This is a genomic window from Rikenella sp. (assembly GCF_056799795.1).
This window is the reverse complement of record NZ_JBQIQO010000002.1, coordinates 1-112137: the sequence shown is the minus strand read 5'-3', so window position 1 is coordinate 112137 and position 112137 is coordinate 1. Positions and strand designations below refer to the sequence as shown.

Genomic DNA, 112137 nt, shown 5'->3' with positions numbered 1-112137 from the left:
CCCAGTCCGGGCCCGGAAAGTCGCCACGGAGCATCTCTATACTACCCCAACGGGTGCCGTTGTCGTTGATTTGGTCGCCGGCGGCGTACAATAGGCGGTATTCCTTGATTTCGTTACGCTTCATATACATATTTGATGGTTATAGTGTAAGTCATTGCGCTCATGTCGTTACGATCTGTTGCGTACGTCAAAGAGTTCCCAAGAGAAGATACATGGAAGTGGTTTCCGACCGGATAACTATAGAGCCTAGAGTCTTCGCCAATATACCCGCTTATACTACCAGACGCTTCCACAATATTGACTGCATTACGAAAGCAATTTACAGCAATGTAATTACCTCCGATTGCTGCATGAACCGATCCTCGGAACGATCTGACATAGACCTGCCTTCCGTCCCAAAACTCGCCCGGAACGGCCTGTTCTTCGAGCGAGAAAGGGATAACCTGCGCGAGGTCATCCGGATGCTGGGTGTAAGGGGTGATCTTGCTGCCGCTTTCTAATTTGATGTGCGATGCCGAGGTCGATCCTTCTTCGGATTGTTGATAGACAAGGAGCGCGCCGCTGGGATATTTGGCCACGAATGTGCCGTTATTGTCAACCCGTTGCTGGTCGTTGTAGCTGCCTTCTTTTTCGCACAACACGAGGTATAGCAATCCTCCGTCAGATTCTTCGACGGTCGCACTGATGGAGTAGGTCTCGCCTGGTGTCAATTTTTCGGACAGCGGCAGCCATACTAGAGCCCCCTGTTGACTTCGGCTGTATGTAAAGGCCGATCTTCTGCAGAGGTTCTCGCCGACGAACGGGATCTCTTTTTGGGCGTAGTCTTTGAGTTGTTGCACCGTGGCCGTGACCGGATTCCCGTCCGTGTCGAATCCCAACAACCTGTCGGTGGGGGTTAGCTGCTCCACCGCCGCCGCTTCGTCCGGCAGGGTAATCCCCAGTTCCGTGGGTTCTTCGGGTTCCGGCGTCGGGGTCTGTTCCGGGTCGGCAGGGGATACCGGCACCTGTTCTTCTTGGGTGTCCTGTGCCATGATATTCTCTTTTTCGGTTATCTTTGCCATTATTTAAACTTTTTGAGTGATGAAGAAATTACTGTTGATTGCCGCCGCCTGCGTGGCATTGGTTGCCTGCAAGAAAGAATCCGGGAACGACGGTCGACTCGATCCCAACGCCACCGTTGCCCTGAACCCCGCCCCCGGCGTCAAGGCCTACGACCCCGAAAACCCTGCGCATCTCACCGCCCGCCAGATCGTCGAGCAGGCCAAGGCCATGTTCTTTGACGGACATAAGGTTATGAGTATCGACGATTGGAACCGCGACTTGGAGCGGAGCCGCATTGTGATGAGTAGCACGTGGGTGATTGCTCAAGACGGCACTTTGTATGATATTGCCATGAAAGCCAGAGATCATATTCTTGTAACAGTGAATGAAGATCTTCATCCAATAGATACAATCGCTTATATTCCGAACAGCGTGATGCAGGATCTGGAACAACGCATTACAACGGCGTATGAGGCGGGCGATTACACTACCTGCTATCGGCTGTTCGAGGAAGGTTTCGTATTCACGCCGATCACCGGGGCGGAGTGGCTCGAACTGAAAGCCGAAGGGAAAAACTAACTCTGTCATATCGTTATCTTGAGTTTTGGGGTGGCCGTCGGTCACCCTTTTCTATTTGTCACCCACAATCAGAAACTCGAAATCTTTATCGATTCCAGTATTATTACTTGCCGAATCGTAAATGGCTACTACCGCATACGTAGTCGTCTTCTCCAAGATGACCGGATGCACTCTTGCCCATGTGTTATCTACCTCACATGGTGTCGCCTGAATGAAATAGTTCGTATGTCCGATATTGTGGGTAATCTTGTACTTCCCAGTCTGTCCATTGTATTTCCCACCAAAACATTTTTTTGCCCCCCACATATCCTCTATACTTCCACCTTTCGATATTCTCCCCGCGGCGAGCACGCCGGGCATGTCGACAACGGCTCCCTGCGGAAGGATAATTTTGTCTTTTTCGAACCTTGAATATCGATTTAATCCATCAGTTTGTTCGAAATTCAGTCCAAGAGAATTTAGTGTTGCTCCATATTTGTTGTCAGAAACAAACTGAATATTGTACCCAAAAGAATACCAATGACGCCCAGGAAGTCCGAAACTCATTGTTGGAATACGTTCGGAGCCGACAAAATCTTGACCGGCATCTACTCTAAATGTTTCAACATTAGCGTTATTAAAACAAGATATCGCCGACTCTCCTCTGCTGATTTCCACCCGATCAAAATTATCCCCCTGTTGGGTACTGACAGCCTGGGCCACCAGCCTGTCGATAAACGCTTCGCTGGCCGTGAGCTTTTTAATGAACGCATCCGAGGCCACCAGCCGTTCCACCAGCGCGTCGTCTACGGCGATCAGCTCCGAGCGGATGTATCCGCCGCTGATGATCGTGTTGCCTAATAGTGCCTTTTCCACCTTGTCCTTGAAAGCCAGCCCGCCGAGGGAGTTCTGCAACTCCTCTACGGTATCTTGTACGAACTCTTCGACCCGCTTCCCGCCTTGCATCAGGAACACCCCGCGCTTGTAGGCGTTGTCCGAGTACTCGCCGTAGCCGTGCAGCGCGCCGATGCCGTCCACGGTCAGCCCTTCGAGATTGCCATACTGGCAGCGGATGTTCTTGAATTTGATCTCCGTCGAGTTTACCCCCGACAGCACCCGGATATAACCCTCCTTGCCGCTGATATAGATGGAGTTTTGCCGTGTTGGGTTGGTGAAGTTCCCCTGTCGGGCCACATTCATAGCCACCTGCGGTGCATAGTCGTTCAGGGCAGAAACGAAGACTTCGCGACCGGAGAGGACGTATTTCACGCGGAAGTAGGCAGTCTGAAATCCGCCCTCCTGTTCGAACTTGCTGACGAGGATATCGTCTTTCTTGAACGTGTGGGAATCCCCCTCCTCCAGCTTGAACCGCACGACGTATCCGGGGCCGGTTTTGATTCTCCACGGCTTCCCGTCCTTGCCGAACACCTTCCGCCCCTTGACGTAGACGGGCAGGCTGTTCGCCTTCCTGACGCTTTCGATCAGCCCGGCGGCAGAGACCCAAAACTCGTCGCCGATGACGCTGATCTTGTTCTTCCGAAATTCGGGCGCCTCGAGGAACCGCCGCAGAACGAGCGACTCCATCTCCCCGTTTCCCTCCCGCTCGATCCTCCAGCCCGCCCCCAGCGGCCCGCTGGCGAAATCAGAAGAGTGCGCCGCTCCACCGACCATAATATCTTTCTCAAAAGTTACGTCTTTCAGCACTCTACCACCTTTCAGCTTGCTCAAAAACTTGGTCTCCGTAGCAAGTGCCGAATAGGCGTTATAGTCTGTCGGCGTTGTATCGTCGAATTTCGATCGAATCAAGTAAATACCTACTCCGGACGTAACACCGATTCGTTCGGCATAAGCAGACTCTACGATATTTTTTTCTATCTCCCCCAGACGGGAATAGGCTGTGTTGTCTCCAACCGTGTACGTGGCGATATATTCATTCCACAATTTCTTCTCAAATCCCTGAATCCTTGAAGCACGACCTCCGATTCCAAACCGTTCGTCTTCCAATAGGACTTTTTGTCCGAGGTCATAGTTCTTTTCATTCCGCGTACAATACACCGGGTTGGTCGGACATTCGTAAACGTCCGTATCAGAGCTATTCTTGACAGCCCAAGCCTTGCCGACTTTTAAGAGTTCATTTTCCGCTTCTGTAATACGTTCCGAAGGCAATGTAACACCAGTCAATACGAATGTATCTCCCGGTTCTGGGTGTAAGCTGGCATTCGGGATTGTTAGTACTTCATTGTCCCCGACCTGCTCAGTTTTTGCAATGATTTCAAACTTCTTCAGGAATCCGTGTTCTGGCTTCCATGCGTCTGGATCGTATTTATTGTCATCTTCATCCCGGACATCAAGCGAGAACTCCCAACCATTCAACGATCCACTCGTAAATTTACATCCCAATTCCATGCCAGCTATCATATTGCTCGGGACAAATGGCGTGTCCTTACAATACATAACATAAGCATCAAAAGTCGCATCTTTGTCTTCGGAATTTTCGATCTTTCGTTTAACGGTGGAAATACTCGTTACTTTTTCTGTATTCTTTGGAAAGATATCTTCGAAAAAGACTACTTGTTCGACAATATCATCCTGTGACAGATTATCCCAAGCATCGATATAATCTACTCCATCGGGTAATTGCAGCCGTACTTCTGAAACGTGGTTCGCGTTTTCGCCCTGTTTCGTCTGATTATAATCATCCGGTAGATTCCGAGTTGAACCAAAAACAAAGAAACGAGTACCATAATTGGCATTATCACCTTTCTTGACCGGAATTGAAGAGACGACATCGCCTCGCCTGAATACTTCCGGTGTGCCGAATTCAAGTTTCCCGAAGTATATCCAAATCTCCGAGCCATTATCCACTGTCCACCATTCACATTCGAAAGTTTCAGCTATAGTGTTGATTGCATTCCAGCAGGAATCTCCGTTGAAAGATACCAGTTTGGCTTGCTGGACAAGGTCGGGCGGGACTGCTGCTACTTTCCACCGATTCTTATCCATAAATTCATTCATATTGTCTGCGATGAGATTACCGAATGAAAACAGATCAGTCGTATCGTGAAAAGTGGCCTCCCGTTTTCTGCTTTTCAGCCAGAACACCTTGCGCCGCTTCATGTGCGCTTGCTGAGCTTCAAACCGCAGTGTATATTTGTATCCTCCTGTTTTACTATCGAATTCAGGCTGCGCATTCGACATGATTTCAAAGCGTCGATCATTGTGCAGGATGCAACATCCCCGCCGAAAGTGGATCGGATGAGCCAATAAGAATGGCAGTTCAATATAATAGTCGCCCATCAGGACGTATTTGATCACCGCTTCTTTCGTGACGAGTACTTCCGTCAGAACATCTCCTGTAGGGCTATATATGATCATTGTTCAATCGTTTATTCAGCACGGTTGTTCGGGTTCGGTTCCCGAAATTTGACCGCGATTTTACAGGCGTTCAATCGGTAATTGTCAAAGCGGGTGCTGTTACTGTACAGCAGCCGGTAGGTAGCGTTCAAATCGGGAACGCGCAACACGACCCATCCTTTATACAATTGCGCAATGAACGCAGCATAATTTGCCAGAAAGGCTTCCGATCCAGCCCCCTCGATTAAAAAAGTCAACGTAACATCGCGCTCCTCCACCCTTGGAACAGACAGGTCGTAGTTTCCGCTGTCTCCCGGAACAACAACATCCGTCCCGTCTTTCAATGGATCGTTATTCTCGACAAAGTCTTTCATGGTCGTCGGCGTGAGCAGAGCCGCATAGGCTCCGGCCAGCAAAGTGACACCCAGATCGCTCAGAGGCGTGCCGTTGATCGTTATTTCGTTCTCATTCATCGCAGTTATAAATCTGCCAATTTTCGATTCATTGCATTCAACGTCTCGCTCATTTCGGGAAGCACTCGAGTGTACGTGCGTATGTCGGCCACATTTCCATGTAGCTGGATCATGATATCTCGAATGTTGATTGTCTCGTTTAATTGCTGTGTCCCATTGACAAGAGCTTGTAGAACCGAAGATTTTATGTCGTGCATTGTTTCCTGGATATCAGTAAGTCTTCCGTTCATTTCCCTACCTTCTTCTTGTGATAATGCCTGGTACCCTCTTGCTGCCGCGGACTGTTTGTCTGTATCCACATTCGGATTGATCCCTGCGATATCGTATGCTTCTTCGCGTTTCCGTAAAGCATCGGCATAAATACTCTCATACTCTTTTTTTAAACTATCTACTTCTGCATCAGAAAGTTTATCGTCCGACATGGCTTCACTAAAATTATCATACCAAGATTTCAGTCTGTCATTTAAACCAGAAGCTACTACTCGATTGATAGATTGCATCATGGATGACTGGAAGTTCTCGGCCACGTCGTCAAATGTCATGTCCATTTCGTTGAGAAAATCCAGCAGCTCATCCTTCGCATCATCGAATGAGAAGCCGGTCAACGACTTGCTGGTCGCCTCGCCTAATTCGTTCATCTTCTCGTCGCATTCAATAATGGTCTCCAGATATTTTCGAGCGTCTTCGTCAATTTTTGACCAGACCAATGGCAGTTCTTTTTGGAATCGTTCGAGTTCCGAAGCCGAGAGGTCGAACAGGCCCTCCATCCGGCCCGATCCTTTCAGTGCATCCCAGTCGAACCCGGCATTTTCAATATCAGTACGATAGCCTTTCATCCATTTCTCCATCTTCACGCCATATGAATGATTATTCTTCTTGCGTGAAGCCAAATAGGCCTTTCCCAGCTCGCGTGTTGCCTCGATTTGTTTTTCAATCGTCTCGATCCCCTCTTTGGATGCCATGACAGCCTGAATACCTGTCACAATTTCCAACAAGTCTTTCTGCTTGTCGATCAACTTGTCGGTAACATCCATGTAGGCTTCGTAGGTTTTTATCGTCTCCTCCGACAGTTCATGGTCTTTCGTGAACAACTGTGCAATTTTAGTAGCGAGCTGCAAGGCCGCACTGATGACAGCAAGAATGACCGATGCACTTTCCACTCCCTTGATAGCGGTCGAAGTGGCTTGCGAGGTGCTCTGTACAGCTGTCGCTCCGCTGTTCGCTACTTGCAGAATGTTGCCGATCAGCTGAGTCATGGCTGTAGCGATTTCTCCTCCCAATTTAATCGCCTCTCCAGCCGTACCTCCGATTGCCTCTCCTATTTCTCCGAAAGTGTCGTACACATCCTTTAGAACGCCCTGTAACTTAGCCCATTCTTTGAGTTCTTTTTTTGTTGGAGCATTGGTTTGTTCACCTTTTTTATCACGTCGTGCAAGTTCTTTTTTTGCAGCGTTTAATCTATTTTGTTGCTCCGCTCGCTTTGCCGGATCGCCATCTTTTCCGAGTTTGGCTAATTCTGTTTGTGCCTCCACAATAAGTGCGATCAGGCTCTCTGTACCTCGATAAATCAGGGAGTCTACAAATGAGACAAATCCCTCCTCAGTAACTCCCAGTTCTTCAGCGAGTGTTTGTAGTTCGGAATCCTTCATCGCTTTTCGTTGTTCGATCTCTTCTTCAGCCTTACCACCTTTGCGCGCTTTCCGTAAACGCCCTACGTCTTCGTTGAACTCCTCTTCGATGCGCATACGATCTTCTACATATTTTCGATAACGTTCAACTTCCAAGTCAAATTTCTCTTTATCCTCAGCTGCATTGATTCTAAAAGTCAGATCTATATACTGTTGCTGATTAATATTTCCACTGAGAAAATCCTTATCAGCTTTATTGCGCATCTCTTGATAGGTTTTTTCCAACGCCTTCTGTTTGCGATCTTCCTCATAAAGAAACACATCTCCTAATTTGGTATACGTTTTCATCCATTCATTGTAATATTCCGCATACACTTTTCCTTTATCATTTATTCGTTTTCTATCAGTCAGAAATACTTGCTCATCAAAAATTTCGAGCTGATCACCTGTAGCCCCATTTTTAACTGAATCCCTTATGTTTTTATTAATCCTCGCCATCGTTTGTTGATATTCTAAATCAATCTCGGCGAGGCGTTTATTCCTCCCATCTTTTATAATTGAAATGCGGGACTTTTGAAGTTCAAGTTCGGATTCCACCAGCAAATCAGACAATTTTTGTTGTGTTTTTGTGGCAGCTTTGACTGTTTTATCATCTACTCCAGATATTTTTTTTGCTTTATCAAGGGCTTTCTTTTTAGTGTCAACGTCATCCTTTTTCTGCTTGACTACTGTAATATCTTCTCCTTGTTTAATTGCTTTTTTCCATGCTTTCACAGCGTTGTCATACTCATCTTGTGCATCTTTCAGATTTTTAGCTGCGGACACAATCGTTTTGGCTCCGTTCGCTTCGACTATATTAGACTGCCGAGTTATTTCATTATTCAGTTCCTGTATAGCTTTATCCACCTTGGCAATTTCCAATTCTGCGTCTTGAACCTTCTGTTTGGCTCTATCTACTTCATTGAAAGATGCGCGAGTCGAGATAACACCAGCCTCCCCGTATCCCATTTGCGAAACATTCTGAGGAATCCTGCTCTCTGCTAACTTTAGTTCATTTTGAGCCTTGCTTCGTTCTTTCTCTTGTAACCTCTTTTGCCTATATGCCTCCTCTAATTCTTCTTGCGCAGCCTTGAGACGGATGTTTTTTTCGAACTCCTTGAGGTACTTCTGGAGGGCTTCGGTATTGTTATTGATTAATTGTCCTTCCGAGGTTAATTCTGCATGATAAGAAGGAACGATTTCTTTCAACCGATTTAACGCTTTCCGTCTTTCTTCATACGAATTGTTTGCATTATTAACAACATCCTGCAATGCTTGCAGTTTCGAGGTCTCAGTATCTATTTCCTCGGAAGCTTTTTTATTTGCCCGCGCCAATCCAAGCGTGTTTTCGGCAGCGTCTTTTGCACCGCTTGCGTATCGCCAGACTGCTGTTCCAATAAGCGTCAAAAGACTCAATGCCAATCCGAGTGGATTGGCTTTCAGAGAAACATTGAATGCTTGTTGCGCCGCAGTTGCCAATCCTAACTCCTTCCGGTACATCATCATAAGGCGAACTGCTTCAACTGTTGCCTTTGCTTTTTGGATCGCTGCAGTTGCAATGAGCGCCGCTTTATATGCGCCATAGGCAGCCACAAGCGGGAGTAAGACATCAAGGACTTTTTCGTAATTCTCGACAAGTAAAATCGCCCCTTTTAAAACGCTGGAAATCACCACTTCTTGCGACTTGCCGATTTCATTAAACATGAAATCTATCGCATCTTCAAGGTTAGATATAAGACCATTGATTGTCTTCGACTGATTCTCCATCAGGTTGTGGAATTGACCTCCGGCATTGGTCATATTCTCAATAACCTTTCTCACATCCTCAAACCCGATCTTCCCAGCTGATACCATCGCGTTGATCTCTTCGGTAGTCTTGCCATACATCTTGGCCATCTCTTGAAGCACAGGAATCCCGGAACTGGTAAATTGGAGCATATCTCGCGCATAGACTCGCCCTTGCACAGCAGTCGTACCATACAGATAGGTAAGCCGTTCCAACGGAAGCCCAAGACCAGCCGCCACGTTTCCTAATCGGGTAAGTGTATCTGTAATATCGTCGGCGGCGAATCCGTAAGCAAGAAGTTGACGGGCACCATCGGCGACGCCTTGAAGATCGAACGGGGTTGTGGCGGCCAGATCCACCATCTGTTTCATCAAAGAGTCGGCTTTCTCCTTGCTTTGAAGCAATGTTGTAAAAGCAACTTCCAATTGTTGAAACTCGCCTCTGGTTTGTGCAATTTGACGAACTAATGCCCCCAAAGAGAATCCGACTCCTATTTTCGTAAGGGTATTACCGAACTTCCGAAGGGCAATATCCATCCGCTCAGAATCGGTTACAATACTGGATGTAGTTTGTTTTGCGGCCTGCTGTAATTCTTTAAATCTGCGTATGGCCTCGGAATTGTCAATTTCAGCAGAAAGGTCTAACATGTTTTTCCGTTCTGTAAGATTTTTTAGGCTGCACCCTAACAGCCTATTTTCGTATGGTAACTACATTTGCTCCCTTGCCATTCGAAGTAAAATATTCATTGATTCAGGATTTCGACAATCTATCACCGACGGCAAGCCTTTTTTCGATCCGTCTCCCGATGAATCACTCTTGTAATCTACTCGCAACGCATCGGACATCATCAATTGCAGATTAGCCCACGAAATGCCCCACATTACGTAATCCAACGTCCAATGGTATCGGTTGATAATTGAGTCTATGCGTCCCCAGATGGTTTGCCCTCCGTAATAGCTATCCGATTTGCTTGCATCGTCTGGGAAACTTCGACCTGAAGCATTTTTACCGATCGGATAGCGTTCGTAAAATCAGCATAGTAAGACTGAAATACGATGTTTGAGAATAAAACAGACAAAGCTGTCGGAGTCATCGTCGGCGAATGGAGAATCAATTGGGTACGTTCTTCGAGCTGTTTGACGATCTCGTCATGCGTCTTCAACGTGGCAATCGCGATGATCTCGGCCACTTCCTCCGACTTTTTCGCACACATCTCCCACATTTTCTTGACTTCGTTTTCCGCCTCATCCGACAAAGCTATATCCAAAGAAAGAAGTCGTCGGCTAATCATTGCCAGCCGACCGAGCTGAAACGGATACAGATGCAGTGTAATGTCTTCTTCTCCTGAAGGGCTCTTGATGCAGAAAGATTCTGGTTGTTCAATAAGAGCCCCAAGTGCCCTTTGTTCAGTTAGTTTCTCGAGCTCAGTTTCCATGTATAGAAGAATTTGTTCCCGCCCCGGTCTCGCTCCGTGTTACAAGTCGTTAACTTTCTGGCGGGAGTGAAAATTATAGCGATGTTGTTGATGCTTTTGATCGGGCTGACAACGCCTGAACTTCTGGCTCGCCGCCCGATTCCTCGAATTTCGGCATTTCGATAGGCCACCACGACTTCCCGCCCTGCTTGGGTGCGAGGACATCTGCCGTGACGGCTATCTGGAGTGGATCGCTGGAATTCAATGCACCACTAAGACTTGCGGTAAACTTCAGGCGAGCGAAAGCTATACAGATACCTGTTTTGGAAACGAAAATAAATGCTTTCTCACCCTCATATAACATACCTCTATCAGGTTCCGTTGTGCCAAAATAGAATTGCAGTGTCTCATCGTCGAAGTCGATGATATTCCATGTGACCTCTTTCGATCCGGATGTCGAGTCTCGTAGAGATATACAGGGGTCTACTTCACCCTCCCGATGCCATTTGTTACTGGTAGGATTCGAAAAGTTGAAAGTAACACCACCACTGAGCGGTTGGGCCGTCTTCTTGAATTTTGCGAAGAGCGCCGCAGCACCCTCTTCGGTCACGCCTTTTGGTAGAGGGTCGCCGACATACACTGCATCCAATCCGACAAGTTGGTCGTCTTTCATAATTTAATATTTTTTTAGTTTGACTTTGATGTTTGAAAAGGTGTAGGAGATTTCCTCCTCACTGATGAGAGTCTCTTCGCTTACGTCGAAGAACCACCGGCTTTCAGCGGGATAGCATCGCAACGCGTCAAAGGCGATCCGGGTGAGTTCGTTCAGCCGTTCGCGATTCGGGTAACGCTGCTCCTCCCGGTTGATCGTGGGGGTCTGATCCGGCACATAGATATTTACATTAACCGTTGCTACTTGAACATCCCCCAATACATTGGTCAGTGAAGTCATTACTACGAACTCACCAGAAGGGTTTATCGGGTGATGATCTGCGTACATGACTGGTAAAGTTTCGTTCAAGGGTGATTCCCGCAGGCATTTCCAGACAAGGTTGAATATTTCGGTGCTCGTAAAATTCATTGTGCAGACGATTTCAGGTATCGTTTGAATTCAGCCTTGAGTGATTCGGCTTTCGATTCGACCCAATCTCCAGACCCTTGTAATACATCGTAGCCTTTGGCCTCTACGTATTGTGCATATTCCATCCCTGCCACCCATACGAGATAAGTTTTATTAACAGGAAGATTCCGAGCAACTTCCAGCGCGTGGGAATGGGCTTTTTGTTGCGGCTCTCCCCCTCCTGTGAAGTTCTCGGCCTTGATTCGGCCATATTGCACAACCACGTATCCGATTGAAGTACGCAGGTTTCCCGTTCTGTCGGTGTAATTACCATTCTCTCGAGCGTATTTCACCACCCGTTCGCCGAGCGATGCAAGCCAAGTAACAGCTTTTCGGTCGTATTCGTCCTGCATGTGGCGGAATCCTTGACTAACACGTTGCCAGTTGGTACGATCCTTTATAGCCATAGCTTTGTGTCTTCGTAACGTTGCCCGCTTCTGTAGAATCCCTGCACCGGATACGATGCGGTATCTTCATTTTTCGGTTTTTCGTCCGTCCGAGTCGTTCTATCAAAGATGTTGAATCCCCGGTTGTCGAAAATTCGCACTTTCGTGCCGATCGGGATTGGCTGCGTGTTGGCAGGCATCGTAACCTCGAACGAGTAAAGAAAGGCTTGGCCGTTTTGTCCTCGGACTTCCCGGGCTTGCCCGTTTTGCCTGGCATTGCATCGACCGACCAACCGCCATTCATTGATTCCCTCCGTCCAAGATCCGTCCGGATTCAACATGGCTTCCCCCTCGTACCACATTTCGAGCGTGTAGGGAAATCTTACCATATGTTAGAACGATCCATGATCAGCGTTCGACTGTCGAACTCGTCCGCAATGTCAGTCAGGTCGTTGTCCGTGGCGAGAGAGAAGATACGCTCTTTGAGCTTCTCAGTGTCATAGGACAAAGCATAGCCCCCGTTGCTCTCACTGGAGAGCACGACAAGGTCTCGCAAAATGGCGATTGTAGTCCGTGCCACGCTTGCTTTGTCCTCGACAGAATATTCTCCCTCTACGTTGATTCCCGTGTCAATACATGCCTTTTCGATCAGTGAATCATCCACGCTAAACGGATAAAGGCTGGCCGCTACTGCTTCGTGGTTCGTCATCAGAGGGTCTCTTTTTCAGGTTGTTTCTTGCGTTCGCGAATCTCTTCAACGAGTCCGAGGCCTTCGAGTATCTGCAACCGGTCGCGTTTCAGTTCGATAACTTCGTCCGGCTTGTACAGCCGCGCAAAGTCATCCTTGTCGCGGAACGCTTTGATCACTTTCGCTTTCATTAGGCCTGTACGGTTTTGATGTCCAACGTGTAAATCCGATCCACGTTTGTAATCACTGGTACCACACGCGCCTGCGAGGTGGTGTATTCACGCAGCGCGGGCCTATTTTCCCGGTACTTCGATACAAGGATGTAGTTTTCGGCAGTCTGATACGATACTCCTGCAACCGGATGGTTCATTTCGGCCAGATTTGTCCAAGCCAACGAACCTACTTGTTCGTCGCAAACGAACACGATTGTCCCCTCTTTCCATGGCCGTGTAACGGTCTGTTTGCCGTCCTTTTCGGTTCGGATAGCGCGGTCAATCTTCTCGACCGGAAATCCGAATTTATTCCGTATTGCAGCCGATGCCTGATCTTCGGAGAGGTTCGGAATCTTGTCGCCGACAAAACCCTGGATGAATGCGAATTGTTCACGAGCTTGCTGACTTTTACAGAACGCATCGAACCAGTACTTATCGGCATAGGCTCGCACGATGCTATTTCCATCGCTCGTAGCTTTCTTAATGACTTTTTCGATGTCGTCGATTGTCGTTGCCGTAGTCGGATTCCCGGCCCAAACCGTCGGAACGCCGAATTGATTGGCGGTCAAGTAGCCGTAATCGACCCGAACGCCCGTGCCGGGGTTGTTTTCCTCTTCAATGACCGCAACGCCGCTTGAAAGCCCGGCCAGAAACATCCACTCCAACCGTTCGTAAATCCCGGATATCACTCGCGGAGTGTCCTCAAAGATCGCTTGAACAATGGTGTTTATGTCCATTTCCCGTGCAATCATGGCATCGATGTCCGACATTTGCTTTTCGTTGAGAAACAGCTCCATCCCGAGCTTCGGGATTTCGCCTCCGGCCCGCGAAAGCGAGTCGCGCTTCTTTAGCGGAAGCGGCGAGTCCATCGCCACAACATCGGCCGCCACGCGCGTATAATTGCCTGTCAATCCCTCCCAACGACCGTCGACCGAAAACTTTGGAGCCAGCAGCCGCTTGAACAAGTATGACAATTCGGCGTTGCTCTTCCCGTTCAGCCGCTCGGTGATCGAGAGTACGAGCTGCGGGAAGTACTTTTTCACAAACTCAATATACAGTGTCTGTTCCATACTTTAGTCCTCCTGATAATCGATCAGTGGCAATGCCGTTTTGACATCGTCCATAATTTCCGTCATGCCGAACGGAGCGGCTTTGGGGTTGACGGTTCCCCGAACCATGATCGCCGCAAACGGTTTCTTGGTCTCGATGCTTGCCACCAGATACCCCGCATAGGAGGCTCCGACCGGTAAACTGGCGTATGCCGTGCTGTCTTCGTTGACGGGCATCGGCGCATAGTCGCCCCCTTGGGTCTTGATGATGAGGTGGCCGGCATGAATGACTTCGGGCTTGAAGCCCTCCACATTCAGCGTTCGGCCCCCTCTGATTCCGTCGAAATGATTGACAATAACTACGTTGTCATTGCCTGTAATGATCTCTCGGCGGTCGCTGTTCAGGTTTGCTGTTGCCATTAGTAAACGTTTTTTTAACACATTTTCGCGGCGATACTGTCTGCCTCTTCTTTGGACACTTCGCCGTTTCCGGAGAGCGGGAAATGACCGCTACCGGGGAGTCCTCGGGCTACTTCATGTTCACGAACCATAGAGAGGTAAGTTTTGATCCCCGCTTCGTCCATGTCATCCGGGATGCTGAATCCCTCCTTGGCTCGTTCGTCTGAAATTCCGAGTTCTTTGACCATTCGTTCGATCATCGCCGACCGTGCATCTTTCGCCTCTTTGGCTTCGTAAGCCGATAACTTCTCTTGCAAAGGGGCTACTTTAGCTGCAATCGCGTCTTCGATCATCTTTTGAATGTCGGGTTCGTCTTTTTTACCCTGCCCGCCCCCGGCGGCAGAGGATGTCTCAGCATCGGCCTTCAACTGCTCAAGTTGACCTTTTAGCGTGTTGTACTCGGTACGTGCGCGGTCGGAGTCTGATTGAAAAACTTTGAGAAGGTCTTCGACCCCGCTAACAACGGTTTCGATTTGCGATTCATCAGTGACGGATTTTGCCAGAGCGGCGGCCACTCCGTCCAGAGCTTCTTTGCTGAACCCCAGGTTAGAATACCGGGTTTTCAGCGCGGACAAGATTCTTTCTTTCATGTATTTCCGTGTCTATTGTGTGGGTTGAATGTTTCATTACATCCATCAAAAAAGGCCCGCCGGCAGGAGCTGGCAGACCCTATCACGCACCTGCGCGAGTGCGTTCCGGTAATTCCGTCTGAGTGTCTGTGTGGCTTGCTCCTGTACAAGCTCCAATGCAAATATTGACTGCCCCTTTACATTTTGCAATACCTGAACAGAAAAATTATTCGAAAAATAATTTTTTGTTTTCTTTGATCCAGTACGGAACAGAGCCGCGGTTCCTGGCCCGATCGATCCGGTCGGCATTTTTCTCCATCCATCTCCTCAATCCGTCTGGTACGGTCTCGACGCGATTGATAGGCTCCTCCCACCAGTCCCGATTCGTTCCCTCGTTGGCCAGAATCGGCACCGCATAACACTTGCAGTTCGGATGCCACCCGATGAATTTGAAATCTTTTGGGTAACGCCCTTCCAGAGCGTCGCATATCTCGAGTGGCGCTTTCCCCTTTTTGAACCGAGGGTACCACGCCTGAGCCAGCCAGGCAACATGCGACTTGGATGTTTTGATCTCGATCCCTACGATGAAGTCCAATTGCTGCCAACGTTCATAATCGGCTTGCCGATAGGCCCCATTTATCTCGGTACGGACCATCCGCAAGGCATTCTGATAGGACGAACGGTAGGCCCCTTGCCCGGGGTGGTGTGCCCGGGAGGCTTTTGACAAGACCAACTCCCCAAACCGATCGCGAACCCGACAAAAAAGACGATTCGGCTCTCTCAGGTATTGCCGGACGTCCTTGCTGATCTGCGCCGCGCTTCGCCCCTCGCTGAGTCCGACCGATAGAGCCAGTTCTATTTGAGCCCCGAACTGCTTTGTGTAGTGCCATACATGTTGCGAAAGCGTATGGCCATAAATCTTTCGGTGTAAAAATGCCTCGAGGGCCTCCAGATTATGCAGCATGTACCCTCGCTTCGGGTCGGAGAACAGTTCCCGTACCCATGAGTCGGACTTCTGGTTCGCAAAAGCCCACTCCGTAGCAACCCCGGCCTGAACGATCCCAAGCAACTTACCGTGCATCTCCCGGAGCCGCCCTGAGGCTTGTCCGTTCCGTATCTTGTCGGAAGCATAAGAAAACAATCGCCCTTCCTCCGGCAGGTAGGGATACGTAGTCCCGAGCCGGACAAGTTCTTCGATGTAGGCTTGATAGAGGGTATCAATCTCGGAAAGAAATGTCTTGATGTGTTTTCGGTGCTCCTGCTCCCACTTCTCAATGGCCAATTTGGGCATGTGCGCGCTTAAAAATTAGGTTCGGTAAAATCGTTCATCCCCCGTTCGGTCTTTTCGGCCTTGATGCGTTGGATTTCGATCTCCGGATTGTCCGTTACGCCGATCATTTTAACAGCCTGCTCCAACGAGATAATACCGTCGTTATAGGCTTTCCCGATGGCCGACCATTTCACTGTCACATCCTCATTGAACGGCTCCGAAAATTCATGCTCAATTTCGAGCTTCGCCAACTGGTCGGCCAATCCGATATGGGTGACTCGCGACATAATGGCAAGAATAATATTCTTGGCCCGGTCTACCACTACGTCATAGATTTCCCGGAGGTTGTCCCGCTTCATATATCCGAGGGCCAAAGCACGCCTCATGGCTTCCCCGGATAAAGTACCCATTCCTTTCATTGCCTCGAAAGACATATCCGGGGTGAAAGTGTCGAACAGAATTGAGGCGTTCAGGTCTCGTTTCTCGTTAGCTTGCAGGTCGGAGGCGGTGGGAGGGTTGATGTACTTGAAATCTCCGTCCTTGTTGTTGATTCGGATTACACCGCCGGGAACATCGGGGTCCGGTAGGCTGCTCAATGCGTCGGCCGTGGCAAGTGCAATTGGGTCGCCGAAATAGTTATTAGTGTCGGCGATCCCGGAGTCCATTTTCTCTTCGCGGTTTATTCGCTGTTGCACACCATCCCAAGCCTTGTTTTGCCGAATGTAGACGACGTTTATTTTTCCGGTCGGGTTCGGCATCTCGGACACCTCCCATCCGATATTCACTTTGCGAGTCCGGTAAATGACTGACGGGGTCTCTATGTCGAAATGCTCGATCGTGTTACTCCCTTCTTTCAATGAGTACCCATAACCAAAAGCAATCATGGTGCTGTATTGATCGAAAAGTGGTCGCAAGGTATAGCCGCCGGAATGGGACAGAACGACGGGCTTGACTGCGGACGCGCCTTGGCTGTTGCGGTACAGGTGAAACAAGATGGCTGCTTCGGTTTCCGCTCCTGCTGTTCTCTTGGCTTGACGCATGACGGTGTCGAATCGCATGGAACGAAGAAAGGAGGCGAATGCTGGGAATGCTTCGTTCTCCTCGGCCTTGGCAAGCTTCCATTTGATGGGGTTCCCGAGCAGGAAAAACAACTCCACTTCGTTGATATACCGCTGGCGGGCGCGGGGTAACTTTTCGGATACATAGGGCCTCTTCCCCTCGCGGTCTTTGTCGCGTCGGTACATGACGGCATGGAGTTCAGGGACGTATTCTTGGATCGCCCGTTCAACCTCTGTGTCGCGATTCTGCAACAGAGATTTTACGCGCCCAACGTCTTTGTCTTGAAGAAGCTGTAACAGAGTACGTTCTATTCCCAGTGCATTAAAGATGTTGTTCCTCAGAACATCATAGAGATTTCTGTAAATTGGTTTCATGTCTTCCGTATTGAAAAGTCGCTTGTCTCTTCACAAGCGTTGGTCTTTTGCCTAAAAAATGCCCAAACTGGCCTTGTCGTAGGTTGTTCGGGTCAATATCTTCCCGAGGATCATACCCAATACGTAGTAACGCACGGCGTCGCACAGGTGGTCTTCCTGTCCGTCGGCGGGGCGGTTGATCGGGTTGCCGTTCTTGTCTTTGTCCCACACGTAGTTTCGGAACTCGCGTAGCATGTTGTACGATCGCTCCGTCACATGGATGTTCATCTCCAGCATCTTTCCGATCCCGGCAATGATGGATGGGCCACTCTTGTCCACCGGGTAGATCAGGATACCGGCGTTGGAAATCTCGTCGATCAGGCGCGGGTCGGCCGATTCAGATATGACCTTGAGGTTCCGATAAGGCTTAAGGGTCTCGATAATATCTTTCGTCAGCATGCGGGTGCGATAACAGATCTCGTCGACATAGAGGTCGTTCCCAACAATTCCGCATCGGGCAATGGCCGTCGGGTCGTTGGAGTATCCGAAGTCCTGACATAATGCCACTTTGTCGCACCACTCCGGAAACTCTTTTACGACAGTTATGTGCTTGAAGATCGCTCCTTCCGCTACATCCACCCACCGCCCCATAACGACATGTGCATATTTATCCGGATTCTCAACTTTCATTCGCTCGACCTCTTGCAAAAACTCGGCACTCAGGTAGTCGATATTGTCCAGATAGGTTGTGTGGATATGCAAAACATTCGGGTGGGTGCTGATCTGCACCTCTACGCCGTCGATGTTAACTATCCGGTGGGTGTTCTGAATGTATTTTTTGTAAATGAAATGGTTGGAGTCGGTCGGGTTCATAATGATTATCACCCGATTTTGGATACCCTTTTGGCGAATCGACAGGACGAGTTTTTCAAAGTCTGCTTCGCTGGTCCACTCCTCGGCCTCGTCGCACACAAAAGTCGTGATCCCTTGAATGGATTTGAGCTTGGCGGTCTGATTCCCGGATGAGGTCTTAATCCCCCGAAACAAAACCTTGGAACCGGAAACCAGATTTTCGACATCCGTCTTGGTGATGTTAAAGAACTCTTCTGTGCCGTCGGCCTCGATCTTTTCGGCAAACTCTGGGATGACCGATATAGCCGCCGAGGCCATGGTGTATCGGCAATACAAAATAACATGGCCCTCTTCAAAAGACAACCGCTCGATGAATGCCCCGGCATTGAAACTTTTGCCCGATCCGCGCCCTCCGGTAATAAGGATGATAGAGTGTTCGGTGTCGGTGTACAGAGGGATGTATATGTCCTGCGGTTCGATCATTTCTTTTGCAAGCGCTCTTTCACCCAATCGCGGATGCTGATGGAGCCTTTCATGCTAACGTCGGCTTCTACCTCTTGACGTTCTACATACCCACGTTTTTTACCCCGTGTCTTAAGGGTGAAAATTATCGCGGTCTCGGATGGTCGCTCGCGCCACCCCGCAAATACTTTGTTCCCCATTTCATCTTGTTGTATGTCGGGAACGCCTGCAACCAGCTTACGCAAGTTGCTTTCGGCCAAATCGACAAATCGCTCGCGAGAGTCATCAAGTGTCTGTTTGAACTGGGGATCGTTTTCACACCAAGCATATACGGTGTTTCGAGACACTTTGAAATGTGCGGCAATATCTGATAGTATTCCTCCGCAGGCATTGGCTACCTGCTCGAATTTCTCTATTGGCGGTTTGGTGCTCGGGTATGCCATTTTTATTGTGTTAAACTTGTTAAACTTTCATATTTTATTCCACCCGCTCCACCATGTCGGAAAACATTTCGCCGGGAATGAGTTTGTCATTCGGTAAAAAGTCGAACCGGAGCATAAAAGCGGACTTGGCTCGGTAGGATTTGAAATTGAGCATTACGTACGATTCAAGGTCTTCGGCACGTTGTTCTGCCTTTTGCCGTATCTGCTCTTTCATCTCCTTAACGGCTGCTTTTCGCTCTTCATAGGGGCGTTCAAGCTCTTCAAAATCATCTAGCGTATCTGCAAGGCCAGCACTAAGCTCATCGTGCATGACGGATATTCCGTAGATGTTCATGTCGGCTTCGGACAACCCGGCTGCCTGGTAGTCAACCTCCGGAACCAGCACCTTCATCTTCTCCATGTCGAACTCACCCATCGCAGATGGAGAGTTCATGAAAATGTTTTGTTCTCGTTCGGCCTTGTCGTCCAACTCTACGGCTTCAACCTTGATGTTGTAGTCCGTTTCGGATGTCCCGTCGTAACCATTGATGATGTCGAGTGTCTGAACTCGCTTATGGCCGGATACCAGATAAGAAGAGAGACGGTTCCAGACGATCCCGCCAAGATAACCAACGGTCTTGAAGTTCTTTTTGAGTTTCTTGACCACTTCGGCATCTTCCTTGCGGGGATTATAAGGTGCAAAGTTGATTTCGGAACGCTTGATTACGACCGTCTCACTTTGCTTGTATTTTGGATGCTGCTCTTTTTTCTTCGTCATATCGCAATAATATATTTCGAGACAAGGGGAACACTCTGTAAATCTTTTCAAGATCTTGTGGATAGTGTCGGCGGAGATAATCGAACACCTCGGGCAGGAAGGTCAATCCCTGTGACTTGTTTTTGTTGTAGGAGATCGGCTCGGGGAGTTTGCGAGCCTTGATGTAGGCCATCACGTCCGACTTCTTCCATCGGGAGAGCGGATAGACCTTGTTCGTGCTGCTTATCGCCTCGTTCTCGTAGCCTCGCAGCATGATACAACGATTCATTCCGTCCGACTGCTTCATCCCGTAGAACGAGTACCCGATGCCGGTTTTCATCCGGATTCGTTCGTCTACGTCCTTGAGGGAAAGCAATTTGATGTTTGGATTCGGAATGCAGTACAAACCGCAACGCAGCACGCGGGTCAATGTCCAATGAGGGATTTGCAGAACTGTGACGTTGGTATAACGACTCTTTATCGACCGTAAATAATTATCAATATGGTCGAGGCCCTTGACAAAATACATGAACACGCAAACCACCTCTTTGAAGTGCGGGGCCATCAGGTCGAGAAGTACTTCGCTATCTTTCCCGCATGAATAAAAAAGGATTGCCCTATCCGTTTTTTTTCGGACAGAGGCAATCACTTCATTTGCATGGTCTATCGGCGTCATGATTAACCAGCCGACATGCCAAAGGCGGCACGGACGTCACGATAACGACCAGCACGGTCGGTAGATCGACCGCCTACCGTTCGGTAGCGAATCCGGCTAACACCGGTAGCACGATTGATTCGATTTCTTACAGAATTTCGAGTGTGGCACTAAATTTAAAGGTTTAACAATTCGTTTTCTTAAGCACCTTGCCCAAGAGGTAATCAATCTCGGTCATGGTGCATTCGTTGCCGTTGTGCTCATACACAATCGGCTCTTTCGTCTCTTCATCGCAGACGTCGATCAACTCGGCACCTTTTACCTCCACAAGTACGCCAGGGCGGCCGGTTTCGTACCCCATCCAAAATTGGATAGCATCGTAGTGGTTGACGATCGTATCAACGCCTTTTTCGCCCTCCCAAGATGATTCGGGCACCTCGCTGTCTTTCTTGTAGATCTTGCCAGTACTGTTGTCGCGATACGAAATATATTTTGTATTGGTGGGGCGAACTTCGCGGGTTTCAACCATCTTTTCGCCCGACAAAATAGCGTCGAACCACTTTTTCTTGATTACAAGCGTTAAAATCTTCATGTGTTCTTTGATTTCGTAGCTTCTTGGTAGCGGGGGCAAGAGTCGAACTTGCGTCTTCTGGACACTACCCAGACGTGGTACCGCTGCACTACCCCGCATGTCATCTTGCTACAAATTTTGCGTCGCAATTTACATTTTACAACATAAAATATTCAGTCATTCAAATTTTCTGTTTGTGATCCGGTATTTTCGAAGGTTGTAAGCAGCGAAAAAAGGGCGATCAACTCTTTTCTAAACGTCTCGTCTTGAATGAACCGGGCAATTACATCAAAGGGGGTGAAATCGTAATTCTGAGACATCGCTAAGCCAATTTTGTGAGGTTAGCGATTTTGAAACAGCGATATTCTCCGCGTTCGGTGTCGAAATAGACTTGGATCGTCGGGTTCGGCTTGCGTTCGGTGCCCCGCGTTTCGGGCAGCAGATCGGGGCACAGCGTGCCGAATGCTTCGCGAATCTCGCCCGAAACTTTTTGATAGTAGAACTTGACGATACCGGCCCGCATTTTCGCTCTGAGCTTGAAGTTAAGCCAAGAGGCTCTGAGAGCCTCGGCCATGGAGTAGCCGTTGCGCTTGACCATTTGCCATGCGAGACGCATGATCTCGCGTAAATCGGTCGTTTTCATGATGTGAGTAGACATTTTGGAGCAATAAAAACAGCGGCATCGCTCTAACCCGCTGTCTACTCACTTTTAAGGGTGATTACTATTGCCATTACAACAATAGTACGGGGATGATACCGCTGAAAGTATAAGGCACAAAAAAAGCACCATCTGGTGCACCTCGCACCCTTAATTGTAAGTAGACATTGCAAATGTAATCATATTTTTTGAATGTGCAAATTTTGAATATCAAAAAAGCCTCGAAATTTTCGAGACTATATAAAGTGTCTATTTATTGGATTTAATAAATTCAGATGCAACCCAAACCTCAAATTTATCATTCCCCGTATTAACTTCTATTTTGCATTTACCGAATTTTTTCTCTTTCATGGTATAGGAATTGACATACGGATTCAACACATAAACCCTCTGAGAAGCAATCATCAAAACAAGTGCATCTTCATCTTTCCGATTACACACTTTATTTAGTTGATCATAATCAAATTCGGAAACTGCGGACAGACACTGTTTGGTCAATTCGCACTTCTCTCCTATCGCTGGCAATCTATCCGTACTTGAACAATTGATGAAAATAAGCACAAATGCTATCAATAGCAACATCCTTTTCATGCCTACATTGTTGAATGTTATAGTAAGTGTCATTTAGAAACTGTTTCGGTTGAGCATGTTTGTTGAATTATGCTGAGAATAGTTGAGAGGAAAATTCAACAGTGGCCTGTTGATCCGTTCCCTCTGTTTCCATTTTTATCCTCAAAGCCTCTGACTTTCTGAACTCTTGCGCTTCAGCGAGTCGGGTAAATTCTATGTCTCCGTGATTTTCTTTCACAACCCGTTCAATCTCAGATAAAGGTACATTGAAAAATTCTCTGCGGCGATTGATGAGATTTAGCCGATTGGAATCAAATTGCTTATGTAATTTTGCCTCCAATCCGGGTGCATCTTCTGAGAAAATAATTGCATGTACGTCAAAACAGAAAGGTACGCTGGCATCTCCCAGCTCTCGCACACGATCCATCGGATCAAGACGACGAGTCATGCCGATTTTATACACATTTTCGCCAAAAGAACCCACATTGGAGATTACATACACATGACCTCGCCTTGTTTGTTGTGCCATGGAAATAGCACGTTGTTTATTGTTTTCGGCCTCTGCAACACGAGCCTCTAATTCTCCAATTTTAGACAGTAACTTCGCTTGTTGTGCCCCTTGCAAAGTTTCTACCTCTTTGCGTGCTTTATCCAGTGCTTTTTGGTAAGCCTCTTCTTCTTTTTGGGCTTTCAACATCGCGGCTTCAATCTCTTTGCGTGCTTTTTCTTCCTCCCGCATTTGTTCACGAATCTGCCTCTGCTCTTCTTTTTCTTCATGTTTTTTGAGCTTGTACTCGTAAGCTAATCTCAACTCTGTTACTTTGAGACTGGCATAAGCTCGGGAAATATAAATCCCCTGTTTATCATAAATTTTATTGATCGCCTCCAATGACTTCTGGATACGTTCCTCCATCCTTGAAACATTGTTCCAGTCAACATCGGCAATAAAACTATCACACTCTCCATTAAATGCCCGCAGCATGAGTTTTTTCTCCCTCTTAACCATTGCAGCCCCTTGGGCAATACTGCCATTCCAGGATATATTTTCACCGCCGAGTACCGCAGATTCATTCCGGATCTCCCGTTTTTGGTGTTCCCGAATCTTGGAGATTTCCTCCTTGTATTTTTCGGAAGTATCGAAATCAAAATGTGGTTGATAAACCCCGTATTCAGCCAGTTCAATAACCTCCTGGTATATTCCAGCTTCTCGTTGCAGCCGTTTGTAGGTGTCAAGCCCATTTTTGTATTTATTCTCTAGCTCAGACAGTTGCTTTTCGAGGGCACTTATATTAGACTCCAGTGATATTTTGCGATTCTCTGCATCGCGCACAATGACACCGGCCTTATTAGTGGCCAGTGTAATAATATCATCCGCTTGATTTTGGGCTTGTTCAATGATACGTTTTGCCTCTGCTTCCGCATCGACAACTTGCTCGTATTGTTTTAATTCTTCAATATGCTTACGAAGTTGCGCTATTTCGGCTAACTCTTTCTTTTTCAAAAAATCAAAAAATCCCATAATCAAGAATTTATATAATCTGTTTATTGATTATCAATCCGCCATTTCTTTTTGAGTCAATTTAATCTTCACGGTTTTCACGATTAGGCAAAGTACAACCTCTTCGGGATGTTTTTGAGTTGGAATCATTAAGAGCGGGCTGAAGCCTCGTGGGAGCGGATGCCCTCTTCTGTGTCTTGTTTTCCCAGTTCCTTCAGAAGTTTGTTGTTTTGTTCGATTAGTGCGTCGATTCTTTCCGACTGCGACTTGATTTGTTCCGATTGGGTCTGCAATTGCTTGGCCTGCATCTCCATAATGTTCATCATTCGATCAAAACGGTCACCGGACAACTCGCTCTGAAGGGATTGCGACTGCCCGACTTCTTGAGCTGGATTCTTCAGCATCTCACCCTCCCCGGTGAGCAGCCAAATGTGATTCACTTCTGGAAATTTATCTTCAATAATGTTTATGTCAAATGTATTTCGTTTAAGCCATTGGGAAAGATTTTGAGGAGAAACACCTAAGTATCGTGCAAATTCGGCCTTTGATGTAAAGTTTTTATATCGCATCAAAGTGCTTAATATTAATGCTTTGTTGACAATCATAAGACATTCACATGAAAAATATTGCCGGTTTTATTTGTAAAGTTGCCATTGTTGTTTATCTTTGCATTGTGATACAAACGATACCGCAAATGTATCGTACCTGTATCGCATTGCAAATACCAAAAATAGGGTAAAAATATCGGAAAACCAAAATGAGGCAAGTACGATCCCGAGTGATTTTCCGTGCTTAAAATCTGATATTCCGATGATTACGAATTTTGGAAAATATTTTTTGCAAAAAACATTTGGTGGATTCAAAAAATCTTCTGATGTTTGCAGTGCCAAAACTTCGCTATTAAAAGCGTGTACATACTATTCTCGTCATAAGGCGAGCTTCTTTCCGGGTGTCATCTTTTTTGATGGCGGAGTTTTGGCGAACTTTTGGAAGGGGCTTGCCTCTTTTGTCATATCCATAACCGAACTTTCAGACCAATGCCAAAACTCCCTGAAAGCGCGGAAGCGGGGAAGTATAGTACCCGCTCTGCCTCGACATCCTCTTTTCTCGACCTCTCGGATCGGGAAATCGCAATCCGTATCAAATCGCTACCGCTGGACGAGCTCGAAAGGCTCGCCCCGCTGCTCCGCATCCTTTTTTGCGGCGTAATGGAGTGTGCTGAAAACAGCAATATACAACGACAAACAGATGATCAATAAGTATTCTTTCCAGCCGGGATGGGACAAGGTTCGCCCTTGCGACCAGGAACACATGAAAAAAGCATTGATGGAAGCTCGCGGGATCACCTCGGATATTGCGTGGCGTAACTGTAAGAGCGGGAGGGTTGAGCCGAAAGCCAGCAAAAAGGAGGCAATAGAAAATGTTTTCCGCAGCTACGGAATCAGAACGGGGATTTGGGGCTATGAAACCGAAGAGTACAAGTCAGCTAACGCCGCAGGAGCTTAGGGTGGCTTCCCTGACGGCTGGCGGGTTCTCCATCAAGGAGATTGCCGAGCGGCTGCACAAGAGTATACACACGATTACCACTCAACGTCGGGCGATCAATCGGAAATTGGAGATCAATAAAGACATGGAGCTATCTCGATGGTGGTTCTGCACCATGTTCTCCATTTCGGAGGAACAAATAGCCGACAAAATGAGACAGGCAGGGGCCTTGGTGTTGCTCGCGCTGTTTTCGCTGCACTTGTCGCAGGCGTCCGATCAGCTGTTAGTGCGGCGAGTGCGTGGCCGACGAAACGAAACAGAACTGATAATTTAAACAAGATACAATGAAGACATTCTTCAAAGCATTAGGAATTACGCTGCTGATTGCGTTGTGCGTAATTGCATTTTATGCCACGCTTTTTTTGATAGATACGCATTTCGGCAGCATAGCTACGGCTTGCGTAGGGCTGTTTTTTGCTATCGCAATTGGAACATTCATGCTGTATAAAGCATTCAAAGATTAGAACATGAAAGCGAGCATCATTGTCACGACGAATAACGGGAAGCCGGATATCCATATCTGCGAAATTGGAGGGTACGACGTGGCCAGCCCGAGTTCTGAAAAGGAGCTGTGCATTTTGAAAAAAATATTTGCTCGACACTCAGAGCAAATCAAAAAGGAGTTGACCGAAGAGTTTGCTAGTGCGATTGATTGGCAACCAAAAGAGTTTCCGACCGGTATCATCAATCCGGCGACCGGTAAGGAGTGGATATTGTCGGACTACTACGTCGACGAGAAAGGCAACAAGTATTTCACCCACGACGAGGCACTGAAGATTTGGGACAGCCTGCCCGGTTGGGGGCCATGCACCGACGAGTTTCACCAAGCGTTGGTCGAGTTGGTGTGGGACAAAGAGGCCTGCGTGTGGCGAAAGGACGTGAATGGCACGGGGCTGAATGGCTTCGAGTACATGACTCAGAAGCTCGGATATGAGTTGGGTGGATTTCGCGACAAATATTATACGGGCGCTCTGACGAACGTCGGCGGCTACGGGTACAGTTGGTCTTCCTCCTTTAGCGGGACTAGCGGCGTGTTCTTGTACTTCAACACGCAGCGCCTCAACCCCAGCAGCGCGAACAGCCGCGCCTGCGGTTTTCAGTTGCGTTGCCTCTCAGAATAGAGAGCGGCTTGTCCGCGTATTGAAACTTACCCCGACCTTTCCGCCTGAGGGCGGGAGGACGGGGATACAAAAAACAAAAAATCATGAAAAATCAAATCAAAATCGTGTTGACGGCCATCATTGTTGTATGCGGAGTCATTTTAGCTCTCCTTTGGGGGATTCCGCGATATAAAGTATGGCAGCAGGAGATGTCCGGGAAAGCCGAGTTTGCCAAAGCCGAGCAGAACCGGAGGATTAAAATCGAAGAGGCTAAAGCTAACCTTGAAGCGGAGAAGCTCAATGCTCAGGCCGAAATTGAGCGGGCAAAAGGGGCTGCTGAAGCCATTAAGATCGAAAATGGCAGTTTGACAACACAGTACATCCAATATCTATGGGTTCGCCAACAGAACAGCGTTTCAAATAAAGTGATTTACATCCCAACAGAAGCAAATCTTCCCATTTTAGAAGCTCAATCAAAATAAGCACTCAGCATGCGATAGGCGGTTAAGCGGATAGGCCGCAGGGGTTTGGGGTTATTAGCGGGTTCGACTCCCGCCGCATGCACAACAAGATCATACACAAGGAGTTATGTTTGACAATGCAAAAAATACGAGCAAAGATTTGGCGAAGTCGAAAACTTTGTCTACGTTTGTATTGCGAACCAGTCGTGAATACACGACTACCAATTATATATTAGTAAGTAGCTCAAAGCAATTTGGGCGTGGTCTCGTAGCACTTCTGCATCCGTGTAGTCGTGGCTGGTTCGCAAAACTGAGAGGCTGCGCCCTTTCTTTATATCCATACTTAAAACTTTTGACCTACAATGCGAACCAGCGTCAAAAGCAGCATTTCGGCACAAGGTGCCGTATCTGCACGTCCATTCGACCGGCTTACCAAAGCTCAGATGGTCGAACTTCTAAATCACAACATTTCAAAACCGCTCACGCCGGAGCAGTTCCAGCGTTGCGCAGCATCGGCACTCTATCGATGGTGTGCTTCGGTCATCGCCGGTCAATTCGCCTCCATGATCGAATTGACGGATCGGATCGGCGTTCTCGAAAAAATCTACCGGAACCGATAAGCCTTTGCCGATCGTGGAAGCAAAGCGCAAAGGCGGCATGCCGGGGAACAATAGTACCCGCGCTGCATCGGATTGGTTCCTTTTTCTCACGGACGAAGAAATCGCTCTTCATGTCAAACTCCTCTCGATGGACGAGCTTAAACGGCTCGCTCCGGCCCTACGTATCCTTTTCGCTGGCCTGATGGCCTATGATGAACAGAACTCTAAAAATCGCTGAATGCCATGCCTTTCGTCGATGAAATAACAATAGATACTCCGATATCGATGCTGACTGTTGGTCAATTGTGCGAGATTCTCGGAAAGACCTTGCCGACACAGATCGAGGTTCACCAAGCGGCGCAAAAAAATATAGTTCGTGGGTATCTCGGCCTTATGGAAGCAATGAATGTCGGGCGTACCACGGTAGCCGATTGGGTTGCGAGCGGAAAGATAGAGGAGGCGACCACTCGCGAGGGCCGGAAGATTTGGTTCGACGTGGATAAAGTACGTGAATTACTCGGCAGAAAGTCCGGCGGACGCAAGGAATGAAAGCGATGGCCACTCACGATTTCATAACGCAAAACGCTTTAAACTACACAAATATGAGCGACTTGATTTTTTATTCGATAACGATTCTCGGTGGCATCTCATTCTTATACGGGGTTCTTTATGACTTGGCCAAAGGGCCTCGCCGGTTTCGAAATGCCGAGATGGAAGCCAATCGACACAGCCATACGGTCAAAGACCGATAAGACAGAGTTTGCAGGAATGTCTAAAAACACTCAGCAGAAAACAACTAAACAAGATGAGAGCCGTGATGTTGAAACAAATCATGAAAGCCCTTCCAATAAGAAAGTCAAAAACCATAAAAGGAGGAGAGATTAAATCGCTAGAGCTCCTCCTTCGCGGATCGGGATGGGTATTAAGCTCAACGGATGACTTTACTCCTCTTAAAAAGAGAGACGAATCCACATTGAGGGCAAGTAACCAAGACGACACCAAATGATTTCAATTCATTGGGGTCAAGTTGTCCTGATTCTTTTAACGATAGGATTACGCCGTCGTCCGGCAGGACACTTTTGTCGCCATCAAACCCACAATTTGGACACTTGCCAACACGGAGATTGTTTTGGAGTTTTTCGAACTCGGAAGATTGCAATTTAGACATAGCTGAATGAATTAGACCCAGCAAAGATACAACAAACGATCGGGAGCAGAAAATTGCTTTAGCATAGCTACTGGATTAGACAACCACAGCCTGTTCCCGATTATTTTCAAAACAAAAGAGAAAAATGTTTGCGGTTTCAGAAAATATGCGTATGTTTGTAGTGGCAAACTCAGTGAAGGCCGTACAGCCTTACTGTTACATATTATTCCGCAATCATAAGGCGGGGTTCCTGAGACAATATCGCTTCGGCGGTCTTGCTGAGTTTGCCAAAACACAAGGGAGCCTCGCTTCTTTTGTTATATACCTACCTAACTTTTTTCTCAAAATGGCAAACTCAGAAAAAGTTAGCGGTGCGGTGAAGAATAGTACCCGTACTGCATCTACCGAACAACAATCCTACTCACAGCTCAAACGAACCGAAAAGACTTATCGGATCGTCATATTCGGCGGCGTCTTTGTCGGTGAACAAGGCTTCGGACACAGCATCTCTTATGTCTTGGCTGCACAAAACGAGTCGCAAGCGATTCGCATGGCTATGCGCAAGTATAGCCGACGCTCTAATTCTCTTCCGATTTACGAGGCACGCGTTACGCTCGTCGGTGATTCACAAGCATGTCTAACCGCTGAATAATCCGAGATTATGCATTGCATTTGTGGAACACTTTGGCCCGATCGCGAACAGCAGCTCGCCGAGTATCTCGGCCCTTATCAAAAAAAATATAATCCGTACGAGGGACGTGAATTCTGTCCCATCTGCGGGGATGAGATCCGCTTCGGGCAGCACGCCGTCGAGGGGCCGAATGATTATCTGCTCCACTCCCGGTGCTACGAGGGGACACTGCACGAGGCAGCGGAGGCGGACGAAGACATCTCTGATCCGCAGGGAGAATGGATCGCGGATGCCATATCGGAAGCGATCCTCGACCGCGACGAGCAATATAACACAGATAAATTTCCGCAACTGTGGAAATCCAAAATCTAAAACATCATGAAAATCAACAATGGAAGAAATAATAGATGCCGCACGGGCAGCGGGGTTCGAACCGAATGACATGAGCAACCGGGAGGAACGATATCGTCAGGCGATCGAATACCTCAAATGCATCGGGATGATCTGAATATTTTAAATCACAATTATGGCAGGAAGACTCGAAATACTCGAAGGTTCGCTGAAGAAAAAACAACAACTCTTCGAGGATAAGTTACAAAAACACTTCGATACGGTTAGACGAAGCAACGGTCAGCCACTTAACGACAAACGAAACGGCAGGGCAACACTCGACAAATGGGATCGACAAAACGACTCTCTCCGCAATTTACAGGATAGTATTAAGAAAACTGAAGATTCGATCGAGCGAGAAAAGGCAAAGATTGAGGCAGTGGCACGCGCAAAAGAAGTTCTCCCCACATCGATGTTAACTCTAATCGAATCTGGCGAACTCATTCAATGGAGGAAGTATCCGAATATTTGTTTTGTAGCCGGTGTCGAAAAAGCCCGGATCGGTTGGGATGCAAAGAAAAAGGTAGTCTATCACAAGTTTTCAAATTGGATCAAAAATCAGGAACAGTGGGCTCGGTTTCGGGAGGTATTTAATAGGCTGCACGAAGAACTAAACAAAAAGTAATAACGTTAGTAACCAAGCCAAAAACTCAAAGATCATGAATACACAACAAGCGCGCGAGGCCGTAGCGGCCGCCGTAGCTACTCCGAAAAAAGAGAACGAGGGGCTACGGATCATCACTCAGCAAGGTTCGTTCAAAGGGATGAAACAAAGTCAGATCGCCCAGGCTCTCCAGGCGTGGGGAAGCAACTTGCAGATGACCCTCCCGAAGCACCTCACCCCCGACCGCTTCATCCAGATGGCCACCTCGATCATCGCCAAAAACCCGGCCATCGCCGAGTGTTCGGCCCAGAGCGTCATCGGAGCTATTCTTCAGGCGTCGATCCTCGGGTTTCCGCCCGTCGAGGCACTGGGATACTGCTACTTCGTGCCGTTCAACAACAAGAAACCCGGCGGCTGGGTCAAAGAGATACAGTTCCAGATCGGCTACAAAGGACTCATGGACTTGGCGCGCCGCAGCGGTAAGATCGAGACGATCCATGCTTTCGTGGTGGTCGAAGGCGACGAGTTCGACTACGCTCTGGGACTGAACCCGACCATCACACACAAGCCCTGCGGCGCGGTGGCCGAACCCGACGGGAGCAACATCCGGTTCGCCTACGCGGTGGTCAAGTACAGCGACGGCGGGTTCGGATTCGAGGTGCTGCCGAAAGCGCGGATCGAACAGCTGCGGATGCGTTCGCCGATGGCCCGAAACGGGTTGACGGGTGCGTGGAAAACCGATTACGAGAGCATGGCCAAGGCCAAGGCGATCAAGCAGCTGGCCAAGTCGATGCCGCTGACTATCGACGCGATGAGCACGCTGGCCAGCGACGAGCGGGTGATCCACGCCGACAACTTCCGCGAGGGTGCGTTGGACATCGATGCAACGGAGATAGTGGATGCGGCCGACGAACAGCTACCGACTGCCGAAGAGCGGGTGCAACAGGAAATCGAACGCTCCGAACAGTTATCCGACGACAATCATGAGGGCGAAGAAACTGACGTACGCGAATAACGCCGACTGGCTGGCGGGTCGGCAGGGAAAGATCGGCGGTAGCACGATCGCCGCCCTGCTGGGGCTCGACAAGTACCGGACGCCGCTTCAGGTATATTACGACCTGACGGGGCAGTCGGAGCCGCAATCGGAGAACAAGTACACCATCGCCGGGCATCGGCTCGAACGGGTCGTGGCGGATTACTTCACCGAGGCGTCCGGGACGATGCTCATCACCGGAAGCGAAGCGGACATTACCTACATCCACCCGGAGTACGACTACCTGATCGGCTCGCCCGACCGGGAGTACGTCGCCGCCGACGGCCAAGAGGCGATCCTCGAATGCAAAACAACGCAGTTCGAGGTGGAGGCCGAGAGCGAGTTGTTCCAGAAGTGGTACTGCCAACTGCAATGGTACCTGATGCTGACCGGTTACCGGTCGGGAGCGATCGCCTGGCTCGCGCGCGGGGTCGACTTCGGCTACCGGGAGTTCGAGGCCAACGACGACGTACAGCAGCATCTGTTACGGACGGCGGTGGAGTTCTGGACCCGGCACGTCGTGCCGCGCGTGGAACCGGAACCGGCCACGGTCACCGACCTCCTGAAGCGTTACCGTAAGGCCACGGGGCTGGCGGGCGAGTGCGACGAGACGCTCTACCGCGCGATTCTGGAGCTGAAGGAGGCCCGCGCGCGGGCAAAAGCCGAGGGCGAACGGGCGAAGGAGCTGGAGGAGTTTGTCAAATTGTCGTTCGGGGCGAACGAGGAAATGACCTATCAAGAGGTACCGGTGGCGTCGTTTCGGTTTTCCGAGACGCGCCGCGTGGACACCGACCGCCTCAAACGGCTCTATCCGGAGGTCTACAGCGATGTCCTGCGCGCCTCGACCGTCCGAACCCTAAGACTCAAATAATGGAAACACGCGAACAACTCCGCGCCGAGGCGGAACGGATACAGGCCTACTTAGAGATCACCGCCTCGGACGACCCGAACGAAATGGTGGCCCGGCTCTCGGATCTGAATGTCTATCTGGCGCGCACGGGGCGGATGCTGGCGGAGGCGACCTGCATCCGCGACCGGGCGGTGGCGGTAGTCTATGCCGGGGAGGCTAAGGCGATCGTCAAGATGCCGGCAACGGTGGCGCGCCGGTTCGTGGAGTCGCAAACGGCGGACGAAAACGAGCTGGTCACATGGCTCGACCGTCTGAACCGGACCTGCACGCACCAGTCGGAAAACCTCCGCACGCAAATCTCATTCGCCAAACAACAACTCGAACTCACCCGGAAGGGATACTAAGAACCACCCAATGGACGCCAAAGGATACATACCTGTCAGCCGCCGGATATTTGAACACCCGTTTTGGTGCGAAGACCGCGAATACTCCAGGTTCGAAGCGTGGCTCGATCTGCTACAGACGGCCGGATTTGAGAACAGGAAACAGTATGTCGGCTACAAGGCAGTGAGTTTGAAGCGGGGTCAACAGGTAGCAGCTGTTCGAAGCCTCGCTGTGCGCTGGCGTTGGGGAAAGCATAAGGTCGAACTGTTCCTAAAACACCTTCGGGACGAGGGGATGATTACGCAGGGGACAGACAAGGGGACGGGAATAACGATTATAACCATCTCCAAATACGACACTTACAACCCCGATCCATCCAGACGGGGGACACGCGAGGGGACAACGGGGGGACAGCAGGGGGACGCGGAGGGGACATATATAAAGAAAGATAATAATATAACTACCCTATCGGGTAGTATGTGTGAGACTCCCTTGCGTAAAAGACTAAAAAAAGGGGATTGTAAGGGGGAGGAATCCAAGTCGCCCATGCAGCACGATCCGAAGGGCACCGATCCGCGGACTGACTGGCGAGACGATTTCGAGGTTTACCTCTCCGATCTGCGCCGAGCTTTCTCCGCCCTTGTCTCGGACTCCGGCTGGATGGCGCAGCAACAGGAGCTGAACCCCGGCATAGACGTGCGAAAATCACTTGAAAAGGCCTGTCTGAACTTCTGGGCCACCCAAGAGGGATGGCAGTGCAAAAAAGCGGGCAAGAGAACCGAAACGATCAACTGGAAACTGACTCTGGCAAACGCTATTTCGCAACCTTTCAACCGAGTATACCATGACCGAAAAAACGACTCCGATAACGGCTATCGTGCGGCAAGAGAAGCCGAAAAACGAGCTGGCCGCGAAGAACTGGGAAACCTCGCTGCGGCTGTCTTATCTGGCTTTGCCGGTAAGGCGGGTCGATGACATCGTCACCTTGCCGAACCCGGCTCCGCTGGTCAAAATCGGGAAAGAGTGCGGCGAGGGACAGGTCATGGCGGCGCTGGTCGTCATCCTGAACGACCTGATCGATTTCTTCAACGTTCCGAACTCGATGGATCAGACGCAGGTCATCTACACGGCGGGACTGATCCGGGACGAGTATTTCTATTTCACGATCGAGGACTTCAAGGTATTCTCGGACAATGCCAAGAAACGCCGCTACGGCAAGCTCTTCGGGGGAATCGACGGATCGGTCGTCTTCGACTGGCTCGAACAATACGCGGCGGAACGAACCCGGGCTTTTGCCGAGCACAACGACTGCCGGGCGTTCAGCGACAAGGAACGCTACGAACGTCGGGGCGATGTGCACAAGATTGCCGACCTCGAGCTAAGGAGCATTTTGGGCCGAAACTACAAACCGACCCCCTAACCGCCTCGCCTTCGAGGAACAAAATTTCAGACGATGAGAACTATTCAAGACTTGCAAAATGAACTCGATGCGCTTCTTGATGAAGCCAGCCAATACAAGCACGCTAAGCCTCCGCGGGAACTGATGGCCGAAATCAAAATGACCCGACAGTTGATCCGGTATCTGGAAACAAGCCCGACCGAACAGATGGTAAAAGGCCAACTGTCGGAAGTCAGGCGAAAATTAAAATTTATCCCGAGCCGATACGAGGGGTGGTTTGAGAACTTGTCAAAAAGCGAAAAGCAGATGCCGGGAAGAAAACTGAAAGCCAGATTTAACAAGGAGCACGAAGTGTCAAAGCTGAAAACGCAGTTGCGGGCACTTAATCGACTGATTCAAACGGCATGACCATGGGAACACTGACACTGAAAGACGGCAAGTTTTGGCGCGACGGCGTCGAAGTGCCGCCACGCATCGGAGATGCAGAACAAATTGCGCTCTTGCAACAAGCGGAGCGACAGGCACAACAGCGGGAAGCCGACGCAAACGGAGACGGGATAGAACTCGAATTTGAGTTAAAAGAACTCCGATATACCGGAGAGATTACTTGCATCTGCGGGTATTTAATAAGCCAAAATTTCACGTGCGAATACTTTGACTGCGATTCAATAGAGGGCCTTATTGAAGAGGACTGCGATAGTCATTGCATGGAATGCCCGAAATGCGGGCGGATGTATGAAATTGTCTTCGGGCGGGCGGTGCTAATCCCCAAAAACAACCGATAAGAACGTAAAAGAATGACCCACGCCTCGCTCTTCTCCGGGATCGGAGGGTTCGACCTGGCCGCCGAGTGGGCCGGGTGGACAAACCTTTTCAATTGCGAAATAGACCCGTTTTGCCGACGGGTACTCCAATACCACTTTCCGAATGCGGAACAATACACAGACATACGCGAGACAGACTTCAATGTTTGGAGAGATCGGATCGACGTGCTCACCGGAGGTTTCCCATGTCAGCCGTTCAGCCTCGCCGGGAAGCGGAAAGGCACCGATGATCCCCGCCACCTGTGGCCCGAGATGCTGCGAGCAATTCGCGAGATTCGTCCCCGCTGGGTCGTGGGCGAGAACGTTCGCGGAATCCTTAGTTGGAGCGGCGGGATGGTCTTCGAGCAGGTGTGCACTGACTTGGAGGCTGCGGGGTACGAAGTGCAATCGCTTGTACTTCCTGCTTGCGGTGTCGGAGCTCCCCACCGCCGCGACCGGGTGTGGTTTGTTGCCCACCGCACAAACGCAGGGGCTGAAGCGGTGCGAGAATGGGAGGACGGTGTTTTATCCCACGTCAATGCTGCCGACGCCGACGGCCATCGATGCCGGAAGCGGACGAATCAACAAGTCGGCATCTGCAAATGCAGTAGAAAGGCCGACAATTGCCTTGGCTGCCAAAATGGGATTACTTTCGGCCCTGATGGCGGCGGACTGTGGAGCGAAGTCAACAAGAACCGAGAATCAAAATTCGCTTACCAAAATGGCTCGATTGGAAACTGGCAAGACTTCCCGACTCAACCCCCAGTTTATAGCGGAAATGATGGGTTTCCCGCCGGACTGGACGGTATCACCGTTCCTCGCTGGAGAGCCGAAAGCATCAAAGCCTACGGAAACGCGATAGTTCCGCAGGTAGCCTGCCGAATCTTCCAAACCATCAACGAAACCGAGAAATGATAACCAACGCCCGCTTTACGCATTATGGCCGGTTGCAGCTGCTCCGGCACGTCGCCGCTAAGACCAACCCGCTGACCGCGACCATCATCCGCCGAAACATCACGGCCCGAAACCTCCAAATCGAGATACAAGACTAAACCATACGCTATGACCTTTCAGGAATTTCAAAAAACAATCATTGACCGCTGCCACAAGGCCGGGGCATGCAAACCAGAGTTTAAACGGATGATGGAAGCTACCGATCAGGGCGATAGGCCCGGATTCATTCGTGTACTTCTCGACAACCACTGGTGGTGCATTGATAGCAAAATCTACGATGCGGCGTTCTTTCTCGAATTGGATGAACAGGAGGTATTGCTTGAGGCTGGATTGCCGACGCAGCGCAACCGACCGATCGATTTCAAGGCAGAGGAGATCGGGGGCAAACTTTGGAAGCCTTTCAACGAGGGCGCAAGCGCGGAGAATGGTGTCGGGGATTACTTTACGTTCGATGAAGCGAACGATCCTGAGGCAGGCCGACTCGTGCCGAGCGTGGAAGACTTCGAGGCGTTATGCGACTTACCGAGCAAGTGGGCCCTGTATCAGGGGGAATTCGGTCGTCTGTTTGACGGTAGGTTGTTCATCCCTGCCGGTGGGTTTCGCGACAAAGATACGGGCGCGCTGAACGGCGTCGGCGGCAGCGGTTACAGCTGGGCTTCCACGGTCAGCGGTACCAATGGCATGGACTTGGGTTTCAACGTGACGTGGCTTAGTCCCAGCTACTCGGGCCACCGCGCCCACGGTTTTCTGTTGCGTTGCCTCTCAGAATAGAGAGCGGCTTGTCCGCGTATTGAAACTTACCCCGACCTTTCCGCCTGAGGGCGGGAGGACGGGAATACTAAAAAAAATTCAAACCATGAAAACAAAATTCAAAGGAACCCCGGGGCCGTGGGAGTACGAAGATTCAAGTGTCGTATGCAGCACTAAGAGAAAAGCAGTAGTCGCTGTAGCTGTATCAAAAACAGGGAGATTTGACTCAGAAAATGGCAAGTTGATCGCCGCCGCGCCTGAGATGCTGGAAGTGTTGCAGGAATTGGTCGAAGCTTGGGAATCCGGACTCACCAAGTCGATCCCGGCCCTGAACCAGGAACCAGCCTACCGGAAAGCCAAACAAATCATCAAAAAAGCACTCGGAGAATAGCATGACACGAGAAATCAAATTCAGAGGAAAGCACATTGATAGCGGCGAATGGCTGATAGGGGATTTAGTGCACGATTATATCGGGAATGATAGTATCAAAGCATACCACATTTACCCCAAAGACGCGTGGAATGGCCCGGATTGCTACGAGGTCAATCCGGATACCGTCGGCCAATACTCTGGACTGAAAGACAAGAACGGCAATGATATATGGGAGGGGGATATAGTGATGGTGGAAAGCCGAGATGAAGAGTATGATAACTTATTGGTAGGATTGACTTTCTTAATCATGTTCAGCTATGGGGGATTTTGCATTGCCGAAGATGAAGAATCCCCGTGGGGGTCGATAAATAACTTAGATATTTTAGAAGTGATCGGCAACATCCACGACACCCCGGAGTTACTGGAAGGAGACAGGCGATGAATGACAAAACACTACCTCGCGGCCTATGGCGTCAGGAAGACGGGAAGATAGCTCTTGCGCGTTGTCCGAAGTGCGGAGCAGAGAACTACATGCCGAACGTGCTGACCGGCATCTGCTCTTGGTGCGGGTATGATGCAAATGCAGATACTAAATTAAAGTAACAGAAAACAGATTATGAAAACGATTGAAAATAAAAAGGTTGATAACCTCGAAGAAAAATTCCCTATTGGATGTAGAGTTACAACGGCTGTCGGAGATCATCTTGGGATTCCTTTTAAAGGTACTGTGGTGGGGTATGGAAAATGGAGGGATTATGATGCGGTGATCGTTGAAAAGGACTCAGGTAAAAGAGTCTGTGCCTTGGCTAAGAACCTAATACGCATTTGACTATGAAAACGATTGAAGAGCAGGCGCGGGAATACGCCGAGAACGCGTTTTACACCAAACGTACATTAGATGTCCAAGGAATGGGAGGACATATTGGAATGATGGAACGGGCTTTCCTCGCTGGCGCAAAAGCCGCTACCCGGTGGATCCCGGTCGAAGAGGAGCCACCTTGCCATGATCAAGAGATAGTATGCATCTCTAAAACAGGCATTATTGAACATACTTTTGGAGGTAAGATTATTGAAGATAATAGGATTATACAAGAAGAGTGGGAAGATCCTAATTATTTCTACTGGGAATACTGGCTCCCCATCCCGACGAATCCCGAAAAGTAAAACCATCATCCTATCCTGCCCGAAGTCCTGCGTGCCACGCGGGCGGTTAGTAGGGCGGGACGGGATGATTTTTCAAAGATTTTCAATAGTCGATTAAACACAAAAACATATGCCCATCCGCCGACAAACCAAAGCGCAGCGCGCAGCAATAGAGACCCTCTCGCCACCGATCCGACCCGACAACATCATCGCCATTGATCCCGATGTGGATCGAAGCGGCGTGGCGTGGTTACGCCCGAAGACCCGACGACTGGAGTGCGACGCGCTCGCGTTTCCGGAACTACTCGACTACCTGCAATTCGCCCGAAAGTGGGGAGATGAACATAACGAGTCGTTTGTGGTGGTGGTCGAGGCGGGGTGGCTGATCCGAACGCATTACCACGCGAACCGTCGGGACACCTACCGCTCAGCCGCCGCCAAGGGAAACGCCGTGGGACGTAACCACGAGATCGGCAGACAGATTGTACAAATGTGCCGCCACTACGATTTGGAAGTCGTCGAGCAACGACCGCTCCGCAAAATCTGGGCGGGCCCTGATCGCAAGATCACTCATCAGGAACTGATAGCCTTCGCCCCGATCACAAACCGAAACCGAACCTCTCAAGAGATGCGCGACGCCTGTCTACTGGCGTGGAACGCGGCAGGGTTTCCAATTTTATTCACAAGGTAAAATAAACAAGGAGGATCCGCCGCCCAGCTGAAACCTCCTTGATTCATACCGCAAATTGCTTTTGCTTTCTGCTCCACAAATATAGTGATTTAAGCAAAAATGGCAATGGTTGATGAATACGGAAATTTAGTTGCGAGGAGAATTAGTGACGAAATCGCAGAACCTAAATGGCGTGGAGGTGCTCCATTTGTCGAAGATTACGGTTTTTTTCTTTTGCAACATCCAGAATCAGGTTACTTCTGGCGTATAGAACAGAAATATGGCGTGGATTCCGGGCGGAAATTTGTTGATCTCTGCCTTTCGCACCGTTATACCGACGTACAGATCGAAAGGTACTACCGAATCATAATGGAGCAAGGCAAGATAGAAGCCAAAAAGTATATCCAAACTTGCAAAATGCAATGTTCAGAGCAATCTTTGAAACGATAATGCGAATCCATGTCCAAAGAATCAGTCTCCGCTTTACTTCATCAACTAGGTAATATGGTTGAACAGGGATGTTTCGATAACATCTCCGAGGAAGTGATTGACGGAGCAGCTGCCGTGCTGAAAAGCATTCTGAACGTAGATGTAACTTTTGAGCAGGCCAAACGAATTACCGGAAAGAGCGAATCAGCACTCCGTTCCAAGTGTAGCCGTTCTGCAATTACCAAACAACGGAAAGTACTTTTCAAGTATCGTGAAATGGAAGAGATTCGGGACAAGAAAAGATAGTGCATTCGTGCATGTAATCTTCTGAAAAACAATACTCTAACTTTATTATGCAAGGTGCTGGTACGCTGTATCGGCACCTTTTACTTTTGTTCCATAGGCCTACGTGAGTCGCTCCACGTGAGAGAGCGAGCCACAATTAATGAATTTCAATCTATGGACAAAGACATTTTCATGTTCGGAGACAGCGGCAATTCTGTTGCTTCCATGCTCCCCGCTCTGATGCAGAACCATGGGATGGATCCGAACCTCGTTGCTGCGTTGATGAACGGTAACAACAATCGCGGCGCATGGGGTGGTGACGGCTGTTGGTGGATGTGGATTATTCTGCTCTTCTTCTGTTGGGGCGGAAATGGATTCGGTTTCGGTGGAAACGGAATGAATAGCCTTCCGGCACAGTTGAATGGCGATGCAGGGCGCGAAATGCTTATGAATGCGCTTCAGGGGAACGGAAATGACATCAGACAGCTGTCTACTTCGCTCAATTGCTCGATTTCGCAGATTCAGAACGCCCTTTGCGGGTTGCAGGGATCTATCGACAAGGTGGCTGGTCAAGTCGGTATGACCGGGCAACAGGTAATCAACTCGATTCAATCGGTGGGTTGCCAGATTGGGAACCAGCTTGCGCAGTGCTGCTGCGAACTTCGGGAATCGATTACCAAGATGGGGTACGAAAACCAGTTGGCAACGGTCAATCAGACCAACACGCTGACCAACAATGCCAACACGCAGTTCAATATTCTCGGAGCCAAGATCGACGCACAAACACAGATCATCAACGACAAGTTCTGCCAGCTCGAAATGCGCGAAATGCAGCGAGAAAACCAGAACCTCCGCGATCAGGTACAGGCCTATCAGCTTTCGGCCTCGCAACAGGCACAGACGGCAAATATCATTTCGCAGCTCAAGCCGTGCCCGGTTCCGGCTTATTTGACCTGCAATCCCAATGCGCCTTACTATGGCGGGCCGGGATATGGTTATCCGGGAGGATTCGATAATGGATGCGGTTGCTAATCGCCTTTTAAAAGAAAGGAGGTTATAACCATGTTTCCTTTGAATAATCCGTGGTTTTTGGCCAATCGATTCCCGGTGCGTCGTTTGGATCCCCGTGGAATTCCGGCTATCCGGACTATCTCGGTAACGACCGACACGACGGCCAGCGAGGTGATTTACAACATCTGTCCGTATCAGTTTCGACAGTTGCCGAATTCAGGTCTTCTTCTTTTGAAGATCAACCATGTTCCGGCAGCCGGTTCCGAGGCGTTTCCCGTCTCGTTGGCGACGGTACCGGGCAACTCGGCAACCGCCGGTTCGACTACAACCAGGTCGAAGATCGCCTTATTGAACGGCTCGGGAACACAGATGGCATCGTCTGAAATATCACAAGGTAACAGATACCTGATCTACTACAACAAGTGTGACGGTGTCTTTCAGGCAGTGAACCATATTGTTCCTCCGGCCACTCAGACGGTCGCAAACACACGGACGACGGCCAAAAATTCACAGTAAAACCGGAAAAGCGAAAGGGGGATTCCATTCCCCCGATCGCTTCTTTTAAAAATCAATCACCATGTTTCAGAATTTGAGAAAAGGTAGTTCGGTCTATGTGCTTGACTTACGCGAGGTTCCGAAATTCTATACGGCCACAGTCAAAGAAGTGGGTGCGCCTTATTATCCGCAGCCGACACCCGGCCAAATGAACCCGTTTATGCAGCAATATGTCAATATATCGCTTGACAACGGGGAGTCTTGGGGGGTGAGAGCCAATATGGATGTGGAATCTAAAAACGGAATTACGGTATCCATGACCCGAGACGGCCTCATGCCAATTCTTACAGCAGCCAAAAAAGAAAGTCTGGATGTCATAAATTCCGTCGACCGGCATCGTGGCAATTTGACTGCCTACGAACAAATTCTTAAAGAACTCGATCCTGGCTATGCAAAAGCGCAAGAACAGGATGAGGAGATCAAACGACTGAGCAGCGAATTAGCATCTATGAAAGAGATATTGAAAACGTTGCCCGGTGAGATCAAGGGAATGCTCAAATCCGAAACAACAAAAACTGCAAAACAATGAGCTGGAAAGCGATAGGAATTGCTCGTGGGTTTGAAGAAGACCATGAGCAGATCAACGAAATGCTGGAACAGGCATATCGGAAAGGGCGCAAAGATGAGCGCAAGAAAATGAACGAAAACTATGGTGAGCGTTACGGCGAACGAGACGGATATTTCGGCGGGGGACGCGGTGGATACGGAATGCGAAAACCGTGGGAAGATGATGACGATGACGAAGATTACGGCGAACGCCGAGGGGTTCGAGGAACTGGGCCGTATTCTCGCGTAAGACGTTATTAGGCCATGAGCAGGCTGGATACTCACGAGCATATTCCAAAAGGCATGCGGGATTACCTGTCTCATTACGGATGGCATTTCTCGAAGAAATTAGCGGAATATGCTACTGACCCCAAGCGCATGAAGAATGCCGACGGGAGCACTCATCAATGGACGCATGAAGAGGTGGCAGAGGCATTGAAGCGAAATGCAATCGAAATCGACAAAGCAAAAGGCTACGACTGTATGTATGTCGCCAATATGGCTTATGCCGATTTCTATCCCGAACCGCTTAAAACCGAGGCCCAAATCATGCAATTCGTCAAAGCGTATATCGATGATCCGGACGGAGAAGATGGAATTGCCTTAACGAGATACTATGCCGATTGTATCGCTAAAGGAGAACCCATCATTTGGGAAGATTTCATTTAACGGCAGGGGCGTTCTCACCCATAGGACGCCCTGGCTTTTTAGACAAGTGACAATGAAAATGTTGAAATATGCCCTAAAAGTACTTACAGGGCAAGACCCTAAACAGATGATTGACCACATGTTGAAAGAGGATTTCGAACAACTCCGAGATTTTGCTTATGGAATAGGAAACTCCAACCTGCCGCGTCGACAACGAAGAGCTATTCTTCGAAAATGGAACAAGACGTATGGAGCGAAGTAAAATTCGGATTGAAAAATACGACTGGAGTGTAGAAATATTCTATGCTGTTACCTGCTATCAGACCGATTGGATTTTGCATACGCTGGCATCTATTGATTGCCCGCAACAAATCCAAAAACGAGTCAAAAAGAACCTTTCGGAGCGAAACATAGATACCGGATTCACTTACTCGAACAAAAAGATCGGGAAGTCGGTACTTGTTGTAGGGTTATACTCTTCGCCGGATCAATTTCTCAATTCGTTCGAACACGAACTAAGGCATTTGGTTGACGATATCGCGGATACATATCGACTGAATACCGGCGGTGAAGAGGTGGCCTACCTGACTGGAGACTTGAATTCAACGCTCTGGGAAGATATTCATCGATTTATCTGCTGCCAATGCAGAAAAGCACCTTTGCAAACTTAAAAGACAAAACCTTATGTGTAATTCTAAGACCACTTGCGATGCATGTAAGTGCGCCGAAAAAGAAAAAGAGCGTCGCGAACACATTGCCGAACTCCTTAAAATGCTCGAACCCGAATTACCTGACCATGTTTTCGAGCAAGTCAAATTCGAACTCCAATTATTAATCTGAAACCAATCTGCCCTCTGATTTTGGACAAAGAATGGCATAATGGGTGGTTTTGATTATCTTTGTAACTGCAACGCCCGCATCGGCAGGCTCGATGTCTGCGTTGCAATAAAAAATAGGCAGACTAACGTCTGCCTATTTTGCATCAGCCGGGAAGTAAGTCCCCAAATTAGTCCGTGATAATCATATTTAATTGATTATCACTCCGTATAGCGGAGAGGGAGGGATTCGAACCCCCGGAGCCTCGCAGCTCAACGGTTTTCAAGACCGCCGCAATCGACCACTCTGCCACCTCTCCGGGCACAAAAGTAGCGGTTTTTTCTTTTCCTGCAAAACCCGAACGTTTTTCCGACCAAAAACACACCCGGCACGCAAAAAAAACGATTAAATACTTGGCGGTTAAGTTTTATCCGTTATATTTGCAACATCCAACAACCGATATTACTAACTTTCTAAACACTAACGGTTATGAATAAATCTCAACTGATCGATGCCATCGCTACGGGTGCAGGACTGACCAAAGTTCAGGCTAAAAAAGCGCTGGAAGCATTTATCGACGTAACGGGCAAAACGCTGAAGGCGGGCGACAAAATCGCGCTGGTAGGCTTCGGTTCGTTCAGCGTAACGAAAAAACCGGCTCGCACGGGACGCAACCCGCGGACGGGGGCTACGATCAAGATCGCTGCCAAGAAAGTGGTTAAATTCAAGGCTGGCGCTGAACTGAACTCGGTGGTGGGGAAATAACACCGGCTACAACGTCTGCGTATCGAGCGCCCGAACGGGGCCGCACCGTCTGAAACAGGCGCGGTGATTTTCGATATGCGGCAATATGTCATTTATTCATGCCGATCGGTTTTCGGAATTACTTCGGAAATCGGTCGGCATTTTCGTATCTTTGCCGCACACACGACTACCGAGACTGACTCCTATGGATTCGAAATATAAAAAGCCCCTTCTGCTGCTCCTGCTCTTCGTCATCGCCCTGCTGACGATCGACCAGACGGTCAAGATCGCGGTCAAGACGCATATGACGCTGAACGAAGCGATTCCGGTCTTCGGACGCTGGTTCTACATCAACTTCATCGAAAACCGGGGAGCGGCTTACGGGATGGAGATCGGGGGGAGCTACGGAAAACTGGCCCTGAGCTTGTTGCGCATCGCGGCGGTGGGAGCGATCGGCTGGTATCTCGTCCGCCTGGTTCGTCGGGGGGCGCCGCGGGGGGTGATCGTCGGGGTGGCGGTCGTGCTGGCGGGAGCGATGGGAAATATTATCGACGCATCGTTCTATGGGCTGATTTTCTCGGAATCGACGCCTTATGCGGTGGCTCATTTCGTGCCGTGGGGGACGGGATATGCACCGTTTCTGCACGGGAGCGTTGTGGATATGCTCTACTTTCCGATCATCGAAATTGAACGGATGCCGTCGTGGGTGCCGTTCATCGGCGGAGAGCCGTACACCTTTTTCAGCCCGGTTTTCAACATTGCGGATGCTTATGTGACGTGCGGATTCGCTTATCTGTTGATTTTCCAGTACAAATATTTCAGGTAGGCTCACAGGAAAAAAAGAGGGGGGTATGGAAAACGCGCCGACCGCTATTTCGAGGTACTTTCGAATAGCGGTCGGCGCGATGTCGTTCGGAGAGGGGGTTATCGTTCCAAAGCCTGTTCGATATCCGCGATGATATCCCCGGCATCCTCGATCCCCACCGAGAAGCGGATCAAATCGGGCGCCACTCCGGCCGCAATCAACTGCTCGTCCGTCAGCTGACGGTGCGTATGGCTGGCCGGATGCAACACCGATGTCCGGGCATCCGCCACATGGGTCACGATCGCGCCCAGCTCCAAGCTGTCCATAAAGCGAATGGACTCTTCCCGTCCCCCCTTGAGACCGAATGTCACGACGCCGCACGTCCCGTTCGGCATGTACTTCTGCGCCAGTTCGTAATACCTGTTCCCCGGCAGCCCCGGATAGTTGACCCAAGCCACCTTATCGGTTCGCGAAGCGAGATACTCGGCCACCCGCTGCGCATTCTCGCAGTGGCGCGCCACCCGCAGATGGAGCGTCTCCAGACCGAGATTGAGCAGAAAGGCGTTCTGCGGCGACTGGATGGAGCCGAGGTCGCGCATCAGCTGCGCCGTCGCCTTCGTGATATAAGCCCCCTTGCCGAACGCTTCGGTGTAGGTCAGCCCGTGGTACGACTCGTCCGGCGCCGTGAGCCCCGGAAACTTCGCGGCATGCGCCGCCCAGTCGAAATTCCCGCTGTCCACGATCGCTCCGCCCACCGCGGTAGCGTGCCCGTCCATGTATTTCGTGGTCGAATGGATCACGATGTCCGCCCCCCATTCGAAAGGCCGGCAGTTGATCGGCGTCGGAAAGGTGTTGTCCACGATCAGCGGCACCCCGTGCTCATGCGCAACCTTCGCAAACTTCTCGATGTCCAGCACGTTCAGCCCCGGGTTGGCGATCGTCTCGGCGAACAAGGCCTTGGTATTGGGCTGGAAAGCCTGCGCAATCTCCTCGGCCGGCGCATCTCCGTCCACGAAGGTGACCTCGATCCCCATCTTCTTCATGGTCACGGCGAAGAGGTTGAACGTCCCGCCGTAAATCGCCGACGCGCTCACGAAATGATCTCCCGCCGAACAGAGGTTGAAGAGGGCGTAAAACGAAGCCGCCTGTCCCGACGAGGTCAGCATGGCCGCCACCCCGCCTTCGAGAGCGGCAATCTTGGCCGCCACGGCGTCGTTGGTCGGATTTTGCAACCGGGTGTAAAAATAGCCGCTCTCCTCCAGGTCGAACAACCGCGCCATCTGGTCGCTGGTCTCGTATTTGAAGGTCGTGCTCTGGTAAATGGGCAATACCCGCGGCTCGCCCTTCTTGGGCTGCCATCCGCCCTGCACGCACAAGGTCTCGCGTTTGAATCGTTTTTCCATAAAATGGCCGTTTTTTTTAAGCTATTCCACGTAACTGCTGTTGTCCCAGCAATGGGTACACAGTTGCTCCTTCGGCAAGCCGATGGCGTCCACCACATCCTGCAAGTTCTGGAATTTGAGCGAGGTCAGTTGCAGCTGCTGCCCCATCACTTCGACCATTTTCCGGTATTTTTCGCTGGTGTCGTCGGCATATTCGGCCAATGTCTCGTCCGAGAGTTTGTCCGTCCCCTCCAGATCGCGGATCACGCGCCGGGCATAGAGGTCGAAAGTCGAGCGCGAAGTCGAAAAGTTCAGGAACCGGCACGGAAAGATCAAAGGCGGACAGGCGATCCGCATGTGCACCTCCTCGACCCCCACCTCTTTGAGTTTCACGACATTGTCCTTGAGCTGCGTCCCCCGCACGATGGAGTCGTCCATGAAGACGATCTTGGCCCCGCGCGTAAAAGCCTCGTTCGGCAGCAGCTTCATCTTGGCCACCAGATCGCGCATCGCCTGGTTCTGGGGCATAAAACTCCGCGGCCAGGTCGGCGTATACTTGACGAACGGCCGTTTGTAGGGAATCCGCCGGGCATTGCTATACCCGATGGCATGTCCCACTCCGGAGTCCGGAATCCCGGCGGCGAAATCGGCCTCGACCTCCCCGTCCCGCGCCGCCATCGCCGCGCCGCACCGATAGCGGGCATCCTCGACATTGATCCCCTCGTAGTCCGAGGAGGGATAGCCGTAATAAACCCACAGGAACGAGCATATCTGTTTCCGACTCCCCGCCGGCAGGATATCGGTAATACCGTCCCGCGTCAGCTGCACCGCCTCGCCCGGCCCGAGGTCTTTCACATACTCGTATCCGAGATTGAGAAACGACGAACTCTCAGAAGCCGCGACATACCCGAAGTCGTTCTTTCCGATAATGACCGGTGTCCGCCCGAACCGGTCGCGCGCGGCGTAAATGCCGTGTTCGGTGAGAATCAGCATCGAACAGGAGCCCTTGATCGTCCGCTGGACGTTCTCGATCCCCTCTTTGAAAGTCTTGCTCTGGCTGATGAGAATCGCCACCAGCTCTGTGGGATTGATCTCCGATCCGGAGAGTTCGGCGAAATGGACGTTCTCGGCCAACAACCGTTCGGCGATCTCGTCCATGTTCTCGATCCGCGCCACCGTAACCACCGAGAAACGCCCCAAATGGCTGGTGACGGTCACGGGCTGGGATTCGAAGTCGCTGATGACGCCTATCCCGATGCAGGATCCTTCGAATTTCGGCAGGTCGTCTTCGAACTTGTTCCGGAAGTAGCCGTTTTCGAGGCTGTGGATCGACCGGATGAACTTCTCGCCGTTGTAGAAGGCGAGCCCGGCCCGTTTGGTGCCGAGGTGCGAATGATAGTCCGTGCAGTAGAAGACGTCGTTGACGCATTCGCGCCGGGAGGCGCAGCCGAAAAATCCGCTCATAGGATGGTGGTATGTGAAAGGTGAGTTATCTGAGCTTGTGCGAAATGAGGTTCATGAACTCCTCGCGGGTCTGAATTTGGGTAAGAAAGGCTCCCGTAAAAGCGGAAGTCGTTGTCGCCGAGTTCTGTTTCTCGACGCCGCGCATCTGCATGCACATGTGGCTCGCCTCGATAACGACAGCCACCCCGAGCGGGTTCAGCGCCTCCTGTATGCAGTCGCGAATCTGTACCGTGAGCCGCTCCTGCACCTGCAACCGCCGGGCGAAGCAATCCACCACCCTCGGTATCTTCGAGAGGCCGGTGATGAAGCCGTTCGGAATATAGGCCACATGCGCTTTCCCGTAGAACGGCACCAGGTGGTGTTCGCACAGCGAGTAGAGTTCGATGTCCTTGACGACCACCATCTGTTTGTACTCTTCCCGGAACTTGGCGGAGAGGAGAATGTCGATGGGCTCCTGGTCGTAGCCCTGGGTCATGAACGACATGGCTTTGGCCACGCGTTCCGGCGTCTTGAGCAGCCCTTCGCGGGCGGGGTCTTCGCCGAGGAGTTCGAGGATGGCTTTATAGTGTTCGGCCAGCCGGGCGATCTTTTGTTCGTCGTATTCCATAAAACCTGTCGGAGAGAGATTACGCCGCCGCGAAGAGAATCAGCAGCTGGGCGGTCAGAATGCGCAGGAACATGGTCAGCGGATAGACCGTTGCATAGCCCACCGCGGGCAGGTCGTTCCCCGCCACGGCGTTGGAGTAGGCCAGCGCAGGCGGGTCGGTCATACTGCCGGACAGCAGCCCCGCGAGGGTGAAGTAGTTGATTTTGTAGAACAACCGGCCGACGATGCCGACGATCAACAAGGGCACCATGGTGATAATCACGCCGTATCCGACCCATTTGTATCCGCCGCCGTCGACGATGGTCTCCACGAATCCTTCCCCCGCACCGAGGCCGACCCCTGCCAGGAACAACGCAATCCCGATCTCGCGCAGCATGAGGTTGGCGCTCATGGTGGTGTAGGTGACCACTTTATACTGCGGCCCGAAGCGGCTGATGAGGATCGAGACGATGAGGGGCCCACCCGCCAAACCGAGTTTGAGCGGTTGCGGAATGCCGGGCAGCATGATCGGAATACTCCCGAGCAGCACCCCGAGGAAGATCCCGATGAAGATCGGAATGAGGTTCGGTTCGCGCAGCCGACGCATGGAGTTCCCCAAGACCTTGGTCGCCTCGGCCACTCCGATCTCGGTACCGACCATGGTCACCCGGTCGCCCATCTGGAGATGGAGGTTCCGATTGGCTACCAGATCGACCCCGGCCCGATTGACCCGCGTAATATTGATCCCATACGTGCTCCGCAACCGGAGGTCGCCCAACCGTTTTCCGTTGAGCTCCGATTTGGTGATCATCACGCGGCGCGAAACGAACTGGCTGTCCAGCTTCTCCCACTCTTCGAAAGCCATGTCGAGCTTATGCCCGAGGAACGCCACCAGCGCATCTTCATCTTTGTGTGCCGCGATCACGAACAACTTATCACCCAAGTTCAGCTCGGTGTTGTTGCTGGCGATCTCCGTACGTCCGTCTTTCTGGTGGCACACGCGCGAGATGACGAATGTCCGGTCGATCAGGCTCGAAATATCGCCCACCGTCCGCCCGGCAATGGTCGGATTCTCCAGCACGATCGAGATGCGCTGCGCCCCCGCGTCGTCCTGATCGCTGTGGTTGGCCGCCGCAGCCTCCTTGTCCAGCCGAATGCGGAAAATCAGCCGCAAAACCATGATCGAAACGATAATCCCGATCACCCCCAGCGGATAAGCCACGGCATAGCCCAGCGGAATCGACGGATCGCTGACGCCTTTCATATCGGTATAGGCCTGCTGCGCCGCCCCGAGTCCCGGGGTATTGGTCACGGCTCCCGACAGCACCCCCACCATGGTGGTAATCGGAATGCCGGTCACCACGTGGATGATATAAGCGATGGCCACCCCGATCAGCACGATCGCCGAGGCCAGCATATTCAGCGTAAAGCCCCCCTTCTTGAGCGACGAGAAGAACCCGGGCCCCACCTGCAACCCGATGGAGTAGACGAAGAGAATGAGCCCGAACTCCTTGACGAAGTGCAAGGTGGTCGGGTCGATGCGCATGCCGAAATGGCTCAATGCGATGCCGACGAAAAGAATCCAGGTGACGCCCAGCGAAATGCCGGCGATTTTGATCTTCCCGAGCGCGATCCCGGCAGCGATGACCAGCGCGATCAGCAGGATCGAATGGGCCACGCCGCCTCCGAAAAAGAGATTATGTATCCACTCCATAAACTTTCCGAAATTAAAGAGGGGACAAAGGTACGCTTTATTTTGATTCGGTATACCGATTTTCGGCCCGAAAACGCGAGAGGCCGAATCCCGCCGCCCCGCCCCCGGAACCGCAGCATCCGACCTCTGTCGAAAATCGTGTGCGTCCGAACGCCGAACGCCCTATCTCAGGTACTTTTCATACCAATCGACCTTGCGCCCCGTGCTCACCCGGCCGTTTTTCTGCATCTTGCCGACCTTGAGCTTGATCCCTGCCGTGACCGCTCCCGTAAAGCCGTATCCGCCCTCGACGAAGAAGCAGAAATTACCCTTCCCCATCTCGACCCCCACCGGCGACACCTGCCAGCCGAAGATCGCCTTCACGGTCTGGTCCTGGTCGATCGACACCCACCGATTCCCCACGCCGAACCCGATACCCGCCCGGGTGTAGACCGACAGCCAATTGTTCCGCACCCAGTTGATCCGCAAGTTGGGCAACAAGGTGAACCAGTCGTCCTTCTGTCCGCCCGAGATGTCTTCCGATCCACGCACGCAGGGCTGCCACCCCTTGCTGTGCGAATAGACGAACGGCACGTTGAGCTCCAGCCACGGCGTGATCTCGTAGTTGATCCCCAAGCTGACCGTCCCGAAGCAGCCGGTCACCTTCGACGGCGGATCGACCACCGTAGGCGAGTTGTTCTCGACGAACGGAAAACGTTTGTTGGCATAGCTGGAGTTGGCCGTAATCGGCGAATAGCCGTAGCCGAAAGTAACCGCCAACCGGCTCCGCCGGATTTTCTGAGGCTGGACATAGACCTTTTTGCCGGTCGAATCCACGACCCGCGGCGTGAACGGCGTCACGACCCGCTGAGCATACGCCTCGCCGACCGCCGCAGCCCCGACTGCGGCCAGAGCAAGAAGCATTGATTTAAATCTCATGATATTTATAAGTTTGAGTTGCGTTTTGAATATCCCAAAGATAGCATTAAATTTGAACTTTATTGACATCCGTCATAAATAAATATCGCCTGCGGGATGCGCCGCCGCTCGAAAAGCCGGGGACGACAGGGAGATGAGCCGGCCGGTCGCCTGTACGGGAAACGATGTGCCGCCGCCCGCTCCGGCGGGCCGAAAGGCGCGAATGAAATAGCAAGAAAATGGGAAAAATTATTCTGACCGGCGACCGCCCCACGGGACGCCTCCACTTGGGACACTACGTAGGTTCGCTGAAACGGCGTGTCGAACTGCAAAACTCCGGCGAGTTCGACCGCATCTACATCATGATCGCCGACGCGCAGGCGCTCACCGACAACGCGGACAACCCGGAAAAGGTGCGGCGAAACATCATCGAAGTGGCTCTGGACTACCTCTCGTGCGGGATCGATCCGACGCGGAGCACCATCTTCATCCAGTCCCAGATTCCGGAGTTGTGCGAACTGTCGTTCTATTATATGAACCTGGTGACCGTCTCGCGTCTGCAACGGAATCCGACGGTGAAGACCGAGATCAAGATGCGCAACTTCGAGGCGAACATTCCGGTGGGTTTCTTCACCTATCCGATCAGCCAGGCGGCGGACATCACGGCTTTCCGCGCCACGACCGTTCCGGTGGGCGAGGATCAGGAGCCGATGATCGAACAGACGCGCGAGATCGTGCGGCGGTTCAACTCGATCTACGGGCCGGCGCTGGTGGAGCCGGAGATTCTGCTGCCGGAGAACGCGGCCTGCCTGCGGCTGCCGGGGACGGACGGCAAGGCGAAGATGAGCAAGTCGCTCGGCAACTGCATCTACCTATCCGACAGCGCCGAAGAGGTGGCCAAGCGGGTCAAGACCATGTTCACCGACCCGGGGCACCTGCGGGTCGAAGACCCGGGGAAGGTCGAGGGGAATACCGTATTCACCTACCTCGACGCTTTCTGCCGACCGGAGCATTTTGCCGCTTACCTGCCGGAATATGCCGGCCTCGACGAGCTCAAAGCACACTACCGGCGGGGCGGACTGGGCGATGTCAAGGTCAAACGGCTGCTCAATGCGGTGCTGGAGGAGACGCTGGAACCGATCCGCGCCCGGCGCAAGGAGTACGAGCAGGACATTCCGGAGGTCTACCGCATGCTGAAGCGGGGCAGCGAGGCGGCTCGCGAGGCGGCGGCGGCTACGTTGGCCGATGTGCGGCGGGCGATGCGCATCGACTACTTCGACGACGAGGCTCTGATTGCGCAACAGGCGCAGGAGTATCGCTAAATCTATCGGGAAAGATTCAATCCTTCGTACCATGATGACGAAACGCATACTCTCAATCATATGGCTGAGCTGCGCGACGACGGTCGCCGGGGCTCAGGGGACGGCGGTGACGCTGGATGCGTGCCGGCGGGCGGCTGTCGAACGGTCGCCGCTGAGCGCCCGCCAGACGCTCGTCGGCGAGAAACGGAAGGCGCAAGACCGGGCGACTTCGTCGAGCCTGCTGCCGCAGTTGGAGATTCAGGCACAGGGCAGCTACCAGAACGAGGTGCCGAAGTTGCCGACGGACTTTCCGCTGCCGGTGACGATGGATCTGCCGAAGGATCAATACCGGGCCACGGTGGAGCTGAATCAGGTGATCTACGCCGGACACAGCGTGCGGAACACCAAGCGTCTCCATGCGGCGACGGCGGAGGTCGAGACGGCGTCGTTGGCCGTAGAGCTCGACCGGCTGCGCGACCGGATCAATCGCACCTATATCGGCATTCTACTCACGGAAAAGCAGCTGGAGGTCAACCGGTTGATGCGCGAGACGCTGGAGTCGAGCCTCCGGGCGGTGACGGCCCGGATGGAACAGGGAATGGCGACGGGAGCGGAACAGGCATCGCTGGCGGCGCGGATGCTGGAGTTGAACCAGGAGCGAATCGCGCTGAGCGGCGAGCGGGCCAAATACATCACGGCATTGGCGGAACTGACGGGGATGGAGATCACGGAGCGGACGCATTTCGAGATACCGCCGGTTCCGACGGAGGGGATTCCGGACGGAGAGGCGGCACCGTTTAAGAAACGTTCGGAGATGAAGCTCTACGCCGAACAACGCAACCTACTGGAGGCACAAAACCGGATGTCGAACAGCCGGTCGAACCCTCAGTTATCGCTCTTTGCGAGCGGGGGGTACGGACGTCCGGGGTACGACCTCTTCGACCGGAATTTCGCCCCGATGGCGATCGGCGGATTGCGATTCCGGCTGCCGCTGACGAGCTGGGACGCTACGCAAAAAGAGAAGAAAATCAATCGGGTGGCCGGTCGGGACATCGACCAGCAACAACGCGATTTCGAACGTAACGTTTCGATCGAGGCGGCGCAATATCGGGTGCAAATCGAGCGGTTGCAGGAGACGATACAACTAGACCCGACGCTCGTCGAGGCCCGAAAGGTGGTTCGCGAACAGGCCCAGGCGCAGTTCGAGCAGGGGGTGATTACGGCGACGGAGTACCTGACGGAGTTCAACAACGAGGCGGCGGCGCGGATCAGCGCCGAGGTGAACGCCTTGCGGCTGGTCGAGGCGTGGATCGCTTATCAGGCAGTGCGGGGGATTTATAACTGACACGTATTCAAGCAGAAGACTATGCAAAGCATCTTTTCGAACCGAATTTTAGCGACCGCAGCCCTATCGGCGGTCGTGGCGAGCGGGCTGACGGCTTGTCAGCGGGGGCCGGAGCCGGACGCTTACGGCAATCTCGAAACCGTGGAGGTGATCGTTTCGGCGGATTGCAACGGCAAACTGCTGGAGTTCAACCTCGAAGAGGGGAGCCGAGTGCATCGGGGCGAAATCGTCGGATGGGTGGATACGACGCAGTTGGTGTTGCAGCGGAATCAGTTGCAGGGAGAAATCGCGGTACTGCGGGCCCAGCTGCCGGAACGGGAGAAACAGTTGGACGTGGTGCGCGAACGGTTGGCTAAGGTGCAACGCGAGTTGGCGCGCTACACGGCGCTGGCCGAGAAGGACGCTTCGACGCGGCAGCAGGTGGACAATCTGCATTACGACGCGGAAATCCTTCAGAAACAATTGGATGCGGAGCGTTCGACGCTGGACATCCAGACCCGGACGCTGCTGGCGCGGATGGAGCCGCTCCGGCAACAGATTCTCCAGGTGCAGGATCGGATCGACAACGCTTACGTGGTGAATCCGATTGCGGGGCGGGTGCTGGCGAAGTATGCCGAGCGGTACGAGCTGGCGACGATCGGCAAGCCGCTCTACAAGGTGGCGAACCTGGATACGATGATTCTGCGGGCGTATATCGAGGAGCCGCAGTTGGCTGCGATTCGGCTGGGGCAGGAGGTGACGGTGCAGGTGGACAGCGTTTATGTAAAAAACGGCTTCCGGATGCCGGGTCGGATCGGCTGGATTGCGGATCAGGCGGAATTTACGCCCAAAGTGATCCAGACGCGCAGCGAGCGGGCCAATCTGGTCTATGCGTTGAAAATTTACGTCCCGAATCGGGACGGTGTATTGAAAATCGGCATGCCGGCGGAAGTCTATTTCGACCCGCATACTCTGGCAGCGCAGGAATAATATTGTCAAACGACTGTGCGCCCCGGGCTTCCGCTACCACGCCTCGGGCGAGCCAGGCAGCGTCGGCTACAGCGGCTCCAGCAGGGCTTCTACAGTCAGCGATTTCAACGGCATGGGCTTAAGTTTCTACTCGCAGCACCTCTACCACAGCGGCGCGGACTACCGCGCCCGCGGTCATCAGTTGCGTTGCCTCTCGGAATAAACGGTGCCCACGGGCACTCCGAAATGGCAGCCTCTACCCTAATTCCTAATGGGCAACCTCTACCCCAAATTTTCCGAGGCGCGCTCGAATAGGAACAGAGCTCTGTCCCTCACCCAACGCATCACAACAGCCGCACCGTCTTCGCATCTTCCCGCAGCCGCATCGCATCGAAATCGACGCCCGTCAGCAGCACCGCCCCCGGACGCTTCCCCGGTTCGAAACTGCCGATCTCATCGCCGAACCTCAACGCCCGCGCGCCGTTCAGCGTCGCCCACTGCAACACCGCCGCCAAGGGCAACGCCGGATTGTGCGCACACAGCCACTTCATCTCCTCGACCATCGACAGCGACCGATTCGACGACAGACTGTCCGTCCCCAGCGCCACCCGCGCACCCGCTTCGTATAACATCTGCGCAGGCGGAAAATCGGCATCGATGTAGTAGTTCGACCGCGGACAGAGCACGAACGTCACATCTTCGAAATACCCCATAATCAACTCCATATCCTGCCGCCGCATCTGCGTGTTGTGGATCAGAATCAAGTGCGCCTCCCGCGGCAACGACCCGACGAGCCGTTCGGCATGTCCCCCGTAAGCCAGGAAATCCGGTTCCCGGCCCGCCGAAGCGGAAACCAGTTCGAAAATCCCTCCCTTGCGATCGAAAAAATCGACCTCGGCGGGCGTCTCCATAAAGTGGATCGACATCAACGGCGAATCCGCCGCCCGTTTGAACAGTCTGTCCGACATGAAATAGGTGGAGTGCTGCGTCGGCGTCACCGGCAGCCCGGCCCGATCGGCAGCCGCCACCACCGGATCCACCGAACGACGATAGAAAGCCTCCGCCTCGTCGTCCGCCGGCAGGCCGAAAAATTCGGCAAACGTATGGTATCGGGTCCTCCCCTCCGTCTTGGCCTTGACTTTAGCCGGAAAAGAGGTCGTGTCGTTGCTGATATCCCCCACCGCCTGAATCCCTTCGCGCCACATCGACAAATCCTCTTCGATCGCCCGCTCCTCCTGCTCCTCGCGCGAAAAGTCGTTCCGCCGCGAGACCACATTCCGGATAAACTCCACCATCCCCACCTGCGACGGAATGGCCCCCTTGAAACAGGAGAGTTCCAGGTGGCAATGGGCATTGGTCATCCCCGGAATCAGAATGCCGTTGTGGTACTCCGTCTGCGGCAGCGAGTCGATCCGGTCGCACGACTCCACGCCGAGCACCGTCCCGTCCGCCGCGAACCGAACCACTCCGTTGCGCAGCAGCGTTCCGTCAGAGTCGAGGAGGTACGGAGCCGCTACGCTTCGCCAAACTGTCGAGGTACTGTTTTTCATAATATTTCTCCAAATCGGACGGGAATCCGGTCAGCCGTTCGAGCCACGCCGCCCGCGCCTGAACCACCGGCAGCACATAGGTCAGCCGGACTCCGGTCAAATAACATGTGTCGGGCCGCTGGTCTTTCCGCAAGGTCTCCGAAATCGAGACGGTCAGCCGTTCGACTCCCGTCGCCACCCGGATCTCGCCCTCATACGGAACCGTATCTTTCGCCACCGGCAGCCAGAAGGTATTTTCCGCCGCATCCCCGTCCCGCGAAACGCGGCGCGCACGAACGGATTTCGTATAAGACCGGGCATGCGAACCCGTCGAATACCTGAAACTCAGCCGATAGAGCCCCTTCGGCACCACCGAATCGCCCTTCTCGGAACGTTGCGCATAGACGAACCGATAGCCGTCGAGCTTCCCCCGCAACACCGTATCGCTGCGGAAAACCGTGTCGGAGGTCATCTGCTGGGCGATCGAGTCCAGATGCAGCTGATGTTTGTAACGCGCCTCGGCCACCACGCTGATCGCCTTGATATCGGCGGCCACTTCGCCCAGGATATTGGTCAGCGGATTGCTCTTCCGCATGGCCATCTCGCGAACGGTGAAGCGGAAGTCCTCCAGCGTATAGCCGTACTGCCCCAGCACCTCACTGTACATGTCGAGCGAGTCGAGCGGCCGGAAACGCCGTTCGTCGCGATCCTGCTGGATGATCGACTGTCCGATGAGCGTCTCACGGATGATCGCCCGCATCTCCTGCTCGGGAATCGCCCGCGGCCCGCGGTGACAAGCCGCTGCAGCCCACAACGCCACTGCTATGAGAATATATTTTTTCATTTTCGTCCTATAACGCCTGCGGCCGTCGCCGCACCGATGGCCGTCCCCAGCAACAAGACGCCGAACCCGACCGCCGCCAAATCCGCCGCCTCGATCCGCACGGGATAGGCCTCCATGAGGAATGCCTCGCCGACCATCCGGATGAGCCCCCACCGCTGTTGCGCGAGCGCAAACCCGACTCCGAGCGCCAGCCCCAGCCCTACCCCCACCGCCGTAATCCACGCCCCCTCCCACGTAAACACCCGCCGCAACAGCCCCGGCGTGCCTCCCATGGCGAGCAGCATCTCCCGGTCGCGCTCCTTGTCGGCCGCCAGCATGACGACCGTCCCCACCAGGCTCAAAGCCGCGATCAACACGACGAACATCAACAGCAGATAGATGATCCACTTCTCCTGCGTCACCATGCGGTAGACGGTCTCTTTCTGTTGGAAACGGGTTTTCACGTCGAAATCGTCTCCCGCCACTGCCGCCACCGCCCGCTGTCCCCGCTCGGGCGACATCCCCTCCGCGAGCCGAATCTCCAGCGAAGTCCCGCGCCCCTCGCCGATTCCGGTCAGCCGCCGCGCCAAAGCGATCGGCACAAACAGATAACGCGAGTCGGTCTGCTCGTCCAAGGCATAAATCCCCGCGGGTCGAAGCGCGGCAGTGCGATAGAGCGACACCGGCAGGAACGAAGCGGTCGCACCGCCGCGTCCCGGCCGGATGGCATAGACCTGCACGGGCTCGATCAGCCCCCCCGACAGACCCAAGGCATAGGCCACCCCCTGTCCGAAGACCCCCTCGTCGAGATCGCCGTGCTGCAACCGGTATTGCCCCTGCACCAAGCGCCGCTCGATCGGTATCACCTCGTGGTAGAGGCTGTCCACGCCGCGCATCGCCGCAATCCACTGCCGTCCGCCATGGGTCAGCAGGACGTTCTGCTCCGCCACGACACTGACGGCTGCCACCTCAGGCAGAGGCTCGATCCGCGCCCGCAAGGCTTCGGCGTCGAATCCGCTCCCCGTCCGCGGCGTCACGCGCAGTTCGGCGTCGAACTCGCTGTACATCTCCCGGATAAAGTCGCTCAGCCCGTTGTGGAACGAGAGAATCACAACCAGCGCCATCACCGGAACGGCCACAGCCACGACGCTCACCCCGGCGATCAGGTTGATGACGGCGTGGGATTTTCGGCTGAAGAGGTGCCGGCGGGCGATGAATGACGAGAGCATATCCGGTGCAAAGATAATAAAGGTATTTTCAGCGTCTCCGTCTCCGGGTTAGTGGGCGTCGAGCCAGCTGACGCCCGCGTCGGCTTCGACCAGCAGCGGCACCGACAGCTCCGCCGCTCCGGCCATCGCCTCGGTCAGCAGGGCGGTTACCGCCGTCACCTCGCCCTGAGGCACCTCCAGCACCAGTTCGTCGTGCACCTGAAGGACGATCCGCGCTCCGCTCCCCCGCTCCCGCAGCAGCCGATCGACGTCGATCATCGCCATCTTCATAATATCGGCCGCGCTCCCCTGAATCGGGGCGTTGATGGCGTTTCGCTCCGCCAGGGAGCGGGTCACGGCATTCCCCGACCGGATGTCCGGCAGATACCGCCGCCGACCGAAGATCGTCTCGACATATCCCTGCTCGCGCGCCTCAGCCACCACGCGGTCCATATACTCCTTGACCCCCGGATAATGGGTGAAGTAACCGTCGATCAACTCCTTCGCTTCGCCGCGCGGAATCCGCAGCCGCGTCGCCAGCCCGAAGGCCGAGATGCCGTAGATGATCCCGAAGTTGGCCGTCTTGGCGCGCCGACGCTGTTCGCGGGTCACCTCCTCCGGCGCAACGCCGAAGACCCGGGCCGCCGTCGCCGTATGAATGTCCTCGCCGTCGAGAAAGGCCTGCCGCAAGGCCGCATCCCCCGACAGATGCGCCATAATGCGCAGTTCGACCTGCGAATAGTCCGCCGAGACGATCACATGGCCGTGGTCGGGCGCCGTAAAGGCCTTCCGAATCTCGCGCCCGACGGCGTCGCGGATCGGAATGTTCTGCAAGTTGGGATTCGTGGAGCTCAACCGCCCGGTGGCGGTCACCGCCTGGTTGAACGAGGTGTGTATCCGTCCGGTCTGCGGGTCGATCAGCTGCGGCAACGCCTCGATGTAGGTCGAAAGCAGCTTCTTCAGCCCCCTGTATTCCAGAATCTTCTCGATCACGGGATGGTTCGCCGACAGCGACTGGAGGTACTCTTCGTCCGTCCGGTACTGTCCCGTCTTGGTGCGCTTCGGTTTCGGGTCGATCTTCAGCCCCTCGAACAAAGCGTCGCCCAACTGTTTGGCGGAATTGACGTTCAGATCGGGCACGCCGGTCGTCTCGCGAATCCCGGCCTCCAACTGCGCCGCCTCGACGGTCAGCACCGCTCCGGACTCGCCCAGAATATGCCGATCTACGAAAACTCCGGCAAACTCCATCCGCGCCAGCACCGGGATCAGAGGAGCCTCGATCCGACAGTACAGACCGGTCTGGCCCGTCTCCTCCAGCAGGGGCCACAACTTTTCGAAGAGCTGCCACGTGACGTCGGCATCTTCGGCCGCATACTCCGCCACCCGAGCCGGATCGGCGAACAACATGGAGGTCTGCTTCGCCCCCTTGCCGATCAGGGTCTCGATCGGTACGGGATCGTACCCGAGGAATCGCCGCGCGAGAAAATCCATCCCGTGCCGCGCCTCGGGATCGAGCAGGTAGTGGATAATCATGGTGTCGTACAGCGTCCCGCGGACTTCGATCCCGGCGGCGTGCATCAGGACGAGCATATCGAACTTGATGTTCTGGCCGATTTTGCCGATCCGGTCGTTTTCGAACACCGGTTTCAGAGCGGCCAGCACCTGTGCCCGCCGCTCCGCATCGGGCGTGGACACCCAGAAAGCCTCGTGGGCGGCGACCGAAAACGAAAGCCCCACGAGTTCCGACCGCAAAGGCTCGATCCCCGAGGTTTCGGTGTCGAAACAGAACTTTTCCGACCGGCCGAGCAGAGCCACGAGTTCCGCCAACTGTTCCTCGGTCTCGACGATATGATAGGTATGTTCGGTCGTGGCCAATGTCTGCAAACCGTCGGAAGCGACCAACGCCGCCTCGTCGGCCTCTGTAGGGGTCGGCGGCACGACCATCTCGGACAAAGGCGAGACCGCCGCCGCAGTATCGGTTTCCGGCACGGAGTCGAAGAGGGACATCTGGCCGCCGAGTTGCGAATAGGGTTTCGGTTTGCCGGGCTTCTGTTTGCTGAGCGACGGCAGGGTCTGGGCATGCAGTGCGCTGCTGTGAAAGAGCCGGCTGTCGACGTCGCGCAACAGGAGGTTGAAGTTATGCTCGATATAGATGCTCCGCAGCGCGGCATAGTCAGGCTCTTCGAGCTGCAAGGCGGTCGGATCGAACTCGATCGGGACGTCGAGCCGAATGGTGGCGAGCACTCTGGAGAGTCGCAATTGCTCCTGATTTTCCAGCACGGCGGCCCGCAGTTTCGGGGTCAATTCATCGGCATGCGCGATCAGGTTCTCGACGTCGCCCCACTGGGCGACCAGTTTCCGCGCCCCCTTCTCGCCCACCCCAGGCACACCTGGAATATTGTCGGAGGCGTCGCCCCACAAGGCCAGAATGTCGATCACCTGTTGCGGATCGGCGATGCCGTAGTTCTCGCACACTTTGTCCAACCCGACGATGTCGATCCCTTCGCCCCCCTTCGCGGGTTTGTACATGCTGACGTTCTGTTTGATCAGCTGGCCGTAGTCTTTGTCGGGGGTGACCATGAAGACGTCGTACTCGCCGCAGCAGGAGGCTTTATGGGACAAGGTGCCGATCACGTCGTCGGCTTCATAACCGGCCACCTCCAGAATAGGGATCCGCATGGCCTCCAGAATCGCTTTGATGTGCGGCACGGCGGTGATGATATCTTCCGGCGTGGCATCGCGGTTGGCTTTATAGAGGGGGTAGAGGTCGCGCCGGAAGGAGCCTCCCGGCGGGTCGAAAGCGACGCCGAGGTATTTCGGCTGCTCGCGGACGATCAGTTCGTTGAGGAATTTGGCGAAGCCGAAAATGGCGGAGGTGTTCAGCCCCTGGGCGTTGCGCATGGGACGGCTGATAAAGGCGTAGTGGAAACGGAAGATCAGGGCGTAGGCGTCGATCAGGAAGAGTTTCTCCATCGTGCTGGTTTACGGTTTATCGGGAATTATCCTCTGCCCGCCAGGTGGCATGCGATTTTTCGGTTTCGTAGAGTCTCAGCTCGGCGAGCTGCACACCGCGGGGCAGCTCTGCGGCGATCTGACCGGCGAACCGGATGAGCATCTGTTCGCAGGTGGGCTGGTAATCGACCAGATAGACGCGCTCCCACTTCTCCCGCACTTGTTCGAGCAACCGCAGGTTCTCGGGGGTCTGTCGCAGCACGAGGGCGTGGTCGTAAGGCTCGACGACGAGCCGGTTGACGATGCGTTTCAGGTCGCCGAAGTCCATCACCATGCCGTATTTCGGATTCTGAGGGTCGTCGCAGGGTGTCCCGGACACGGTGACGAAGAGTTTATAGGAGTGACCGTGCAGGTGTCGGCACAATCCGTCATAACCTTCGAGGGCGTGGGCCATCTCGAACGAAAATTCCCGTGTCAATCGTATCGTCGTCATATTTTGCTATTGATAACCCGTTCGGTTTACCGTGTCTACCCGCAGGGAACCGTACCTTTTCTGAAGAAAAGGTACCCAAAAGACTTTTAGTTAGCTACGCTACTCCTTAGGCTCCGCAGTCCTCAGTCTCTGCGATTGCTTTTGGGTCGGGGTTGTAAGCGCGCAATAAGGTTTAGCTCGCATTAGCGCGCTACAACTCCCGACCCAAAGTAGAGTCCGAGATCTGGGCCGCCGGCAGCTTGAGGATGCGTAAGCATCCTCTAAAGTTTTTCTGGTTCTCTTTGTGAACAAAGAGAACAGTACCCTCCTGGACAAAGACAGATAAATGAACGGTTAAAATCACTGCGGTCGTTCCGAACGGATAAAAAGCCTGAGAGCCACCCCCACTAATAACACCGCCATTCCCCCCAATATCCCCAGCGGCAAGACCATATCCGCCACCGGTTGTCCCTTGAGCATCAGCCCCTTGACCCCCTCGATAAACCACGTCGCCGGCACACACCGACAGACCCATTGCAACACCAGCGGCATGTTGGCGATCGGAAAGATGAAGCCCGACAGCAACACCGTCGGCAGGAAAAGCCCCAGCAACGAGCCCGTGAGCGCCGACTGCTGCGTCTTCACCAGCGACGAGATCAGCACCCCCAGTCCGATCGCCGCCAGAATGAACAGACCGCACAACAACGCCACCCCCCATCCGCTTCCGTAGCACGGCATGTCGAACACCCAAATCCCCAGACACATAATCATCCCCGTATTGATCGCCGTCAGCAGAAAATAAGGCACCACTTTCCCCAGCACGATCGTCCGGCCTCGCAGCGGCGACACCGTCAGCATCCGGAGCGTTCCCGTCTCCTTCTCGCGCGCCAGCGTCACCGACGTCATCATCGCCGCCACGATCATCACGATCAGCGCAATGACCCCCGGCACGAACATATAGGCCGACTTCAGCTCCGGATTGTACATCATCCGCACGTTCGTCCGAACAGCAAACCCCGCCTCAGCACCACCCGCAGCCACCGCCGCCGCGTTGAGCTCCGCATTCAAATCCGCGACGATCGCCGTCGCATAGCCGATCACCGTCGTCGCCATGTTCACATCCGACGCATCCGTCACCAGCTGCACCGTCGTCCCTCCGTACCGCCGCGCATCCGAGCCGAAACCCGGCGGAATCACCACCACCATTTTCACTACTCCCCGCCGGAACACCTCGTCGATCTCCCCGTCGCTCCGCACCTTGGCCACCACCCGAAACCGACCCGCTGCCTGCAATTTATCGACCAGCCTCCGGGCCAGCGGATCGCCCTGCGACCCATCCAGCACCGCCACCGGCGTATGGTCGATGTCGGTCGAGATGACATACCCGAAAAGCAGCACCAACGCCAGCGGAATGACGAACAACATGACCAGCGTCCTGCGCTCGCGCAGGATGTGACGCCACTCTTTGGCCACGAAACTCCAGAAAACGCCGTTCGTCATCGCCGTCGGGTCAATTTTTCAAACAAATCATCCATATCCGTCGCCCCGTGCTCCCGCATCAACACCGCAGGACGATCCAGCGCCTTCATCTCGCCGTCCGCCATAATGAGCGTCCGGTCACAATAGAGCGCCTCGTCCAGATAGTGCGTCGTCACCAGCACCGTCGTCCCCTCGCCCGCCGCATCGAGGATCAGTTCCCAGAACCGTCGCCGTTCCAACGGATCCACGCCGCCCGTCGGTTCGTCCAGAAAGAGCACCTCGGGCCGGTGGAGCATCGCTGCCGCCAGCGCCGTCTTCTGCTTCCACCCCGGCGGCAAACCGCGCACCGGCAGGCTCCGCAGCTCCTCCATTCCGAGCCCCGCACACAGTTCGTCCATTCTGGCCCGCAGCACCCGCCGCCCGAGGCCGTAGATCGCGCCGAACAGTTGCAGGTTCTCGCCCACCGTCAGATCGTCATAGAGCGAGAAGCGTTGGCTCATGTATCCGATCCGCCGTTTCACCCGCTCCGGTTCCCGCACGGCGTCATATCCTGCCACAACGGCTCGTCCCGACGTGGGCTGCAACAGCCCGCACAGCATCCGAATGGCCGTCGTCTTCCCCGCTCCATTAGCTCCCAGAAAACCGAACACTTCGCCCCGCGCGACGGCGAACGAGAGGTCTTCCACCGCCGTGAAGTCGCCGAAACGGCGCGTCAGATTTTCCGCTATGATGGTTCTTTGCTCCATGTGTTTACCATGCCTCCTCCGCCTCTTCCTCCCCGTCGCTCTCCGAAAGGGACGTGAGCCGGATAAAAAGGTCTTCGACCGTCGGCACGATCACCCTTATCGAAACCCGCTCCGCCTCGATCCCCTGAGCCCGCAGATAGCTCGCCACCGTCTCGCTCCGCAGCCCCGGCAACGGCACGTTCAGGTGGATTCGGTCTCCGAACGAGTAACAGCCGCCCGACAGCGACCAGCCGCGCAGCAATTGCAACAGCCGCGCATTCAGCGCCCGATCTCCCCCGGCGATTTCGTAAAGCGTTCCGCGATAGTGTGCAGCCACCTCCCCCGGCGCCAGTTCGTCGAGCACAATGCCCTCGTGCAGCAACGTGATCCGGTCGCACCGCGCCGCCTCGTCCATGTACGAAGTCGAGACCAGAATCGTCTTCCGCCCCTCCTCCGCCAGCGTGCGCAGCGCCTCCCAGAACTCGCGCCGCGACACAGGATCGACTCCGGTCGTCGGTTCGTCGAGCATCAGCACCTCCGGGTCGTGCACCATGGCGCAGCAGAGCGCCAGTTTCTGCTTCATCCCTCCCGACAGCTGTGCGGCCGGACGCCCCGCGAAGGGTTCCAGCTGCCGCCAGATGTCGCCCATCAGACTTTCGATGTCACCGGCCGACCGTCCGTAGATGCGGGCGAAAAAGTTCAGGTTCTCGCGCACCGAGAGGTCGCCGTACAAGGAGAAGTTCGACGGCATGTATCCCACCGTCCGCCGCACCGCCCGCCACTCCGACCGGATGTCGTATCCCCCCACCGTCGCCTCGCCCTCGTCCGGTCGCACGAGGGTTACCAAAATGTCGAACAGCGTGCTCTTCCCCGCTCCGTCGGCGCCGATCAGGCCGTGGATCGTCCCCCGTTCGACCCGCAGCGACACCTCTTCCAGGGCGACCGTCCCGTCGCCCCAAGTTTTCGATATGTCGCGTGCCTCGATCATGGTACAGGTAAAGCCTATTTCTCCGATTTCGCCGCCGGTCGGGCCAACGGATCCCGCCGACTCTTGGTCACCACAAAATCTTTCAGGTAATAAGGCTCATAATAAGCCACATCGGCGAAATCGCCGGCTCGATAAGCCTCCTCGGCCAGTGCCACCAGCCCGCGGGCCGACGACGCGATCCGCACGAAAGTCGCCGCGGGCAACAGCTCGGCACACTTCTGCGCCCCGTTCCCGAACACCAGCAGTTCGCGCCCCGCCGCGAGAATGTCGGCAAAGCTCTCTTCGGTCAGGATATGCGCCCCCGTCTCGCCCAGCGGCCGCAACCCGGTATCGAACAATCGGGTATAGACCTCCATCCGCCGGGCGTCGATCATCGGAGCGAGCACCGCCGTCTCGGGCCGTTCGATCCGCACGATCCCCGCGCGGGACTCCTCCATCGCAATTGAGGCCAAGGCCTGCAACGAGTCCACGGCAATCAGCGGCCGCCCCAGCGCATAACAGATCCCCTTAGCCGTCGAAACGCCGATCCGGAGCCCGGTATACGAGCCCGGCCCACCGCCTACGGCTACGGCATCCAGCTCGTCGGCGTCCATATCGTTCCCGCGGAGCACCTCTTCGATGTACAAGGCCAGATTGTTGGCATGCGCCCGCCCCTCGCCGCTGCTCTCGCGCAACGAGATCATCTCGCCGTCCTTGGCCAAGGCCACCGAACAGACCTCTGTCCCGGTCTCGATGGATAGAATCAGTGCCATATAACTATATATCTTTCAATCAGATTCCGAACTACTTATCCGCCACCGCGTCCGCCGCCAGCGAAGCGGTCGTCCGCACCGTCATCCCGTCGTTCAGTTTTTTAGAGATGGCCAGGAAAGGCGCGCTCACCACCCAGACCGTCGTATCCAGCCCCTCGGCCTCCACTTCGATGAACTGGCGATCCTGAATGCCCGTCTTCACCGGCTTCATCCGCACACTCGAGCTGTCTGTCTCATAAAGGAACAGCACCTCTCCGCCTCCCGCCTGAGCGCGCGAGGTGACCGCCTGGATCGGCACCGACAACGCCCGCCGTGTCTCCGTCCGGATATCCACCGAAGCGGACATCCCCGGCCGGAACGGCGATCCGCCACCCTCCGGCACCAGATCGGCATACGACTCCGGAAGGATATAAATCCGCACCTCGAAATTGGTGGCCTGTCCCGAAGCCGCCGTTCCCGTAGCCGTGTTGGCAATCCGGGTCACGATCCCGCGGAACTGCCGCCCCAGATAGGCATCCACCTCGACCACCGCCGTATCGCCCAATTCGACTCGCACGATGTCGTTTTCGTTCACATCGGCACGCACCTCCATCTGCGACAGGTCGGCGATCCGGAGCATCTCCGTCCCGGCCATCGTCGCCGTCCCCACGACCCGCTCGCCGAGCTCGACGTTCAGCTTGGAGACCGTCCCGCCGCTCGGCGCAAAAATCGTGGTCTTATACAGATTCTCAGCCGCCTCCTTGAGCGAAGCCTCGGCACTCCGGATGTTGAACTCCGCCGTCCTCACCTGCGCCTGAAGGGCGCGATACTGCGCTTCGGCGTTCTGGAAGTCGGCTTCCGAAATCGCCTTTTGGGCGAACAGCTGCCGCTGTCGTTCATAGGTCTGTTCGGCCAGCGCCAGTTGGGCCCGAATCTGCTCTAATTGTGCCTTCGAAGAGTTGAGCGTAGCTTCGGCCCGCTCCTGCATCGACTGATAGGTGTCCGGCTTGATCTTCAGTAAGAGCCTCCCTTTTTCGATCCGCTGTCCCTCCTCGACGTTCAGTTCCACGATTTCACCCGATACGTCGGGCGAAATTTTGACTTCGGTCACCGGCTGCACGCGGCCGTTGGCCGAGATCAACTCGACGATCGTCCGCACCTCCGGCCGCTCGACGGTCACCGCCTCGGGCAGCGGACGGCCCCACCATCCGCTCTGTTTGCCGACTATCCAGAAGACGAGCACCAACAACAATCCGCCCCAAATAATCAGTCTCCGTTTGCGTTTGTTTTTCTTCGCCATATCGTCTGTTTCGTTTTATCGTTTTCGCTCTGTGCTCCGCCGTCGTTACAGGGTTATCTCGACGCCGCGGTAGAAATCCAGAATCTTCATTTTGAAAATATAGTCGTACCGGGCCTGCAACATCAAGGACTGGGCCTCCGCCAGATTATTCTGGGCCACGTTGTAGTCCACCGCCGTCGCCGCCCCGGCATCGAATTTCTGTTCCGTATTTCTGAACGCCTCGGCGTTCGAAGTCACGCTGCTCTCCGCCGAGCGGTAGCGTTCCCACGCCCCTCTGGCATCGCTCCAGGCCTGTTGAATCTCTTTGTAGAGCTGATTCTCGGCCTGTTTGACGGCCAAATCGGCGTTCCGCAGCCCGATTTTCGCTTTCCGCACGTTGTTCCGCACGTTCAGCCCGCCGAAGATCGGCACTGACAGGCTGAACTGCAACGCCGACGAGGCGTTGTCGTCCAACTGTTCGAAAAAGGGATATTTCGTATAGTACGGCGTCCCGTCTGCCCCCAGTTGCGGTTTGAGACGGGCGTCCGACCAGCTGCTTCCGTAGCTGGCGCCGAAGCTCAGCGAGGGATAGTACCGTGCCCGAGCCAACGCCACATCCTGTTCGGCCATTTTCCGCTGCCATTTGACGACTTCGATGCGCGGCAGCTTCAAGGCCATGCCGTAAATTTCGCCGACTTCGCGCAGTTGTTGGCCGTCCATCTCAGCCGCCAACACGGCGCTGTCGGGCACCGCTACTTCGAAATCGGGCACGTCACGCAGCTCCAACAGCTGGGTCAAGGTCAGCACGGAGTTGACCCGCTGGTTCCGATAGTTCACGAGATTATACTGCTCGGCCGCCAGCTGCGCCTCGAGCTCCAGCCGATTGCCGATCGGCAGGGAACCGGCCTCGACCAATTGGGTCGTCCGTTCAATCTGCCGTTCGAGGATGGCCACGCGGTTCTCCGAAACGGCGACCTGCTCTCTGTTATAGAGCACTTGCAGATAAGCCGCCGCCACGGCGATCGTAATTTCGTCCTTGATCCGTTCGACCTCCTGCACCGAAGCGGCCAGACTGAATTCCGCGCGCCGCAGGTTGTGCAATTTTTGCATTCCGGCGAACAGATTGGTGCTCAACGACAAACTCCCGCTGGCGTTCTGCACGGTCTGCCCCGAGACGTAGTTATAGGTAGTCGGGTCGAGCGACCGGCCGAACGAGGCGTTGTACCCGATCCCGGCGTTCAGGTTGGGCAGGTAGTTGAGTTTGGTTTGCAGGTGATCGACGCGGGCTCCCTCGACGAGATTCCATCCCTGTCTCACCTGGAGGTTGTGCTCCACGGCATGGCGGATACACTGGGCAATATCCCACGTTTCTCCGCCGAACACGGGCATCGCCCCGAGCATCGCTCCGGCAACTGCCACAACCATTCGGCAACGAATTTTCATCTTCCGATAACGATTATAATTACGCAAGATAGGCATTTTTATCGTTCCTGCGGTACAAAAAGCGGATTTCGACGGAAAATCCGCTCCGAGCAGCGCACCCCGGGCTACCGCGACTATGGACGCACGGGCTGGGAAGGCATAGCAAGGCACATCGGCGACTACGGGTACAGCTGGTCGTCCACATCTTACGATTCGGGCGACCTCTATCGTGGCCAGGACTTGAATTTCGGCGTGGCATACCTCTACACCAGCAACGCGCACTACCGTGGCCACGGTCTTCAGTTGCGGTGCCTCTCGCACCCACAGGGTGTTTTCCTGGCCGCCTCGGCCTAAAAACTGACAACCTCTACCCCAAACAACCGGCCAGCTTTACCCCTGTTTGCGTTTTGAACTGATTCCTGCGGTTCGAAGAACGGAGCCTCCCGCAGCGGAGGCCCGCAACTCACGTTGCTTTAGGCCCCGCAAGCTTCGACCCTCAAAAGCACTCTCCCCATTCACTGCCCCTTTCTGTGGGATCCGTTCTCAGTCTTAGTAGTTCGCCGCCAGCGGGGGCGCAACGAGCTCCGACGAATTGCAGCCCTCCGCCTGCCGGGGCGGCGGACTGCGCGGCTCAAAGAGCCGCAGAAGCAGTGCTTTGTTCGCCGTCCCATTCTGTTAAGTTCGGCCTGTCGCCCACTCCCCCGAGGCGCTCCGCGCCTGGGCGACAGAGCCGGCGACCTAAAGGTCGCAACAATTCCGGCACCAGCACTGCCCCAATTCTGTCAGGTTCGGGCAGCGCGCTCCCCGGGTGGGCCGAACGGCCCAGCACGCAGGCCCAGCGGTTCGAAGAACCGCAAAAGCACGCCCCATTCTGCGGAGTTTGTTTTCGGCCGCAGCCAGCGGAGAACGAAGACGGAGCGCAAGCGGAGTATTTCGGCCCTCCGCATCCGAGGGCTGCGGGCCGACCGTTGACACGGGGACTTAGCTATTCGCTCGCGGCCCAAAACATAACCAAGAGCACGGCCCAACTCACCGCCCAAATTCCAGCCCAAAACTCAGCCCAGCGCGGCGCGAAAACCGTTTTCGGTTTTCGCGCCCGAAGAACAAGCAAAGCCCAAAGCAGAACCCAGTTCTCCGCCCCGTGTCCGCCTCACTGCGGCTCCGCTATCGCTCCGCCGCTGCCGCTCGGCACTTGAAAGATGGCCGGGGCTACTCCTAGTCCCGTCGCCCGCGGCAATTCTTGCCGGATTGGCCAAGCGCCAACCGGCAGAATATGCCATCTTAAGCGGGCGGGCGACAGAGCTTTGCGCGGAATCGAACTTTTTCGCGCGCCTGGGCGATTCATTCTCTTTCGGCTTGTCGCCGAAAGAGTTGAATCGCTTCTTTAGGCGGGGCGCGCGTTTTAGTTTGAGGAAACTGCGCTCGGGCCGCGCGGGCCCCACGTCCCGTGGACGGGAAATACTGCGTTTTGCGGCGGCAATCTCAGACCAACTCTTTGTTCCGTTCTCTCTTCGCGCACTTTGAAAATCTTGCCAAAACGCGCAAGCGTATTTTGACGATTTCCCTTCTAAGGCGTGGCGCGCGTCTGCCCTAAGGGAGGAGACTGCGCTCGGGCCGCGCAGGCCCCACGTCCCGTGGACGGGAAATGCTCACGCATTTCCACTACCAGCCTCGGCCCAACCTATTGTTCGCGCGCCACGCCCCGGCCCAATCTTTTTTTCGCGCTGCGGAGCTACCCCGAACCGCAACAAAAACAAAGGGCGATATTCCATCCGGAATATCGCCCCACAATAATTCGGCTGCAAGCCGTTATCCCTACTGCGCCGCCAATTCGCTCGCCAAAGCTTTGGCTGCCGCCACATTCCCCCCGGCAGTCACCTTCTTCAGCCATTCGATCGCCTTGGCGTTATTCCCTCGATTCTGGTAAGCAACCCCCAACAAATAGGCGATATTCGCTTTCTGAGCCTCATCCTGCTGAGCCGCATAAGCTTCCGCGCCGTTCGCCACCACGATGTCGTATTTCTTGAGGTTATTGGCCGTTTGGATCAGCAACAGACCGGCATCGGCATTCTCCGGAATCATCGCCGCATAAGCCTGCACCTTCTCGATATCACCCGCTTTGGCCGCTTCCGAAGCCGCCACCAACAGGTAGTTGTTCAAATCCGCCTGAGCCCCTTTAGCCTGCTCCGCGAATTTGCTGTTCTCGGCCCCCGCCGCAATCACCTGCCGGTAGAGCGCTACCGCCTCCTCCAACTTGCCCAGCTCGGCATACGATTTGGCCGTATAATAAGCCAACTGGATGTTACTCGGATCCTGCGCCACCCCTTTCTGGAAACTTTCGAGCGCTTTGGTATAATCCTTCGTATTGAAGCTGGCGATCCCCTGCGCCATATAGAGCTGTGAAATCGCACGTCCCAACTGCCGGCTCATCATCACATTACCTTGCAATTCGGCCAGATCCGCCGCTTTGGAAAAAGCAGCGATCGCCCCTTCCATATCCTTCGCTTTGTAGAGGTTGCTCCCCTTCTGCTGATAACAAGCCGGCAGCACCTTTTGCGCCTCAGCCACAATATCCGCCGCATCGGCCCCCACCTCTTGCCCCATCCGGATCACCTCTTCGAGCACCGGAATCGCCTGAACGAGCTGTTTGTTATTCAACAATTCGCCCGCCTCTTTCATCTTGAGTCCCACCTCTTCGACACTCTGCGCCGCCGCGCTGCCGATCATCGCCGCAGCCACGAGCACGGCGCTCCACATTTTGATTCGTTTCATTTTTACGGTATGTTTAGGTTAATATGTCGTCTCGAACGTCGCCCGCGAAGAGCGCGACAAGGACAAGTTTAGCGATTTTTTCGGAATTTTCAAAATGCAGAAACCATTTTCCGCTCCATGCCGCAAAGCGGATCAAAGGTTTCGAGCCCGCAACCGTGCGAAAAAATCGGTCATTAACCCGGCGCATTCGTCGTCCAAAATATCCGTCGTCACCTCGGTTTTCGGATGCAATAAGGTCTCGGAAACGGTCGTATAGCCCCGCTTCGGATCGGCCGCGCCGTAGACGAGCGCCCCGAGCTGGGCCCAACGCAGCGCTGCGGCACACATGGGACAAGGTTCGACTGTCACATAGAGGGTGCAACGATCCAGATATTTCCCCCCTAACGCAGCTGCCGCAGCCGTCAGGGCTTGCATCTCGGCATGGGCGGTGACGTCGTTCAGCGTTTCGGTCAGGTTGTGCGCCCGGGCGATGACGCGGTCGCGAGCAACGACCACTGCCCCGATCGGCACCTCCTCCCTGCGCAAGGCTTCGCGGGCCTCTGCCAAGGCCATCCGCATATAGGGTTCGTGATTCATCGAAGGTTCGTAAAGTTTTGCAAAGAGAACCTATATCATAGCAGAAATCCCTTGCCAATCATTCGATTGACAAGGGATTCCGTACCCGGAGCCGGGATCGAACCGGCACGGATCGCTCCATTGGTGTTTGAGACCAACGCGTCTACCAATTCCGCCATCCGGGCATCGTAGAGAAGCGCGCCGAAAACTACGCCAATGCGTTCACTTTCAGCTGAAGCGCGCTCTTCAAATTAGCCGCTTTATTGGCATGGATAATGTTCCGTTTCGCCAATTTATCGAGCATCGCCACCACTTTCGGCAACAGCGCCTCAGCAGCAGCTTTGTCGGTCGTATTCCGCAACGCTTTCACCGCGTTCCGCGCGGTCTTGTGGTAGTAACGATTATGCAACCGCCGCGTTTCGGTCTGCCGAATCCGTTTCTGAGATGACTTGTGATTTGCCATTATGTTTAAAAATCGCTATGTTTTTATTTCGTCGTAGCCCCTAGGGGAATCGAACCCCTCTTCCAAGAATGAAAATCTTGTGTCCTAACCGATAGACGAAAGGGCCTCAGGCCTGCGCCAAGCGACCGATATGAGACATTATGAGGTCTGCATAAGGCCGATTGCGGATTGCAAAGGTAAATGCTTTTTTCGATTCCGCCAAATTTTTTGATGTTTAGAGCATGAGATCTCGTTTGGCTCTGTGGTCGTACACGACTTGACGACCTGAAAAGCCGACCCCGGGCTTCCGCGACGGGGGCCGGAATGGATTATTAGGCGAGTTGTGGCTCGTCGGCAACTCGGGCTACAGCTACACATCATCAATCAACAGCACCAGTGGAATCGCCTTAGATTTCGGGGTGACGTGGTTTCTTCCGAGCCTCTCGGGCAGTCGCGGCCTCGGTTTTCAGTTGCGTTGCCTCTCGGAATAAACGGGGGTGCCGCTCGGCACTCGAAAGGTGGCCGCCTCTACCCTATTTTGTGTGACTTTGACGGCCGAAGCCTGCGGGGCCCACAGCAACGTCAGTTGCGGGCCTCCGCTGCCGGAGGCTTCGGCCCGCGCGCCCCTTGGGGTCGCAAAAGCTCAGCCGATTTATCACCCCCATTCTGCGAAGTTCGTCCTCGGCGCGCTATCCGTTCTTAGCCTAAGTTCGCCGCCAGCGGAGAGTGCAACGAGCCCCGACGAGTTGCAGTCCGCCGCGTGGGGTGGCGGCGAACTGCGCGATCCTAAAGGGTCGCAGAAACTCGGATCAAATTGCGGCCAACAATTCAATCCAATTCACCGCCCCAGTTCTCCGCCCCGTGTCCACCTCACTGCGGCTCCGCTTTCGCTCCGCCGCGTTTTCGCGCGCCTTGCGCGATTCATCTATATTCGGCTGTCGCCGAAATCACTGAATCGCTCCTTTAGGCGGCGGCGCGCGTCTGGTCACTGCCCCGGCGGGTACTGTTCTTTTTGTGAACAAAAAGAACCGAAAAAACTTTAGACGGACGCTGACGCATCCTCAAGCTACCGACGGCACTAATCTCTGTCCGCACACCAGCTGTAACTGATCCAAAGCCAGCCACCAAGCATTTCACCGGCTGAACTTCCGGAAGGTGGTTACAGCCGCAACGCCCATCACCCCGGCGAATATCCCCAACATCACCCAATGACTCTTCAGAGCCGCCGCCGGACTCCCTTTCACCAGAACCATCTTAATCGCCGAAATAATATGCGCCACCGGATTCAACTGATCCGCCCGCTGCGCCCACTCCGGCATGCTTTCCACCGGCGTGAACAAACCGCTCATCAGGATCAGCACCGTCATCAGGAAAAAACTCAGAAAAATCGACTGCACCTGCGTTTGCGACACGTTCGACACCACAAACCCCAAGAAGAGCAACCCGACCAAATAGAGCGCGATAATACCATACAAAACCCCGAAGTTTCCCGCCACCGAGATGCCGTAAACCAACCGAGCCAGCACCAATCCGATGGTAAACTGCACCAACCCGATAATAAAAAACGGCACCGTTTTGGCCAGCGCATACTGCGTCCGGCTCATCGGCGTGACATTGAGTTGTTCGATCGTGCCACGCTCCTTCTCCTTCACCGCATTGAGCGCCATCATCGACATGCCGACGACCGTCACCAACAAAGCCAGAATCCCCGGCACGATCACCGTTTTATAATCGAACTTCGAATTATACCACTCCTGCACCGAGACTCCGATTTGCGCAGCTCCCGCCTCATTCCGCCCCTCGGAGCGTTCCGGAATCAACCGTTCCGCTGCCAGCCGACGTTCGAAATCGCTGACGATCGTATTGACATATCCCGCCGCCACCCCTGCGCTCAACCCATTGATCGCCGAGATATGCACCGCCAATTCCGCACCGCGTCCCAACACGATATTCCGTTCGAAATCGGTCGGAATCTCAAAGATCATATCCACCTCGCCGCGTTCGATCATCCGCACCGCTTCGGCCCATGCCGCCGCCGATGCCGACAGGGTGAAATAACCGCCGGCCTGCAAGTCGGCCAGCATCAACCGGCTGAACTGCGTATTGTCACGATCGATCGCGGCCATTCGGAAGTCCCGGATCTCGTTGTCTGCCGCCAACGGTAAAACCAGCAGCTGTACCACGGGCAACAACAGAACTGACCGCCAGATAAATTTATCGCGGAATATCTGCAAAAACTCTTTTTTCAGCAGGATCAGAAACTTATACATCGGTCTGTCCGGTTTTAAATTCGCCCACCGGCTTCCGTACAAAAATAGCATACTTTTCTGAAACGCGCGCTCCTGCCGGGTTCCGAAAGGTCGACCGCCCCGGGCTATCACGATGTGCGTTCGGGCAACTCAATCGGCATCGGTAGCGACGGGTTCAGCTGGTCTTCCGCCGCGAGCGGCAATACTGGGGTGTACTCGCATTTCAGCACGCAATATCTTAATCCCGGCCGTGCGAATTTTCGGGCCTACGGTCTTCAGTTACGTTGCCTCTCGGAATAAACGGGGAATGCTTGCGATTCGAAGAATCGCGCGGGCCGAAGCCACCCCAGGCGTAGGCCTGCAACATCGCGGGGCTCGTTTCCGGCCACGCTGGCTCCGACCCTCAAAAGCACTTTCCCCATTCACCGCTTCCATTCTGCGAGGTTCGTCCTCGGGGCGCAACCGAGCTTGCGAAAATGCAATTGCCTTAGCGGGTTGAAGCCTGCGGGGCCCAAAGCAACGTCAGTTGCGGGCCTCCGCGGTCGGAAGCTTCGGCCCGCGCGAGCCGCTGGGCCGCAAATGCACTGCCTTTTTCTGTCGGGTTCATCCTCGGCCGCAGCCAGCGGAGAACGAAGACGGAGCGAGAGCGGAGTATTTCGGCCCTCCGCATCCGGGGGCTGCGGGCCGACCGTTACCACGGGGACTTAGCTATTCGCTCGCAGCCCAAAGTACAGCCAAGAGCACAGCCCAAAGCACTACCCCGTGTCAGCCTCACTGCGGCTCCGCTTCCGCTCCGCCGCTCTTTCGCGCGCCTTGGGGAAATCTTGTCAAAACGCGCCAGCGCATTTTGACGATTTCCCTCTTTAGGCGGGGCGCGCGTCTGGCCAACAAGAGGGTACTGCGCTCAGGCCGCGCGGGCCCCACGTCCCGTGGACGGGAAATGCTTACGCATTTCCACTGGCCTCCTCTACCCCTGTTCTCTGGCCGCGCGCCTAGGGAAATCTTGTCCAAAGCGCAAGTCGCTTTGAACGATTTCCCTCTTTAGGCGTGGCGCGCGTCGAGCTCTGTGCCGGACAGAACTGTTCCTTTTGTGAACAAAAGGAACCGAAAAAACTTTAGACGGATGCTGACGCATCCTAAAGCTGCCGGCGACCCTAACCAATGCGGCAGCCTCGCCCTCCCTTTCCCCATGCCGAACGGCACGTTTCCCCCAAATCCCGAAAAAAAGTATCTTTGTCAAACCAAACGACAAACACAGACTGAAGTCGTAACGCCCCACAGCGTTACCCCCAACACCAGACACCACATACCATCGAAAAAATAGCAGCCTCAGGTTCCGCACTTGAAAACTAAGAGACTTCAACGGCCGCGGGAACAGAGAGCCACTCGCCTGTATTGTATCCATACACACAATACGGCATGAGGGCTTCTGTCCGCGGCCGGGTTTCTCTTAGTCCCTCAAGTGCAGGCAGTCGTCCCTCATGCTTTTCTTCCAAAAAAGCACGACCCATGATAAACGAACGACTCCGCCCCTGGCTGCACAACACCCTCACCGTACTCCTCTGGCGGCTGGGAATCGTCTACCTCCTGCTCTTCATGCTCCGGGCAATCTTCTACCTCTTCAACACCGACACCCTCGGCCCGCTTACCTGGGGCGAAATCCCCGCCCTGCTGCGAGGCGGACTGCTCTTCGACACCGCCTGCCTCTGCTACGTCTACTGCCTTTTCGTCTTCCTGTCCCTGCTGCCCGTACCGGGACGGAGCGGGAAAGGCTACCAGCGGATGCTCTTCGGGCTGTGGATCGGCGTCGGATCGATCGTCGTCCTGCTCAACCTCGCCGACACCGTCTACTTCCACTACGCCAAGAAACGGTTCACCGTCGATGAATTCCACTTCACCGGCAACGACAACACCGGCCATATCCTCTGGAAAGCCCTCGGCGAAAACTGGTACCTGCTCCTGATCGGCATCGCGCTGGTATGGGGGATGATCCGGCTCTATCGCCTCGTCCGGCCCGCACCGCGGCGGTTGCGGCCCTTGTGGCTCTTTGTGGTCGTCAACACCGTACTCGCGCTCGGTTCGGTGGTACTGCTCGTCGGCGGCATGCGCGGCGGACTGGGACACGGCATCCGCCCCATCGCCATGAGCCACGCCGCCCAGTTCGCCCGGTCACCGGCCAAAGCCTCGGCCGTGCTCACCAACCCGTTCTGTATCCTCCGCACCATCACCAACCGGAAGCTCTCCTACGTCAAGTACTTCTCCGACTCGACCGAACTCGCCGCCCGCTTCTCGCCCTACCACTATCCGGCGGCCGACAGCCTGCGCCACGACCGGTTCGGCAGCCAGCGCGGAAAGAACATCGTCATCTTCATCCTCGAGAGCTTCAGTTACGAGCACTCCGCCTACCTGAACCCGCACCTGTACCGCGAAGGCGAGAGCTACACCCCGTTCCTCGACTCGCTGATGCAGGAGGGCTACCTCTTCCGCCGCGCCCACGCCAACGGACGCAAATCGATCGACGCTCTGCCGTCGATCCTGAGCTCCATTCCCTCGTTCAAAACCCCGTTCGTCATCACCCCTTACTCGTTGGGCGAAACCCACGGACTGGCCCGTCACTTGGGCGATGAGGGCTACTCGACCTGGTTTTTCAACGGTTCGGAGTACAAATCGATGGGATTCGTGGCCTATGCCATGCTGTCGGGAGTGCGCAACACCCGCACCCGCGAGAACTACGAAGCCACGGTCGGGACGGAAGACGACGACGGCTATTGGGGAATCTGGGACGGCCCGTTCCTGCGCTACATGGCGCGCGAGTTGGACAGCGTGCCGAAACCTTTCTTTGCCACGGTCTTCACCCTCTCGTCCCACCATCCGTTCGTCGTTCCGGCGGGATACGAAGAGATTCTGCCGAAAGGGCACACCAAGGTACAGCAGCCGGTGGCCTATACCGACCATTCGCTGCGCGGCTTCTTCGAATACGCCCGCCGACAGCCGTGGTTCGAGAACACGCTCTTCGTCTTCACGGCCGACCACATATCGAGCGAGGTTTACGACCCGCTCACGAAGACGCCGACCGGCGACTCGCACATCATCTTCTTCCTTTACACGCCGGACGGCTCGCTGCGGGGCGACGACCGCCACATCGCGCAGCAGATCGACCTGATGCCGACGCTGCTGGGGCTGACGGGGTACGACAAACCGTTCTTCGCCTACGGACAGGACATGTTCGAGATTCGGGCCGATTCGGCCCGGACGGCCCGCGATGCGTTTGCGATCAACCACGTCGACGGAACCTTTCAATGGATCACGGACTCGGCGGCGATGTTTTTCGACGAGCACGAGGTGATTCACCTGTTCGACCTGCTGAACGATCCGTCGGAGGAGCGCGACCTGATCCGGGAGGGCGTCCGTCCGGATTCGGCTCAGCTGGATCGGCTGAAGGGTTTTCTACAGACTTATTACGAGCATCTGGAACGGAGCGACTTCGTCGTTCGCTGACAGTAAGAGAGCCCGGAGTGCTACCCGCCCCGGGCTACCGCCATCGGGATACAGGTGCGCTGCTCGGCGTCAGCAAGTATGGTTACAGTTGGTCGTCTGCGGTCAGTACCACCAGTACTAGCGGCCTGAGTTTGAGTTTCAACGTAGCGTGGCTCAATACTAGCTACACAGACCTCCGCGTCTACGGTTTTCAGTTGCGTTGCCTCTCGGAATAAACGGACGCACGGCGTCTTTTAATGCCAGCCTCTACCCTATTTTAAGTTGAATCCTGCGGTTCGTAGAACCGCCCGGGCCGGAGCCACCCCAGGCGTAGGCCTGCAACTTCGCAAAGCTCGTTTCCGGCCACGCTGGCTTCGACCCGCACCCGATTCAACCAAAATCTTCGTCCCGTGCTTGGTTCGCGCGCCTGTCCTACAGGAGGGTACGGCCATCAGGCCGGGCAGGCCCCGCGTGCCCGCGGCGGGCAATGGACAGCCATAATCAAAACCTACTCCTCCAACCCGGGCCATCCCGCTAAAATCCCTATCTTTGTCGCAAAATACCCATTCCGCATGGCCCATTCGTTACTCAGCTCTCCTATTTTCGTCCTCTTCGTCATCATCGCCCTCGGCTTCATCGTCGGGCGCATCGACATCAAAGGGATCACCCTGGACGTCTCGGCCGTTATCTTCGTCGCCCTGCTCTTCGGCCACTTCGGCGTCGTCGTGCCCGCCGAACTCGGAAACTTCGGGATGACCCTCTTCATCTTCGCCATCGGGATACAGGCCGGCCCCGGATTCTTCAGCACCTTCAAGAGCAAAGGAAAGAGCCTCGCCGGACTCGCCGCACTGCTTATTCTGACCGCCACCCTCACCACCCTCGCCGTAACGTACATCTGCGGGCTGAACGCTGCCGACACCGCAGGGCTGCTGGCCGGCGCGCTGACCAGCACCCCGGGACTCGCCACCGCCCGGGAGATGGCCGGCGACAACGCCGCCATCTCCTACGGGATCGCCTATCCGTTCGGCGTGATCGGCGTGATTCTCTTCGTCAAACTCCTGCCGCGGATCCTGAAAATCGACGTCCGACAAGAGGAACGCGCCCTCGAAGCCGACCGCCGCGAACTCAACCCCGACATCGTGGCCCGGGCCTACCGCGTGACCAATCCGCTGATCGTCGGACGGCGGTTGCAGGACATCCAGCTGCGGCTGCACACCGGCGCCGTGATCTCGCGCATCGTGCGCGGCGAAGAGTCCATCCTGCCCCACGCAGCGACCGTTCTTCAGGAGGGCGACCTGATCAAAGTGGTCGGGACACCGGTGTCGCACGACAAAACCGCGGAATTCGTCGGCGAACGGATCGAAGGCGAACTCCCGTTCGGCAAGAACGTCGAATTGCAGACCGGACTGGTCACCGCCCGGTCGATCGTCAACCGCACCCTCGGGAGCCTCAATCTGCAACAGAACTTCGGCTGCATCGTGACCCGCATCCGGCGCGCCGGCATCGACCTCTCGCCCGAACCGTCGCTCGCCTTGAAATTCGGCGACAAACTCACCCTCGTGGGACGGAAAGACAGCATGGAAGAGGTCTTGAGCTTCATCGGCAACGAAGGGAAACGCGTCTCGGACACCGACTTCCTGCCGATCGCCCTCGGGATTGCATTAGGAGTGATCGTCGGCAAGATCTCCCTCTCGTTTTCAACCAGCTTCACCTTCTCGTTCGGCCTGACCGGCGGCGTACTGCTCACCGCGCTCGTACTCAGCGCCATCGGGAAGACAGGGCCGGTGCTGTGGACGATGTCCGGCCCGGCCAACCAGCTTTTGCGGCAGTTGGGACTGCTCCTGTTCCTCGCCAACGTCGGCACCTCGGCCGGCGTCGGACTCGTTGACACGTTCCGGACGAGCGGATGGTCGCTCTTCATCGGCGGCTTTTTCATCACCCTGCTGCCCATGATCGTGACCGTGACCGTAGCCCGCTACTTCTTCCGGATCAATATCTTAGACCTGCTGGGAACACTAACCGGCGGGATGACCAGCACCCCGGGGCTGGCGGCGGCCGACTCCATGTCCGACAGCAGCGCGGTCAGCGTGGCTTACGCCACGGTCTATCCGGTGGCCATGGTGCTGCTCATCATCTGCATCCAGATCGTCTCGATGATCGTCGGCGGATAGTCCTTTTTCAGAAATTCCCGCTATGATGAACCCTCATCCGTCCGACACGCACGACCCGATCCGGTGGGATCGGGAACACCTGTGGCACCCTTACACCTCGGCCGTCGCGCCGTTGCCCGTCTACGGCGTCCGGCGCTGCGAGGGGGTGCGGATCGAGTTAGAGGACGGACGGCGGCTCATCGACGGCATGTCGTCGTGGTGGTGCGCCGTGCACGGCTACAACCACCCGCGGCTGAACGCCGCCGTCGAGCGGCAGCTGGCGGAGATGTCCCACGTGATGTTCGGCGGCCTGACTCATCGACCGGCGGTGGAGCTGGGACAGAAGCTGTTGGCGATGGTTCCGGGCTCGAAACTGAGCGACGACGACCCGCAAAACCCGGAATTCGTCTTTTTCGCCGACTCGGGATCGGTGGCCGTCGAGGTGGCCATGAAGATGGCCCTGCAATGGCAACAGGCGCAGGGACACCTTCAGAAACGGGAGTTCATCACCATCCGCGGAGGCTATCACGGCGACACGTGGCACGCGATGAGCGTCTGTGACCCGGAGGGCGGGATGCACGCCTTGTGGCAGGGGCGGCTGGCCGTACAGCACTTCGTTCCGCGGCCCCCTGTCGCCTTTCACGAAGCATGGAATCCGGAGGCGTTGCAACCGGTGCGCGAAGCATTCGAACAGCTGGGCGACCGGCTCGCGGGTTTTATCCTGGAGCCGGTGGTGCAGGGGGCCGGCGGCATGTGGTTCTACCATCCGGAATACCTGCGCGGCGTGGCGCAATTGTGTCGGGAGTACGGCGTATTGCTGGTGGCGGACGAGATCGCCACCGGATTCGGACGCTCCGGACGCCTGTTCGCCTGCGAGTGGGCGGGAGTCGTGCCGGACATTCTCTGCGTCGGAAAGGCGCTCACCGGGGGATACATGACGATGGCGGCCGTCGTGGCGACGGCGCGGGTGGCGCGGGGAATCGACGGGCCGTTCATGCACGGGCCGACCTTTATGGGGAACCCGCTGGCCTGTGCCGTAGCCAACGAATCGCTGGCGATGCTCGCGGAGATGAACCTGCCGGAGCGCATCGGAGGGATCGAGGCGATATTGGCCGAAGAGCTGGCGCCGCTGCGGGAACTGATACCGGCGGGAGCGGTGCGGGATGTGCGGGTGCTGGGGGCGATCGGCGTGGTCGAGATGGCCCGACCGGTCGAGATGGCCCGTATTCAGGCCGCGTTCGTACAGGAAGGAATTTGGATCCGGCCCTTCGGCCGGCTGATCTACACCATGCCGCCTTACGTGATCGACGAGGCGGACTTACGCGCTTTATGCCGTGCCCTGGTGCGGGTGGTGCGGGCCGAAGCGGCATGCCGATAACGAGGGATTCGCGTCATGAAAGAGGAAAAATATACCGTTTTGCAGGTAGATGACCACGCCCTGTTCCGCAACGGGTTGAAACTGCTGCTCAATTCCCATCCGCGGTTCCGCGTGGTGGGCGAGGCGGCCACCGGGCGCGAGATGCTCGGATGGCTGGAACAGGCGGAACGGCTGCCGGACGTCGTGCTGCTCGACATCGCGATGCCCGACATGAACGGCATCGAGGCGGCGGCCGAAGCGCTGAGGCGCTGGCCCGAGCTGCGGATCATCACCCTCTCGATGTACGGCGAGGAGGACTACTACTTCAAGATGGTTTCGCAGGGGGTCAAAGGGTTTCTGCTCAAGAATTCGGATATTACGGAGGTCTACGCTGCGATCGAAGCGGTGCTGGAGGGCGGGTCGTACTTTTCGCAGGAGCTGCTGTTCAACTTGGTGAGCAATCTGCGCTCCTCGTCGGAGACCGAAGCCGAAGAGCTGCCGAAGGCGGAGGAGACGACCGACGAAGCCGCCCTCTCGGCGCGGGAGAAGGAGATTCTGCTGCTGATCTGCAAAGGGATGACCAACTACGAGATCGCCGACACGCTCTTCATCTCGAAACGGACGGTGGACAAGCACCGGGCCAACATTCTCGAAAAAACCAACTGCAAAAACACAGCGAACCTGGTCGTCTACGCCATCAAGAACGGGCTGGTCGAAATTTGACCGGACACCTCCGTTCGGTCGAACGTTACAGAATCCGCATCGCAATCCGGGCACACCCCTCGGCATCGGCCAGCGCCTGGTGGTGATCTTCGAACGGAATCCCCAGCCACGCACAAACCGTCGGCAAACAGTGATTCCCGATCTCCGCCTTCGGGAACAGCCTCCGCGCAGCCCGCAACGTGCAGTAGAACCGGTATTCCGCCGGATAATCCATCTCATAAGCCTCGTAAGCCGCCCGCAACGCCCGCTCATCGAAAGCGGCGTTGTGAGCCACCAGCGGCAGCCCGTCGACCAGCGGCGCGACCTCCGTATTCCAGACCTCCGGAAAGAGCGGCGCATCGTCCGTGTCCTCCGCGCAAATGCCGTGTATCTGCTCGGTGAAGAAGCGATAATAGTAGTTCGGCGTGGGCCGGATCAGCCGGTGCAGCCGTTCGACGATCTCGCCGCCGCGCACGACGACCAATCCGACCGAGCAGATGCTCGACGGGCGGCCGTTGGCGGTCTCGAAGTCTATGGCGGCGAAATCTTTCATCCGGTCATCGTTCCGGTTTCTCTCCCGGCACATTTCTCTCCCGACAAAGATAGTGAAGAGTCCCGGCTCCCCGTACAAAAATCCTCCGGCAACCGGGGTGTGCCGCTGCGTCCGAAAAAATTTTATCTTTGCGAATACAGATGAACAACCGTGTGACGATATATACCGACGGCTCCTCGCTCGGCAATCCGGGCCCCGGAGGATACGGCGTCGTACTGCTGTCCGGCCCCCACCGGCGCGAAATCTCGGCCGGTTACCGGCTCACCACCAACAACCGCATGGAGCTCCTGGCCGTCATCACCGGCCTCGAAGCCCTGAAACGCGACGGACTCGACGTGACTGTCTATTCCGACTCCAAATACGTGGTGGACGCGGTTCAGAAAGGGTGGATTTACAGCTGGATGCGCAAAGGGTTCGCCGGAAAGAAAAATCCCGACCTGTGGCGCCGCTTCCTGCGCGTTTTCGGACGACACAACGTCCGGTTCATCTGGATCAAAGGCCACGCCGACAACATCGAAAACGAGCGGTGCGACCTGCTCGCCACCACCGCGGCCCGCGGCGAGACGCTGCTCGAAGACGTCGGCTACACGACCGAAGCCTCGGTGCCGGCTCTCGGCGAGACGACCTTTTCCGCATAACCCTCCTCATATCCCCTCCGCCCCCATGCGCAGATTCACCATCGGATATCGCGGCAAACTGCTCTTCATCGTGCTCGGATGCGCGATCGGCGTCGCCTCGCTCGTCTATTCGAACTACCTCGTGGGGCAGCTGCGCGACAAAGAGCGGCACGAAATCCACCTCTGGTCGTTCGCCGTGGGCGAGAGCGTCAAAGCCGCCTCCAACGGCGCGAGGGCTCAGGCGGCGATTCTGAACCGCATCATCAATTTTTCGGAAGACATACCGGTCATCGTCTGCGACGACCACCTGCGGGTACTCCGCTACAGGCTGATCGACCCGGCCGTGATGGCCGACCCCGATCGATTGGCTGACAAGCTCGAAAGCATGCGTTCCGGCGGCCGCGACCCGATCGAGATACCGACGGCACAGGGCACCATCATACGCGTCTTCTACGACGAATCGCCGCTCCTGAAGGCCCTGCAATACTTTCCGTGGGTGCAGCTCAGCATTTTCGCGGTTTTCATCGGCTTCGCTTTCATCGCTTTCCGTTCGTCGAAACTCAGCGAGCAGAACCGGGTCTGGATCGGGATGGCCAAGGAGACGGCTCACCAGCTGGGAACACCGACCAGTTCGCTGCTCGGCTGGCTGGAGTACCTCCGGAGCCAGGAGAACGTGGAACCGTTCGTCGTGGACGAGATGAACAAAGACCTGACGCGGCTGCTCAAAGTGGTGGATCGTTTTTCTAAGATCGGCGCAACGACGAATCTCGCGCCGCGCAACATTTACGAGTTGGTTGCGGCAGCGGTGGCTTATTTTCAGACCCGGATTCCGAAAAACGTGACGCTCAACTTCGCTCCGTGCACCGCTGAGCCGATCCAGGGGATGGCGAACGACGCGCTTTTCGGCTGGGTGGTCGAGAATCTGTTGAAAAACGCGCTCGACGCGCTTCAGGGCAGGGGCTCGATCACGGTACAGCTATCGGTGCGGGACGACCGGTGGATATGCATCGACATCCGGGATACGGGCAAAGGGATGCCGAAAGCGAATTTCAAACGCATCTTCCGACCGGGCTTCACGACCAAGACGCGTGGTTGGGGTCTGGGCCTCTCGCTGAGCAAGCGGATTATCGAGGAGTACCATCATGGCCGCATTTTTGTAGTAGATTCGGAGCCGGACAAAGGCACGACGATGCGGATCATGATCCGCAAACTATGACCGGTCATTATCCCTTCGGTGAATCGCTCAGGCGCGCACCATGAATCGGGCTGTCATTATTAAGGCGCGGACAGAGATTTGTGCCCTCGGCAGCTGGAGGATGCGTTAGCATCCGTCGAAAGTCTTTTTGGTTCTTTTTCTTCAGAAAAAGAACAGTTCCAGCTGGGGCAGTGCTTAGATCGCGCGCCCCGCCTAAAGGAGCGATTCAACTATTTCGGCGGTAGCCGAATATAGATGAATCGCGCAAGGCGCGCGGAAACGCGGCGGAGCGACAGCGGAGCCGCAGTGAGGCTGACACGGGGCAGGGAACTGGGGCGAGCTTTGGGCTATGCTCTTGCGACTCGCAGAGTCGCGCGGGCCGAAGCCTCCGCCCGGGGAGGGACGCACAGCGTCTTCTGTTGCCATTCTTTACCCTAAGCAACCCAGGCTTCGTCCGCTTGAACTGAGAGCGAGTAGCGTGGTTTTCCGAATCTCCGTCCTCGGCGAGAGCGACGCATTAGCGGCGCGGGGGAGGCGCGCCGAGGACGAATGGGCCGTGCTTTTGCGGTTCGTAGAACCGCCGGGCTTGCGCGCTGGGCCGTTCGGCCCACCCCCGGACGCGCAGCCCGAACCCGACAGAATTGGAGCGGCGAATGGGTGCTTTGCTCCTGCGACTCGCAGAGTCGCGCGGGCCGGACGCCTCCCCACGGGAGGCCCGCAACACGCCGCTTGCGCGCCGAGAGTTGCCGTTCCTCCCGGGCGTCCGACCCACCTAGGTTAAAAAAGTAGGGTAGCGGCTGCCGGTTGTTGGGGTAGTTCCAGCCAGCTTTCGAGTGCCGAGCGGCACCGTTTATTCCGAGAGGCAACGCAACTGAAGACCATAGGCACGACCGTCCGCCGGATTGGGTGAGAGCCCTTGTGTTTGAAACCACAAAAGCCGCCCATTAATGCCGCTTACCGCAGACGACCAACTGTAGCCGTAGTTACCCACGCCGATCGCCCCTCCCGCATCGTGGATGCGGTTGCCCGGGGCGGATCCGACACACCGCACTGGCGACAACCCGACCGAATAGAACAAAACCCTGCAAAAAAGAAAGATATGACCAACGTACGGATTCTGTGGGTGGACGACGAGATCGAGCTCCTGAAACCCCACCTCCTGTTTTTGCAGAACAAAGGATACGAAGTCGAAACCAGCAACAACGGCTACGACGCCGTCGAGATGGTGCAGCAGAAACCCTTCGACCTCATCATCCTCGACGAGATGATGCCCGGGATGACCGGACTCGAAACCCTCCCCCGGATCAAGGAACACGCCCCCACGACCCCCGTCGTGATGGTCACCAAATCCGAAGAAGAGAACATCATGGACAAGGCCGTCGGCTCAAAAATCGCCGACTACCTCATCAAGCCCGTCAATCCGAACCAAGTGCTCCTGTCGATCAAGAAAAACGTCCACCAGCAGCAACTCGTTTCCGAAAAAAGCACCGCCGACTACCGTTCCGACTTCGGCAAAATTTCCGTCGCCCTGTCCGGCGCCCGCACCTTCGGCGAATGGACCGACATCTACCGCCGCCTCGTCCAGTGGGACATCGAACTCTCGGAATCCAACGACAGCAGCGTCCGCGAAATCCTCTCCTACCAGTTCAAAGAGGCCAACGACCTCTACGCCCGCTTCGTGCGCGACAACTACCTCGGCTGGTTCGACGACAACGACCCCGAACGGCCCGTGTTGTCGCACACCCTATTGCGCCAGAAACTCTTCCCCGTGGTCGACAAGTCGAAAAAGACCACCTTCCTGCTGATCGACAACTTCCGGTACGACCAGTGGCTGATGATCCGCCCCCTGCTGCACAACTATTTCGACATCGCCGACGAAGAGTTCTACTGCGCCATCCTGCCCACAGCGACGCAATATGCCCGGAACGCCCTATTCGCAGGGCTGACCCCGCTCGCCATCTCGAAACTGATGCCCGACCTCTGGCTCAACGACAACCAGGAGGGAGGCAAAAACCGCTACGAAGAGGAGTTCCTCCGGCGGCAACTCCAGCAGCTCGGCAAACCGTACCGGATGAGTTTCGACAAACTCGTCCGGCCGGAACAGGGGAAAAAACTGCTCGAAAACATCGACCGGCTCTCGACCGCAGACCTCTCGGTAGTCGTCTACAACTTCCTCGACATCCTCTCCCACGCCCGCACCGAAAGCGAAATCATCCGCGAACTGGCCGAAGAGGAGGTTGCTTTCCGGTCGCTCACCCGGTCGTGGTTCGAGCACTCCGACCTGTGGGAAATCATGAAACAACTCTCCGAACGCGGACACACCATCGTCATCACCTCCGACCACGGGACTATTCGTGTGGATAATCCGGTGAAGGTGATCGGCGACCGCGAGACCTCGCCGAACCTGCGTTACAAGAGCGGCCGGAACCTCAATTACGACGCCAAACAGGTCTTCGCCATTACGCGACCCGAGGAGGCCCACCTGCCCAAATCGAACCTCACGTCGACCTATATTTTCGCCTACGACCACGACTTTCTGGTCTACCCGAACAACTTCAACCAGCACGTGCGGTACTACAAAAACACCTTCCAGCACGGCGGGATTTCGATGGAAGAGATGCTGGTGCCCTACATCGTTCTGAACCCGAAATAGCCGTTTTTCACCCCGAAAATCGTATCTTGCGCCCATGAAACGCAATCCCACCACACAGACGATTACGGTCAAAGGTTTGTCGGACTTGCCGGAGGCGGCGGAAGCCGTACTGGCCGAAGCGGCCGCGCGGGGGGCGACGATCATCGCCTTTTACGGCGCGATGGGAGCCGGCAAGACGACGCTGATCAAGGAGATTTGCCGCCAGCGGGGAGTGGACGTTCAGGAGGTGACGAGTCCGTCGTTCGCGATCGTAAACTCGTACCACGCGACTCCTCCGGCGGGTGAGGAAGCGGCGAAAGAGGAGACGGTCTATCATTTCGATTTCTACCGGATTCGGTCGGTGGAAGAGGCCTACGATTTCGGCTACGAGGAGTATTTTTTCAGCGGCGACCTCTGTCTGGTAGAGTGGCCGGAAAAAATCGAGGAGTTATTGCCTGAAGAGGCGATGCGGATCCGTTTGACGGCGATGGACGAAGAGACGCGCGAGCTGGTGTTCGAGTGATTCGCAGAAACCCCGCCCCGGGCTTCCGCGGATATGATGCGAATTATGAAGGCATAGCAAGATATGTCGGCTTCAACGGCTATAGCTGGTCGTCTGCGCCAAGGACAGATGACATTACAGTGCAGTATTTGGCGTTCAGCGCACAGTATCTCTACCCCAGCAACACAAACGGCCGTACTTACGGTTTTCAGTTGCGCTGCCTCTCGGAATAAATGGGGACGCGCGGCACGCGAAAGATGGCCGTCTCTATCCTAAATAATCCGGCAGCCTCAAAATCGCCTGCTTCTCTTACTCCTCCCGTTGTTCTTCGAGCCATTCGGTCGCTGAGCGACGCATACGAATCGTCGCCGTATTGCCGACTTTCACAGGCATAGTCACGATTTTTCGGGCCATCATCATTGCCGAGTCCACTTGCCTCATCCGCAGACAGGCCCGGAAAAGACCGTCGTACGGACGTAAGCGGCCCGGAATCATACGAGCCGCCTGACGATAATAATGTTTGGCACGTTCGACACTGTCGGCAGCCAACCACCGATCGCCCAAGTCCGTATAGAATGCCGCGATCGGCAATCGTTGAGCCTGTCGATCGAGCCACGGCAAGTCGGACGGCGAAAAGTCGCGCATCCGGGCCGAAACCTCTTGCAAACAGACATAACGACTTCTGTCCGTTCTGCCGACTCGATCGATCGCAGACAAGGCAATTCCTCCGCCAATCGCCACCGATAATGCGACCGGCAACGCCACCCGCAAAGCGACCCGCTTCCCCGATACGGCCGGACGGTTCGCACACCGGGCCAATATCGCCCCCAATAGCAACCCGAATGCCGGAAAAGTCAGCGGATAAGAAAACAGGCTGAATACCCCCAAGCCCACCAGCAAGACCCTCCCCTGCCTTTGCGATTCGGTAGCACGGCCACACAGCGCCGCTCCGACGAGCAATAATGCCAACACCCCTCCGACCGCTCCCTGCTCACAGACGATGCCGATCCATTCGTTGAACGGCACACTCACCTGGTCGGCCACCGCAACGAAACGCGACTCGGGATTCCGGGCAAAATAGTCCGCCTGCGCAAACATGTAACGTTCCGGGAAAGTGCCGACTCCATGACCGATACCCGTTTTTTTCGAAATCACATCCGCCGACACACGCCAAATCAGAAGCCGTCCATCCGCCGACTCTTTTTTATAGCGGTACAGAGCAAAGAACCCCAGCACAAAAATGGCCGTCAATGCCCCGAGAACCGTTTTTTTGTATCGGAATCTCCGAGTGAGCAGCATAGAAAAAAGAGCCACCGCAAAACCGACCCACGCCGCCCGGGAATCCGTCAGAAACAGAACGGTGCCGATCGGCAGTCCACCGATCCCGAAAAGTAACGTTCGTATCTTCCGCCCCTCACGCCCGGACTGCTCCATCAGCACCACGGCCGCAAGCATCACGACACACAGCCATCCGCCAAGCGGGCCCGGATTGGGAAACGATCCGGTCAGCCCGTAATACGAGTGTTTCGAAGCAACCAACCCGGCACACTGAGCGAATGCAATCCCGCTTTGGACGACTCCGGAGACGAATATCGCCGGCAGCAATCCTGCCGTTCCCGCCACCCGGCAAAAGCCATAAGCCGCAAGGCCTGCCAGACCGATCGACACCGGATAGGGATCGGTCTCGCCGGGCCCTACGAACGCCACATGCAAAATAAACCATCCGCCACAAAGCCCGACTCCCCCGTCGACCCCGCTCCACCGCCAGCGCGCCCCGGTACAAGCCGCGGTCAGCACAGCCGTCGAGAGGAGCCCCAGCGCAACACCGGTCAGCAGAATCCGCTCCGACGTAACAGCCCCGCTCGCACCGGTGTCGAGCAGCGGCCAACAGACGAGCAGCACACCGAACAAGATTTGCCATACGGCAGAGATGTGTGAACCGTGAATCATAAGAATATCCGAAGATACAAAAATCCCCGGCACGATTCGCACAAGAGATGGATCCGGATTTCACTACGAACCGTGCCGGGGAAAGTGCTTACTTTTTTATCACTGTCTTAACTCAAACATATAAATGTCTTTGACGATGTAGTTTTTTAATTGTTCGTAAAGTTTAGATCCTAAAGCAGTACCCTCCGAATCTCGTAACCGTCTCAAACTATCTGCTTTTTGGAAATATGGAGAAGCAAATACTACGGAAATTCCATAACAAGGCTCATGACGCAGGCCTTTTAGATCAAACTCATCTTCCGTATCTAAATATAGACTTACCCCTCTTACTAACAATTTCTCTTCTTCTTTTGTCGGCCAAATACCTGTATCCTTAAAGGTCAATTGATTAACCGTCATTTGCGATGTCCATTCATCCATTACTTTAGAAAACGGTTGTCCGATAAACTCCGCTTTGCGGTCGTCGAACGTTTTCCGCAGATAGAGCACCGTATCGCCACCGCATTCGGCCAAGGTTACTTTTTGCTGAGCTTGAACGGCTGTTATCGCGAATATCGACAACAACAGCAAAATCAATCGTTTCATAATCCGAAGATACAAAAATCCCCGGCACGGTTCGCACAAGAGATGGATCCGGGTTTCACTGCGAACCGTGCCGGAGAAAAGGTGAATGAAACGACTTAAACTATGGGCGAGGTTTCATAAAGCGTTTAATATCTACTTTTTGAACCGATCCTTGGATAAAAGTCAGATGACCGATTTTTTGTTCAATCTCCGGCGTCCAACAGTGAACCTGCTGAACCCCCAAGCTTAAAAAGTAGTTGTATAATTCCGACTCATAATCTTTACTTAACAGTTCATCAAAAGTGAGTCCGATCCCATCGATGACCTTCCCCTCGTCGGCAAAACGCTGCAATTCCTCATGGGTATAAGGGAAACAAAAAAATGCAACAATTCCAAGCCCCTGATTCAAAGAAACATAATGAGGAACAAATGTCCGTATCGGCATTTTTGGATCCAAAGCTTTAAGGAATCTGGAAAGCGGCTGTTTATAAAAAAGATCGTCCGCGCCTCCGTCGAAGTTCTGCGTCAGATACGCTACCGTATCTCCGGCGTACTTACAGAACGGATATAACGGATGCGAAATCACGACTTTTCCTTGTCCCATCGCCCTCCCGACACAAAAAACAAAAAACGAAAAAACAAAAATGATTAGGTACCTGTGTTTCATGACTCAAATTTATTGACAAGTTACACGAATGATGGTATTACCATGAATGGTTGTCTCTTGCTGTTTGAAATCACCGTTTTCGTATTTTAAAATACGGACTCCCGTATTGTACTTGCTTAGTAAATAGCTTAGAGCATAAGCATACGACTCGTCCATTGACTGATCGGCTTTATATATCTCGGTGAAAAGGTCTTGCACCTCCAGTTCCATTTGATTTTTAAACTGATCATTCAACGTACCGATAAATGTATTGGCTGCGGCCTGGTCTTCTATGTAAAGCGCATAAATAATTGGAGGAACTCCTACTTCTTGCTGTACCGCAACGATAGAAATATGAGTTTTACCGTTTGTCCATTGATTTTCTTTCATGAGACTCCTTACATCTGTCATAGAGTGGGGCATTCCAGTAGCCGGATGAGTATGAAATGTGGCCACCGAATTGACATATGAACCATATGTAATAGGAATACCTACACTGGTAGGACTTCCCGACCTTACGGTTCCCAATGTATAAGTTCTTGTTTGTGAATCATAATCCAACGCTACACCCCACTCTACATTATCATTAATGTGAGCATTAATGAAACTTTGTAATCCGGCATTGTTAAATACTCGATACATCGCTTGAACCGAAGCAGCATTCTCACCGGCTGACAGGGCACAATCTATCCTTTGAATCGGAGGGATGTCCCGGACTATCGGGCTGATATTTCCTCCGCCGCCACCGCCGTTACCACCACCTCCCCCACCCGGAGGAACAGGCGGTTCTTCTTTCCCTCCACCTTCATTACCGATCGTTTTGCAATAACAGCCCGCCCCACTCTCTCTACAATAACATTCTCGCATCCCACATTGCCGACATGCCTGAACAATTACTTCTTCCGACTCCAGAGTCAATTTATACATGGCAGGAGTCCCTCCATAAATTTGAGCCTCGGGCAACATACGGAACAACGCTTCCGCCAAAGACAAATTACCTTCCGGATCGTAAGCCTGATCTATCCGAACTCCATCACGGTATTGATCTATATTTACAAAACGTCCTCCCAAAGTATGATAAATCACAATCCCCGAAAAATCCGCTTTCGTTCCTACATTAACAAACTTTTGCCCATAATTCCGATGATGGGAATAATAATCCGGAGTAGGGATCAGGGTAGCGATATAAGCATACATTCCCTTCCATTGCTGATGGTCATGCCAGCGGTTCACCACCAGTTTCTGGGTAATGTCCACCATCTGTCGGAGGGTATCTCCCGTTTCCGTCTTCCGATGGAACACCGCCGTGAAGATGAAGTGCGGGTCGATCGGCACATCGGCACCGTCCATCTCGCGATTGGCACCGATCCGAGCCTTGTTCCACAGCGGCGTGAAATCGCCTGGCAACATCCCCACCGGACGGTCTCCCGACGCCCGGGTCATTGTCGGCAGGCTCTGCGCATACTGCCATTCGAAAAAGTCCTGCGCCTCGCCGACCGTCAGAGTCGGTTTGACAGCATCGGGGTCATCCGCCCCGAAGCGTTCATGTCGGCAGGCCCAGACCAGGACACCCGCAACCATCACCGACATTCCGTACAAAAGTAGTTTGTGCTTCATACTGCGATAAATTTAGCCAATAGATCCATCCATTCGCATAGTTGACTCAAAACACGAAATAAATATAATAATAAAAAGCACACGAAAAAGCATCCGGCTGATTTTAAAATAACGAAACATAATACATGCAATATCCATTAAATATTGTATACAAGAATATTTTTGACGGATATGCAAATTACAAAAACCGGAAACCCCGACCGCCCGAAGGCGGAAAGAGTTTCCGGTTTGAAAGATCAGGTATTCTTTGACCGAAATACCATACAAAAGGAGACCGCCCCCGATTACTCCGCCACCAGCGCCGCCTCCGCCTGTAGAAAGCGGTCGAAAGCGAACCGCTCCAACACCGCCGCCATCAAAGCATCCACCCGATCCAGGCACAAGTTTCCGATGCTCCCCGCATGCGTGTGGTGCACCTCCCGCAACGGGCTGTACGTCCCGTTTTCGATCTCCAACCCCACCTGCCGATACGCCTCCCGAAACGGAACCCCGCTCAAAACCAGCCGGTTGACCACCTCGACACTGAACAGATAATCATACTTCGGATCGTTCAGGATATCGTGTTTCACTTCAATATGCTGCAACATGTAATCCGCCATCTCGACACATTCCTTGAGCGTCCGAATCGCCGGGAAAAGCACCTCCTTCAGCAGCTGCAAATCCCGGAAATAGCCCGTCGGCAGGTTGGTCGTCATCAGTGCGATCTCGTTCGGCAAAGCCATCAGCCGGTTGCACTTGCTGCGCATCACCTCCCACACGTCCGGATTCTTCTTATGCGGCATGATGCTCGACCCCGTGGTCAGCTCCGGCGGATAGACGATAAATCCGAAATTCTGGCACAAGAACAGGCAGTTGTCCGTCGCCAGTTTATTGAGCGTTGCCGCCACCGCCGACATCGCCTGCGCCAGCAGGCGTTCCGTCTTGCCGCGCCCCATCTGGGCATAGACCACATTGTGGCTCATCGTGTCGAACCCCAGCAGGCGCGTCGTCATCTCGCGGTCGAGCGGGAACGACGACCCGTAGCCCGCCGCCGACCCCAACGGATTTTTGTTGCACACCCGATAAGCCGCCTCCATCATCGTCAGGTCGTCCACCAGCCCCTCGGCAAAAGCGCCGAACCACAGGCCGAAGCTCGACGGCATCGCGATCTGGAGATGGGTATAGCCCGGCATCAAGACCTCCCTGTGCTGTTCGGCCAGCCGCTGGAGCATGCGGAAGAGCCGTTCGACCCCACCGACGATCTCATAAATCTCGCGCCGCAGGTAAATCCGCAGATCGACCAGCACCTGGTCGTTGCGCGAACGGCCGCTGTGAATCTTCTTGCCCGTCTCGCCGATCCGCCGCGTAAGCAGCAATTCGACCTGCGAGTGGATATCCTCGACATCCTCCTCGATCCGGAAATCCCCCTGCTCCACCGTCCGGTAGATGGCTTTCAATTCGCGCTGCACGTCTGCCAGCTCGTCCTGCGCCAACAGCCCGATCGTCGCCAGCATCCGCGTGTGGGCCAGCGAGCCGAGCAGGTCGGCGCGCGCCAAAGAGAGATCCATTTCGCGGTCGAGACCGACGGTAAATCGGTCTACTTCCGCCGTATCGGTGCCGTTTTTCTGCCAAAGTTTCATTTCCGGAAAGTTCAATAAGTTTCGTTCGGTACAAAAATACGATTTTCCCGCGGACTTGGGGGCACCGAACACCGTCACGACAGAAAACAAGGCGGACTCTCCTCGGTGAAGGAGAGTCCGCCCGTTCGATCCGCCATCCGGCACCCGCCGTCAGGCAAACAGCTCTTCGACCGCCCGCACCACCTGCTCCTTGTCCGCATCTAACGGAAAAACACGGTGCGGCCGCAGGTTCCAGACCCGATTTCCCCGCTCGCGCCGGAAACGCTCTTCGCCCCCGCCCGTCACATTGAGCATCACGATCTTGTCGCGTTCCACCCGCCCTTCGCGCACCGCCCGGATCAGCGTGGCCAGCGCTACCCCCGCCGCCGAATAGATATCCACCCCTTCGAGCTCCTCGAACAGCCGCCGCGCCTCGCGCGCCTCCTCGTTGGTCGCCACCAGCACATCGCCGTCCGTCGCCACCAGCGCGTCGTACAGCCCCCCGTGCAAACTGTACGGCGGCTTCCGGTTCGAGAGCACCTTGGCGTCGATCGCCTCGGCATCGGCCCGCGCCTGATCCGCGTCGTAAGGCAGCATCTCGCGCGAGCCCGCCCGCCAGGCATCGTACATCGGCGTGAACGGCGCATTCTGCGACACCATCAGTCGCATCAGCTTGTTCCCGAACCGCCCGTCCTCGATCAGCCTCAAGTTGGCCTCCCACGCCGCAATCGCCCCCGTTCCGCTCCCCACAGCCTGGAAATAGTAGTCCGGAATCTCGCCGATGGCCGTCGCCGCCGACAGCACGGTCGTCCCCATCCCGTCCCTCCGCGCCACATTCTTCGCCCCCCCCTCGGCATAGCACCGCGGCGACGAGAGCGCCAGATTGCTCAGGTGAATCGCATCGAAATAGTCGCCCCCGCAGCACGGCGCGATGAGTTTGACGCACGGATCGAGCGGCTCCTCGAACCACAGCGCGCCGACATTGTCCTCCGGCACCGAGAGCAGCAGCGGAATCCGGTTGTCCGAGCACACCTTGGCGAAAGCCCGCGCCGTATTGCCCGCCGAAGCGACCACCAGCACGCGCTCCTCGCCCTCCGCCCGCCGGGCGCAGACGTTGTAAGCCTCCGTCTCCTTGAACGAGCAGGTGGTCATCCGCGCCCCCACCTCCGGGAAGTAACCGCTGAAAGTGATATAGAGATTCTCCAGCCCCAAATACTCGGCCAGCTTCCGGCTCTTATAGGTCACCGGCGCATGGCTTCCGCGCAGCGTCCGCCGGATAGGCAGCCAGTCGCAAAAGCGATAGATGCCGTAAGCGTCGTCCCGCACGTTGAGCTGCCGCTCCGCATAGCGGGCCCGCACCAGCGACGGTTCGCCACACTCCGGATCGTCGAGCGTCCAGCCCTCGTCCTCGAATTCGCGGCCCGAGGCCACACAGGTCAGTGTATAACGGGTAGGTGTAAATCGTTCCATGTCTGTCGTACTTGTTTTTCGACCGGGCCTCCGCCGCCCCGAAGCGGCAATCCCCGTATCATCTGCAAAAATAGACAAAAGCCGCCCCCCGGCCGTGGGTATTTATACCTAAATCGCCCGCGGCCGGCCTCGCCGAAGTCCCGCCCCACGCACCGCGACGGGAAAAATCCTATCTTTATCCTCTGATATGGTACTTCTCGTCTTACTCGTCATCTCAATCGTCCTCCAGATCTTCGCCGCCGGCGTGGCCGTGCGTCTGACCCAGCGGACGAAATTCAACTCCTCGTGGATCCTGATCACCATCGCCCTGGTGCTGATGTGCGTGATGCGTTTCGACGAGTTCGCCCGACAGCTCTCCGCACTGACCGACGGACGGACCAGTATCATCGTGATGCGCGAGGAGTACTACGTCTGGGTCGGCATCGCGACCTCGCTCTGTTTCGCCGTCGGGGTTTTCATGGTGAAAAAGATCCTGAACTACATCGCCCTGCGCGAGGAGCAGCGGCGGAACAGCGAGAAACGGCTCCTGAGCGCCGTGATCCGGGCCGAGGAGAACCAGCGGCAGATCATCTCGAAAGAGCTGCACGACGGCCTGGGCCCCCTGCTTTCGTCCGTCCGGATGAGCGTCTCGGCCCTCCTGCAACAGCCGCTCGACGCGACCCAAAAGGAGATTCTGACCAACACCGAGTATGTGGTCAACGAGGCGGTCAAGAGCCTGACCGAGATATCGAACAACCTCAGTCCCCACATTCTGGACAACTTCGGCGTGGCACGGGCGATCCACACCTTCGTTCACAAGCTCCAGCCGATGTGCCCCGCCACGCGGATCGTTCTCCGCACCGAAGGCATGCGCGATCTCCGTTTCGAACGCGACCGCGAGGTGATTCTCTACCGGGTGGTGTGCGAGCTGATCAACAACGCCCTGAAGCACGCCGGCGCCGCGAACCTGACGATCGACATGCAGGCCGACGGCGACCGAATTTCCGTGCGAGTGGCCGACGACGGCTGCGGGTTCGACCCCGAGACCGAACCGACCGGCATGGGGCTGTCGAACATCGCCTCGCGGATCAGTTCGATCCACGGCGAGCTGACCCTCGACAGCCGACCGGGAGGCGGCGGCACTCGGGTCTCGATCCGCATCGCCACCCGATAGCGACAGTGTCCAGAAAATAGACACCCGATGTCTAAAAATTAGACACTTTCGGCCTATTCCTGTTTTTATAGTAATCTGAATATCAATCAATAAACCGCTTTGGTATTCGAATTGGAGGGTGATTCGACCGAATCACCCTCCAATCTTTTCCGTATGCTCCGCAACTACCTCCTGCTGACCCTCCGCCGCATCGAGCGACACAAACTCTTCTCCGCGGTCGATCTGCTATCGCTCGCCGTGGGGATGTCCGTCGCGCTTCTGATCCTCAACTACGTCGTTTTCGAACGGAGCTACGACTCGATGCACCCCGAAGGGGAACGGCTCTACCGGGTCGAAGCGCAGTTCTACGAAGGCAACACCCTGACCGACGACTGGGCCACCTCCTCCTACGGCTACGGCCCCGCCATGAAGCGGCACATTCCGGGCATCGAGGAGTTTGCGCGATTCGACATCCACGGCACCGAACAGATCGTCCGCCACGGCGACCGTCAGTACCGCGAAAACAGCGTCACGGCGGTCGATCCGTCGTTCTTCGACCTCTTCGGCTTCCGCCTCCGGGAGGGCGATCCGGCCACAGCCTTAGCGGGGCCGAACCGGGTGGTCATCACCCCCTACGCCGCCGCCAAATACTTTCCGGGCGAAGACCCTATGGGTCAGACGCTGCGTTTCCACTCGTCGGAAGGCGAACTGAACTGCGAAGTGACGGGCATTCTGGAGGAGATGCCGCGCAACTCGCAACTGCAATTCGACTTCTTCCTCTCGTGGCAGACCCTGCCCGTCTGGCTGGACGAATTCTGGTACCGGCACGAGGTCTACACCTATGTCCGACTGGCTCCGGGCGTCGATCCGCGGGCGGTGGAGGAGGCCTTCCCCGCGATGGCGGAACGCTATAAAACCGACGAGGCCTTGCGGAACAAGACCTGGGGCGTGTCGCTGAATCCGGCGGCCGACGTCCACCTGACCCCGTGGAAGAAATACGAACGCGAGGCCAAAGGGAGTCGGGCGGCCGTGACGACCCTGACCCTCGTCGCGCTGGCGATTCTGGCCATCGCGTGGATCAACTACATCAACATGGCCACCGCCCGGTCGCTGGAGCGGGCCCGCGAAGTGGGCATCCGGAAAGTCTCGGGCGGCACCCGCCGACAGTTGATCGGCCAGTTCCTGCTGGAGTCGGCCGTCATCAATTCGGCAGCCCTGCTGCTGGCCGCAGGGGCCGTATCTCTCTTCGGGCCGTGGTTCGACCGGCTGATCGGCCACGAAATCGGATTCGTGATGCTTGACCGGCCCGTGTTCTGGATCGCCGCCGGAGGCATCTTTCTGCTCGGCGTGCTGCTGTCGGGCGCCTATCCGGCCTTCGTTATCTCGAACGTCCGACCGGCCACGATCCTGAAAGGCAAATACATCGGCACCGGTCGGGCGGGCGCCGTGCGCCGCTGCCTGACCGTGTTGCAGTTCACCGCCTCGCTGGTGCTGATCGCGAGCACCTTCACCGTAGACCGCCAGCTGGCCTACATGCGGGCCCAACCGTTAGGGGTGGAGACCCAACGCATCTTCGCCATCCGCTATCCGGGCTCGATGTCCGACCTGCCGGAGCGGATGCAGGCCTACAAACGGGCCCTGGAGGAGCGGAAAGAGGTGGAGCGGGTGACCCTCTCGAACGCCGTGCCGGGGATGGAGGTGGCGACCTTCCTCTCGAACCGGCTGACGAGCGACGTGACGAAACAGAACCGGCTGTACGAGATGCTGGTGGCGGACGAGGACTATATCGCGACCTACGGACTGGCGGTGGTGGCCGGACGAGGCTTCGGCGCGGAGTTCACGGGCGACGAAGACCGGATGGTCGTCAACGAAGCGGCCGTCCGGGCGCTGGGATTCGCCACGCCGGACGAGGCGGTGGGAAAGTTCGTGACGGTCGAAACCCGCGAAGACCGGCCGATGGAGATCGTCGGCGTAGTAAAAGATTATCACCAGCAGGGGCTGCGGAACGGCTATACGCCGATCATGCTGATCCGCGAGAGTGCATTGGGGTGGCTGCCTCAGAAGTTCGTTTCGGTGAAATTCGCCGAAAACGCCCCGATCGACGAACTGCTCCGGACGGCAGAGACGGAGTGGCAGCGTTTCTTTTCGGAATCGACCTTCGACCGCTTCTTCATCGACCGGTTCTACGACGCCCAATATCAGGAGGAGAGCCGTTTCGGACGGGTTTTCGCCCTGTTTTCCGGGCTGGCACTCTTCGTGGCCGTGGTGGGGCTGTGGGTGATGGTGCTCTTCTCGACCAACCACCGGCGCAAGGAGTTAGGCGTGCGCAAGGTGTTCGGCGCGACGGGGCTCGACCTCTTCCGATCGTTGTCGGCCGAATTCGTCTGGCTGATAGCGGCGGCCGTGGCGATCGGCATCCCGCTGGCGTGGTATGCCATGCAGAGCTGGCTGGCGCGCTATCCGTTCCGGATCGGGACGAACGGGTGGCTCTTCGTCGTGCCGGTGGGGATACTGGCTGCCGTGACGCTGGCGACGGTGGGCAGCCGGATTCTGATCACGCTGCGCGCCAACCCGATCCGGTCGCTGAAAACGGAATAACACCCTGCATCGATTCGTCTGTTTTAACCTTACAAACCTTATGAAAAGCATCCTGAAAACCGGCTTCCACGCAGTCGTTCTACTCATCGGGCTCCTCGGCACAGCCGCGGCCCAGGAGGCACCGCAGACACGCACCCTGACCTGTTTCGAGGGCGAGTCGATTCACGAGATTTTTCTGGCCGGGAATTTCGACGTGGAGATTCGGCAGGGCAGCCCGACGGGAGTCCTGTTGGAGATTCCGGCCGACATCCCGACCTGTCCGACCGCCCGGGACGAAGAGCGGGGAACTTTCATCTCATCCGAAAATATGGGAGAAAACCTGTCGGACACCCTGCGTTATTCGTTGAAACAGGGAATCCTACGGCTTTACAACACCCGCCGCGTTCAGCTAAACAAAAAGAGCTTCGTCAGGCATGCGAAATCCGGTTTCCGGGCCCGGGCCGTCATTACGGTCAATGACTTGCGCAAGCTGAGCGCTGCCGGCGACGGACAGATCCGGCTGGGGACGATACAGTTCCAAAATGCCGAATTCATCTGCTTCAACCGGACGGAGGTGACCGGCGCCGATCTGCGAGCCACCGGCAGACTCTCGATTTCGGTTTTCAACCGCGCGAAATTCGAGGGGGACATATCGAACACTCCGGCGGTCAGCCTAAGTGTTTTCAACAACGGAGAGGCGAATATCCGCGTCAGCCATGTCGACCGTCTGGAGGGCACGGCGTTCAACACAGGCAAGATTTATGCGGCGGGCGAAGTCCGCAGCCTGACTCATCGGTCGTATAACAACGGGCTCTTCGACGTGACGCAGCTGACCGTGAAATCCTCTTTGACGAACGACGAAGCGGCCGTAACGACGGAGCCGAATCCCTCTCTGCTGCTCGTATCGACGGGAGCACGGTGCGTCATCGGCGACGAGCCCCGGGTCGTGACGGCGGTGCAGGGAGGCATTCAACTGCGACAACCGGGGCCGGATGACACGACGGTTCCGGCGGCGCAGAAACAACGCGTGATCATGCTGGAAAAAGGGGCGAAAATCCGCATACAGGGCGGTACGTATCGGGTGACGGAAGAGAGGGGTATGATCGTCCTGCACAAAGAGGCCTGACCGCCCCGGGCTTCCGCGACACGGGTATCGACGGACGATTGGACGATCCGGTGGACGTCGGCAACTACGGGTTCAGCTGGTCTTCCGACACGAGCGGCATCTACAGTTTGAATTTGAATTTCAGTTCACAGCTCTTTTACACCAGCCACTCGGACTACCGCGCCTACGGTTTTCAATTGCGGTGCCTCTCGGAATAAACGGTGCCGAGCGGCACCCGAAAGATGGCTGGAACTACCTTAACAACCGGAACCCTCTTCCCTGTTTACGTTTTGAACTGATTCCTGCGGCTCGCAGAGCCGCGCGGGCCGGACGCCTCCCCCTCGGGAGGCCCGCAACGTTCGCATGCTCACTGCGAGCTCCCGGGCGTCCGACCCGATCAATTCCAGCCTAATGCACCATCCCAACTTCTGTCGGGTTCGGCCTGTCGCCCATCCCTCCGAAGCCGCTACGCGCCTGGGCGACAAGGCCGGCGCCCCAAAGGGTCGCAGAAGCTCAGCCCATTTATCACCCCCATTCTGCGAAGTTCGTCCTCGGCGCGCTATCCGTTCTTAGCCTAAGTTCGCCGCCAGCGGAGAGTGCAACGAGCCCCGACGAGTTGCAGTCCGCCGCGTGGGGTGGCGGCGAACTGCGCGACCCAAAGGGTCGCAGATGCTCGGCCAATAGTTCAGCCCAATCCACCGCCCGAAGAACAAGCAAAGACCAAAGCTCGCCCCAGTTTTCCGCCCCGTGTCGGCCTCACTGCGGCTCCGCTACCGCTCCGCCACATTCCCGTCGCCCGCTGGGATTTCATCTCGATTTTGCTGTCGCAAAATGAGCGAAATCCCTCTTTAAGCGGGCGGGCGACGGATTTTTTGCGCGCCGTTCTTTGTTCGCGCGCCTTGGGAAATCTTGTCAAAACACGCAAGCGAGTTTTGACGATTTCCCTTTTAAGGCGTGGCGCGCGGCTTAGTTTGAGGGTACCGTTCTTTTTCTGAAGAAAAAGAACCAAAAAGACTTTAGACGGATGCTTCGCATCCTCAAGCTGCCGGAGGCCCAAATCTTTGTTCGCGCGCAGGCCCCAATTCTCTCGCGCTCCGCCGCACACCTCGACCGGCAATCCCCCTCCGCTTGCCACGGCCCTAAACAAAGAATTTTACCTCTCCCGAAGCGGCATTTCATAAAATATCCCTATATTTGGTATTCATAACGATTCTCAAAAAACCACATACCATGAAGCAATTAGCAGTAGGCATCGACATCGGGGGGACGAATTCCGTTTACGGCCTGGTAGACCGCGACGGAAACATGTACGGCGAAGGCGTCGTACCCACCAAGAAATTCCCCGATTTCGACCAGTATCTGGAAGAGCTCTACATCGGCATCCAGAGCCTGATGAAAAACCTCGACGGCGAGTTCGAAATCATCGGGATCGGGATCGGAGCGCCGAATGCCAACTACTACAACGGAACCATCGAATATGCCGCCAACCTGATCTGGGAAGGCGTCATCCCGTTCGTCGAAAAGATGAAACGATACTACCCGACCATTCCGGTGCTGATTACCAACGACGCCAACGCAGCCGCCATCGGCGAGATGGTTTACGGGGCGGCGAAAGGGATGAAAGACTTTATCGTCGTGACCTTGGGGACGGGCCTCGGGAGCGGCTTCGTGGCCAACGGACAGTTAGTGTACGGACACGACAGTTTTGCCGGGGAACTCGGGCACGTGATCGTCAACAAGACCGCTAGCGCGCGGGTGTGCGGATGCGGGAGGAAGGGGTGCCTGGAAACCTATGTGTCGGCGACGGGGATTAAGCGGACGGCGTTCAAACTGCTGGCCGACCACATCGAAGACAGCGAATTCCGAAACATCAGCTACAACGACCTGACCGCCGAGATGATTACCAAGGCGGCGCTCAATGGAGACAGGCTCGCTATCGAGGCGTATGAATATACGGGGATGATTCTGGGACAGGCCTTGGCGGATGCGGTGACCATCACCTCGCCGGAAGCGATCTTCCTTTTCGGCGGGTTGGCGAAGGCAGGCAAATACATCTTCGAGCCGACCAAGAAGTACATGGAGATGCACATGCTCTCGAACTTCAGGAATAAGGTAAAACTGTTGCCGTCGGGGATCGACGGAAAGAACGCGGCGGTGCTGGGAGCTTCGGCCTTGATTTGGCAACAGCTGGAACGGGAATAGAAGAACACCTATCTGTTATTCTAAAGTACAGGGGGCTATGCTGTCGAAGCATAGCCCCCTGTACTTTTATTCCGCCGTCATCCCGGCAATCGTACGCTTATAGAGTTCCCACATCTTCGCATTGCCCACCGGAGACCCCACGAGCATCACCCGATTCGCACTGTCCAGCAGAAAGGTCTGAAACACCGGATTTTTTGGCAATTCCGGGTTCGAAATCTCGAACTCGTTCGCCCGATCATAAAAAACCGGATGGACAAACCGCATCCCGTAGAGCGTCATCTCCAACTCCCGTTCCGTCGTGTGGGCCGGATTCAGGATGAAAACGAACCGCACCGCGCTATCCTCCGCCAGCTCTTCGATCATCGGCCGCCACTGCATCAGCTCCTTGAGTTTGCACGGCGTGCACCCCTCGGCGCTGTAATAGACCAGCACCTTCGCCACCCCCGCCGTATCGCCCGGACTCAAGAGCGTATCCCGACCGTCGGCCCTCGCCGCCATATCGGCCGGAATCTCCAGCCGCATCCCGACCCACCGCCGGATATCCTCCGCCGTCCCGTCACCCGCCCTGCCGCAAGCCACCAACCCGGCAGCCCACAAGGCCAGCCCTAAAACGTTAATCTTCCACATCATAAATGACTAATATCGGATTTTCCAGCTCCCCATTCGCCTGCAACAACGAATCCATCTGAGGCGTCACCTTCATCCGCCCCATCCCCGCCAGCGCCTGCACCCGCTCCGGTATCAGCTGAAGCACCAGCCGACGGCTCTGATACTCCATCGGCACATAGCTCCAGAGCTGCCCCTCGATCCCATCTCCCACCGCTATCGACTCCACCTTCCGGGCCCTCCCGTCCGCTAAATCGATCAGGAAATAGTCACCGAACGTCCCGATCAACAAGCAGTTACCCACCTGACACGGTCGCGCCGCGTGGAAAACAACCCCCTCCTTGCTCGCCTTCAGAATCACATCGTAGTCGTCCAGTCCCTCCGTGTATCCCGCCGGCATGTTCCCCGGCCCGAAATCGAGCCGACAGACCGCCCGCGGCTCCCCGTTCGTCCGATCGACGCGATAGACCCGGTTGTCGAACGGCCGGCTGATCCACAGCACGCCGCTGTCCGCCGCCGTCAGAATCGCTCCCGCCGTCACCGCCGCCGGCCACTCCTTGAACGGCAGAAAATCCGCCCCGTCCGTCCCGTCTTCCGTCAGCCGGGCGACCGTATACCCCGAAGTCCCCCGGTTTGCGGGCATCACGCCATAGACCCTGCCATCGGCACCCCCATACCCGATCCCCTCCAAGAAGCAATACCGACGCGCCACAGGCCGTTCTCCGAGAAAATCTCCGACCCGGTCGTAATACATCAGTTTGTTCGGCTGGTCGGCATAGAGCACCAGCGTATCCCCGGCCAACGCCACGCCGCTCAGCTGCACATACTCCCGCGGCCCTTTGCCGACCTGCCCCACCTGACGGATAAACTGTCCGGTGGTATCGAACAGATAGACGTAATTCTGTTTCCGGTCGAAAATCACATACCGGTCGCGCCAATCGAGCAACTGGCTGATACTGCCCAGCATTCTCCCGCGCAGCGTGACATACGAGGGATTCCGAAACAGTCGTCCGGCGACCGTATCGGCCAAGGGCGCTTCGTCCATCGACAACCGAACCGTGGGCACCTGCGCATCATCGGCATCCGACGCACTCCGACCGCAACCTACCATCCCTATGACAAAAGAAACAGCTACGAATAAACAATTAAGAATCCGCATAATACAGCATAAATTTTGATTGGAAGGAAACATTACTATTCCCTTCCAATCTTTTTAGAATTTAGCAGCAGCTCAAGAAACCATCACCACCACATGTACATGTAACTTGTACAGCTCCCCCACCAAGATCGACTCCGTGTTTATTAACAAACTCATAGCCATCTTCCAAATCTTTTCCCAACGCCATTGCTTCGATATTGGAAAGAGTCAGATCAGAACTGTTGGCATTCTCAGCAGAAAAATGAACCGCAGAGAACACGCCAGCGCTTAAAAAAAGCGTACCAATTGCCGTTATGAAAATGTGTTTCTTTTTCATGACTTTAATTTTTTAAAAGTTTTAAGAAATGATCCGACGTCAAAATCAATTCAAAGGCAAATATAAAATAAAACACACACAAAACAATAAGAGTCGCATTCGTTTTCACTGAAACGTTTAAGAACAAACAACAAACCCTTAAAGTGTTTAATTTTTAACATCCCCACACCATCCTAATATTATAACAAACCGCCCAAACCTACTAAAGTATTAAAACACTATATTTGTATTTTGTCCTGCACAAAACAAACGCGTCACAGAAGCGCATGTATATAAATCATTTGAGATGAGACAACCGAAACGATATTTAGTGACCTCCGCCCTGCCCTACGCCAACGGACCCGTACATATCGGCCACCTCGCCGGCGTTTACGTACCCTCCGACATCTACGTCCGGTACCTTCGCGGACGCGGCGAAGAGGCCATCTCCATCTGCGGCTCCGACGAACACGGCGTGCCCATCACCATCAAAGCCAAGAAAGAGGGCGTGACCCCTCAGGACGTCGTGGACAAATACCACGGGATTATCAAAGACGCCTTCAAACGGTTCGGGATCAGCTTCGACATCTACTCCAGAACCAGCAGCCCGGCCCACGCCCGCACCGCCTCGGACTTTTTCCGGAAGCTGTACGACCAGGGCGACTTTATCGAGCAGACCACCGAGCAATACTACGACCCCGAAGCCCGGCAATTCTTGGCCGACCGGTACATCACCGGCACCTGTCCCAAGTGTCAGAGCGAAGGCGCATACGGCGACCAGTGCGAGAAGTGCGGTTCGACCCTCTCGCCGACCGAGCTCATCGACCCGAAATCTGCGATTACCGGAGCCACGCCGGTGCTGCGGGAGACCAAGCACTGGTTCCTGCCGTTGGATCGATACGAAGCATTTTTGCGGCAGTGGATTTTGGAGCAGCACGCCGCAGCCGGCGAGGGAGAGACCTGGAAAACAAACGTCTACGGCCAGTGCAAGAGTTGGCTGGACGGAGGGCTGCTGCCTCGCGCCGTGAGCCGCGACTTGGACTGGGGGATACCCGTGCCGGTCGAAGGGGCGGAGGGAAAGGTTCTCTATGTGTGGTTCGACGCGCCGATAGGCTATATCTCGGCCACGAAGGAGCTGTTCGAGAACCGTGGCGATGCGGAGGGGTGGAAACCTTATTGGCAGGATGAAGATACCAAACTGGTGCACTTTATCGGCAAAGACAACATCGTCTTCCACTGCATCGTCTTCCCGTCGATGCTCAAGGCGCACGGCGAATTTATCCTGCCGGAAAACGTCCCCGCCAACGAATTCCTGAACCTCGAGAACGACAAAATCTCCACCTCGCGGAACTGGGCGGTGTGGCTGCACGAGTACCTCGACGAGTTCCCGGGGAAAGAGGATGTCTTGCGGTACGTCCTCTGCGCCAATGCGCCCGAGACCAAAGACAACGACTTCACCTGGCGCGACTTCCAGGCTCGGAACAACAATGAGTTGGTGGCGATTTTCGGCAATTTCGTGAACCGGGCACTGGTCTTGACCCACAAATATTTCGGCGGGTGCGTCCCGGCGATCGACCCGGCGACCGGACTGACCGACTACGACCGGGAGATCGTAGCACAACTGCCCGTGTTCAAGGAGGCCATCGAACAGAATATCGAGAATTATCGGTTCCGCGAGGCGTTGAAGGAGATGATGAACCTCGCGCGGCTGGGGAACAAGTATCTGGCGGATACGGAGCCGTGGAAAGTCGTCAAAACAGACGAAGCGCGCGTAGCGACCATCCTGAACATCGCCTTGCAGATCACCGCATCGCTGGCGATCGCCGCCGAACCGTTCCTGCCGTTCACGGCGGTCAAGTTGCGCGAGATGTTGCGCCTGCCGGCTTCGGAATTGAAGTGGGACAACATCGGCTGCCTGACTCTCCTGGAGCCGGGACACGAGTTGGGCCAAGCGGAACTGCTGTTCGAGAAGATCGAGGACGCGGTAGTCGAGGCACAGTTGGCCAAACTCGCCGCTACCAAAGCTGCGAATGCAGCGGCCAATGCGACGGTCGCTCCGGCGAAGGAAGAGACGGTACAGTTCGACGATTTCGCGAAAATGGACATCCGCGTCTCGAAAGTCATCGCAGCCGAACCGGTGCCGAAGACCAAAAAGTTGCTGAAACTGACGGTAGATACGGGATTGGATACGCGAACGATCGTTTCGGGGATCGCGGAGTATTTCACCGCGGAAGAGATGGTCGGGAAACAGGTGCTGGTTTTGGTGAACCTCGCGCCGCGGGTGCTTAAGGGGATCGAGTCTCAGGGTATGATCCTGATGGCGGAGTCGCCAACGGGCGCCCTGTCGATCGTAGCGCCGACGGACTACGACTCGACAGCCGGAGAAGTACCGGCCGGTTCAGTGGTCGGATAGAGCTCGGCCGCAGCGGCCCTGACTCCGCCGACGATATAGGGGAAGACATACTCGCCGACCCCTTTCAACAACGAGTAACTACGGGCTTCGTTCGTCAACTGGTCGAACGAAGCCCGATTTTTTTCAGGCAAATAGGGCCGAAAAGCCTCCAGCGCCATCACGGCCAACGCTGCCAGCAAAATTCCTTTCGCCACGGCGAACAGCGCTCCCAGCAGCCGCAGCGGCCCGGCCAATCCCCCGGTTTTGAGCAGACGGGTGACCAAGTGGCTGAGCAGGATGACGCAGATCATCACTCCGATCAGCACGAGCACGAAAAGCACTTCGGACGGCAACTCAGTCAAGTCGAGCCACTGTCCGATAGCCTGTGAAAACCGATAGGCGACCCATGTTCCGACCACCACACCGACAATCCCGCTCAGCTGGACGAGAATCCCGCTCCGTCCACCGCTCCAGGCGCACCAAACGAGAATAATACAAGCTATGATATCGATGATATTCATTCCTCAAAGAGATTGTTTCCGCCCGATTTAGCAACAGAGCGGCTTGTACGGATCGATACAGCGTCTTTTCGGCAAAATTCTCAGAAGGCCCGCCCCGGGCTTCCGCAACTTCAGCTCGGGGGTGCTGACCCACACGGGCAATTTCGGATACAGTTGGTCTCGCACGATTTTCGACATTTATGCCCGGCTTCTGGATTTTTACGCGGTCTATCTCACCGCCACGAGTGCCAACTACCGTGCTTACGGTCTTCAGTTGCGTTGCCTCTCGGAATAAACGGGACAGGAGAGCTTTCGACGGAACCGATTGGGGACTTAGAACCCGGGCTTATATTCGTTTTCCTATTCTGATTCTGCAGTTCGCGTGTCATGCGGTTTCGGGCTGCCCGCTCCCCGGGTGGGCCAAACGGCCCAGCGCACAAGCTCGGCGATTCTACGAATAACGCTATTTGTCCTCAGCTCTAGCGGTTCGCCGCCAGCGGAGGCGCAATGAGCTCCGACGAGTTGCAGTCCACCGCGGGGGCTGCGGCGAACTGCGCGACCCTACGGGTCGAAGAAGCAACACCTCTTTCATTACCCCAATCCATCGGGTTCGGCCTGTCGCCCATCCCCCCGAAGCCGCTACGCGGCTTGGGCGACAAGGCCGGCGACCCTTTAGGTCGCAAGAGCACAACCCATTCGTCCTCGGCGCCCCCTCACGCGCCGCTAATGCGTCGCCCTCGCCGAGGACGGCGATTCTACGAATCGCGCTACTCGCTCTCGCCCCAAAGCCCGGCAAACGGCTCAGCCCAATCTACCGCCCAAATCCAAGCCCCATACTCGGCCCAGCGCGGTGCGAAAACCGTAACCGGTTTTCGCACCCGCAGAACAGTCGCAGCCCAAAGCACTGCCGCCTCACTGCGGCTCCGCTCTCGCTCCGCCGGTGCCGCTCGGCACCCGAAAGATGGGCGAGCGACGGAATTTTCGCACACGGTCGAGTTTTTCCGCGCGCCTGCGCGATTCATTCTATTTCGGCTCACGCCGAAATAGTTGAATCGCTCCTTAAGGCGTGGCGCGCATCTGTCCTATGGGAGGGTACTGCCCTTACGCCGGGCGGGCGCACCCTTCGGGTGGTTTAATGGCAGCCTCTACCCCCGTTCTTCGTCCGCGGGCCTGGGGAAATCTTGTCAAAACGCACAAAGTGCATTTTGACGATTTCCCTCTTTAGGCGGGGGCACGGTCGAGCTTTACCCCGCCTGAAACTGCCCTGTGCGGGTGGCGATCGGTTAATAAGGCAAAGACAACCCTAACAAAACGACCGATGGGCGCACCGGAGGGACGAGCGAAACTGCGTTTCGCTATGGCTGCTTTTGTTCGCGGGCCCCACCTATAGTAAAAAGAGCCCCAACAAAACGCCCCCACAGGCCGTTCACCGATCTCCGAAAAGAGAAGCCACGAACCGAGCCCCGTCGAACACCTGCAAATCATCGATCCCCTCGCCCACACCGATATATCGCACCGGAATCCGAAACTGTTCCGAAATCCCCACCACGACACCCCCCTTGGCCGTCCCGTCCAACTTCGTGATCGCCAGCGACGTAATCTGCGTCGCCGCCGCGAACTGTTTCGCCTGTTCGAACGCATTCTGCCCCGTCGAACCATCCAACACCAGCATCACCTCGTGCGGAGCATCCGGCACCACCTTCTGCATCACGTTCCGAATCTTGGTCAATTCGTTCATCAGATTGACCTTATTGTGCAACCGCCCCGCCGTGTCGATAATCACCACATCCGCCCCCGCCGCCTTCGCCGCCGAAAGCGTGTCGAACGCCACCGAAGCCGGATCCGCCCCCATCTGCTGCTTCACCAACCTCGCCCCCGCCCGCTCGGCCCACACCTCCAACTGGTCGATCGCCGCCGCACGGAACGTGTCCGCCGCGCCCAGATAGACCCGTTTGCCCGCCGCCGTCAGCCGCGCCGCCAGCTTGCCGATCGAAGTCGTCTTCCCCACCCCGTTGACCCCCACGACCATCAGCACGAACGGATTGCCCGCCGCATCCTTCTCGAACAGCATCCCCAGGTCGGACGACGAAGTCACCGCCGGCGCCTCGGCCAGCAGCGCCGTCACCTCCTCCCGCAAAATCGCATTCAACTCCTCCGCATTCAGATACTTATCCCGTGCCACTCTGGCTTCGATACGCTCGATGATGTGCAACGTCGTATCTACCCCCACATCGGCCGTAATGAGAATCTCTTCGAGCTCGTCGAGCACCTCTTCGTCGACCCGCGACTTCCCCACCAGCGCCCGCGACAGCTTGGAAAATATTCCCTCGCGGCTCTTTTCCAGTCCCCGGTCGAGCGTCCCCTGCTGCGCTTCGTCGGCGTCCTTTTTCCGAAACAGATCGAATATACTCATAGGAATATCAAACCGAATTTTTATTGGTACAACCCATCCAGCTGCGCCCGGATCTTTTCGCTCAGGATATACTCGTCGTACTCCATGTACTTGTCCACCATCCCATTAGGCGTGATTTCGATGATCCGGTTCGCCACCGTTTCGATAAATTCGTGGTCGTGCGACGTCATCAGGACAATCCCCGGGAACGAGACCAGCGAGTTGTTGAACGCCTGGATCGACTCCAGGTCGAGGTGGTTCGTCGGCGAGTCGAGCACCAGCGTATTCGGATTCTCGATCATCATCCGGGCGATCATGCAACGCATCTTCTCGCCCCCCGACAGGACGCTCACCTTCTTGTAGACCTCCTCACCGCTGAAGAGCATCTTCCCGAGGTAGCCCCGCAGGAACAGTTCGCTCGTATCCGGCGAGTACTGCGCCAGCCAGTCGATAATCGAGAGGTCGGAGTTGAAAAACGCCGTGTTGTTGACCGGCAAATAGGCCGATTTGATGGTCACCCCCCACTCGATCATCCCGGCCTCCGGCGCGACGTTGCCCGTGATGCACTCCAACAAGGCCGTCACCGCCCGCGGCTCGCGCGAAAGGAAAACCACCTTGTCCCCCTTCTCGATCGTGAACGACAGATTGCGGAACAGCGTCTCGCCGTCCGGCGTGGAGTAAGTCAGCCCATCCACCGCCAGAATCTTCGTCCCCGGATCGCGTTCCGGCTGGAAGATAATCCCGGGATACTTCCGCATCGACGGCTTAATCTCCTCGATGTTGAGCTTTTCGAGCATCTTTTTGCGCGAAGTAGTCTGTTTCGACTTCGCCACGTTGGCCGAGAAACGCTGGATAAACTCCATGAGCTCCTTCCGCTTCTCCTCGGCCTTTTTATTCTGCTGGGCCTGCTGACGCGCCGCCAACTGGCTCGACTGGTACCAGAAACTGTAGTTCCCGGCAAAGAGGTTGATGTCGCTGTAGTCGATATCGATCGTATGCGTGCTCACCGCGTCGAGGAAGTGGCGGTCGTGCGACACCACGAGCACCGTATTCTCGTAGTTCGACAAGTAGTTTTCGAGCCACATGATGGTATTGACGTCCAGGTCGTTGGTCGGCTCGTCGAGCAGCAGGTTGTCCGGTTTCCCGAACAGGGCCTGGGCCAGCAGCACCCGCACCTTCTCCTTGGCATTGAGTTCGCCCATCAGCGAATAGTGCAGACTCTCCTTGATCCCCAGCCCGCTGAGCAGTTCGGCGGCATCGCTCTCGGCATTCCACCCCTCCATCTCAGCGAACTTCTCCTCCAGCTCCGCCGCCCGCAGCCCGTCTTCGTCCGAAAAGTCCTCCTTGGCGTAGATGGCGTTCTTGGCCTGCATAATCTCCCACAGCGGCTGGTGCCCCATCAGCACGGTATCCAGCACGGTGTGTTCGTCGAATTCGAAGTGATCCTGTTTCAGCACCGAGAGCCGTTCGCCGGGCCCGAACGCGACACTGCCGCGCGTCGGATCGACTTCGCCGGCGAGCACGCGCAGAAAGGTCGATTTCCCTGCGCCGTTGGCCCCGATCACACCGTAACAGTTACCGGGCGTAAACTTCAGATTGACGTCTTTGAACAGGACGCGTTTGCCGAATTGGACTTCTAAGTTGGATACCGTAATCATTTGTCTATTAAAGCTATTTCGATTGCTTAGCCACCCCTCGCCGCCGGGGGCGGAGGGGTTCGTAAAAGGTAGTGAAAGGCAAAGATACCCAAAATATCCGGCAATCGGCCGGAGGAGCGAGCGGTGATTTTTTATTTCTTTGCGGAATCGGGATCGGAGCACACGGGTTCCGGAGTGCCGGAGGGTATGCGTTCCGGCAGGGCGAACGATAAATTCAGCGGCCCACTGCGCCTCTCCTGCTGCGGTTCGAGAGGGGATAGTTATTTCCTGCGGCGACCGGCTCCGCTTCCCCCCGGATGTTCGAGGGGGAGCTGCCATCGCCGCTCACGAAGCGGTCGCTCGCAACACGCCGCCGTGCGCGGTTCCCGCCCCGGGCTACCGCGACTTCGGTCGCGCGGGCTATGAGGGTGTAGCAAGGAACGTCGGCAACAACGGGTACAGTTGGTCGTGTACGCCGGTGACGGGCGGTGTCACGGTGCGGTATTTGGACTTCTACATGCAGGAGCTCAACCCCAGCAACGCGCACAATCGCGGCCACGGTTTTCAGTTGCGTTGCCTCTCAGGATTTATCGCACTCCGATCCCTTTTTATCGCGCTCTATTTTGTGCCGGGATTTTTCCACCACGCGCCGCGTTCGGCAAAGGTGGCGGCCAGACGTTCGATCGACCGGTCGTGGGTCAGTTCGATATCTTTCGGAAAAAAGCAGGCCGGGAGTTGTCCTTTGCTGCGGTGATGCGCCACGCACTGGCAGCAGTATCCGTGACGGGTGCATCTCGTGGCGCTACATGGACAAGCCGCATTCTGAGGGCCTTGTTTACATTCCATGGCTTTTGGAGTAAGTATTATGTTCAAGGTATGGTATCGTCATAGATGTGTCCGGAGGAGGGAATTTCTGTCTTGTTTGGTGTCAAATTTTGCAAATCCCCCGCCCCGGGCTACCGCAACGCAACCTCGGGCGTACCGGTGGGCGTCGGCAACGGCGGGTTCAGCTGGTCTTCCGCCACGAGCGGCATCGGCGGCCTGGACTTGCATTTCAATTCGCAGTACCTCCACGCTAGCCCCTCGGACGGTCGCGCCTACGGTTTTCAGTTGCGTTGCCTCTCGGAATAAACGGAGACAAACCCCGCCCCGGGTTTCCGCAATCGGGATACGGGTGTTCTGACGGGCGTCGGCGGCAGCGGGTACAGTTGGTCTTCCGCTCTTAGCAGGACTAACGGCGTGTTCTTGTGGTTCCACTCGCAGGATCTC

Annotated in this window: 120 protein-coding genes and 3 tRNA genes (1 of these 123 only partly in view); 59 read left to right on the top strand and 64 right to left on the bottom strand. The window is 55.3% G+C overall.

Annotated elements, in window-relative coordinates; all coding sequences use genetic code 11:
- On the bottom strand, positions 1-124 hold the start of the coding sequence (locus tag ACTO3O_RS01200; protein ID WP_482596356.1) for a hypothetical protein. It extends 305 nt beyond the left edge of the window; 124 of the gene's 429 nt are visible here — the first part of the coding sequence; it begins with the start codon at positions 122-124; its stop codon lies off the left edge, out of view.
- Positions 114-1061, bottom strand: coding sequence for a hypothetical protein (locus tag ACTO3O_RS01195; RefSeq protein ID WP_482596354.1), 948 nt, complete (start codon positions 1059-1061; stop codon positions 114-116). The genes ACTO3O_RS01200 and ACTO3O_RS01195 overlap by 11 nt, the downstream gene beginning before the upstream one ends.
- Before the next feature lie 19 nt (positions 1062-1080).
- Between ACTO3O_RS01195 and ACTO3O_RS01190 the strand changes: the two genes are divergently transcribed.
- Positions 1081-1620: a hypothetical protein gene (locus ACTO3O_RS01190; protein ID WP_482596352.1), complete on the top strand. Its 540-nt coding sequence runs from the start codon at positions 1081-1083 to the stop codon at positions 1618-1620.
- Positions 1621-1671: 51 nt separating this feature from the next.
- On the opposite strand, the gene ACTO3O_RS01185 is transcribed toward ACTO3O_RS01190, so the two are convergent.
- The 23 genes from ACTO3O_RS01185 to ACTO3O_RS01075 form a co-directional block, all read right to left on the bottom strand.
- Positions 1672-4974, bottom strand: a complete 3303-nt coding sequence (locus ACTO3O_RS01185; RefSeq protein ID WP_482596351.1) for a hypothetical protein — start codon at positions 4972-4974, stop codon at positions 1672-1674.
- 11 nt (positions 4975-4985) lie between these two features.
- Positions 4986-5426, bottom strand: coding sequence for a hypothetical protein (locus ACTO3O_RS01180; protein WP_482596350.1), 441 nt, complete (start codon positions 5424-5426; stop codon positions 4986-4988).
- 5 nt (positions 5427-5431) lie between these two features.
- Entirely contained in the window at positions 5432-9526 is a 4095-nt protein-coding gene (locus ACTO3O_RS01175; protein WP_482596348.1) for a tape measure protein, read from the bottom strand.
- 275 nt (positions 9527-9801) lie between these two features.
- Positions 9802-10314: a hypothetical protein gene (locus ACTO3O_RS01170; protein WP_482596347.1), complete on the bottom strand. Its 513-nt coding sequence runs from the start codon at positions 10312-10314 to the stop codon at positions 9802-9804.
- A gap of 73 nt (positions 10315-10387) precedes the next feature.
- Complete coding sequence (locus tag ACTO3O_RS01165; RefSeq protein ID WP_482596346.1) at positions 10388-10966, bottom strand: hypothetical protein; 579 nt, start codon at positions 10964-10966, stop codon at positions 10388-10390.
- Between the two features lie 3 nt (positions 10967-10969).
- Positions 10970-11245, bottom strand: coding sequence for a hypothetical protein (locus ACTO3O_RS01160; RefSeq protein WP_482596344.1), 276 nt, complete (start codon positions 11243-11245; stop codon positions 10970-10972).
- 125 nt (positions 11246-11370) lie between these two features.
- Positions 11371-11820, bottom strand: coding sequence for an HK97 gp10 family phage protein (locus ACTO3O_RS01155; RefSeq protein WP_482596342.1), 450 nt, complete (start codon positions 11818-11820; stop codon positions 11371-11373).
- 361 nt (positions 11821-12181) lie between these two features.
- The gene (locus tag ACTO3O_RS01150) at positions 12182-12508 is read right to left on the bottom strand and encodes a DUF6706 family protein (protein WP_482596340.1); all 327 of its coding nucleotides are present in this window, start codon (positions 12506-12508) and stop codon (positions 12182-12184) included.
- Positions 12508-12678, bottom strand: coding sequence for a hypothetical protein (locus ACTO3O_RS01145; protein WP_482596339.1), 171 nt, complete (start codon positions 12676-12678; stop codon positions 12508-12510). The genes ACTO3O_RS01150 and ACTO3O_RS01145 overlap by 1 nt, the downstream gene beginning before the upstream one ends.
- Entirely contained in the window at positions 12678-13769 is a 1092-nt protein-coding gene (locus ACTO3O_RS01140) for a major capsid protein (protein ID WP_482596337.1), read from the bottom strand. The genes ACTO3O_RS01145 and ACTO3O_RS01140 overlap by 1 nt, the downstream gene beginning before the upstream one ends.
- 3 nt (positions 13770-13772) lie before the next feature.
- Positions 13773-14168: a hypothetical protein gene (locus tag ACTO3O_RS01135; protein ID WP_482596335.1), complete on the bottom strand. Its 396-nt coding sequence runs from the start codon at positions 14166-14168 to the stop codon at positions 13773-13775.
- A 14-nt stretch (positions 14169-14182) separates the two neighbouring features.
- On the bottom strand, positions 14183-14797 hold the full coding sequence (locus ACTO3O_RS01130; RefSeq protein ID WP_482596333.1) for a hypothetical protein: 615 nt from the start codon (positions 14795-14797) through the stop codon (positions 14183-14185).
- 205 nt (positions 14798-15002) lie between these two features.
- Positions 15003-16067 (bottom strand): structural protein, encoded by a 1065-nt coding sequence (locus tag ACTO3O_RS01125; RefSeq protein ID WP_482596332.1) that lies wholly within the window; start codon positions 16065-16067, stop codon positions 15003-15005.
- Positions 16068-16075: 8 nt separating this feature from the next.
- Positions 16076-17479, bottom strand: coding sequence for a phage portal protein (locus ACTO3O_RS01120; protein ID WP_482596330.1), 1404 nt, complete (start codon positions 17477-17479; stop codon positions 16076-16078).
- Between the two features lie 51 nt (positions 17480-17530).
- Positions 17531-18793, bottom strand: coding sequence for a PBSX family phage terminase large subunit (locus ACTO3O_RS01115; protein WP_482596328.1), 1263 nt, complete (start codon positions 18791-18793; stop codon positions 17531-17533).
- Positions 18790-19215, bottom strand: coding sequence for a hypothetical protein (locus ACTO3O_RS01110; RefSeq protein ID WP_482596326.1), 426 nt, complete (start codon positions 19213-19215; stop codon positions 18790-18792). Before ACTO3O_RS01110 ends, ACTO3O_RS01115 begins: the two co-directional genes overlap by 4 nt.
- Positions 19216-19249: 34 nt before the next feature.
- Positions 19250-19972: a ParB N-terminal domain-containing protein gene (locus ACTO3O_RS01105; protein WP_482596325.1), complete on the bottom strand. Its 723-nt coding sequence runs from the start codon at positions 19970-19972 to the stop codon at positions 19250-19252.
- A complete protein-coding gene (locus ACTO3O_RS01100) occupies positions 19929-20627 on the bottom strand; it encodes a phosphoadenosine phosphosulfate reductase domain-containing protein (protein WP_482596323.1) in 699 nt (232 codons plus the stop codon). Before ACTO3O_RS01100 ends, ACTO3O_RS01105 begins: the two co-directional genes overlap by 44 nt.
- 163 nt (positions 20628-20790) lie before the next feature.
- A complete protein-coding gene (locus ACTO3O_RS01095; protein WP_482596322.1) occupies positions 20791-21198 on the bottom strand; it encodes an ASCH domain-containing protein in 408 nt (135 codons plus the stop codon).
- Positions 21199-21499: 301 nt separating this feature from the next.
- Positions 21500-21820 (bottom strand): SH3 beta-barrel fold-containing protein, encoded by a 321-nt coding sequence (locus ACTO3O_RS01090; RefSeq protein WP_482596320.1) that lies wholly within the window; start codon positions 21818-21820, stop codon positions 21500-21502.
- A 264-nt stretch (positions 21821-22084) separates the two neighbouring features.
- The gene (locus ACTO3O_RS01085; RefSeq protein WP_482596319.1) at positions 22085-22459 is read right to left on the bottom strand and encodes a hypothetical protein; all 375 of its coding nucleotides are present in this window, start codon (positions 22457-22459) and stop codon (positions 22085-22087) included.
- Positions 22460-22493: 34 nt separating this feature from the next.
- Positions 22494-23924 (bottom strand): SNIPE associated domain-containing protein, encoded by a 1431-nt coding sequence (locus tag ACTO3O_RS01080; RefSeq protein ID WP_482596318.1) that lies wholly within the window; start codon positions 23922-23924, stop codon positions 22494-22496.
- A 128-nt stretch (positions 23925-24052) separates the two neighbouring features.
- On the bottom strand, positions 24053-24508 hold the full coding sequence (locus tag ACTO3O_RS01075) for a helix-turn-helix domain-containing protein (RefSeq protein WP_482596316.1): 456 nt from the start codon (positions 24506-24508) through the stop codon (positions 24053-24055).
- 205 nt (positions 24509-24713) lie between these two features.
- On the opposite strand from ACTO3O_RS01075, the gene ACTO3O_RS01070 reads away from it, so the two are divergent.
- The 34 genes from ACTO3O_RS01070 (at position 24714) to ACTO3O_RS00905 (ending at position 42884) form a co-directional block, all read left to right on the top strand.
- Positions 24714-25112 (top strand): hypothetical protein, encoded by a 399-nt coding sequence (locus tag ACTO3O_RS01070; RefSeq protein WP_482596314.1) that lies wholly within the window; start codon positions 24714-24716, stop codon positions 25110-25112.
- A gap of 39 nt (positions 25113-25151) precedes the next feature.
- The gene (locus ACTO3O_RS01065; protein ID WP_482596313.1) at positions 25152-25409 is read left to right on the top strand and encodes a hypothetical protein; all 258 of its coding nucleotides are present in this window, start codon (positions 25152-25154) and stop codon (positions 25407-25409) included.
- Entirely contained in the window at positions 25366-25722 is a 357-nt protein-coding gene (locus ACTO3O_RS01060; protein ID WP_482596312.1) for a response regulator transcription factor, read from the top strand. The genes ACTO3O_RS01065 and ACTO3O_RS01060 overlap by 44 nt, the downstream gene beginning before the upstream one ends.
- Positions 25723-25732: 10 nt before the next feature.
- Positions 25733-25912 (top strand): hypothetical protein, encoded by a 180-nt coding sequence (locus ACTO3O_RS01055; RefSeq protein WP_482596310.1) that lies wholly within the window; start codon positions 25733-25735, stop codon positions 25910-25912.
- A 114-nt stretch (positions 25913-26026) separates the two neighbouring features.
- Positions 26027-26569 (top strand): hypothetical protein, encoded by a 543-nt coding sequence (locus ACTO3O_RS01050; protein WP_482596309.1) that lies wholly within the window; start codon positions 26027-26029, stop codon positions 26567-26569.
- Between the two features lie 83 nt (positions 26570-26652).
- On the top strand, positions 26653-27030 hold the full coding sequence (locus tag ACTO3O_RS01045) for an SPFH domain-containing protein (protein WP_482596308.1): 378 nt from the start codon (positions 26653-26655) through the stop codon (positions 27028-27030).
- 422 nt (positions 27031-27452) lie between these two features.
- Entirely contained in the window at positions 27453-27629 is a 177-nt protein-coding gene (locus ACTO3O_RS01040) for a hypothetical protein (protein WP_482596306.1), read from the top strand.
- A 4-nt stretch (positions 27630-27633) separates the two neighbouring features.
- Complete coding sequence (locus tag ACTO3O_RS01035; RefSeq protein ID WP_482596304.1) at positions 27634-27846, top strand: hypothetical protein; 213 nt, start codon at positions 27634-27636, stop codon at positions 27844-27846.
- 5 nt (positions 27847-27851) lie between these two features.
- A complete protein-coding gene (locus tag ACTO3O_RS01030) occupies positions 27852-28157 on the top strand; it encodes a DUF3853 family protein (RefSeq protein WP_482596302.1) in 306 nt (101 codons plus the stop codon).
- Between the two features lie 743 nt (positions 28158-28900).
- On the top strand, positions 28901-29407 hold the full coding sequence (locus ACTO3O_RS01025) for a hypothetical protein (protein ID WP_482596301.1): 507 nt from the start codon (positions 28901-28903) through the stop codon (positions 29405-29407).
- A 9-nt stretch (positions 29408-29416) separates the two neighbouring features.
- Positions 29417-29758, top strand: a complete 342-nt coding sequence (locus ACTO3O_RS01020; protein WP_482596299.1) for a hypothetical protein — start codon at positions 29417-29419, stop codon at positions 29756-29758.
- A 154-nt stretch (positions 29759-29912) separates the two neighbouring features.
- Complete coding sequence (locus ACTO3O_RS01015) at positions 29913-30401, top strand: hypothetical protein (protein WP_482596298.1); 489 nt, start codon at positions 29913-29915, stop codon at positions 30399-30401.
- A 34-nt stretch (positions 30402-30435) separates the two neighbouring features.
- Positions 30436-31395 carry a recombinase RecT gene (locus ACTO3O_RS01010; RefSeq protein WP_482596296.1) on the top strand — a complete coding sequence of 320 codons (960 nt, stop codon included), beginning with the start codon at positions 30436-30438 and terminating at the stop codon, positions 31393-31395.
- The gene (locus ACTO3O_RS01005) at positions 31364-32284 is read left to right on the top strand and encodes a YqaJ viral recombinase family nuclease (RefSeq protein ID WP_482596295.1); all 921 of its coding nucleotides are present in this window, start codon (positions 31364-31366) and stop codon (positions 32282-32284) included. Before ACTO3O_RS01010 ends, ACTO3O_RS01005 begins: the two co-directional genes overlap by 32 nt.
- Entirely contained in the window at positions 32284-32667 is a 384-nt protein-coding gene (locus tag ACTO3O_RS01000; RefSeq protein WP_482596294.1) for a hypothetical protein, read from the top strand. The genes ACTO3O_RS01005 and ACTO3O_RS01000 overlap by 1 nt, the downstream gene beginning before the upstream one ends.
- A gap of 824 nt (positions 32668-33491) precedes the next feature.
- Complete coding sequence (locus tag ACTO3O_RS00995) at positions 33492-34067, top strand: hypothetical protein (RefSeq protein WP_482596293.1); 576 nt, start codon at positions 33492-33494, stop codon at positions 34065-34067.
- A gap of 33 nt (positions 34068-34100) precedes the next feature.
- Positions 34101-34454 carry a hypothetical protein gene (locus ACTO3O_RS00990; protein WP_482596292.1) on the top strand — a complete coding sequence of 118 codons (354 nt, stop codon included), beginning with the start codon at positions 34101-34103 and terminating at the stop codon, positions 34452-34454.
- 2 nt (positions 34455-34456) lie between these two features.
- Positions 34457-34831: a hypothetical protein gene (locus tag ACTO3O_RS00985; protein ID WP_482596290.1), complete on the top strand. Its 375-nt coding sequence runs from the start codon at positions 34457-34459 to the stop codon at positions 34829-34831.
- Positions 34832-34843: 12 nt separating this feature from the next.
- On the top strand, positions 34844-35764 hold the full coding sequence (locus ACTO3O_RS00980) for a DNA cytosine methyltransferase (protein WP_482596289.1): 921 nt from the start codon (positions 34844-34846) through the stop codon (positions 35762-35764).
- A complete protein-coding gene (locus ACTO3O_RS00975) occupies positions 35761-35901 on the top strand; it encodes a hypothetical protein (protein ID WP_482596288.1) in 141 nt (46 codons plus the stop codon). Before ACTO3O_RS00980 ends, ACTO3O_RS00975 begins: the two co-directional genes overlap by 4 nt.
- Positions 35902-35911: 10 nt before the next feature.
- The gene (locus tag ACTO3O_RS00970) at positions 35912-36574 is read left to right on the top strand and encodes a hypothetical protein (protein WP_482596287.1); all 663 of its coding nucleotides are present in this window, start codon (positions 35912-35914) and stop codon (positions 36572-36574) included.
- Positions 36575-36659: 85 nt separating this feature from the next.
- Positions 36660-36944 carry an XkdD/Y8K6 family phage-associated protein gene (locus ACTO3O_RS00965; RefSeq protein ID WP_482596285.1) on the top strand — a complete coding sequence of 95 codons (285 nt, stop codon included), beginning with the start codon at positions 36660-36662 and terminating at the stop codon, positions 36942-36944.
- A 1-nt stretch (position 36945) separates the two neighbouring features.
- A complete protein-coding gene (locus ACTO3O_RS00960) occupies positions 36946-37368 on the top strand; it encodes a YopX family protein (protein ID WP_482596283.1) in 423 nt (140 codons plus the stop codon).
- Between the two features lie 174 nt (positions 37369-37542).
- Positions 37543-37755: a hypothetical protein gene (locus ACTO3O_RS00955; protein WP_482596282.1), complete on the top strand. Its 213-nt coding sequence runs from the start codon at positions 37543-37545 to the stop codon at positions 37753-37755.
- 2 nt (positions 37756-37757) lie between these two features.
- The gene (locus ACTO3O_RS00950; RefSeq protein WP_482596280.1) at positions 37758-38090 is read left to right on the top strand and encodes a hypothetical protein; all 333 of its coding nucleotides are present in this window, start codon (positions 37758-37760) and stop codon (positions 38088-38090) included.
- A gap of 109 nt (positions 38091-38199) precedes the next feature.
- On the top strand, positions 38200-38760 hold the full coding sequence (locus ACTO3O_RS00945; protein ID WP_482596279.1) for a hypothetical protein: 561 nt from the start codon (positions 38200-38202) through the stop codon (positions 38758-38760).
- Positions 38761-38859: 99 nt separating this feature from the next.
- On the top strand, positions 38860-39189 hold the full coding sequence (locus ACTO3O_RS00940; protein ID WP_482596277.1) for a hypothetical protein: 330 nt from the start codon (positions 38860-38862) through the stop codon (positions 39187-39189).
- A 9-nt stretch (positions 39190-39198) separates the two neighbouring features.
- Positions 39199-39474 (top strand): hypothetical protein, encoded by a 276-nt coding sequence (locus ACTO3O_RS00935; protein ID WP_482596275.1) that lies wholly within the window; start codon positions 39199-39201, stop codon positions 39472-39474.
- A gap of 153 nt (positions 39475-39627) precedes the next feature.
- Positions 39628-40485: a hypothetical protein gene (locus tag ACTO3O_RS00930; protein WP_482596273.1), complete on the top strand. Its 858-nt coding sequence runs from the start codon at positions 39628-39630 to the stop codon at positions 40483-40485.
- 30 nt (positions 40486-40515) lie between these two features.
- Complete coding sequence (locus tag ACTO3O_RS00925; protein ID WP_482596271.1) at positions 40516-40980, top strand: hypothetical protein; 465 nt, start codon at positions 40516-40518, stop codon at positions 40978-40980.
- A gap of 61 nt (positions 40981-41041) precedes the next feature.
- A complete protein-coding gene (locus ACTO3O_RS00920) occupies positions 41042-41548 on the top strand; it encodes a hypothetical protein (protein WP_482596270.1) in 507 nt (168 codons plus the stop codon).
- A gap of 120 nt (positions 41549-41668) precedes the next feature.
- The gene (locus ACTO3O_RS00915; protein WP_482596268.1) at positions 41669-41815 is read left to right on the top strand and encodes a hypothetical protein; all 147 of its coding nucleotides are present in this window, start codon (positions 41669-41671) and stop codon (positions 41813-41815) included.
- 14 nt (positions 41816-41829) lie between these two features.
- On the top strand, positions 41830-42234 hold the full coding sequence (locus ACTO3O_RS00910; RefSeq protein ID WP_482596266.1) for a DUF7841 family protein: 405 nt from the start codon (positions 41830-41832) through the stop codon (positions 42232-42234).
- Positions 42235-42461: 227 nt separating this feature from the next.
- Complete coding sequence (locus ACTO3O_RS00905) at positions 42462-42884, top strand: hypothetical protein (RefSeq protein WP_482596264.1); 423 nt, start codon at positions 42462-42464, stop codon at positions 42882-42884.
- Positions 42885-43263: 379 nt separating this feature from the next.
- On the opposite strand, the gene ACTO3O_RS00900 is transcribed toward ACTO3O_RS00905, so the two are convergent.
- Positions 43264-43348: transfer RNA gene (locus ACTO3O_RS00900), tRNA-Ser, on the bottom strand.
- Positions 43349-43518: 170 nt separating this feature from the next.
- On the opposite strand from ACTO3O_RS00900, the gene ACTO3O_RS00895 reads away from it, so the two are divergent.
- Complete coding sequence (locus ACTO3O_RS00895) at positions 43519-43794, top strand: HU family DNA-binding protein (protein ID WP_294592615.1); 276 nt, start codon at positions 43519-43521, stop codon at positions 43792-43794.
- Between the two features lie 184 nt (positions 43795-43978).
- Positions 43979-44599, top strand: a complete 621-nt coding sequence (locus ACTO3O_RS00890) for a lipoprotein signal peptidase (RefSeq protein ID WP_294592613.1) — start codon at positions 43979-43981, stop codon at positions 44597-44599.
- 98 nt (positions 44600-44697) lie between these two features.
- Here ACTO3O_RS00890 and ACTO3O_RS00885 read toward each other — a convergent pair whose 3' ends face one another.
- The 5 genes from ACTO3O_RS00885 to ACTO3O_RS00865 all read right to left on the bottom strand — a co-directional run bounded on the left by ACTO3O_RS00885 (position 44698) and on the right by ACTO3O_RS00865 (position 50627).
- On the bottom strand, positions 44698-45981 hold the full coding sequence (locus tag ACTO3O_RS00885) for an O-acetylhomoserine aminocarboxypropyltransferase/cysteine synthase family protein (RefSeq protein ID WP_297829243.1): 1284 nt from the start codon (positions 45979-45981) through the stop codon (positions 44698-44700).
- A gap of 21 nt (positions 45982-46002) precedes the next feature.
- The gene (locus tag ACTO3O_RS00880; RefSeq protein ID WP_294592609.1) at positions 46003-47424 is read right to left on the bottom strand and encodes an amidophosphoribosyltransferase; all 1422 of its coding nucleotides are present in this window, start codon (positions 47422-47424) and stop codon (positions 46003-46005) included.
- A gap of 25 nt (positions 47425-47449) precedes the next feature.
- Positions 47450-48031, bottom strand: a complete 582-nt coding sequence (gene folE / locus ACTO3O_RS00875) for a GTP cyclohydrolase I FolE (protein ID WP_294592607.1) — start codon at positions 48029-48031, stop codon at positions 47450-47452.
- Positions 48032-48050: 19 nt separating this feature from the next.
- Positions 48051-49724 carry a putative transporter gene (locus ACTO3O_RS00870; RefSeq protein WP_297829246.1) on the bottom strand — a complete coding sequence of 558 codons (1674 nt, stop codon included), beginning with the start codon at positions 49722-49724 and terminating at the stop codon, positions 48051-48053.
- A gap of 162 nt (positions 49725-49886) precedes the next feature.
- A complete protein-coding gene (locus tag ACTO3O_RS00865; RefSeq protein WP_298080703.1) occupies positions 49887-50627 on the bottom strand; it encodes a hypothetical protein in 741 nt (246 codons plus the stop codon).
- A gap of 233 nt (positions 50628-50860) precedes the next feature.
- Here ACTO3O_RS00865 and trpS point away from each other — a divergent pair, with 233 nt between their 5' ends.
- Genes trpS through ACTO3O_RS00850 form a run of 3 tightly spaced genes read left to right on the top strand, consistent with a single transcriptional unit; the run spans position 50861 to position 54236 of the window.
- Positions 50861-51943: a tryptophan--tRNA ligase gene (gene trpS / locus ACTO3O_RS00860; protein ID WP_294592600.1), complete on the top strand. Its 1083-nt coding sequence runs from the start codon at positions 50861-50863 to the stop codon at positions 51941-51943.
- 31 nt (positions 51944-51974) lie between these two features.
- Positions 51975-53267 (top strand): TolC family protein, encoded by a 1293-nt coding sequence (locus ACTO3O_RS00855; RefSeq protein WP_297829252.1) that lies wholly within the window; start codon positions 51975-51977, stop codon positions 53265-53267.
- A 21-nt stretch (positions 53268-53288) separates the two neighbouring features.
- Positions 53289-54236 (top strand): HlyD family secretion protein, encoded by a 948-nt coding sequence (locus ACTO3O_RS00850; RefSeq protein ID WP_297829255.1) that lies wholly within the window; start codon positions 53289-53291, stop codon positions 54234-54236.
- Positions 54237-54559: 323 nt separating this feature from the next.
- Here ACTO3O_RS00850 and ACTO3O_RS00845 read toward each other — a convergent pair whose 3' ends face one another.
- From ACTO3O_RS00845 to ACTO3O_RS00770, 16 genes are all read right to left on the bottom strand, one after another.
- Positions 54560-55765, bottom strand: coding sequence for an amidohydrolase family protein (locus tag ACTO3O_RS00845; RefSeq protein ID WP_297829258.1), 1206 nt, complete (start codon positions 55763-55765; stop codon positions 54560-54562).
- On the bottom strand, positions 55704-56588 hold the full coding sequence (locus tag ACTO3O_RS00840) for a hypothetical protein (RefSeq protein ID WP_297829261.1): 885 nt from the start codon (positions 56586-56588) through the stop codon (positions 55704-55706). The genes ACTO3O_RS00845 and ACTO3O_RS00840 overlap by 62 nt, the downstream gene beginning before the upstream one ends.
- Positions 56585-57796: an ABC transporter permease gene (locus tag ACTO3O_RS00835; protein WP_297829264.1), complete on the bottom strand. Its 1212-nt coding sequence runs from the start codon at positions 57794-57796 to the stop codon at positions 56585-56587. Before ACTO3O_RS00835 ends, ACTO3O_RS00840 begins: the two co-directional genes overlap by 4 nt.
- A 48-nt stretch (positions 57797-57844) precedes the next feature.
- Positions 57845-60748 carry a DNA polymerase I gene (gene polA / locus ACTO3O_RS00830; RefSeq protein WP_297829267.1) on the bottom strand — a complete coding sequence of 968 codons (2904 nt, stop codon included), beginning with the start codon at positions 60746-60748 and terminating at the stop codon, positions 57845-57847.
- 16 nt (positions 60749-60764) lie between these two features.
- Entirely contained in the window at positions 60765-61220 is a 456-nt protein-coding gene (locus tag ACTO3O_RS00825) for a 6-pyruvoyl trahydropterin synthase family protein (RefSeq protein WP_294592581.1), read from the bottom strand.
- A gap of 339 nt (positions 61221-61559) precedes the next feature.
- On the bottom strand, positions 61560-62699 hold the full coding sequence (locus ACTO3O_RS00820; protein WP_297829270.1) for an ABC transporter permease: 1140 nt from the start codon (positions 62697-62699) through the stop codon (positions 61560-61562).
- On the bottom strand, positions 62696-63424 hold the full coding sequence (locus ACTO3O_RS00815; RefSeq protein WP_297829273.1) for an ABC transporter ATP-binding protein: 729 nt from the start codon (positions 63422-63424) through the stop codon (positions 62696-62698). Before ACTO3O_RS00815 ends, ACTO3O_RS00820 begins: the two co-directional genes overlap by 4 nt.
- A gap of 4 nt (positions 63425-63428) precedes the next feature.
- Positions 63429-64391, bottom strand: coding sequence for an ABC transporter ATP-binding protein (locus ACTO3O_RS00810; RefSeq protein WP_297829276.1), 963 nt, complete (start codon positions 64389-64391; stop codon positions 63429-63431).
- 14 nt (positions 64392-64405) lie between these two features.
- On the bottom strand, positions 64406-65143 hold the full coding sequence (gene tsaB / locus ACTO3O_RS00805; RefSeq protein WP_294592573.1) for a tRNA (adenosine(37)-N6)-threonylcarbamoyltransferase complex dimerization subunit type 1 TsaB: 738 nt from the start codon (positions 65141-65143) through the stop codon (positions 64406-64408).
- 31 nt (positions 65144-65174) lie between these two features.
- Positions 65175-66422 (bottom strand): efflux RND transporter periplasmic adaptor subunit, encoded by a 1248-nt coding sequence (locus ACTO3O_RS00800; RefSeq protein ID WP_297829279.1) that lies wholly within the window; start codon positions 66420-66422, stop codon positions 65175-65177.
- Positions 66423-66467: 45 nt separating this feature from the next.
- Positions 66468-67826 carry a TolC family protein gene (locus ACTO3O_RS00795; protein ID WP_297829283.1) on the bottom strand — a complete coding sequence of 453 codons (1359 nt, stop codon included), beginning with the start codon at positions 67824-67826 and terminating at the stop codon, positions 66468-66470.
- 1812 nt (positions 67827-69638) lie between these two features.
- Positions 69639-70595, bottom strand: coding sequence for a tetratricopeptide repeat protein (locus tag ACTO3O_RS00790; protein WP_297829286.1), 957 nt, complete (start codon positions 70593-70595; stop codon positions 69639-69641).
- A 132-nt stretch (positions 70596-70727) separates the two neighbouring features.
- Positions 70728-71171, bottom strand: coding sequence for a nucleoside deaminase (locus tag ACTO3O_RS00785; protein ID WP_297829289.1), 444 nt, complete (start codon positions 71169-71171; stop codon positions 70728-70730).
- Between the two features lie 82 nt (positions 71172-71253).
- Positions 71254-71335 (bottom strand) — tRNA-Leu (locus tag ACTO3O_RS00780).
- 23 nt (positions 71336-71358) lie between these two features.
- Complete coding sequence (gene rpsT, locus ACTO3O_RS00775; RefSeq protein ID WP_294594838.1) at positions 71359-71613, bottom strand: 30S ribosomal protein S20; 255 nt, start codon at positions 71611-71613, stop codon at positions 71359-71361.
- A 34-nt stretch (positions 71614-71647) separates the two neighbouring features.
- Positions 71648-71719: transfer RNA gene (locus tag ACTO3O_RS00770), tRNA-Glu, on the bottom strand.
- A gap of 214 nt (positions 71720-71933) precedes the next feature.
- Between ACTO3O_RS00770 and ACTO3O_RS00765 the strand changes: the two genes are divergently transcribed.
- A complete protein-coding gene (locus ACTO3O_RS00765; protein WP_297627949.1) occupies positions 71934-72083 on the top strand; it encodes a hypothetical protein in 150 nt (49 codons plus the stop codon).
- Positions 72084-72725: 642 nt separating this feature from the next.
- On the opposite strand, the gene ACTO3O_RS00760 is transcribed toward ACTO3O_RS00765, so the two are convergent.
- A complete protein-coding gene (locus ACTO3O_RS00760; protein ID WP_297829293.1) occupies positions 72726-73862 on the bottom strand; it encodes an ABC transporter permease in 1137 nt (378 codons plus the stop codon).
- Between the two features lie 1488 nt (positions 73863-75350).
- Here ACTO3O_RS00760 and ACTO3O_RS00755 point away from each other — a divergent pair.
- From ACTO3O_RS00755 to ACTO3O_RS00735, 5 genes are all read left to right on the top strand, one after another.
- On the top strand, positions 75351-77339 hold the full coding sequence (locus tag ACTO3O_RS00755; RefSeq protein WP_297829296.1) for an LTA synthase family protein: 1989 nt from the start codon (positions 75351-75353) through the stop codon (positions 77337-77339).
- Between the two features lie 17 nt (positions 77340-77356).
- Entirely contained in the window at positions 77357-77554 is a 198-nt protein-coding gene (locus tag ACTO3O_RS00750; protein ID WP_297829298.1) for a hypothetical protein, read from the top strand.
- A 336-nt stretch (positions 77555-77890) separates the two neighbouring features.
- Positions 77891-79489 carry an aspartate:alanine exchanger family transporter gene (locus ACTO3O_RS00745; RefSeq protein WP_294592521.1) on the top strand — a complete coding sequence of 533 codons (1599 nt, stop codon included), beginning with the start codon at positions 77891-77893 and terminating at the stop codon, positions 79487-79489.
- A gap of 22 nt (positions 79490-79511) precedes the next feature.
- Positions 79512-80846: an adenosylmethionine--8-amino-7-oxononanoate transaminase gene (bioA, locus tag ACTO3O_RS00740; protein ID WP_297829301.1), complete on the top strand. Its 1335-nt coding sequence runs from the start codon at positions 79512-79514 to the stop codon at positions 80844-80846.
- A 15-nt stretch (positions 80847-80861) separates the two neighbouring features.
- On the top strand, positions 80862-81548 hold the full coding sequence (locus ACTO3O_RS00735; protein WP_297829304.1) for a response regulator: 687 nt from the start codon (positions 80862-80864) through the stop codon (positions 81546-81548).
- Positions 81549-81573: 25 nt separating this feature from the next.
- Here ACTO3O_RS00735 and ACTO3O_RS00730 read toward each other — a convergent pair whose 3' ends face one another.
- Positions 81574-82080, bottom strand: coding sequence for a 3'-5' exonuclease (locus tag ACTO3O_RS00730; RefSeq protein ID WP_297829307.1), 507 nt, complete (start codon positions 82078-82080; stop codon positions 81574-81576).
- Positions 82081-82220: 140 nt separating this feature from the next.
- Between ACTO3O_RS00730 and rnhA the strand changes: the two genes are divergently transcribed.
- Together rnhA and ACTO3O_RS00720 are read left to right on the top strand one after the other, a co-directional pair.
- Complete coding sequence (gene rnhA / locus ACTO3O_RS00725; RefSeq protein WP_294592530.1) at positions 82221-82718, top strand: ribonuclease HI; 498 nt, start codon at positions 82221-82223, stop codon at positions 82716-82718.
- 25 nt (positions 82719-82743) lie between these two features.
- A complete protein-coding gene (locus ACTO3O_RS00720; RefSeq protein ID WP_297627966.1) occupies positions 82744-83913 on the top strand; it encodes a sensor histidine kinase in 1170 nt (389 codons plus the stop codon).
- A gap of 829 nt (positions 83914-84742) precedes the next feature.
- Here ACTO3O_RS00720 and ACTO3O_RS00715 read toward each other — a convergent pair.
- On the bottom strand, positions 84743-84943 hold the full coding sequence (locus ACTO3O_RS00715; protein ID WP_482596257.1) for a hypothetical protein: 201 nt from the start codon (positions 84941-84943) through the stop codon (positions 84743-84745).
- 48 nt (positions 84944-84991) lie between these two features.
- On the opposite strand from ACTO3O_RS00715, the gene porX reads away from it, so the two are divergent.
- The 3 genes from porX to ACTO3O_RS00700 are packed head-to-tail and all read left to right on the top strand — an operon-like array spanning position 84992 to position 87259.
- Positions 84992-86545 (top strand): T9SS response regulator signal transducer PorX, encoded by a 1554-nt coding sequence (gene porX, locus ACTO3O_RS00710; protein ID WP_297829313.1) that lies wholly within the window; start codon positions 84992-84994, stop codon positions 86543-86545.
- 34 nt (positions 86546-86579) lie between these two features.
- Complete coding sequence (gene tsaE / locus ACTO3O_RS00705) at positions 86580-87047, top strand: tRNA (adenosine(37)-N6)-threonylcarbamoyltransferase complex ATPase subunit type 1 TsaE (protein WP_297829316.1); 468 nt, start codon at positions 86580-86582, stop codon at positions 87045-87047.
- Positions 87044-87259: a hypothetical protein gene (locus tag ACTO3O_RS00700; protein WP_297829319.1), complete on the top strand. Its 216-nt coding sequence runs from the start codon at positions 87044-87046 to the stop codon at positions 87257-87259. The genes tsaE and ACTO3O_RS00700 overlap by 4 nt, the downstream gene beginning before the upstream one ends.
- A gap of 76 nt (positions 87260-87335) precedes the next feature.
- Here the strand turns inward: ACTO3O_RS00700 and ACTO3O_RS00695 are convergent, their stop codons facing one another.
- The 6 genes from ACTO3O_RS00695 to ACTO3O_RS00670 all read right to left on the bottom strand — a co-directional run bounded on the left by ACTO3O_RS00695 (position 87336) and on the right by ACTO3O_RS00670 (position 94871).
- Positions 87336-88976, bottom strand: a complete 1641-nt coding sequence (locus ACTO3O_RS00695) for an O-antigen ligase family protein (protein ID WP_297829322.1) — start codon at positions 88974-88976, stop codon at positions 87336-87338.
- Positions 88977-89075: 99 nt separating this feature from the next.
- On the bottom strand, positions 89076-89561 hold the full coding sequence (locus ACTO3O_RS00690; RefSeq protein WP_297829324.1) for a hypothetical protein: 486 nt from the start codon (positions 89559-89561) through the stop codon (positions 89076-89078).
- A gap of 100 nt (positions 89562-89661) precedes the next feature.
- Positions 89662-90207: a hypothetical protein gene (locus ACTO3O_RS00685; RefSeq protein ID WP_298080692.1), complete on the bottom strand. Its 546-nt coding sequence runs from the start codon at positions 90205-90207 to the stop codon at positions 89662-89664.
- Positions 90208-90216: 9 nt separating this feature from the next.
- Positions 90217-91803, bottom strand: coding sequence for a hypothetical protein (locus ACTO3O_RS00680; RefSeq protein ID WP_297829330.1), 1587 nt, complete (start codon positions 91801-91803; stop codon positions 90217-90219).
- 284 nt (positions 91804-92087) lie between these two features.
- Positions 92088-93422 carry an argininosuccinate lyase gene (gene argH, locus ACTO3O_RS00675; protein ID WP_297829334.1) on the bottom strand — a complete coding sequence of 445 codons (1335 nt, stop codon included), beginning with the start codon at positions 93420-93422 and terminating at the stop codon, positions 92088-92090.
- A 150-nt stretch (positions 93423-93572) separates the two neighbouring features.
- Positions 93573-94871 (bottom strand): cysteate synthase, encoded by a 1299-nt coding sequence (locus ACTO3O_RS00670; RefSeq protein ID WP_297829337.1) that lies wholly within the window; start codon positions 94869-94871, stop codon positions 93573-93575.
- Between the two features lie 187 nt (positions 94872-95058).
- Between ACTO3O_RS00670 and ACTO3O_RS00665 the strand changes: the two genes are divergently transcribed.
- The 4 genes from ACTO3O_RS00665 (at position 95059) to ACTO3O_RS00650 (ending at position 99903) form a co-directional block, all read left to right on the top strand.
- A complete protein-coding gene (locus tag ACTO3O_RS00665) occupies positions 95059-96024 on the top strand; it encodes a sensor histidine kinase (RefSeq protein WP_297829340.1) in 966 nt (321 codons plus the stop codon).
- A 99-nt stretch (positions 96025-96123) separates the two neighbouring features.
- Positions 96124-98601, top strand: a complete 2478-nt coding sequence (locus tag ACTO3O_RS00660) for an ABC transporter permease (protein ID WP_297829343.1) — start codon at positions 96124-96126, stop codon at positions 98599-98601.
- 40 nt (positions 98602-98641) lie between these two features.
- Complete coding sequence (locus ACTO3O_RS00655) at positions 98642-99706, top strand: GIN domain-containing protein (protein WP_297829347.1); 1065 nt, start codon at positions 98642-98644, stop codon at positions 99704-99706.
- Positions 99707-99744: 38 nt separating this feature from the next.
- Positions 99745-99903: a hypothetical protein gene (locus tag ACTO3O_RS00650; protein ID WP_297829350.1), complete on the top strand. Its 159-nt coding sequence runs from the start codon at positions 99745-99747 to the stop codon at positions 99901-99903.
- Positions 99904-100370: 467 nt separating this feature from the next.
- Here ACTO3O_RS00650 and ACTO3O_RS00645 read toward each other — a convergent pair whose 3' ends face one another.
- Positions 100371-100820 (bottom strand): hypothetical protein, encoded by a 450-nt coding sequence (locus ACTO3O_RS00645; RefSeq protein WP_298080688.1) that lies wholly within the window; start codon positions 100818-100820, stop codon positions 100371-100373.
- A gap of 95 nt (positions 100821-100915) precedes the next feature.
- Here ACTO3O_RS00645 and ACTO3O_RS00640 point away from each other — a divergent pair, with 95 nt between their 5' ends.
- Positions 100916-101887, top strand: coding sequence for an ROK family protein (locus ACTO3O_RS00640; protein ID WP_294594104.1), 972 nt, complete (start codon positions 100916-100918; stop codon positions 101885-101887).
- Between the two features lie 66 nt (positions 101888-101953).
- Here ACTO3O_RS00640 and ACTO3O_RS00635 read toward each other — a convergent pair whose 3' ends face one another.
- The 3 genes from ACTO3O_RS00635 to ACTO3O_RS00625 form a co-directional block, all read right to left on the bottom strand.
- Entirely contained in the window at positions 101954-102517 is a 564-nt protein-coding gene (locus ACTO3O_RS00635; RefSeq protein ID WP_297829356.1) for a thioredoxin domain-containing protein, read from the bottom strand.
- On the bottom strand, positions 102501-103604 hold the full coding sequence (locus tag ACTO3O_RS00630) for a DUF4934 domain-containing protein (protein WP_297829359.1): 1104 nt from the start codon (positions 103602-103604) through the stop codon (positions 102501-102503). The genes ACTO3O_RS00635 and ACTO3O_RS00630 overlap by 17 nt, the downstream gene beginning before the upstream one ends.
- A 109-nt stretch (positions 103605-103713) precedes the next feature.
- Positions 103714-103968: a hypothetical protein gene (locus ACTO3O_RS00625; RefSeq protein WP_297627989.1), complete on the bottom strand. Its 255-nt coding sequence runs from the start codon at positions 103966-103968 to the stop codon at positions 103714-103716.
- 220 nt (positions 103969-104188) lie between these two features.
- Between ACTO3O_RS00625 and metG the strand changes: the two genes are divergently transcribed.
- The gene (gene metG, locus ACTO3O_RS00620; protein WP_297829375.1) at positions 104189-106360 is read left to right on the top strand and encodes a methionine--tRNA ligase; all 2172 of its coding nucleotides are present in this window, start codon (positions 104189-104191) and stop codon (positions 106358-106360) included.
- Here the strand turns inward: metG and ACTO3O_RS00615 are convergent.
- Positions 106312-106860, bottom strand: coding sequence for a CvpA family protein (locus ACTO3O_RS00615; RefSeq protein ID WP_297829362.1), 549 nt, complete (start codon positions 106858-106860; stop codon positions 106312-106314). The genes metG and ACTO3O_RS00615 overlap by 49 nt on opposite strands.
- A gap of 43 nt (positions 106861-106903) precedes the next feature.
- Here ACTO3O_RS00615 and ACTO3O_RS00610 point away from each other — a divergent pair, with 43 nt between their 5' ends.
- The gene (locus tag ACTO3O_RS00610; protein ID WP_297829364.1) at positions 106904-107134 is read left to right on the top strand and encodes a hypothetical protein; all 231 of its coding nucleotides are present in this window, start codon (positions 106904-106906) and stop codon (positions 107132-107134) included.
- 1131 nt (positions 107135-108265) lie between these two features.
- On the opposite strand, the gene ftsY is transcribed toward ACTO3O_RS00610, so the two are convergent.
- The 3 genes from ftsY to ACTO3O_RS00595 all read right to left on the bottom strand — a co-directional run bounded on the left by ftsY (position 108266) and on the right by ACTO3O_RS00595 (position 111714).
- On the bottom strand, positions 108266-109252 hold the full coding sequence (gene ftsY / locus ACTO3O_RS00605; RefSeq protein WP_297829366.1) for a signal recognition particle-docking protein FtsY: 987 nt from the start codon (positions 109250-109252) through the stop codon (positions 108266-108268).
- A gap of 20 nt (positions 109253-109272) precedes the next feature.
- Positions 109273-110889 carry an ABC-F family ATP-binding cassette domain-containing protein gene (locus ACTO3O_RS00600; protein ID WP_297829368.1) on the bottom strand — a complete coding sequence of 539 codons (1617 nt, stop codon included), beginning with the start codon at positions 110887-110889 and terminating at the stop codon, positions 109273-109275.
- A gap of 597 nt (positions 110890-111486) precedes the next feature.
- On the bottom strand, positions 111487-111714 hold the full coding sequence (locus ACTO3O_RS00595) for a DUF6485 family protein (RefSeq protein WP_367270575.1): 228 nt from the start codon (positions 111712-111714) through the stop codon (positions 111487-111489).
- Positions 111715-111852: 138 nt separating this feature from the next.
- Between ACTO3O_RS00595 and ACTO3O_RS00590 the strand changes: the two genes are divergently transcribed.
- Positions 111853-111999, top strand: a complete 147-nt coding sequence (locus ACTO3O_RS00590) for a hypothetical protein (protein WP_297829373.1) — start codon at positions 111853-111855, stop codon at positions 111997-111999.
- The last annotated feature ends 138 nt before the right edge of the window (positions 112000-112137 follow it).

What these genes read in the sequence shown, in the direction of transcription:
- ACTO3O_RS01195 (WP_482596354.1), bottom strand. Translation starts at nt 1,061, where the DNA reads ATGGCAAAGATAACCGAAAAAGAGAATATCATGGCACAGGACACCCAA.
- ACTO3O_RS01190 (WP_482596352.1), top strand. Translation starts at nt 1,081, where the DNA reads ATGAAGAAATTACTGTTGATTGCCGCCGCCTGCGTGGCATTGGTTGCC.
- ACTO3O_RS01185 (WP_482596351.1), bottom strand. Translation starts at nt 4,974, where the DNA reads ATGATCATATATAGCCCTACAGGAGATGTTCTGACGGAAGTACTCGTC.
- ACTO3O_RS01180 (WP_482596350.1), bottom strand. Translation starts at nt 5,426, where the DNA reads ATGAATGAGAACGAAATAACGATCAACGGCACGCCTCTGAGCGATCTG.
- ACTO3O_RS01175 (WP_482596348.1), bottom strand. Translation starts at nt 9,526, where the DNA reads ATGTTAGACCTTTCTGCTGAAATTGACAATTCCGAGGCCATACGCAGA.
- ACTO3O_RS01170 (WP_482596347.1), bottom strand. Translation starts at nt 10,314, where the DNA reads ATGGAAACTGAGCTCGAGAAACTAACTGAACAAAGGGCACTTGGGGCT.
- ACTO3O_RS01165 (WP_482596346.1), bottom strand. Translation starts at nt 10,966, where the DNA reads ATGAAAGACGACCAACTTGTCGGATTGGATGCAGTGTATGTCGGCGAC.
- ACTO3O_RS01160 (WP_482596344.1), bottom strand. Translation starts at nt 11,245, where the DNA reads ATGACTTCACTGACCAATGTATTGGGGGATGTTCAAGTAGCAACGGTT.
- ACTO3O_RS01155 (WP_482596342.1), bottom strand. Translation starts at nt 11,820, where the DNA reads ATGGCTATAAAGGATCGTACCAACTGGCAACGTGTTAGTCAAGGATTC.
- ACTO3O_RS01150 (WP_482596340.1), bottom strand. Translation starts at nt 12,508, where the DNA reads ATGACGAACCACGAAGCAGTAGCGGCCAGCCTTTATCCGTTTAGCGTG.
- ACTO3O_RS01145 (WP_482596339.1), bottom strand. Translation starts at nt 12,678, where the DNA reads ATGAAAGCGAAAGTGATCAAAGCGTTCCGCGACAAGGATGACTTTGCG.
- ACTO3O_RS01140 (WP_482596337.1), bottom strand. Translation starts at nt 13,769, where the DNA reads ATGGAACAGACACTGTATATTGAGTTTGTGAAAAAGTACTTCCCGCAG.
- ACTO3O_RS01135 (WP_482596335.1), bottom strand. Translation starts at nt 14,168, where the DNA reads ATGGCAACAGCAAACCTGAACAGCGACCGCCGAGAGATCATTACAGGC.
- ACTO3O_RS01130 (WP_482596333.1), bottom strand. Translation starts at nt 14,797, where the DNA reads ATGAAAGAAAGAATCTTGTCCGCGCTGAAAACCCGGTATTCTAACCTG.
- ACTO3O_RS01125 (WP_482596332.1), bottom strand. Translation starts at nt 16,067, where the DNA reads ATGCCCAAATTGGCCATTGAGAAGTGGGAGCAGGAGCACCGAAAACAC.
- ACTO3O_RS01120 (WP_482596330.1), bottom strand. Translation starts at nt 17,479, where the DNA reads ATGAAACCAATTTACAGAAATCTCTATGATGTTCTGAGGAACAACATC.
- ACTO3O_RS01115 (WP_482596328.1), bottom strand. Translation starts at nt 18,793, where the DNA reads ATGATCGAACCGCAGGACATATACATCCCTCTGTACACCGACACCGAA.
- ACTO3O_RS01110 (WP_482596326.1), bottom strand. Translation starts at nt 19,215, where the DNA reads ATGGCATACCCGAGCACCAAACCGCCAATAGAGAAATTCGAGCAGGTA.
- ACTO3O_RS01105 (WP_482596325.1), bottom strand. Translation starts at nt 19,972, where the DNA reads ATGACGAAGAAAAAAGAGCAGCATCCAAAATACAAGCAAAGTGAGACG.
- ACTO3O_RS01100 (WP_482596323.1), bottom strand. Translation starts at nt 20,627, where the DNA reads ATGACGCCGATAGACCATGCAAATGAAGTGATTGCCTCTGTCCGAAAA.
- ACTO3O_RS01095 (WP_482596322.1), bottom strand. Translation starts at nt 21,198, where the DNA reads ATGAAGATTTTAACGCTTGTAATCAAGAAAAAGTGGTTCGACGCTATT.
- ACTO3O_RS01090 (WP_482596320.1), bottom strand. Translation starts at nt 21,820, where the DNA reads ATGAAAACGACCGATTTACGCGAGATCATGCGTCTCGCATGGCAAATG.
- ACTO3O_RS01085 (WP_482596319.1), bottom strand. Translation starts at nt 22,459, where the DNA reads ATGACACTTACTATAACATTCAACAATGTAGGCATGAAAAGGATGTTG.
- ACTO3O_RS01080 (WP_482596318.1), bottom strand. Translation starts at nt 23,924, where the DNA reads ATGGGATTTTTTGATTTTTTGAAAAAGAAAGAGTTAGCCGAAATAGCG.
- ACTO3O_RS01075 (WP_482596316.1), bottom strand. Translation starts at nt 24,508, where the DNA reads ATGATTGTCAACAAAGCATTAATATTAAGCACTTTGATGCGATATAAA.
- ACTO3O_RS01070 (WP_482596314.1), top strand. Translation starts at nt 24,714, where the DNA reads ATGATTACGAATTTTGGAAAATATTTTTTGCAAAAAACATTTGGTGGA.
- ACTO3O_RS01065 (WP_482596313.1), top strand. Translation starts at nt 25,152, where the DNA reads ATGATCAATAAGTATTCTTTCCAGCCGGGATGGGACAAGGTTCGCCCT.
- ACTO3O_RS01060 (WP_482596312.1), top strand. Translation starts at nt 25,366, where the DNA reads ATGAAACCGAAGAGTACAAGTCAGCTAACGCCGCAGGAGCTTAGGGTG.
- ACTO3O_RS01055 (WP_482596310.1), top strand. Translation starts at nt 25,733, where the DNA reads ATGAAGACATTCTTCAAAGCATTAGGAATTACGCTGCTGATTGCGTTG.
- ACTO3O_RS01045 (WP_482596308.1), top strand. Translation starts at nt 26,653, where the DNA reads ATGAAAAATCAAATCAAAATCGTGTTGACGGCCATCATTGTTGTATGC.
- ACTO3O_RS01040 (WP_482596306.1), top strand. Translation starts at nt 27,453, where the DNA reads ATGGTCGAACTTCTAAATCACAACATTTCAAAACCGCTCACGCCGGAG.
- ACTO3O_RS01030 (WP_482596302.1), top strand. Translation starts at nt 27,852, where the DNA reads ATGCCTTTCGTCGATGAAATAACAATAGATACTCCGATATCGATGCTG.
- ACTO3O_RS01025 (WP_482596301.1), top strand. Translation starts at nt 28,901, where the DNA reads ATGTTTGCGGTTTCAGAAAATATGCGTATGTTTGTAGTGGCAAACTCA.
- ACTO3O_RS01020 (WP_482596299.1), top strand. Translation starts at nt 29,417, where the DNA reads ATGCATTGCATTTGTGGAACACTTTGGCCCGATCGCGAACAGCAGCTC.
- ACTO3O_RS01015 (WP_482596298.1), top strand. Translation starts at nt 29,913, where the DNA reads ATGGCAGGAAGACTCGAAATACTCGAAGGTTCGCTGAAGAAAAAACAA.
- ACTO3O_RS01010 (WP_482596296.1), top strand. Translation starts at nt 30,436, where the DNA reads ATGAATACACAACAAGCGCGCGAGGCCGTAGCGGCCGCCGTAGCTACT.
- ACTO3O_RS01005 (WP_482596295.1), top strand. Translation starts at nt 31,364, where the DNA reads ATGAGGGCGAAGAAACTGACGTACGCGAATAACGCCGACTGGCTGGCG.
- ACTO3O_RS01000 (WP_482596294.1), top strand. Translation starts at nt 32,284, where the DNA reads ATGGAAACACGCGAACAACTCCGCGCCGAGGCGGAACGGATACAGGCC.
- ACTO3O_RS00995 (WP_482596293.1), top strand. Translation starts at nt 33,492, where the DNA reads ATGACCGAAAAAACGACTCCGATAACGGCTATCGTGCGGCAAGAGAAG.
- ACTO3O_RS00990 (WP_482596292.1), top strand. Translation starts at nt 34,101, where the DNA reads ATGAGAACTATTCAAGACTTGCAAAATGAACTCGATGCGCTTCTTGAT.
- ACTO3O_RS00985 (WP_482596290.1), top strand. Translation starts at nt 34,457, where the DNA reads ATGGGAACACTGACACTGAAAGACGGCAAGTTTTGGCGCGACGGCGTC.
- ACTO3O_RS00980 (WP_482596289.1), top strand. Translation starts at nt 34,844, where the DNA reads ATGACCCACGCCTCGCTCTTCTCCGGGATCGGAGGGTTCGACCTGGCC.
- ACTO3O_RS00975 (WP_482596288.1), top strand. Translation starts at nt 35,761, where the DNA reads ATGATAACCAACGCCCGCTTTACGCATTATGGCCGGTTGCAGCTGCTC.
- ACTO3O_RS00970 (WP_482596287.1), top strand. Translation starts at nt 35,912, where the DNA reads ATGACCTTTCAGGAATTTCAAAAAACAATCATTGACCGCTGCCACAAG.
- ACTO3O_RS00965 (WP_482596285.1), top strand. Translation starts at nt 36,660, where the DNA reads ATGAAAACAAAATTCAAAGGAACCCCGGGGCCGTGGGAGTACGAAGAT.
- ACTO3O_RS00960 (WP_482596283.1), top strand. Translation starts at nt 36,946, where the DNA reads ATGACACGAGAAATCAAATTCAGAGGAAAGCACATTGATAGCGGCGAA.
- ACTO3O_RS00955 (WP_482596282.1), top strand. Translation starts at nt 37,543, where the DNA reads ATGAAAACGATTGAAAATAAAAAGGTTGATAACCTCGAAGAAAAATTC.
- ACTO3O_RS00950 (WP_482596280.1), top strand. Translation starts at nt 37,758, where the DNA reads ATGAAAACGATTGAAGAGCAGGCGCGGGAATACGCCGAGAACGCGTTT.
- ACTO3O_RS00945 (WP_482596279.1), top strand. Translation starts at nt 38,200, where the DNA reads ATGCCCATCCGCCGACAAACCAAAGCGCAGCGCGCAGCAATAGAGACC.
- ACTO3O_RS00940 (WP_482596277.1), top strand. Translation starts at nt 38,860, where the DNA reads ATGGCAATGGTTGATGAATACGGAAATTTAGTTGCGAGGAGAATTAGT.
- ACTO3O_RS00935 (WP_482596275.1), top strand. Translation starts at nt 39,199, where the DNA reads ATGTCCAAAGAATCAGTCTCCGCTTTACTTCATCAACTAGGTAATATG.
- ACTO3O_RS00930 (WP_482596273.1), top strand. Translation starts at nt 39,628, where the DNA reads ATGGACAAAGACATTTTCATGTTCGGAGACAGCGGCAATTCTGTTGCT.
- ACTO3O_RS00925 (WP_482596271.1), top strand. Translation starts at nt 40,516, where the DNA reads ATGTTTCCTTTGAATAATCCGTGGTTTTTGGCCAATCGATTCCCGGTG.
- ACTO3O_RS00920 (WP_482596270.1), top strand. Translation starts at nt 41,042, where the DNA reads ATGTTTCAGAATTTGAGAAAAGGTAGTTCGGTCTATGTGCTTGACTTA.
- ACTO3O_RS00915 (WP_482596268.1), top strand. Translation starts at nt 41,669, where the DNA reads ATGGTGAGCGTTACGGCGAACGAGACGGATATTTCGGCGGGGGACGCG.
- ACTO3O_RS00910 (WP_482596266.1), top strand. Translation starts at nt 41,830, where the DNA reads ATGAGCAGGCTGGATACTCACGAGCATATTCCAAAAGGCATGCGGGAT.
- ACTO3O_RS00905 (WP_482596264.1), top strand. Translation starts at nt 42,462, where the DNA reads ATGGAGCGAAGTAAAATTCGGATTGAAAAATACGACTGGAGTGTAGAA.
- ACTO3O_RS00895 (WP_294592615.1), top strand. Translation starts at nt 43,519, where the DNA reads ATGAATAAATCTCAACTGATCGATGCCATCGCTACGGGTGCAGGACTG.
- ACTO3O_RS00890 (WP_294592613.1), top strand. Translation starts at nt 43,979, where the DNA reads ATGGATTCGAAATATAAAAAGCCCCTTCTGCTGCTCCTGCTCTTCGTC.
- ACTO3O_RS00885 (WP_297829243.1), bottom strand. Translation starts at nt 45,981, where the DNA reads ATGGAAAAACGATTCAAACGCGAGACCTTGTGCGTGCAGGGCGGATGG.
- ACTO3O_RS00880 (WP_294592609.1), bottom strand. Translation starts at nt 47,424, where the DNA reads ATGAGCGGATTTTTCGGCTGCGCCTCCCGGCGCGAATGCGTCAACGAC.
- folE (WP_294592607.1), bottom strand. Translation starts at nt 48,031, where the DNA reads ATGGAATACGACGAACAAAAGATCGCCCGGCTGGCCGAACACTATAAA.
- ACTO3O_RS00870 (WP_297829246.1), bottom strand. Translation starts at nt 49,724, where the DNA reads ATGGAGTGGATACATAATCTCTTTTTCGGAGGCGGCGTGGCCCATTCG.
- ACTO3O_RS00865 (WP_298080703.1), bottom strand. Translation starts at nt 50,627, where the DNA reads ATGCTTCTTGCTCTGGCCGCAGTCGGGGCTGCGGCGGTCGGCGAGGCG.
- trpS (WP_294592600.1), top strand. Translation starts at nt 50,861, where the DNA reads ATGGGAAAAATTATTCTGACCGGCGACCGCCCCACGGGACGCCTCCAC.
- ACTO3O_RS00855 (WP_297829252.1), top strand. Translation starts at nt 51,975, where the DNA reads ATGATGACGAAACGCATACTCTCAATCATATGGCTGAGCTGCGCGACG.
- ACTO3O_RS00850 (WP_297829255.1), top strand. Translation starts at nt 53,289, where the DNA reads ATGCAAAGCATCTTTTCGAACCGAATTTTAGCGACCGCAGCCCTATCG.
- ACTO3O_RS00845 (WP_297829258.1), bottom strand. Translation starts at nt 55,765, where the DNA reads ATGAAAAACAGTACCTCGACAGTTTGGCGAAGCGTAGCGGCTCCGTAC.
- ACTO3O_RS00840 (WP_297829261.1), bottom strand. Translation starts at nt 56,588, where the DNA reads ATGAAAAAATATATTCTCATAGCAGTGGCGTTGTGGGCTGCAGCGGCT.
- ACTO3O_RS00835 (WP_297829264.1), bottom strand. Translation starts at nt 57,796, where the DNA reads ATGCTCTCGTCATTCATCGCCCGCCGGCACCTCTTCAGCCGAAAATCC.
- polA (WP_297829267.1), bottom strand. Translation starts at nt 60,748, where the DNA reads ATGGAGAAACTCTTCCTGATCGACGCCTACGCCCTGATCTTCCGTTTC.
- ACTO3O_RS00825 (WP_294592581.1), bottom strand. Translation starts at nt 61,220, where the DNA reads ATGACGACGATACGATTGACACGGGAATTTTCGTTCGAGATGGCCCAC.
- ACTO3O_RS00820 (WP_297829270.1), bottom strand. Translation starts at nt 62,699, where the DNA reads ATGACGAACGGCGTTTTCTGGAGTTTCGTGGCCAAAGAGTGGCGTCAC.
- ACTO3O_RS00815 (WP_297829273.1), bottom strand. Translation starts at nt 63,424, where the DNA reads ATGGAGCAAAGAACCATCATAGCGGAAAATCTGACGCGCCGTTTCGGC.
- ACTO3O_RS00810 (WP_297829276.1), bottom strand. Translation starts at nt 64,391, where the DNA reads ATGATCGAGGCACGCGACATATCGAAAACTTGGGGCGACGGGACGGTC.
- tsaB (WP_294592573.1), bottom strand. Translation starts at nt 65,143, where the DNA reads ATGGCACTGATTCTATCCATCGAGACCGGGACAGAGGTCTGTTCGGTG.
- ACTO3O_RS00800 (WP_297829279.1), bottom strand. Translation starts at nt 66,422, where the DNA reads ATGGCGAAGAAAAACAAACGCAAACGGAGACTGATTATTTGGGGCGGA.
- ACTO3O_RS00795 (WP_297829283.1), bottom strand. Translation starts at nt 67,826, where the DNA reads ATGGTTGTGGCAGTTGCCGGAGCGATGCTCGGGGCGATGCCCGTGTTC.
- ACTO3O_RS00790 (WP_297829286.1), bottom strand. Translation starts at nt 70,595, where the DNA reads ATGAAACGAATCAAAATGTGGAGCGCCGTGCTCGTGGCTGCGGCGATG.
- ACTO3O_RS00785 (WP_297829289.1), bottom strand. Translation starts at nt 71,171, where the DNA reads ATGAATCACGAACCCTATATGCGGATGGCCTTGGCAGAGGCCCGCGAA.
- rpsT (WP_294594838.1), bottom strand. Translation starts at nt 71,613, where the DNA reads ATGGCAAATCACAAGTCATCTCAGAAACGGATTCGGCAGACCGAAACG.
- ACTO3O_RS00760 (WP_297829293.1), bottom strand. Translation starts at nt 73,862, where the DNA reads ATGTATAAGTTTCTGATCCTGCTGAAAAAAGAGTTTTTGCAGATATTC.
- ACTO3O_RS00755 (WP_297829296.1), top strand. Translation starts at nt 75,351, where the DNA reads ATGATAAACGAACGACTCCGCCCCTGGCTGCACAACACCCTCACCGTA.
- ACTO3O_RS00745 (WP_294592521.1), top strand. Translation starts at nt 77,891, where the DNA reads ATGGCCCATTCGTTACTCAGCTCTCCTATTTTCGTCCTCTTCGTCATC.
- bioA (WP_297829301.1), top strand. Translation starts at nt 79,512, where the DNA reads ATGATGAACCCTCATCCGTCCGACACGCACGACCCGATCCGGTGGGAT.
- ACTO3O_RS00735 (WP_297829304.1), top strand. Translation starts at nt 80,862, where the DNA reads ATGAAAGAGGAAAAATATACCGTTTTGCAGGTAGATGACCACGCCCTG.
- ACTO3O_RS00730 (WP_297829307.1), bottom strand. Translation starts at nt 82,080, where the DNA reads ATGAAAGATTTCGCCGCCATAGACTTCGAGACCGCCAACGGCCGCCCG.
- rnhA (WP_294592530.1), top strand. Translation starts at nt 82,221, where the DNA reads ATGAACAACCGTGTGACGATATATACCGACGGCTCCTCGCTCGGCAAT.
- ACTO3O_RS00720 (WP_297627966.1), top strand. Translation starts at nt 82,744, where the DNA reads ATGCGCAGATTCACCATCGGATATCGCGGCAAACTGCTCTTCATCGTG.
- porX (WP_297829313.1), top strand. Translation starts at nt 84,992, where the DNA reads ATGACCAACGTACGGATTCTGTGGGTGGACGACGAGATCGAGCTCCTG.
- tsaE (WP_297829316.1), top strand. Translation starts at nt 86,580, where the DNA reads ATGAAACGCAATCCCACCACACAGACGATTACGGTCAAAGGTTTGTCG.
- ACTO3O_RS00695 (WP_297829322.1), bottom strand. Translation starts at nt 88,976, where the DNA reads ATGATTCACGGTTCACACATCTCTGCCGTATGGCAAATCTTGTTCGGT.
- ACTO3O_RS00690 (WP_297829324.1), bottom strand. Translation starts at nt 89,561, where the DNA reads ATGAAACGATTGATTTTGCTGTTGTTGTCGATATTCGCGATAACAGCC.
- ACTO3O_RS00685 (WP_298080692.1), bottom strand. Translation starts at nt 90,207, where the DNA reads ATGAAACACAGGTACCTAATCATTTTTGTTTTTTCGTTTTTTGTTTTT.
- ACTO3O_RS00680 (WP_297829330.1), bottom strand. Translation starts at nt 91,803, where the DNA reads ATGAAGCACAAACTACTTTTGTACGGAATGTCGGTGATGGTTGCGGGT.
- argH (WP_297829334.1), bottom strand. Translation starts at nt 93,422, where the DNA reads ATGAAACTTTGGCAGAAAAACGGCACCGATACGGCGGAAGTAGACCGA.
- ACTO3O_RS00670 (WP_297829337.1), bottom strand. Translation starts at nt 94,871, where the DNA reads ATGGAACGATTTACACCTACCCGTTATACACTGACCTGTGTGGCCTCG.
- ACTO3O_RS00665 (WP_297829340.1), top strand. Translation starts at nt 95,059, where the DNA reads ATGGTACTTCTCGTCTTACTCGTCATCTCAATCGTCCTCCAGATCTTC.
- ACTO3O_RS00655 (WP_297829347.1), top strand. Translation starts at nt 98,642, where the DNA reads ATGAAAAGCATCCTGAAAACCGGCTTCCACGCAGTCGTTCTACTCATC.
- ACTO3O_RS00640 (WP_294594104.1), top strand. Translation starts at nt 100,916, where the DNA reads ATGAAGCAATTAGCAGTAGGCATCGACATCGGGGGGACGAATTCCGTT.
- ACTO3O_RS00635 (WP_297829356.1), bottom strand. Translation starts at nt 102,517, where the DNA reads ATGATGTGGAAGATTAACGTTTTAGGGCTGGCCTTGTGGGCTGCCGGG.
- ACTO3O_RS00630 (WP_297829359.1), bottom strand. Translation starts at nt 103,604, where the DNA reads ATGGTAGGTTGCGGTCGGAGTGCGTCGGATGCCGATGATGCGCAGGTG.
- ACTO3O_RS00625 (WP_297627989.1), bottom strand. Translation starts at nt 103,968, where the DNA reads ATGAAAAAGAAACACATTTTCATAACGGCAATTGGTACGCTTTTTTTA.
- ACTO3O_RS00615 (WP_297829362.1), bottom strand. Translation starts at nt 106,860, where the DNA reads ATGAATATCATCGATATCATAGCTTGTATTATTCTCGTTTGGTGCGCC.
- ftsY (WP_297829366.1), bottom strand. Translation starts at nt 109,252, where the DNA reads ATGAGTATATTCGATCTGTTTCGGAAAAAGGACGCCGACGAAGCGCAG.
- ACTO3O_RS00600 (WP_297829368.1), bottom strand. Translation starts at nt 110,889, where the DNA reads ATGATTACGGTATCCAACTTAGAAGTCCAATTCGGCAAACGCGTCCTG.
- ACTO3O_RS00595 (WP_367270575.1), bottom strand. Translation starts at nt 111,714, where the DNA reads ATGGAATGTAAACAAGGCCCTCAGAATGCGGCTTGTCCATGTAGCGCC.